The sequence below is a fragment of the Pseudomonadota bacterium genome (assembly GCA_036339585.1).
In the GTDB taxonomy this organism is placed as follows: domain Bacteria; phylum Pseudomonadota; class Alphaproteobacteria; order UBA8366; family UBA8366; genus UBA8366.
Window position 1 is genome coordinate 1 of sequence record JAYZAS010000001.1, and the last position, 115,343, is coordinate 115,343.

102 protein-coding genes and 2 tRNA genes (1 of these 104 running past the window's edge) are annotated in these 115,343 nt (G+C 44.5%); 48 read left to right on the top strand and 56 right to left on the bottom strand.

Annotated features, from left to right (window positions below):
• Positions 1 to 745, top strand: a 745-nt coding sequence (locus VX941_00005) for a radical SAM protein (GenBank protein MEE2931790.1), incomplete at its 5' end; no start/stop codon positions are given.
• A gap of 8 nt (positions 746 to 753) precedes the next feature.
• On the opposite strand, the gene VX941_00010 is transcribed toward VX941_00005, so the two are convergent.
• Entirely contained in the window at positions 754 to 1,158 is a 405-nt protein-coding gene (locus tag VX941_00010; GenBank protein ID MEE2931791.1) for a nuclear transport factor 2 family protein, read from the bottom strand.
• 361 nt (positions 1,159 to 1,519) lie between these two features.
• Here VX941_00010 and VX941_00015 point away from each other — a divergent pair, with 361 nt between their 5' ends.
• The gene (locus VX941_00015) at positions 1,520 to 2,287 is read left to right on the top strand and encodes an NAD kinase (protein MEE2931792.1); all 768 of its coding nucleotides are present in this window, start codon (positions 1,520 to 1,522) and stop codon (positions 2,285 to 2,287) included.
• A gap of 5 nt (positions 2,288 to 2,292) precedes the next feature.
• On the opposite strand, the gene VX941_00020 is transcribed toward VX941_00015, so the two are convergent.
• Both VX941_00020 and VX941_00025 read right to left on the bottom strand, forming a co-directional pair.
• Entirely contained in the window at positions 2,293 to 3,207 is a 915-nt protein-coding gene (locus VX941_00020; protein ID MEE2931793.1) for an N-formylglutamate amidohydrolase, read from the bottom strand.
• A gap of 130 nt (positions 3,208 to 3,337) precedes the next feature.
• Positions 3,338 to 4,474: a threonine synthase gene (locus VX941_00025; protein ID MEE2931794.1), complete on the bottom strand. Its 1,137-nt coding sequence runs from the start codon at positions 4,472 to 4,474 to the stop codon at positions 3,338 to 3,340.
• A gap of 138 nt (positions 4,475 to 4,612) precedes the next feature.
• Between VX941_00025 and VX941_00030 the strand changes: the two genes are divergently transcribed.
• The 4 genes from VX941_00030 to VX941_00045 are packed head-to-tail and all read left to right on the top strand — an operon-like array spanning position 4,613 to position 7,792.
• A complete protein-coding gene (locus VX941_00030) occupies positions 4,613 to 5,224 on the top strand; it encodes an ABC transporter substrate-binding protein (GenBank protein MEE2931795.1) in 612 nt (203 codons plus the stop codon).
• 42 nt (positions 5,225 to 5,266) lie between these two features.
• Positions 5,267 to 6,427 carry an acetylornithine deacetylase gene (argE, locus tag VX941_00035; GenBank protein ID MEE2931796.1) on the top strand — a complete coding sequence of 387 codons (1,161 nt, stop codon included), beginning with the start codon at positions 5,267 to 5,269 and terminating at the stop codon, positions 6,425 to 6,427.
• Between the two features lie 35 nt (positions 6,428 to 6,462).
• Positions 6,463 to 7,158 carry a rhomboid family intramembrane serine protease gene (locus VX941_00040; protein ID MEE2931797.1) on the top strand — a complete coding sequence of 232 codons (696 nt, stop codon included), beginning with the start codon at positions 6,463 to 6,465 and terminating at the stop codon, positions 7,156 to 7,158.
• Positions 7,159 to 7,192: 34 nt separating this feature from the next.
• Entirely contained in the window at positions 7,193 to 7,792 is a 600-nt protein-coding gene (locus VX941_00045) for a nitroreductase family protein (GenBank protein MEE2931798.1), read from the top strand.
• Here VX941_00045 and VX941_00050 read toward each other — a convergent pair.
• From VX941_00050 to VX941_00060, 3 genes are all read right to left on the bottom strand, one after another.
• Entirely contained in the window at positions 7,789 to 8,490 is a 702-nt protein-coding gene (locus VX941_00050) for a methyltransferase domain-containing protein (GenBank protein MEE2931799.1), read from the bottom strand. The two genes, VX941_00045 and VX941_00050, sit on opposite strands and share 4 nt — an antisense overlap.
• Positions 8,491 to 8,592: 102 nt before the next feature.
• On the bottom strand, positions 8,593 to 9,756 hold the full coding sequence (locus VX941_00055; GenBank protein ID MEE2931800.1) for an SPOR domain-containing protein: 1,164 nt from the start codon (positions 9,754 to 9,756) through the stop codon (positions 8,593 to 8,595).
• Positions 9,757 to 10,221: 465 nt separating this feature from the next.
• Positions 10,222 to 10,635, bottom strand: coding sequence for a VOC family protein (locus VX941_00060; GenBank protein MEE2931801.1), 414 nt, complete (start codon positions 10,633 to 10,635; stop codon positions 10,222 to 10,224).
• Between the two features lie 200 nt (positions 10,636 to 10,835).
• Here VX941_00060 and VX941_00065 point away from each other — a divergent pair, with 200 nt between their 5' ends.
• On the top strand, positions 10,836 to 11,615 hold the full coding sequence (locus VX941_00065) for a protein phosphatase 2C domain-containing protein (protein ID MEE2931802.1): 780 nt from the start codon (positions 10,836 to 10,838) through the stop codon (positions 11,613 to 11,615).
• Between the two features lie 103 nt (positions 11,616 to 11,718).
• Positions 11,719 to 12,546 carry an SDR family NAD(P)-dependent oxidoreductase gene (locus VX941_00070; protein ID MEE2931803.1) on the top strand — a complete coding sequence of 276 codons (828 nt, stop codon included), beginning with the start codon at positions 11,719 to 11,721 and terminating at the stop codon, positions 12,544 to 12,546.
• A 155-nt stretch (positions 12,547 to 12,701) separates the two neighbouring features.
• Here the strand turns inward: VX941_00070 and VX941_00075 are convergent, their stop codons facing one another.
• Positions 12,702 to 14,171 carry an inorganic phosphate transporter gene (locus tag VX941_00075; GenBank protein ID MEE2931804.1) on the bottom strand — a complete coding sequence of 490 codons (1,470 nt, stop codon included), beginning with the start codon at positions 14,169 to 14,171 and terminating at the stop codon, positions 12,702 to 12,704.
• 6 nt (positions 14,172 to 14,177) lie between these two features.
• Positions 14,178 to 14,840 carry a DUF47 family protein gene (locus VX941_00080; protein MEE2931805.1) on the bottom strand — a complete coding sequence of 221 codons (663 nt, stop codon included), beginning with the start codon at positions 14,838 to 14,840 and terminating at the stop codon, positions 14,178 to 14,180.
• A 375-nt stretch (positions 14,841 to 15,215) separates the two neighbouring features.
• Here VX941_00080 and VX941_00085 point away from each other — a divergent pair, with 375 nt between their 5' ends.
• From VX941_00085 to VX941_00095, 3 genes are read left to right on the top strand one after another with little or no spacing between them, the layout of a single operon-like run.
• Positions 15,216 to 16,007 carry an enoyl-CoA hydratase-related protein gene (locus tag VX941_00085; GenBank protein MEE2931806.1) on the top strand — a complete coding sequence of 264 codons (792 nt, stop codon included), beginning with the start codon at positions 15,216 to 15,218 and terminating at the stop codon, positions 16,005 to 16,007.
• Positions 16,008 to 16,029: 22 nt separating this feature from the next.
• Positions 16,030 to 17,178 carry an alpha-hydroxy acid oxidase gene (locus VX941_00090; protein MEE2931807.1) on the top strand — a complete coding sequence of 383 codons (1,149 nt, stop codon included), beginning with the start codon at positions 16,030 to 16,032 and terminating at the stop codon, positions 17,176 to 17,178.
• A 5-nt stretch (positions 17,179 to 17,183) separates the two neighbouring features.
• The gene (locus tag VX941_00095; protein MEE2931808.1) at positions 17,184 to 18,374 is read left to right on the top strand and encodes a CoA transferase; all 1,191 of its coding nucleotides are present in this window, start codon (positions 17,184 to 17,186) and stop codon (positions 18,372 to 18,374) included.
• A 99-nt stretch (positions 18,375 to 18,473) separates the two neighbouring features.
• On the opposite strand, the gene tcuA is transcribed toward VX941_00095, so the two are convergent.
• A complete protein-coding gene (gene tcuA, locus VX941_00100; GenBank protein MEE2931809.1) occupies positions 18,474 to 19,979 on the bottom strand; it encodes an FAD-dependent tricarballylate dehydrogenase TcuA in 1,506 nt (501 codons plus the stop codon).
• Between the two features lie 87 nt (positions 19,980 to 20,066).
• A complete protein-coding gene (locus tag VX941_00105; GenBank protein MEE2931810.1) occupies positions 20,067 to 21,131 on the bottom strand; it encodes a hydroxyacid dehydrogenase in 1,065 nt (354 codons plus the stop codon).
• 103 nt (positions 21,132 to 21,234) lie between these two features.
• On the opposite strand from VX941_00105, the gene VX941_00110 reads away from it, so the two are divergent.
• Together VX941_00110 and VX941_00115 are read left to right on the top strand one after the other, a co-directional pair.
• Positions 21,235 to 21,663: a PaaI family thioesterase gene (locus VX941_00110; GenBank protein ID MEE2931811.1), complete on the top strand. Its 429-nt coding sequence runs from the start codon at positions 21,235 to 21,237 to the stop codon at positions 21,661 to 21,663.
• A 20-nt stretch (positions 21,664 to 21,683) separates the two neighbouring features.
• Positions 21,684 to 22,121, top strand: coding sequence for a PaaI family thioesterase (locus tag VX941_00115; GenBank protein ID MEE2931812.1), 438 nt, complete (start codon positions 21,684 to 21,686; stop codon positions 22,119 to 22,121).
• A gap of 11 nt (positions 22,122 to 22,132) precedes the next feature.
• Here VX941_00115 and VX941_00120 read toward each other — a convergent pair whose 3' ends face one another.
• Both VX941_00120 and VX941_00125 read right to left on the bottom strand, forming a co-directional pair.
• Positions 22,133 to 23,557 carry an MmgE/PrpD family protein gene (locus VX941_00120; protein MEE2931813.1) on the bottom strand — a complete coding sequence of 475 codons (1,425 nt, stop codon included), beginning with the start codon at positions 23,555 to 23,557 and terminating at the stop codon, positions 22,133 to 22,135.
• A gap of 130 nt (positions 23,558 to 23,687) precedes the next feature.
• Positions 23,688 to 24,368: a DinB family protein gene (locus VX941_00125; GenBank protein MEE2931814.1), complete on the bottom strand. Its 681-nt coding sequence runs from the start codon at positions 24,366 to 24,368 to the stop codon at positions 23,688 to 23,690.
• 491 nt (positions 24,369 to 24,859) lie between these two features.
• Here VX941_00125 and VX941_00130 point away from each other — a divergent pair, with 491 nt between their 5' ends.
• Positions 24,860 to 26,413 carry an FAD-binding protein gene (locus VX941_00130; GenBank protein MEE2931815.1) on the top strand — a complete coding sequence of 518 codons (1,554 nt, stop codon included), beginning with the start codon at positions 24,860 to 24,862 and terminating at the stop codon, positions 26,411 to 26,413.
• 116 nt (positions 26,414 to 26,529) lie between these two features.
• On the opposite strand, the gene VX941_00135 is transcribed toward VX941_00130, so the two are convergent.
• On the bottom strand, positions 26,530 to 27,828 hold the full coding sequence (locus VX941_00135; protein ID MEE2931816.1) for an FAD-binding oxidoreductase: 1,299 nt from the start codon (positions 27,826 to 27,828) through the stop codon (positions 26,530 to 26,532).
• 82 nt (positions 27,829 to 27,910) lie between these two features.
• On the opposite strand from VX941_00135, the gene VX941_00140 reads away from it, so the two are divergent.
• The 6 genes from VX941_00140 to VX941_00165 all read left to right on the top strand — a co-directional run bounded on the left by VX941_00140 (position 27,911) and on the right by VX941_00165 (position 34,763).
• Positions 27,911 to 29,203 (top strand): amidase, encoded by a 1,293-nt coding sequence (locus VX941_00140; protein MEE2931817.1) that lies wholly within the window; start codon positions 27,911 to 27,913, stop codon positions 29,201 to 29,203.
• 2 nt (positions 29,204 to 29,205) lie between these two features.
• The gene (locus tag VX941_00145; protein ID MEE2931818.1) at positions 29,206 to 29,976 is read left to right on the top strand and encodes an SDR family oxidoreductase; all 771 of its coding nucleotides are present in this window, start codon (positions 29,206 to 29,208) and stop codon (positions 29,974 to 29,976) included.
• A gap of 19 nt (positions 29,977 to 29,995) precedes the next feature.
• Positions 29,996 to 30,358 (top strand): dihydroneopterin aldolase, encoded by a 363-nt coding sequence (locus tag VX941_00150; protein MEE2931819.1) that lies wholly within the window; start codon positions 29,996 to 29,998, stop codon positions 30,356 to 30,358.
• 358 nt (positions 30,359 to 30,716) lie between these two features.
• Positions 30,717 to 32,159, top strand: a complete 1,443-nt coding sequence (locus VX941_00155; protein ID MEE2931820.1) for a sulfatase-like hydrolase/transferase — start codon at positions 30,717 to 30,719, stop codon at positions 32,157 to 32,159.
• 22 nt (positions 32,160 to 32,181) lie between these two features.
• Positions 32,182 to 33,636: a sulfatase-like hydrolase/transferase gene (locus tag VX941_00160; protein ID MEE2931821.1), complete on the top strand. Its 1,455-nt coding sequence runs from the start codon at positions 32,182 to 32,184 to the stop codon at positions 33,634 to 33,636.
• Between the two features lie 2 nt (positions 33,637 to 33,638).
• A complete protein-coding gene (locus tag VX941_00165) occupies positions 33,639 to 34,763 on the top strand; it encodes a DSD1 family PLP-dependent enzyme (protein ID MEE2931822.1) in 1,125 nt (374 codons plus the stop codon).
• Positions 34,764 to 34,911: 148 nt separating this feature from the next.
• On the opposite strand, the gene VX941_00170 is transcribed toward VX941_00165, so the two are convergent.
• From VX941_00170 to VX941_00180, 3 genes are read right to left on the bottom strand one after another with little or no spacing between them, the layout of a single operon-like run.
• On the bottom strand, positions 34,912 to 36,198 hold the full coding sequence (locus VX941_00170) for an amidase (GenBank protein MEE2931823.1): 1,287 nt from the start codon (positions 36,196 to 36,198) through the stop codon (positions 34,912 to 34,914).
• Between the two features lie 25 nt (positions 36,199 to 36,223).
• Complete coding sequence (locus VX941_00175) at positions 36,224 to 37,642, bottom strand: amidase (protein ID MEE2931824.1); 1,419 nt, start codon at positions 37,640 to 37,642, stop codon at positions 36,224 to 36,226.
• A 26-nt stretch (positions 37,643 to 37,668) separates the two neighbouring features.
• Entirely contained in the window at positions 37,669 to 39,312 is a 1,644-nt protein-coding gene (locus VX941_00180; protein ID MEE2931825.1) for an amidase, read from the bottom strand.
• A 98-nt stretch (positions 39,313 to 39,410) separates the two neighbouring features.
• Here VX941_00180 and ggt point away from each other — a divergent pair, with 98 nt between their 5' ends.
• Entirely contained in the window at positions 39,411 to 41,018 is a 1,608-nt protein-coding gene (ggt, locus tag VX941_00185) for a gamma-glutamyltransferase (protein MEE2931826.1), read from the top strand.
• Positions 41,019 to 41,198: 180 nt separating this feature from the next.
• On the opposite strand, the gene VX941_00190 is transcribed toward ggt, so the two are convergent.
• The 6 genes from VX941_00190 to xsc all read right to left on the bottom strand — a co-directional run bounded on the left by VX941_00190 (position 41,199) and on the right by xsc (position 49,935).
• Positions 41,199 to 41,936 carry a peptidase gene (locus VX941_00190; GenBank protein ID MEE2931827.1) on the bottom strand — a complete coding sequence of 246 codons (738 nt, stop codon included), beginning with the start codon at positions 41,934 to 41,936 and terminating at the stop codon, positions 41,199 to 41,201.
• A gap of 15 nt (positions 41,937 to 41,951) precedes the next feature.
• A complete protein-coding gene (locus tag VX941_00195; protein ID MEE2931828.1) occupies positions 41,952 to 42,758 on the bottom strand; it encodes a transglutaminase family protein in 807 nt (268 codons plus the stop codon).
• The gene (locus VX941_00200) at positions 42,742 to 43,695 is read right to left on the bottom strand and encodes an alpha-E domain-containing protein (GenBank protein ID MEE2931829.1); all 954 of its coding nucleotides are present in this window, start codon (positions 43,693 to 43,695) and stop codon (positions 42,742 to 42,744) included. The genes VX941_00195 and VX941_00200 overlap by 17 nt, the downstream gene beginning before the upstream one ends.
• A gap of 6 nt (positions 43,696 to 43,701) precedes the next feature.
• The gene (locus VX941_00205) at positions 43,702 to 45,114 is read right to left on the bottom strand and encodes a circularly permuted type 2 ATP-grasp protein (protein MEE2931830.1); all 1,413 of its coding nucleotides are present in this window, start codon (positions 45,112 to 45,114) and stop codon (positions 43,702 to 43,704) included.
• Positions 45,115 to 45,593: 479 nt separating this feature from the next.
• A complete protein-coding gene (locus VX941_00210; GenBank protein ID MEE2931831.1) occupies positions 45,594 to 47,927 on the bottom strand; it encodes a DUF3604 domain-containing protein in 2,334 nt (777 codons plus the stop codon).
• Between the two features lie 235 nt (positions 47,928 to 48,162).
• The gene (gene xsc / locus VX941_00215) at positions 48,163 to 49,935 is read right to left on the bottom strand and encodes a sulfoacetaldehyde acetyltransferase (protein ID MEE2931832.1); all 1,773 of its coding nucleotides are present in this window, start codon (positions 49,933 to 49,935) and stop codon (positions 48,163 to 48,165) included.
• A 287-nt stretch (positions 49,936 to 50,222) separates the two neighbouring features.
• On the opposite strand from xsc, the gene VX941_00220 reads away from it, so the two are divergent.
• Genes VX941_00220 through VX941_00230 form a run of 3 tightly spaced genes read left to right on the top strand, consistent with a single transcriptional unit; the run spans position 50,223 to position 53,698 of the window.
• Positions 50,223 to 51,647, top strand: coding sequence for an aldehyde dehydrogenase family protein (locus tag VX941_00220; protein MEE2931833.1), 1,425 nt, complete (start codon positions 50,223 to 50,225; stop codon positions 51,645 to 51,647).
• Between the two features lie 31 nt (positions 51,648 to 51,678).
• Positions 51,679 to 52,836 (top strand): ATP-grasp domain-containing protein, encoded by a 1,158-nt coding sequence (locus VX941_00225; protein MEE2931834.1) that lies wholly within the window; start codon positions 51,679 to 51,681, stop codon positions 52,834 to 52,836.
• Positions 52,823 to 53,698, top strand: coding sequence for a succinyl-CoA synthetase subunit alpha (locus tag VX941_00230; GenBank protein MEE2931835.1), 876 nt, complete (start codon positions 52,823 to 52,825; stop codon positions 53,696 to 53,698). Before VX941_00225 ends, VX941_00230 begins: the two co-directional genes overlap by 14 nt.
• A gap of 225 nt (positions 53,699 to 53,923) precedes the next feature.
• On the opposite strand, the gene VX941_00235 is transcribed toward VX941_00230, so the two are convergent.
• From VX941_00235 to VX941_00260, 6 genes are all read right to left on the bottom strand, one after another.
• Positions 53,924 to 54,094 carry a hypothetical protein gene (locus VX941_00235; protein ID MEE2931836.1) on the bottom strand — a complete coding sequence of 57 codons (171 nt, stop codon included), beginning with the start codon at positions 54,092 to 54,094 and terminating at the stop codon, positions 53,924 to 53,926.
• 29 nt (positions 54,095 to 54,123) lie between these two features.
• A tRNA-Leu gene (locus VX941_00240) sits at positions 54,124 to 54,208 on the bottom strand.
• A gap of 86 nt (positions 54,209 to 54,294) precedes the next feature.
• The gene (locus VX941_00245; protein MEE2931837.1) at positions 54,295 to 55,782 is read right to left on the bottom strand and encodes an alkaline phosphatase family protein; all 1,488 of its coding nucleotides are present in this window, start codon (positions 55,780 to 55,782) and stop codon (positions 54,295 to 54,297) included.
• Entirely contained in the window at positions 55,769 to 56,554 is a 786-nt protein-coding gene (locus VX941_00250) for a competence/damage-inducible protein A (protein ID MEE2931838.1), read from the bottom strand. The genes VX941_00245 and VX941_00250 overlap by 14 nt, the downstream gene beginning before the upstream one ends.
• A gap of 145 nt (positions 56,555 to 56,699) precedes the next feature.
• Positions 56,700 to 57,452: a class II aldolase/adducin family protein gene (locus VX941_00255; GenBank protein MEE2931839.1), complete on the bottom strand. Its 753-nt coding sequence runs from the start codon at positions 57,450 to 57,452 to the stop codon at positions 56,700 to 56,702.
• 22 nt (positions 57,453 to 57,474) lie between these two features.
• Complete coding sequence (locus tag VX941_00260) at positions 57,475 to 58,257, bottom strand: class II aldolase/adducin family protein (GenBank protein MEE2931840.1); 783 nt, start codon at positions 58,255 to 58,257, stop codon at positions 57,475 to 57,477.
• A gap of 176 nt (positions 58,258 to 58,433) precedes the next feature.
• Here VX941_00260 and VX941_00265 point away from each other — a divergent pair, with 176 nt between their 5' ends.
• Together VX941_00265 and VX941_00270 are read left to right on the top strand one after the other, a co-directional pair.
• A complete protein-coding gene (locus VX941_00265) occupies positions 58,434 to 59,480 on the top strand; it encodes a TIGR03617 family F420-dependent LLM class oxidoreductase (protein MEE2931841.1) in 1,047 nt (348 codons plus the stop codon).
• A gap of 63 nt (positions 59,481 to 59,543) precedes the next feature.
• A complete protein-coding gene (locus VX941_00270) occupies positions 59,544 to 61,103 on the top strand; it encodes a hypothetical protein (protein ID MEE2931842.1) in 1,560 nt (519 codons plus the stop codon).
• A 34-nt stretch (positions 61,104 to 61,137) separates the two neighbouring features.
• Here VX941_00270 and VX941_00275 read toward each other — a convergent pair whose 3' ends face one another.
• The 3 genes from VX941_00275 to VX941_00285 are packed head-to-tail and all read right to left on the bottom strand — an operon-like array spanning position 61,138 to position 63,836.
• Entirely contained in the window at positions 61,138 to 61,647 is a 510-nt protein-coding gene (locus tag VX941_00275) for a 3-isopropylmalate dehydratase (GenBank protein ID MEE2931843.1), read from the bottom strand.
• Positions 61,648 to 61,656: 9 nt separating this feature from the next.
• Positions 61,657 to 62,907, bottom strand: coding sequence for an aconitase/3-isopropylmalate dehydratase large subunit family protein (locus VX941_00280; protein ID MEE2931844.1), 1,251 nt, complete (start codon positions 62,905 to 62,907; stop codon positions 61,657 to 61,659).
• 14 nt (positions 62,908 to 62,921) lie between these two features.
• Complete coding sequence (locus VX941_00285) at positions 62,922 to 63,836, bottom strand: isocitrate lyase/PEP mutase family protein (GenBank protein MEE2931845.1); 915 nt, start codon at positions 63,834 to 63,836, stop codon at positions 62,922 to 62,924.
• A gap of 204 nt (positions 63,837 to 64,040) precedes the next feature.
• On the opposite strand from VX941_00285, the gene VX941_00290 reads away from it, so the two are divergent.
• From VX941_00290 to VX941_00310, 5 genes are all read left to right on the top strand, one after another.
• Positions 64,041 to 65,411: an MmgE/PrpD family protein gene (locus tag VX941_00290; GenBank protein ID MEE2931846.1), complete on the top strand. Its 1,371-nt coding sequence runs from the start codon at positions 64,041 to 64,043 to the stop codon at positions 65,409 to 65,411.
• Positions 65,412 to 65,419: 8 nt separating this feature from the next.
• On the top strand, positions 65,420 to 66,787 hold the full coding sequence (locus VX941_00295) for an MmgE/PrpD family protein (protein ID MEE2931847.1): 1,368 nt from the start codon (positions 65,420 to 65,422) through the stop codon (positions 66,785 to 66,787).
• Positions 66,788 to 66,813: 26 nt separating this feature from the next.
• Entirely contained in the window at positions 66,814 to 67,653 is an 840-nt protein-coding gene (locus VX941_00300) for a CmcJ/NvfI family oxidoreductase (GenBank protein MEE2931848.1), read from the top strand.
• 68 nt (positions 67,654 to 67,721) lie between these two features.
• Entirely contained in the window at positions 67,722 to 69,362 is a 1,641-nt protein-coding gene (locus VX941_00305; GenBank protein ID MEE2931849.1) for a thiamine pyrophosphate-dependent enzyme, read from the top strand.
• On the top strand, positions 69,355 to 70,734 hold the full coding sequence (locus tag VX941_00310; GenBank protein MEE2931850.1) for an MmgE/PrpD family protein: 1,380 nt from the start codon (positions 69,355 to 69,357) through the stop codon (positions 70,732 to 70,734). The genes VX941_00305 and VX941_00310 overlap by 8 nt, the downstream gene beginning before the upstream one ends.
• Here the strand turns inward: VX941_00310 and VX941_00315 are convergent.
• On the bottom strand, positions 70,721 to 71,731 hold the full coding sequence (locus VX941_00315) for an aldo/keto reductase (GenBank protein ID MEE2931851.1): 1,011 nt from the start codon (positions 71,729 to 71,731) through the stop codon (positions 70,721 to 70,723). The two genes, VX941_00310 and VX941_00315, sit on opposite strands and share 14 nt — an antisense overlap.
• 66 nt (positions 71,732 to 71,797) lie before the next feature.
• A complete protein-coding gene (locus VX941_00320; GenBank protein ID MEE2931852.1) occupies positions 71,798 to 73,297 on the bottom strand; it encodes an MmgE/PrpD family protein in 1,500 nt (499 codons plus the stop codon).
• Here VX941_00320 and VX941_00325 point away from each other — a divergent pair.
• Positions 73,296 to 74,033, top strand: a complete 738-nt coding sequence (locus tag VX941_00325) for an SOS response-associated peptidase (protein ID MEE2931853.1) — start codon at positions 73,296 to 73,298, stop codon at positions 74,031 to 74,033. The two genes, VX941_00320 and VX941_00325, sit on opposite strands and share 2 nt — an antisense overlap.
• On the opposite strand, the gene VX941_00330 is transcribed toward VX941_00325, so the two are convergent.
• From VX941_00330 to VX941_00345, 4 genes are all read right to left on the bottom strand, one after another.
• Positions 74,030 to 74,746, bottom strand: coding sequence for a TrmH family RNA methyltransferase (locus VX941_00330; GenBank protein ID MEE2931854.1), 717 nt, complete (start codon positions 74,744 to 74,746; stop codon positions 74,030 to 74,032). The two genes, VX941_00325 and VX941_00330, sit on opposite strands and share 4 nt — an antisense overlap.
• Entirely contained in the window at positions 74,743 to 76,659 is a 1,917-nt protein-coding gene (locus VX941_00335) for a tetratricopeptide repeat protein (protein ID MEE2931855.1), read from the bottom strand. Before VX941_00335 ends, VX941_00330 begins: the two co-directional genes overlap by 4 nt.
• A 30-nt stretch (positions 76,660 to 76,689) precedes the next feature.
• Complete coding sequence (locus VX941_00340) at positions 76,690 to 78,345, bottom strand: NAD+ synthase (protein ID MEE2931856.1); 1,656 nt, start codon at positions 78,343 to 78,345, stop codon at positions 76,690 to 76,692.
• A gap of 423 nt (positions 78,346 to 78,768) precedes the next feature.
• Entirely contained in the window at positions 78,769 to 80,133 is a 1,365-nt protein-coding gene (locus VX941_00345; GenBank protein ID MEE2931857.1) for a 3-deoxy-7-phosphoheptulonate synthase class II, read from the bottom strand.
• A 438-nt stretch (positions 80,134 to 80,571) separates the two neighbouring features.
• Between VX941_00345 and VX941_00350 the strand changes: the two genes are divergently transcribed.
• Positions 80,572 to 81,330: a Sir2 family NAD-dependent protein deacetylase gene (locus tag VX941_00350; protein MEE2931858.1), complete on the top strand. Its 759-nt coding sequence runs from the start codon at positions 80,572 to 80,574 to the stop codon at positions 81,328 to 81,330.
• A 43-nt stretch (positions 81,331 to 81,373) separates the two neighbouring features.
• Here the strand turns inward: VX941_00350 and VX941_00355 are convergent, their stop codons facing one another.
• The 3 genes from VX941_00355 to VX941_00365 all read right to left on the bottom strand — a co-directional run bounded on the left by VX941_00355 (position 81,374) and on the right by VX941_00365 (position 85,384).
• On the bottom strand, positions 81,374 to 82,375 hold the full coding sequence (locus VX941_00355) for a metal-dependent hydrolase (protein ID MEE2931859.1): 1,002 nt from the start codon (positions 82,373 to 82,375) through the stop codon (positions 81,374 to 81,376).
• 43 nt (positions 82,376 to 82,418) lie between these two features.
• A complete protein-coding gene (gorA, locus tag VX941_00360) occupies positions 82,419 to 83,789 on the bottom strand; it encodes a glutathione-disulfide reductase (GenBank protein MEE2931860.1) in 1,371 nt (456 codons plus the stop codon).
• 137 nt (positions 83,790 to 83,926) lie between these two features.
• Complete coding sequence (locus VX941_00365; GenBank protein MEE2931861.1) at positions 83,927 to 85,384, bottom strand: NAD-dependent succinate-semialdehyde dehydrogenase; 1,458 nt, start codon at positions 85,382 to 85,384, stop codon at positions 83,927 to 83,929.
• A 419-nt stretch (positions 85,385 to 85,803) separates the two neighbouring features.
• Between VX941_00365 and VX941_00370 the strand changes: the two genes are divergently transcribed.
• Entirely contained in the window at positions 85,804 to 86,715 is a 912-nt protein-coding gene (locus tag VX941_00370) for an LLM class flavin-dependent oxidoreductase (protein ID MEE2931862.1), read from the top strand.
• Between the two features lie 120 nt (positions 86,716 to 86,835).
• Here VX941_00370 and VX941_00375 read toward each other — a convergent pair whose 3' ends face one another.
• From VX941_00375 to VX941_00385, 3 genes are all read right to left on the bottom strand, one after another.
• Positions 86,836 to 88,671: a DEAD/DEAH box helicase gene (locus VX941_00375; GenBank protein ID MEE2931863.1), complete on the bottom strand. Its 1,836-nt coding sequence runs from the start codon at positions 88,669 to 88,671 to the stop codon at positions 86,836 to 86,838.
• A 254-nt stretch (positions 88,672 to 88,925) separates the two neighbouring features.
• Positions 88,926 to 89,927: a DUF3137 domain-containing protein gene (locus tag VX941_00380; protein MEE2931864.1), complete on the bottom strand. Its 1,002-nt coding sequence runs from the start codon at positions 89,925 to 89,927 to the stop codon at positions 88,926 to 88,928.
• Between the two features lie 82 nt (positions 89,928 to 90,009).
• Positions 90,010 to 90,312: an antibiotic biosynthesis monooxygenase gene (locus tag VX941_00385; GenBank protein MEE2931865.1), complete on the bottom strand. Its 303-nt coding sequence runs from the start codon at positions 90,310 to 90,312 to the stop codon at positions 90,010 to 90,012.
• A gap of 367 nt (positions 90,313 to 90,679) precedes the next feature.
• Between VX941_00385 and VX941_00390 the strand changes: the two genes are divergently transcribed.
• A complete protein-coding gene (locus VX941_00390) occupies positions 90,680 to 91,114 on the top strand; it encodes a plastocyanin/azurin family copper-binding protein (GenBank protein MEE2931866.1) in 435 nt (144 codons plus the stop codon).
• A gap of 478 nt (positions 91,115 to 91,592) precedes the next feature.
• On the opposite strand, the gene VX941_00395 is transcribed toward VX941_00390, so the two are convergent.
• Positions 91,593 to 92,168, bottom strand: a complete 576-nt coding sequence (locus VX941_00395; protein MEE2931867.1) for a histidine phosphatase family protein — start codon at positions 92,166 to 92,168, stop codon at positions 91,593 to 91,595.
• A gap of 122 nt (positions 92,169 to 92,290) precedes the next feature.
• Positions 92,291 to 93,169, bottom strand: coding sequence for a TauD/TfdA family dioxygenase (locus VX941_00400; protein ID MEE2931868.1), 879 nt, complete (start codon positions 93,167 to 93,169; stop codon positions 92,291 to 92,293).
• 752 nt (positions 93,170 to 93,921) lie between these two features.
• Between VX941_00400 and VX941_00405 the strand changes: the two genes are divergently transcribed.
• Complete coding sequence (locus VX941_00405; protein ID MEE2931869.1) at positions 93,922 to 94,779, top strand: hypothetical protein; 858 nt, start codon at positions 93,922 to 93,924, stop codon at positions 94,777 to 94,779.
• A gap of 347 nt (positions 94,780 to 95,126) precedes the next feature.
• On the top strand, positions 95,127 to 95,576 hold the full coding sequence (locus tag VX941_00410; protein ID MEE2931870.1) for a YaiI/YqxD family protein: 450 nt from the start codon (positions 95,127 to 95,129) through the stop codon (positions 95,574 to 95,576).
• Between the two features lie 178 nt (positions 95,577 to 95,754).
• On the opposite strand, the gene VX941_00415 is transcribed toward VX941_00410, so the two are convergent.
• Together VX941_00415 and VX941_00420 are read right to left on the bottom strand one after the other, a co-directional pair.
• Entirely contained in the window at positions 95,755 to 96,159 is a 405-nt protein-coding gene (locus VX941_00415) for a LysR family transcriptional regulator (protein ID MEE2931871.1), read from the bottom strand.
• A 319-nt stretch (positions 96,160 to 96,478) separates the two neighbouring features.
• Complete coding sequence (locus tag VX941_00420; GenBank protein ID MEE2931872.1) at positions 96,479 to 96,910, bottom strand: plastocyanin/azurin family copper-binding protein; 432 nt, start codon at positions 96,908 to 96,910, stop codon at positions 96,479 to 96,481.
• Positions 96,911 to 97,211: 301 nt separating this feature from the next.
• Between VX941_00420 and VX941_00425 the strand changes: the two genes are divergently transcribed.
• Complete coding sequence (locus VX941_00425; GenBank protein MEE2931873.1) at positions 97,212 to 97,475, top strand: hypothetical protein; 264 nt, start codon at positions 97,212 to 97,214, stop codon at positions 97,473 to 97,475.
• A gap of 349 nt (positions 97,476 to 97,824) precedes the next feature.
• Here VX941_00425 and VX941_00430 read toward each other — a convergent pair whose 3' ends face one another.
• From VX941_00430 to VX941_00440, 3 genes are all read right to left on the bottom strand, one after another.
• Positions 97,825 to 98,109 (bottom strand): surface-adhesin E family protein, encoded by a 285-nt coding sequence (locus VX941_00430; protein MEE2931874.1) that lies wholly within the window; start codon positions 98,107 to 98,109, stop codon positions 97,825 to 97,827.
• A 3-nt stretch (positions 98,110 to 98,112) separates the two neighbouring features.
• Positions 98,113 to 98,640 carry a toxin-antitoxin system YwqK family antitoxin gene (locus VX941_00435; GenBank protein MEE2931875.1) on the bottom strand — a complete coding sequence of 176 codons (528 nt, stop codon included), beginning with the start codon at positions 98,638 to 98,640 and terminating at the stop codon, positions 98,113 to 98,115.
• A gap of 310 nt (positions 98,641 to 98,950) precedes the next feature.
• On the bottom strand, positions 98,951 to 99,484 hold the full coding sequence (locus tag VX941_00440; protein ID MEE2931876.1) for a DUF2784 domain-containing protein: 534 nt from the start codon (positions 99,482 to 99,484) through the stop codon (positions 98,951 to 98,953).
• A 100-nt stretch (positions 99,485 to 99,584) separates the two neighbouring features.
• Between VX941_00440 and VX941_00445 the strand changes: the two genes are divergently transcribed.
• Complete coding sequence (locus VX941_00445) at positions 99,585 to 99,989, top strand: hypothetical protein (GenBank protein MEE2931877.1); 405 nt, start codon at positions 99,585 to 99,587, stop codon at positions 99,987 to 99,989.
• A gap of 94 nt (positions 99,990 to 100,083) precedes the next feature.
• Here the strand turns inward: VX941_00445 and glmS are convergent, their stop codons facing one another.
• Together glmS and glmU are read right to left on the bottom strand one after the other, a co-directional pair.
• Entirely contained in the window at positions 100,084 to 101,916 is a 1,833-nt protein-coding gene (gene glmS, locus VX941_00450; GenBank protein MEE2931878.1) for a glutamine--fructose-6-phosphate transaminase (isomerizing), read from the bottom strand.
• A gap of 2 nt (positions 101,917 to 101,918) precedes the next feature.
• A complete protein-coding gene (gene glmU / locus VX941_00455) occupies positions 101,919 to 103,289 on the bottom strand; it encodes a bifunctional UDP-N-acetylglucosamine diphosphorylase/glucosamine-1-phosphate N-acetyltransferase GlmU (protein ID MEE2931879.1) in 1,371 nt (456 codons plus the stop codon).
• A 296-nt stretch (positions 103,290 to 103,585) separates the two neighbouring features.
• Between glmU and VX941_00460 the strand changes: the two genes are divergently transcribed.
• The gene (locus VX941_00460) at positions 103,586 to 105,145 is read left to right on the top strand and encodes a hypothetical protein (protein ID MEE2931880.1); all 1,560 of its coding nucleotides are present in this window, start codon (positions 103,586 to 103,588) and stop codon (positions 105,143 to 105,145) included.
• A gap of 64 nt (positions 105,146 to 105,209) precedes the next feature.
• Positions 105,210 to 105,881, top strand: coding sequence for an HAD-IA family hydrolase (locus VX941_00465; protein MEE2931881.1), 672 nt, complete (start codon positions 105,210 to 105,212; stop codon positions 105,879 to 105,881).
• Positions 105,882 to 105,885: 4 nt separating this feature from the next.
• Here VX941_00465 and VX941_00470 read toward each other — a convergent pair whose 3' ends face one another.
• Both VX941_00470 and VX941_00475 read right to left on the bottom strand, forming a co-directional pair.
• Positions 105,886 to 106,680 (bottom strand): DUF3108 domain-containing protein, encoded by a 795-nt coding sequence (locus VX941_00470; GenBank protein MEE2931882.1) that lies wholly within the window; start codon positions 106,678 to 106,680, stop codon positions 105,886 to 105,888.
• Positions 106,681 to 106,705: 25 nt separating this feature from the next.
• Positions 106,706 to 107,533, bottom strand: coding sequence for a DUF3108 domain-containing protein (locus VX941_00475; protein ID MEE2931883.1), 828 nt, complete (start codon positions 107,531 to 107,533; stop codon positions 106,706 to 106,708).
• Positions 107,534 to 107,707: 174 nt separating this feature from the next.
• Between VX941_00475 and VX941_00480 the strand changes: the two genes are divergently transcribed.
• The 7 genes from VX941_00480 (at position 107,708) to VX941_00510 (ending at position 113,629) form a co-directional block, all read left to right on the top strand.
• Positions 107,708 to 107,782 (top strand) — tRNA-Val (locus VX941_00480).
• A 117-nt stretch (positions 107,783 to 107,899) separates the two neighbouring features.
• Positions 107,900 to 108,904 (top strand): SDR family oxidoreductase, encoded by a 1,005-nt coding sequence (locus VX941_00485; protein MEE2931884.1) that lies wholly within the window; start codon positions 107,900 to 107,902, stop codon positions 108,902 to 108,904.
• Positions 108,901 to 109,917, top strand: a complete 1,017-nt coding sequence (locus VX941_00490; GenBank protein MEE2931885.1) for an NAD-dependent epimerase/dehydratase family protein — start codon at positions 108,901 to 108,903, stop codon at positions 109,915 to 109,917. The genes VX941_00485 and VX941_00490 overlap by 4 nt, the downstream gene beginning before the upstream one ends.
• Before the next feature lie 65 nt (positions 109,918 to 109,982).
• The gene (locus VX941_00495; protein ID MEE2931886.1) at positions 109,983 to 110,825 is read left to right on the top strand and encodes a transketolase; all 843 of its coding nucleotides are present in this window, start codon (positions 109,983 to 109,985) and stop codon (positions 110,823 to 110,825) included.
• Complete coding sequence (locus tag VX941_00500; protein MEE2931887.1) at positions 110,825 to 111,739, top strand: transketolase C-terminal domain-containing protein; 915 nt, start codon at positions 110,825 to 110,827, stop codon at positions 111,737 to 111,739. Before VX941_00495 ends, VX941_00500 begins: the two co-directional genes overlap by 1 nt.
• Before the next feature lie 119 nt (positions 111,740 to 111,858).
• Positions 111,859 to 112,668: an enoyl-CoA hydratase/isomerase family protein gene (locus tag VX941_00505; GenBank protein ID MEE2931888.1), complete on the top strand. Its 810-nt coding sequence runs from the start codon at positions 111,859 to 111,861 to the stop codon at positions 112,666 to 112,668.
• A 10-nt stretch (positions 112,669 to 112,678) separates the two neighbouring features.
• A complete protein-coding gene (locus tag VX941_00510; GenBank protein MEE2931889.1) occupies positions 112,679 to 113,629 on the top strand; it encodes an isocitrate lyase/PEP mutase family protein in 951 nt (316 codons plus the stop codon).
• 30 nt (positions 113,630 to 113,659) lie between these two features.
• On the opposite strand, the gene VX941_00515 is transcribed toward VX941_00510, so the two are convergent.
• Together VX941_00515 and aprA are read right to left on the bottom strand one after the other, a co-directional pair.
• Positions 113,660 to 114,079 carry a YqaA family protein gene (locus VX941_00515; protein MEE2931890.1) on the bottom strand — a complete coding sequence of 140 codons (420 nt, stop codon included), beginning with the start codon at positions 114,077 to 114,079 and terminating at the stop codon, positions 113,660 to 113,662.
• Between the two features lie 61 nt (positions 114,080 to 114,140).
• Positions 114,141 to 115,343, bottom strand: the 3' portion of a protein-coding gene (aprA, locus tag VX941_00520) for an adenylyl-sulfate reductase subunit alpha (GenBank protein ID MEE2931891.1). Its footprint extends 639 nt past the window's final position; the window shows 1,203 of its 1,842 coding nt (coding positions 640–1,842); its start codon lies off the right edge, out of view; it ends in the stop codon at positions 114,141 to 114,143.

The following is a 115,343-nucleotide window of genomic DNA, read 5'->3' on the forward strand; positions in this document are numbered from 1 at the left end:
ACACCTAAATACTGGAGCGCTCGATGAATTAACAATCACAACAAATGGTAGCCAATTGGAAAAACATGCCGCCGGTCTAGCCACAGCTGGCGTGAAACGAATCAATGTATCCTTAGATACACTTCAAAAAGATAAATTTTCGCATATCACTCGCTGGGGGAACTTCGACAAAGTGATGAGAGGCATTGATGCCGCAGTATCCGCCGGCTTGGATATCAAAATTAACTGTGTTGCTCTTAAGGATTTTAATGATGATGAAATTCACGATATTATCATTTGGTGCGGTGATAGGGGGTTTGATCTTACCTTCATAGAAGTGATGCCTATGGGAGATATAGGCAATGAAACCCGCCTTGATCAATACTGGCCTCTCTCTATGGTACGAGCGGATTTACGGAGACGTTGGACGCTCACAGAAACGGATTTCCGCACCGGCGGGCCCGCCCGCTACTGGCGTATTGAAGAAACGGGTGGGCGCATCGGCTTCATTACCCCACTTACTCATAATTTCTGTGAGTCCTGCAATAGGGTTCGTCTCACTTGCACAGGCACGCTTTATATGTGTCTTGGTCAACATGATCATGCCGACCTGCGCACCGCTCTTAGGGATAACGCCTTTCCGTCCCGACTCGAGGCAGCAATACGTGAGGCCATTAGCCGGAAACCGAAGGGCCATGATTTCTCCATCGATAGAAGGACAGAAGTAAAGCCAATTGACCGGCATATGAGCGTTACTGGCGGGTGATACAAGATCTAATTTACAGACTGGGACAACTCATTTTGCTTTGATGGCCTGCCACTAGTTGGCGCTGCTTGGTGATGCATTATTCTCCAAGAATCCCCCTGCTTTATAAAAACATTTGTTGCAGCTAGGAAAATTCCATCAATGTCTTCAAAGCAAACCACCGTAGCGTAATCATTCCTAAGGAATAAGTGGGGTTCTCTGCATATAATTGACGGGAAACCTCCCTCAGAAACGATATCAGCCCAACTGCTGAGAACCGCCTCTCGACCGAATAAGGGCTCCCACCCGGGATGAATAACGCTCACATCATCTGTTTCTGCCCAAAGACAAGACATTGCTGCAATATCCCCACAAGAAAATGCAGCGTAAAAAGCCTCATTGGTAAATAAAATAGCCTCTTGGTCATTCATCATTATATATTCTTTTTTTGAACAATAGGTCTTAGAGGACCTTTTAACGTGGGGACTAACTTCGGTTGAGGTGAATCTATATTTTTTGATTTGCTGAAATTTGCATTTAGTATCTCTCCACCTTCTTTGAGCGGGGTGCAAATTGCCGAGCATTTAAGTGATTACTGTCGAAGCGTGACAATAATGCTCTGCTTATCTCCTCGCAATATGTAAAAATTACACTTCAACTTTATCAGAACTGGTTTAATGGTATAGCTCTGCTGCATGGAATGGTCTACATCAGCATTGTTACAAGCTCCTTGCCTATGACTACTGCCTGACTTTATGCTATTTTCATCAATCGATTTTTAAGTTTTGGATTTTAATGAAAAAAAAGAAAATATCATTTGTGGCTGCCGAAATTCTTGAGGCGCAGGAAGTTCTCAAAACACTCGAGAAGCAGTACGCAAATGTTCCGCCCGAGAATGCTGATGTAATTGTTGCTCTTGGTGGTGATGGTTTTATGCTTCGAATGCTGCATAAGTATAAAGCACGAAAAATACCAATTTACGGGATGAATTGCGGCTCGGTTGGTTTTTTAATGAATACAAGAAGCGTTATAAATCTGGACCAACGTATATCTCAAGCTGAGTCAGTCGAAGTTCGCCCATTGGTCATGGAGACAGTCCTCGCAGATGGTTCCATAAAAAAATCACACGCCATAAACGAGGTCGCTGTTCTGAGGCAGACGCAACAAGCCGCAAAAATCAGGGTGGTAGTTGATGAAATTGAACGTATTCCAGAATTGGTCTGCGACGGTGTCCTAGTAGCCACACCTGCCGGCAGCACCGCATACAATCTTTCAGCTCACGGCCCGATTCTTCCACTAAATGCAAACGTTTTGTGCCTTACACCCATCAGCGCTTTTCGTCCTCGACGTTGGCGAGGAGCTATAGTGCCCTGTCAGGCGAAAATTCGCTTTGAAATTCTTGAATCATCGAAGAGGCCAGTTTGCGCAAGTGCCGATGACTTTGAGGTGCGGCAAATAGTAAGTGTGAGCATTGAGCAAGCCCAGACTGTATCTATGACTTTATTGTTTGATCCCGAACATAATCTTGAGACGCGTATCCTTAAGGAGCAGTTCACCTTGTAACTTTATTATTCTGCAGCCACCGAGATCCGCTGATTTGAAAACCTGGCTAGTTCGTACAAGAGTTGGTTTATGTTAGCTTTTAGTGTTTCAAAACCTGCGAGGCGTTCCAGACTGCGTTCATTCATATAAATGGCGCGATTAATTTCTATCTGTATGGAGTGCCGGGCACTTGCTGGGTCTGAATGAGCCCGAATAAGTTCAACTCCTTTATATGGATCATTTACAGCAACCACGTAGCCCATGTCTTCAAGAGTTTTTGAAATCACTTGACGTAACCTTAAGTCACAGGTGGTTCCGTCTCGATCTCCCAGCACGAAATCCGCAGGCACTCTTCCACTGCGGGTAATAACACTTGGGGCACTTCCGCTTGGCATAGAGTGACAATTAATATGCCACGTCTCACCGAACTGTTTGTGCAGCATGTTAATTGCTTCAGAGAGACATTGATGATAGGGCTGCCAGTATTTTTCAATCCTATGACGGACTTTTGCCTCCGTCAAACGATGGCGGTACATAGGCATTTCCGGTGGGCACAATCGCCAAATTAATCCATGACCTGATCGGGCTTTCTCGCTCATAAATAATGGTGACGGCCAATCATTTTCCAACAGATCCGGATCAAGGTCGTCAAGTGATCGATTTGGATCAATGTAGCTTCGCGGGAAAAGTGCTTCTATAAAAGTGGCTCCGTGCCGAGGCGCATCACCAAATAATTCACCGACATAACTATCCTCGGCTCGGCGCAACATAATATTTGGAACCAAACAGTCAAAGTCGGCAGGATAATTGGTACCACTATGAGGCGAGTCTACGACAATGGGCACTGCTGATGTCTCAGGAGCTGCTCTTTTTAAGACCATAGGTATTGATAAAGAGTGGAATCCTTCTGCAAATTCATAGTGACAATTTTTATTGATCATTTTTGTGTCGCTTTTACTACTGCAAATATCTAGAAGCAGTGACCGGATTGAATATTGTTTTTTGTCAGTACCATACTACTTGCCACGGCAATAATGAAAGTAGCAAAGTTGATAACTCGAAACTTATTTCTCAGAGCTTTAATGCTCCCGCTATCGTATCAACCGCTTTCAGTCCACTGCCTGTTAATATAAGGACCACCTTTTCATTATGACCAATAGACCCATCTTCAAACAATATTTGTAGGCCCGCCGCCCCCGCCGCTGTTGTGGGTTCCACAAAAAGCCCTTTCTGGCAAAGCGCTTTCAATGAGGCCTCAATTTCGTCCTCGGTAACTGCTACGATATCGCCATCGGTTTCACGCAAAGCCATAAATACCTCGCGAAGTCTTATTGGCCTAGAAGAGGCTATTCCGTCCGCTATAGTATGGCTAGCGTCAATTGCTATCGGTGTAGCGGAGTCAACGGACCATGCAGCGTAATAAGGCGCTGCATTAACTGCTTGTACGGCATAAAGCCGGGGCAGCCGATCAATCACACCAGCACGTTTTAGTTCAGAAAACCCTATGTGGCATCCCATAACATTGGCGCCCTGCCCCATAGGTATAACAATCACATCTGGCAGATCAAAATTGAGTTGTTCCCATATTTCGAAAGCAAGTGTTTTGGTGCCTTCCAAAAAATATGGCTGTAAATTGTGACAGGCATAAAAGATTTTTTCAGCATCTTTTAATGCTGCAGCTGAAACATCATCTCTACTACCCTTCACAGCAACAACATCAGCACCCACGGCGGCCATTTGCCGTCGTTTAGCAACTGGAGCATTTGCAGGTACAAATATACGGCTTTTAAGGCCCAAAAAAGCACCATAAGTTGCTATTGAAGATCCAGCATTCCCAGAAGAGTCCTCAAGTACAAAGTCTATCCCTACCTGTTTTAGGTAATTCATCATTACCGCAGAGCCTCTATCTTTGTAGGAACCCGAGGGCATCATGTACTCCATTTTAAATATCACTTCATGACCGGCCCATTGACTGTATACGATAGGGGTCCAGCCTTCGCCCAAAGAAACTATATTTTCGTTAGGGAGCCTAATAGCCTTGCGATAGCGCCATAGTGAGTTTAAGCCGACATCAATAGCATCTTTGGTTAACCCTTCACCATCGGTTAGGTTAACGTAACCTCCATCATCTGGCGCACGCCAAAGCGCAGTCTTTACTTGCCAAACCGAATCAGTCCGCGGATTTATATATTTTGGAAGCTTTGACAAACCAATTCTACCCTTACAATCACTGAATTATTAGATGTTCAACCAAACACCATTGTTATTCAACCTACAAATTTATTATGATCTAGGATATGTAGATTACGGTTACATAGTATAAAATAAATGTATTTGGGGAAAATCATGTTTCAGCACTGCCCGCGCATTTGCATCGTGCTTTTGTTAATCGGTGTTTTTTCAACAGCCCAAGCCCAAACATCGCCAGATGGAGCGGCCGAGTTTCTGCGTAAGGTTGGTGATGAAACGATAGTTTTACTAAAAGACAGATCGCGCCCAAAAATAGAAAAAGAGGCGGAACTCAGGAAAATTCTAAACAAAAGCATTGACATGAAAACTATTGGTCGATTCGCACTAGGTAAAACTTGGCGTGAAATTAATGATGAACAGAAAGCTCGATATTTAACGTTATTTCGGGACTATGTCTTATACTCGTATTCTAAACGCCTTTTAACTTATGCCGGGGAAACGTTCAATGTTGTAAAATCTAGGCCAATCCGGCGTGATGCACTAGTTTACACATTAATAAATCAAGCCTCGGGTCAACCGCTCGAGACTTATTGGCGAATACGCCGGCAAAATAACCATTATTATGTTATCGATGTCATAGTTGAGGGCATCAGCATGGCTGTAACACAGCGCTCAGAATTTCGAACCGTGATTCGGCAACGAGGGGTAGAAGGATTTTTCGACAGCTTGAGCAAGATTATAGGTAAAATGCGAAAGTCCACTGGTTGATTTTTTTAAAGTTAGTTACAAGGTAGTCTGATGGAAAGTTCGATGTCTGCTGTAGACCTAATGAAGATGCTGGTTTCTTTTGATACTACAAGCAGAAACTCTAATCTTGAACTCATAAGCTTTATTCAAAGTTATCTGGCAAATTTAAATGTTGAAAGTGAATTGGTCTACGATGAGACTGGGCAAAAAGCGAACTTATATGCAACGTTGGGCCCACTAGACCGTCCCGGCATAATGCTGTCTGGCCACACAGATGTAGTTCCTGTTGACGGACAGGTGTGGTCCACAGACCCTTTTGAAGTTGTAGAGAAAGATCAAAAGCTATATGGGCGTGGGACATGTGATATGAAGGGATTCGTCTCGATTGTCCTCGCACATGTACCCAACTTTTTGAGCCGAAGCCTCAAAACCCCTATTCACTTGGCTTTTTCATATGATGAGGAAGTAGGTTGCATTGGTGTTCAGCGCCTAATCGCTGCTATAAATAATATGAAAGTTAAACCAAAGCTCTGCATTGTAGGCGAACCAACCGAGATGAAGGTAGTAATCGCTCACAAAGGCAAAACGAGCTTCCATTGTCGGGTCAAAGGCTCTGAGGCTCATTCAAGTCTGGCACCGGAGGCTGTAAATGCAGTCGAATTTGCCGCTGAGTTGATATCACACATAAAATCAATAGCACGTCGAATAAGAACGGAAGGCCCTTTCGACCCGCTTTTTGATATTCCCCACACAACAATCCATACTGGTAACATTAGGGGTGGAACGGCGTTAAATATTGTCCCAAAGGAATGTGCCTTCGAATTCGAAATACGACACCTTCCTGAGGAAGATTCCGATATTTATATGAATGAGATTAGAGACTTCATCAATCAAAAGTTGGAGCCCGAAATGAAGTCTTTGAGTGCAGAGGCTGGATTTGAGTTTAGCATTAAATCTTCGATGCCTGGACTTCACACTGATCCTGACGACGGCGTGGTAAATTTTGCGAAGTCCCTTACTGGCAAGAACGATCATGCCAAAGTATCATTCGGGACTGAGGCCGGGCCTTTTCAGCAAACCGCTGGAATTCCCACGGTAGTGTGTGGCCCCGGAAGTATTGTACAGGCACATAAGCCTGACGAATTTATTGCTCTCGAACAAATAGCCAAATGCAGCACTTTCATGGGTCGCCTCGCAGAGAGTGCATGTGTTGAGACGCAATAAAGAGAGATCCTGCAGGTCGAAATGGGCAGAGAACCATGCCCCCTAAAAGCACAATCCATCGGCCAGTTCTGAGGATACCTAATATAATTCGGTTAATTGCCGCACTATCAATACTTGCACATTTTCACGGAATACTTTTAACCGGAGTTCAAGAAAATTTCGTTCTACGCTACTTTGCTTTTATTCCAGAAAGATTTCAGAGCCCTGAACTATGGCATAGTGAGAGTATTACACTCGCACTATCTCCGGTGACTTACGCATACATTCATTCAGATACGTACCATTTGCTTTTAAATGTTTTCTTCCTTCTCGCATTTGGTACAGCCGTAGCGCGCCGAATGTCCTTAATTCAATTTTTGCTGTTGTACATATCGAGTGGAATCTTTTCTGCTTTTTTCTGGATGGGCTTCAACCCTCACGAGATTGCGCCATTAATTGGCTCTTCAGGAGCACTTTCAGGCCTCCTAGGCGCTTTAGTTCACATATCAATCGCTCCAAAGTTTCAGACAGATCCGTGTCACCCAATTATGCCAAAAAGTGTAGCGGTATTGGTTGCGATTTTTTGGATTGGAACAAATTTAATATTTTGGTTATTTGAAGTTATGATCTCAAGTGAGTTGGGAAATATTGCATGGGAGGCACATATTGGTGGTTTCATTTTTGGGTTTTTAGTTGGCCGAACTTTTGATGGCCGAGGATTGCCCAACACTCCAATGCCACCAGGTCCTTAGGATTGAAGTTTGCAGATGAGGTGAGAACTATAATATGGATGCTATGGAACTTTTATTGGGTCGCAATTCTGTGCCCGCGCGAAAACTGTCAGACCCCGCTCCGGACGGTGAAGAGCTATTGGAAATACTTGAGACGGGGATGCGTGCACCGGATCACGCAGGGCTTAAACCATGGAGATTTTTACTTATTCGGGGGGAAGCCCGACACAGACTTGGGGAAGTAATGGCGCAAAGCATGGCACGCCGAGATAAAAATACAAGCAAAGAAAGGTTGGAGTCACAGCGACAAAAACCGCTTCGGTCGCCCCTCATCATCACCATATACGCAGAAATAACTAAAGACCATCCAAAGGCTCCTGAAGTCGAGCAAATAATAACTGTCGGGGCTGCGGCGCAAAATATTATCAATGCTGCCTACGTCAAAGGATACGGTGGCATTATGCTCACGGGGCCAGCTGCCTATGACCCTCACGTAAAGGCGGCACTGGGGCTGAAAGAAAAAGATCAGATCATATGCTTCTTATACCTTGGTACACCAACCGATGAGCCACGTAAAAAAATCAGGCCTTCTGCCGCAGATTACGTGAGCGAGTGGACTTCGGACGTTACAGAGGTAACATCTAACGATCCCTAAACCTTTTCTTTTTTCTTATTAATGATAGGCTTCTTAATACCGGTCAGGAGCTGGAACAATTTTCCATCAACCTCGCCCGGATGCTTATGAACCCCACAAAATGCTACTTCCTCTTGCGGTCGCTTGCGAACAACAAATTCGATGCCTGCTTCAGCCACCGGGGTTAAGGTCTGGTCAAATCTTGGTAAAACATAGCGGTAGGAGTGGTTTAGTAGCTCTACTTTGACAACCTCTGCTGCCTCACCGAGAGCTGGTAGTAGGTCAAAAATATTTATTGAATTTTTACTCCACGACTCCTTTTTACTTATGGTGAATGTACATTTATGGTCGGCATTGAAGGTGCTTGGGAAAACACCTTGTTCATAAAGGTCCTCATCAGGGACCGTGACAATCAAATATCCATGTGGCTTGAGAATACGAAACCAGTTCTTTAGACCAACCTCAGGATTTTTTAAGTGTTCCAAACAATGACTGGAATGGACAAAATCATAAGAATTGTCCCCCACACCTTCCATAAAGGTGGCATCTCCATCCCCTAGATCCCAAGTCCTTACTTCGCCGATCTTTGGAAATAATTCTGAGTACAGAAATAATGGGTCAGGAGCTCCACCTATATCGATTCCATTTCCCGAAAAATACCGATTCATAAAATTTGAATCAGCCATACGTCGATTGATCGATTTACTGCATTCTTTCATGTCGGCAGGAGGTCCAAAATTTCAAATTTAACTCATATGACAATGTGTATCTTATTTGAATAACGACAAACATAACAGCAGATTGGTTTCCTTGTAATAGACCTACGGCACAACATCAGGAGCTCTTACCCGAATTATATATCCACTGTTTATTTTTTTTTCAGTGCTCAAGCGATTTGCCATATTTACGGCTTCTTCACGTTTTTCAACGTACCCAACTCGAAGGAAATAGAGTGCTTGCCCTGATTGATTCATACCTTTATCGATTCGGGCAGTGGGCACAAAGCCCTCAAGCTCTTTCATCATCTGAGATGCATTAATTTTTGATGAAAATGCAGCCAGCTGCAATGAGTAACCAAAGTTGCCCGAATAAGCGCTTTCATGAGGCATTTCTTGTTGAATAGGCGATGCTGCCGTATTTACGCCGGTCTCTTTGGCGACCGGTGCCTGTCTTTTACCATTATTATCTAAACTTTGATTTGCTTTTTCATTCTTTGGAGGTGCGGACTGCGTGACAAAATCAGACACGCTATCGCTATTACTAGGAGCCGTTAATAAGCGTTCAGGTTTACTTTTAGGAACTACAAAGTCACCAGATCTCTTGCGATTACCGGGTATTTTCGTTATCGATACTCCATCTGGTTCTTGTTCTAATTCCTCGGAATTTGACAATTGGTTAGTGTCCTTTTCGCGAACAGATTGTGGGTATATTGATGTTTTGCCTAAGGATCCACGCATTTTGCCAGCGCTGGGCTCAGGGGCTACTACCGCCTTCCCACCAGAAGTTTCTGGCGACATAACCACTTCGAGAGGACGATGTGTAGCCTTTAGACTTTCCGGCTCCTCAGATTGATCAATTTTGTGGTTCTTCTCAAACTCAGGCGATGGCTTGACTTTCGCAATCAAAACATTGCCCGGATTTCTCGATTTATAAACGACGTATGCAGTCACATAACCACCTAAAAAAAGTAATGCCGCAGCCACTAATATTCCAGCTATACTTGCAATGACTCCACCCCTGCTCAAAGAAAACCGGAAAGACCCAATGGATCGTGTTTGGGAATATTCCGCCTGGTTTAAAGACGTATTAGTCGATGCCTGCGGAACAGGTATAGACGGTGACGGCTCTGCTGTTATTTTAGAGGTTAAAGACCTTGCACCCACTACTGAACGATCGCCCCCTAGCTCGGGTAGAGAATTGGAGGGCCTTTGACGCCTCCTCCCTGCATTAGCCGAGAGTTTATCGAATTCGTCAAATAAGGACATTGATTCCCATCAGTTCAATAAAAGAATATATACATGGACAAAAGAACACTAATTGTAAATATATACAAATCTAAAAACAAAGTAAATTACAAATTAATTTGTTTAAATCAGAATAAATATTTAATTTATAATAGGATTTATAAGTATTAAAATAATCATTTGAAAAATTATCTCAATTTAACCGGATTTTTCACGTCTCTGATTTGTGTTTTTTTTATTCCATTTAAATTCGTTTCAAAAGACTTTAACCCTTTCGGACAAATAACATGGCCTCTGCACAATTTTTTTTCGTTGAAACAATCTTTTTTGCTAACTTGCTGCTAGCGATACAGACAGTGGAGCCATATCTGACATATAATTCTCTTCAGCACCTAAACAGATAACTAAATACGCTCAAAGGGGCCGCGATTGATCTCAAAACCGGCATTCCCGATCAAATGATTAGTTGCCATCCAAATTTACTTTTTACCCTTTTAGTTCGATCATATTTCCCTCCGGATCATAAAGGTAAAGTGACGGACCCATTCCGTTTGAACCATAACGCGTCCCAAATTCGCCTAATCGCACTCCGGCCGAACTGAGATGACTCATTACCTGTTCTTTGTCAAACCCCTCTATTCTCAGACAGAAATGATCCATACTTCCCACTTCGGGGCCAGATGACGTAGTTAACCCACCTCTACGTCCAAGTTTCCCCGCGCAATCAATTAAATCAATCAAACTCGTCCCCGCACGCAGCTGCACAAGTCCTAAATCCGCGACCTCACGTTCTTGGATACAACCGAGGATATCGCAATAAAAAGTTATCATTACCTCTATATTTTGCACACGAAGTACTAAATGATCCAAACCAATAATTCTAAACGGGATTTCGTGCATTTTAAGTTCTCCAGCTATAAAAATGCTGTACATCCTTTCAGTTAAAAGAAATAAATACATCGCATTTTTAGTATAATACTTGTATTAATTTAATATTTGAAATATAATTTTCCAATATTCCAACAATTGTATAAAAATTTAGACAAAATTATTATAAACTTATTTTATCGGTTGAATAGTTTCATAGGAATTAAATAGCGATGAGTTGGCATGCTGCCGTCGATTATAGAAAAGCAAAAGCAGAACCCCCCTCTCTTTTGCCTGCGCTAGATTACGGAGAAGTTCACAAAGTCGGTGAAGATGTAATAATAGCAGCACTTTCTGATGATATTGGAGAGATTATCCATCCTCACAACTTAACAAGAGTTGCAGTAAAAGAGGCTATTACAAATCTTTTAGAGGACAGTCATTACTTGGCAAAACTTGTTGATTGCCCAGAAGTAGACATAGCAACTCCCTTATTTCAAAAACTTTGTGAGAGTGTTAGGTCAGCGCTGATGAGGCAACTCATCAACGAAAGTAATGCTTCGCTTGCTGTATCCCCTACTCTAATCGTCATAGTAGCTAGTCCGGCTGGGACAATCGCAATGCGTGTTGGAGACGGCTCTATTGTCTATCGGCAGAGTGGCAGGAGCTACGTATCAATGTTCCAACTAGACCCTGAAAATACAGCTCCAACTTCAATTGTTGCCCCAAATGCGCTGGAGAAAATGGAAATTGCTTTTCAACCCGGAGTTGCAGAATTTATCTGCGCCTCTACCGGTGGCCTTATTCCACTATCTATACAAAAAACTGAACACCGGCCACGCGCTCCTTTTTTCCGTCCACTTGATCAATGTGCCGCTATGGCGGAAACAGATGACGACATCCACCGCGGGCTTCGGGCCTTCCTTCGATCAGCACCCTTCATCGATCATCTTAAAAAAGATTGCACGCTCATGCTCGGAGGCTACCGCTCCAACGGATACTGCGCTGCATAACTTTCTAATTTCACTAAGCCGTAAATAAAAATGGTACCAATACTTTCCATTGGATCCTGCATGTGCGATTTATTGTTCAGCAAGAACATCAAGGGAGAACGACATGCGTGGCCGACTGGAAGGAAAGGTAGCTTTAATATCTGGTGCTGGATCATGCGGCCCCGGTTGGGGTAACGGGCGAGCTACCGCTACTCTGTTTGCTCGAGAGGGAGCAAAAGTATTTGCTGTCGATCTTAATCAGGAAGCTGTTGAGGAAACTGCCAAAACGATTCAAGACGAAGGTAACGAATGCATTACTTATTGTTGTGACGTGACAAATGCCGAATCGGTCAATGAGATGGTTACATCATGCGTCGACCGTTTTGGTCGTGTAGATGTGCTTCAAAATAATGTTGGTGGATCGGCCGCGGGCGGAGCAATGGACATGGAGGAAGAGGTTTGGGACAAACAAATGGATCATAACCTTAAGCATGTCTTCCTGGTTACAAAAGCAGTTCTTCCAATAATGGTTAAAAATAAAACCGGATCAATAATAAACATGTCGTCAACTTCTGGGCTTACCTATGGCGGTGCTTTCCAAATTGCATATTGCACTACCAAAGCTGCAATCAGGCGTTTTAGCGAAGCGGTGGCAATTGAATTTGCGGGTCGTGGAGTTCGATGCAATACAATAATTCCAGGCCAGCTACACACCCCGATGGTTGAAACACGGCTTGCCAATCAACGAACTGGCGGGGATATTAAAAAATTAATCGCAACACGAAATGCGCGTATCCCTCTTGGTCAGATGGGCGACGGTTTTGACGTTGCATATGCCGCAGTCTACCTTGGATCAGATGAGTCTAAATTTGTCACGGGAAGTGAGATTAAGCTTGATGGCGCAATGACATTAAAATGCACCAACCTGCCGGATGACTACCCCACTGATTAAAGAAAACCTTGAATACCACCGAAAAAGTCGGGAATTTTCAAAAAAACAGGATTGTACGTTAATCAATATTTTTGTCTGCCCCGAGCGAAAATTGTTAGTGATTACCGAGACGAAACATCAGGTACTCTTTATTGAGAAATTTCGAGTACCTACAACTACTTTGCACGAAATAATTTAATGATAAATTGCAGATCTTGTTTCAATATTTGATTGTACCGTTCGTTTTGCTTCTTTCTCCATGATCTCGAGCGTTTTGCGAGATCATCTTTCAACATCCACTCATGGGGGTAAAAACGACCATTGAGTTGATGAACCGCTTCTAAACGTTCCGGGCTAACTAGTCCACGGTTAAGCTTTGCAAAAAATTTCTTATCAATCAAAATTGGGGTGCGTCGAGAAAAGTCCATTATTTTCTCTCGATCCCGCGCACTGTATTTCCCGATCTTCATCAAGGCTTGGTCCAACGCTACCGCATTATCATATCGCTCGCCTCTGATTGGCCCTAGCGCCGATTGGGACACTCCTGCCTTTGCAAGTCGATCAAGAGCATCGTTACTAAGAAAATAGGGTACATCACGAAAGACTTGTTGATTAAAAACATTCTGCAAAAAGAAAAGACCTACAAAACAAATTGCACACGCGATTACCGGCGTCGCCATCCAGCCCATACTTATCGAACCGAAAACTTCCCACCTAAATCCCTGTCCACCTTGAACAAGAGCGATGCCTAAAACCGCTCCAACAACAGCCTGTGAACTCGAAACGGGCACCAATGGTATAGACGGCAGCCCACTGCTTTCTAATGCATACTTCAGTCCTTCCGAAGCGAATAAAAAAAGAACAATAGAATGCGAGATCACAGCAACCCAGGCACCCACAGGTGAAAGAGGCAGTAAGTCGTTCCCAACGGTCATCATTACCCGCTTTGAATATGTAAAAACGCCAACCGCTATAGCGATAGCACCTATTAAAAATAACTGCTGCATCGAGGACAAAGTAAAAAAGCCACCAATAGATATAGCATCAAATGGTGATGCAGGGATGAAGACACCCATAACATTGGCAATGTTATTTGCCCCTAAACTATATGATCCAAATGCCCCAGCTATTAGTAACCCTAAGCGGGTATAGGCGTCGACCCTTATCAAATGTACCTTGGCAAATCTCATTGCCTTGACTGTAACTATAAATATTGCTGCTCCAAAAATAGCAGCAAGTAGTGGACAAAGAACCCATGTGCTTATTATTTTTGTCAGCGTAGTAAAGTCAGTGAGCGTGCCACTAAATAAGTTCCAACCTATGATACCTCCGACAATCGCTTGACTAGTAGAAACCGGCAGACCTGCTTTTGTCATCAGATAAACTGATAACGCGGCAGAAAAAGCAGCCATGAAGGCGCCAGGCAATGCATTTACTGCACCCAGTTTACCAAGGGTACTAGCGGCACCGGCACCACTCCAAACAGCTCCTATAATAACAAAAATTGAACAGATGATGGCTGCCGTGGAAAATTTCACCATCCTAGTCCCCACAGCCGTACCAAATACATTGGCTGCATCGTTGGCACCCAATGCCCAACCTAAAAATAGGCCACTACTTAAAAAAATGAGAACACTGGCGTCCACTGTATATTAAACCGAACGCTTCAGAGCGTAAATTGCCAAACGATCAGCTACATCCTCTGACCAATCAGCAATATTATCAATACTTTCGACGAAATATCGCAGATGCATTTTGTGAGCAAGATCTAGTTTCGACTCAAATATCTGCCGCTTTAATTTCGTAGAAACTTTGTCGGCCTCGGTTTCGTAAAACATTACTTTATGATTGTGATAAGACACTCTATCAAAATCGCGAAAGAAAGCGCGCGACGATCGGGCCAACGCCTCCACAGATTGTACAACCATTTCGGTCAGTTCCTTGAAAAGAGCATGGAGCTCATCCGGGATTTTTGGCTTTTCTATGTCAAAGGCCCAAAGTGAGCTCTCGCAGAGATTGAGCACATCATCCAATGTCTCGATAAGACCTAAAACATCCCCTCGACTTTCAGGAATTAATGTTTGCGAATATAGCTGCGATTCGATTTCACGACGCAATTCATCAGCTGCGCTCTCATTGTCATTAACGTCCTTGCGCTTCGCAGCAAAATCTTCGCTAAAACCGTCCAAAAGATAGGATTTGATCGCTAAATCAAACAACAAAGCAGATTCGGATAACCTATCGAGAAATTCATCGATTTTATGTTCTAAGGCTTTTGATTTGCCAAACATAAGCACATTCTTTGGTAAAGCCATGACATACCTATTAAAAATGTTATTCGCCAAGTTGAATCGTAATCCTTGAACATAGCACAATAATGTATTCGGCCTCAATAAATTTAGTTATAAGTAATAATTATTTTGATTAAAACATAATTCAAATAAATTATATTATTTAAAAAATTTTTTGTGCTTTTTTGTGAAAAATTAAAATTAATTATTATATTTTTATTATTAAAAAAGTATTTTTTGTGTTTTTTTAAAAATATTTTCACAGAATAATTTAAGAGAATCACGAATTTCTATCTAAGTTGTTACGGTTCGGCTAAACCGCGTTCCCGCCGACTAGACAAGTTTCGATTTCCAAGTTAATCCAAGTTAAAACTCAGTAACAATAATCAGGGGACATCAATGACTGACCACCTCCAATATAAGGTTGAGGATAGTATTGCCACTTTGACGCTTCATCGGCCCGATGTGCGTAATGCCCTTTCACCAGAAATGCTTGACGCAATGGTGGAGCAGCTCAACGCAATACAGGCCGATACTGAAATTAAAGTTGTTGTTCTAACCGGGCACGGCGATTCTTTCTGCGCTGGTGGGGATATCAAAGCGATGAAAGAGGCGGTTGAGAAGAAAAGTCCGATGATCGCAAAATACAGTCTGTATGACGGCATTCAGAGGATCCCACGCTTATTAGTAGATTTCGACAAACCAATTATAGCAGCCATAAACGGACCTGCCACAGGAGCAGGCCTCGATATTGCTTGTCACTGTGACTTTCGACTAGCATCAGATGAGGCACGGTTTGCTGAAAGCTACGTGAATATGGGCCTCGTTCCTGGCGCTGGAGGTTGTTGGGTTTTGCCGCGTGTCGTCGGCTTGCCCATGGCTTTGGAACTGGCTTTTTCAGCCAATTTAATCGACGCAGATGAGGCACTTCGCATTGGATTGGTAAACCATGTTTACCCGAAAAAAGATTTGATGGAGGAAACCTACAAACTTGCGCGTAAAATTTCTCGAAAAGCTCCTATTTCAGTGCGACTAATTAAACGCGCCATGTATCAGGGAATGAATATGGATATAAGAGCACATCTTGACCAAATATCGTCGCATATGACATTGGCGCGGGCCAGTGAAGATCATTCTGAAGCTGTAAATGCTTTCCTCGAAAAGCGCTATCCCGAATTTAAGGGCGAGTAAACTTAAACTAAGGAGAATGTTAATGAGCAAACAAGAAAAAAAACAGGTTACGGACGCGGATATGGCCAACCAGGCTGACCTGAGTTACCGCTTCGCAACAATCCACGAACTGATCCATGCCGCTCATAAAACTTGCAGCCAAGGGACCTGGGATTACCTCGCAGGCGGCTCTGACAGTGAAACCACACTCAGACGTAATCGCCATGGCTACGATAAATTAGCACTTCGTCCACGAGCTATGGTAGATGTCAGCACATTTGATCCATCGGTTGAATTCATGGGCAAAAAGATAAGGCTGCCCCTTATCCTTGCACCGGTAGGCTCAATTGAAACCTTTGCAGAAGGAGGGGGCATTGTAACTGCCCAAGCTGCTGAACGTTTCAATGTCTTCGATATGCTTAGCTCCCGCTGCACACCAGGCTTAGAGGCCGTGGCACAGGCCGCCGATAATCCTAGGATTTTCCAACTTTACGTCCGTGGTGGCGATGAATTCGTAGATGACCATGCAAAACGTGCCATTGACTCAGGTTATGATGCATTTGCAGTTACAGTTGACTCGGCAACCTACAGCCGTCGCGAACGCGATCTTGCTAATCGATACCTCAAGAAATGGCGATCTAACGTTACCACGGATGAGAATACCTGGCAGGCCCAATGGACTTGGGATAACGTGAAGCGTTTCAAAGATAAATGGGACATTCCACTAATTCTGAAAGGAATTGGCGATGTTGATGATGCGGGTCGGGCTTGCGAGGAAGGGGTAGACGGCGTCTATATCTCGAATCATGGAGGCCGGGCGCTTGATCATGGCAGGGGAAGCATTGAGGTCCTTCCCGAGGTAGTCGCGGAGTGTAAGGGCAAAACAAAGATCATTGTAGACGGCGGGATACAGCGCGCCACGGATATCGTAAAAGCGAAAGCACTCGGTGCAGATATGGTCGGTATAGGCCGGCTTCAATGCATTGGATGCGCGGCTGCAGGTGTAGATGGTCTCGTCCGCGTTTTAGAAATCCTTGAAGAAGAATTAAGTATAGCATTTGGGCTCATGGGAGTAACGAACTGGGCTCAGATTGGTGAAGATAATCTTCGCGCTGCTGATCCAGTCCACGAGCCCAGCGTCTGGTCAAGCCATATAATGACGCAGTTGCCGGCACATCCGTACGGGGGCTAGCTGAAATGGACACAGGCGAAGAACCGCCGCTAGAGGGCTTAAACGTCTTTGATGCATCACAAGGTGTTGCGGGGCCTAGTTGCGCATTTCTACTTGCACAGTACGGGGCCAACGTCATTAAAGTCGAACCCCCTCGTGGTGATTGGGTTCGCCAGGCCGGGAAAAAGTATGGCGACTTGGCAGCCGGGTATGTGAATTTTAATCGCGGCAAACGAGCACTATGCATTAATTTCAAAACCAAAGGCGGACTAGAAATTGGCAAAAGATTAGTGTCGCAATCGGACATAGTTATAGAGAGTTTTCGACCCGGCGTCATGGGTCGTTTCGGACTTGATTACGGAACGGTAAAGAAAACGAACCCAAAAGTTATCTATTGCTCGATATCAGGCTTTGGGACCAAAGGACCTTATAAAGACAAACCAGTAACAGATGTCGTAGCACAAAGTTTTACCGGCTGGATGACCCTCAATAAAGGAAATGACGGTATCCCACATAAAGTCGGGATGACGGCCATGGATGTAATCACCGGGCTTTATGCGTATCAAGCCGTCGCAACAGCACTTTATCGTCGTGCCGTAAAAGGCAATGGTAAGTTAATTGAAATGAACATGATGCAAGCTGCTGCCGCCTTTATGGGCCAAAAGATTATTGAACATGTGAAGCAAGAGGGAAAAATAACGGTATTGGGCGCGCCAACTGGCACTTTTCCCACCAAAGATGGTTCAATAAACTTAAGTGCGAGAGAACCGGATAAATTTCACGCATTATGCCAACTTCTAGAGAAGCCCGAATTAGAGCAGGACCCCCGCTTCAATGAGTGGGATAAGCGAATAGCAAATGTCGATGAGTTGACTGCGATCATTTCCGAGACAACAAGCACTAAGTCAAATGCCTATTGGATAAAAGAACTCGACAAACTCGATATAATTAACAGTCCCACCGCTACGTTTGATGATTTTCTTAATCATCCCCAAACAAAGGCTTCTGATTATATCAATTGGGTCAACCACGAATCTCTTGGCAATATTCCTATGGCGACCATACCGGGCCATCCACCATTCACAGACGGGACCCAGGCGCACGCGCCGCATCTTGGAGAACATTCTAAGCAAATACTTTCTGAGTATGGCTATAGTACAAATGAAATCGAAGGCTTCTTGAAAGCGGGTAGTGCTATACAATACGCAGAAAGATAATCGAACCCGAGAACAAAGCAAGACAATAAAAACACTTAAACGCGCATGCGCTGCATAGTTAGGGCTATACAGTCCAGTCACGCAACCATTAAGTTAACACTAATTCGATGTGCCTGCATGCACTGCAGCCTCACGACCGGCAATGCGTCCGAATGTGGCCCCAGCCATCAATCCTGTGCCAGATGCATACCCATGAAAATATAGTCCTCCGACCATTTCACCAGCTGCGTATAAACCCTTTATCACAGAACCGTCAGCCCTCTCGACCTCTGTTCGGCCAGAAACCTTAACACCACCAAAAGTAAATGTAACACCCGCAGTGACAGCATATGCATCAAATGGCGGTTCATCTATCGGATTAGCCCAGTTGCTTTTGTCAATGGAAAGCCCCTCGGTGCATCTGCCATCATGAACGTTTGGATCAAAAGGAATATCGGTACGGCATGCTGCGTTAAACTCTTCAATCGTTTTGACCATTCGAGCCGCGTCCATGCCTTCTATCTTACCTGCTAGTTCCTCAATAGAATCAGCAGAATATTTGGTTAAGAACCGACAACGGTATTCTGAGCGGAGAAGATGCTGGACTTTGGCATCAAAAATTTGGAAGGCACACATTCCGGGCTGCTTCAGTATTTCACCACCGTAACGTGCATAAACATAAGAGTGAAAATCTTCTCCCTCATCACGAAAGCGTTCCCCCTTCGAATTAAGCACTACGGCAAAAGGCACGTTATGTTTCTGAAATTGGTCCCCAATAGTTATATCCCCGTAAGGGGGTGCGTTCAGATCCCACGCCACCGCGTGGGCACCTGAAAAATGACCGTAAGGCATAGCTCCTAGATCAAGTGCCATCTGAAGTCCCGCGCCGTTGTTGTAAGCTGTGCCTCGAACCTTTGCTAAATCCCATCCCGGCCCAAGATAACGAGCTCTCATTTCTGCGTTACTCTCGAAACTACCACAAGCTAAAATAACGGACTTCGCCGCAATATCATGTTCCTGACCCTGATAACGAACACGCACCCCATGGACACCCTTACCCTCGTCATGGAGAAGCCCTATTGCTGTGCACTCATATAAAACATCGACACCGATCTTACTCATTTGTTCGTGCCAATTTTTCACTAATTGCTCGCCACCACCATTAATGCGTAAAGCTAACCCCCCCCAAAACCGAAATTTTCCATCCACCTTAAAAGCCTGGCGTCCCATAGCAGGTATTAGGTCTACGCCATAAGTGGTCATCCACTTGGCTGTCTCGTAAGAATTTGTAACCAAAATTTCACACATATCACCGTCAGCGCGATACTGTGTCATGCGGAAGATATCGTCATAGTACTGTTCATGTGTGTACGTGCCAAAATCTATGTTTTCAAGATCTTCATCCGCAAGACTAGGACATAAATCCATTAAATCATCCACACCATTATGGGAAAAACGAAAGGCACCACCGGTAAAGGCAGAATTTCCACCTCGCATGTCCTCAGGAGCAGTCTCAATCATCACCACACTGGAACCGTTTTCCACCGCCGACGCTGCTGACGCACAGGCAGCATTTCCCGCCCCCACCACTATAACGTCGACATTAGATCTAATAATATTAGCCATTTAAAACACTCCTGCGCTTTGACGAAATTAGCATTAAATTACACATATTAAGAAACTTAAATAATCAATTTGGTCGAGATAAGCTCGTTAATCGCACGTTCGTTCCCCGAATAATGATTCGTACCGATCACAAAATTTATCCCATGCTTCAGGATTAATTAGGCGCTCAGGTTTCTTACCACTTAGTGTTTTTACAACTTGGTCAGCATTCCAAAACGCCATATTTTCTCGTGACTCAAAAGTTACACCGGCAGTGTGATAAGTGGCGATAAGATTGTCAAACTGCAAGAGCGGATGATCTAATGGGGGCGGCTCTTGATCCCAAACGTCGAGACCAATACCGCGAATTTGCTTGTCCTCTAATGCTTCGATCATTGCGGCCTCATTAGCAATACCACCACGGGCGCAATTTACAAGAAACGCAGAGGGTTGCATTAATGCTAATTCTGCACGACTTATCAGATCCTTTGTTTCAGAATTAAAAGGACAATTAATTGATATAAAATCGGCCTGTGCTAGTAATTCCTCTAGCTCTGTTTCAATAGCCCCGTGGTCTGTAAAGTCAGCGTTTGTAATGTAAGGGTCGTAAGCAAGCACACGCATATTGAGGCCGTTCTTACATATGCGCGCCACCCTGCTTCCGGTATTACCAAGTCCTACTATGCCAACGGTTTTGCCCTCCATGTTCCAGCCTTTGAATGTTTCACGCTCCACACCTCGCTCCCTACGAAGCGACTTGTCGGTTTGCGGAATGTTTTTGGAGAGAGACAGCATCATCCCAACGGCATGCTCAGCAACAGCCTCCGCATTAGCACCTGCTTGATTAACAACCAAAACACCGCGCTCGGTACACGCTGCCACATCAATAGGGTCGTAACCAGCGCCAGAAGATGACAGAACTAATAGTTTTTTACACCGATCGAGCAGCTCTCCATTTCCTTTGTATTGATCAAGTACCTCGTCACGAGCTGCCGTAATGCAGTAGGCATGACAACTCTCCATTATTTCCCAATTTTCATCCTGAGGAGTATCAAAATAAAGCTTATATGCCTGTACGGCATCTACCTTTGATAAAGCGTCATATACGTTCGGTGTCTTGTTGTCATTAAACCAGAAAACGCGACGTGCATCATCTCTTGATTTATTGGGCATAAAACCTCCCTTTAGTTCGATGCCTTTAGTTACTGCGCACAGTTAAACATATCTATAGTTTGACTTGACGGAATTCGCAATTCACGCGATGTGTTTGCGTACTATGACAAAAACAACTGAAAATCGAAATAAAAACATTACAAATTATAATCAAGTCCTAGGCTACGAAGTGCTGGAGTGGATTGATGGACATGCTTTGTTAGCAACTCCTATTCAGAAAAAGCACCGAAATAGGGGAAGATCTATACATGGCGGCGTAATAGCATCTCTTGTAAACGTTGCTGGCAAAATGGCAGGAAATTGGACATCCAACGGAGAGCGCAAAACAAAGACAATCAACCTCAATATAAACTTCATTTCGGGGACAAGCGCCGACTTGGTACATGTAAGAGGCGTCCGTTCCCATGCAACTAAAGGCACGTTATTTTCTAACGTAGAGATTTTCCTCCCGGATACCGGCACCGTGATCGCCAGCGGCCAAGGTGTGTTTAAGCTTCTACGCTCAGAAGTAACACCTATCCGTACCACTTAATAAAGAAAGACATCAGACGAATGTTGACCTCTGTATATGAGCGCGAAGACATTAAAGGTACGTTTCACGAAGTGCTCGACTATAAAGTGATTGAGTGGCGAGATGGCCATGTCTTGATGGAACTTGAGGTAAAACCAGAGCATCGTGATCACGAAAATTTTATTCACGATGGGATTTTATCATCACTCATAGATATCGCAGGCTTTCTTGGTGGTGACTGGTCTCCAAATGGCCCCGGACGTTCAGTGACGATCAATCTGAATATTAGCTTCATTAATGATAGTAAAGCCGAAACGATCATTGCTATAGGGAAGCGCACCCAAAACATTAAAAAACTACAATTTACTAAAGTAGATGTTCTAGAAAAAGGGACAAAAAAATTGCTTGCCTCTGGCCAGTGCACCTATAAGATCCTCTGCCCTAACACGAAAGATAGCCCTGGAGTGACCGGACGCTAAATGAAGCTTTCTTATGATAAGCTAATTACTGAATCAAATTCATCAAGGTCAGCTTGGTCTTCAATGCTTAAAATTATGGACCGAATTTCCTCAGCCCGACCAGTTGAAACCGCACTAGTAGCATTTTTCATAAATTTATCGAGGACCTGTTCCTCGCTGATAGGGTGTTCATCCGTACCAAGATTATGCTCTTGAGCGTGCTTCAGCTCGCGTCCATCTTTTGTTCGAACAACTACTGTACCCGAGAAATAGTCGGGATATAGGGTATCAGTCGTAGTGTTGTAATGAATTTTATCGCAGAGACTAAGTATCTCGGGATCACCAAACGCGTCTGGCTCTATTTCAGCCAACGTAAACTGCCCCCGACATATTGCAGCTGCTGTCGCATAATGCACACTAAATTGTGCCTGGTAAGAACTCTGGGGGCGACGCTTGGCCTCCTCAGGAATACAAACTGCCGTTTGATTGGGGTGTGCTAGTACAATTATTGACTCAATTTGGTCAGGCTTCAATTCATACTCTTGCCGAAGCTTTATACCAGTTTCTATAAACGCGTGTAACCAATGACATGCTGGATATGGTTTGTAAGCAACATTTGACAATTCCCATACATTTCCGAGCCCATTTGTCACAACATCTAAGTCAATCTCCTGCCCATGAGCATAGCACCCGTAAAGACCTTGCTCATATTCATAGATAGTTTCCGGCCCGGTGAAACCGTGGCGCGCCCACATAGCGGCATTAATGCCGTTAACGGCCGCAATTCCAGTATGCATACGCTTTGCCCAAGCACCATTCGCATGGTAGGCACGAGTGGGCCCACCGAAGCTCGCTACAAGACCCTGAGCATGAGTTAGCTGACTAACAGTAAGATCGCAAAGTTTGCCAGCAACCATCGCACAGCCATACGCGCCTATTATTCCAGTCGTATGAAAACCATTTGCATGAATACCCCCAGCAGCCGCCTTTGCGAGGCGTGATCCAGTCTCAACTCCTATCAAATACGCTTCCAATGCCTCGTACCCAGTCTTTGCATTCGCCATCGCCAAAATAAATGCAGTGGGCACAGTACTCCCTGAGATATGAATAACACCGGTTGTATGAGTATCATCAAAATCAAGCCCGTGCACTAATACCCCATTTACCATCACCGCATCACGAAGCGGCAAACGATGTGCAAGCCCAACCACAGGAAAGTCTCCTTCTCCACCAAGGTCTAGCCCAGCGCTTGCTGCTTTGTGACCGTAATCTTTCGTGGATGACGCAAGCGCGATACCAAAACTATCTAAAACATGGAGTTTTGCTAAATTAATGATCTCCTTTGGCACGTTCGTAAGGGAGAACTTTTCAACAAATTCTGCAACCTGTTGAGAAACTGTTACGGATTTTTCAATTTTAGATTGCTGAAACTCAGAGGGTGTTACGACGTTGCTCATAAAAAAAACTCCCGGTTAGGATCTAAACACAACTTTGTCAGATCGACGCCTAATTAAAATTAATCAACTTGTTTTGATATTTTGGAGGCAGTCTCAAAAAATCTCTGCGAGACCATTATTTTAGTGCTCCCTACTGTGCTGCTTGCATGGTTTCGTTATCCTCACTCATCGGTTCATCATCCCAAATTTTTTTCGGCATTGGTAACCCGTTGAATACATCTTCATCAATAGGTTTTGAGGGAGGATTACCTCTATTTTCTAGATACATCTTAAGCTGTCGAATATGTTGCCCAGGGTGCCAAGTTACCCGTTCAAGAAGTTCCCTCAATGTAACGTCACCCCAATAAGCATTAGCAGGCTCGGTGCCGTCTCCTGAATAAACCGAATGCCAGCCTTTAAAGCGCTTCAGCACAGCACGACCGTAAACTGCGAGATCAGCACCAGTATTAATGTCTTTAGGGTGATCTATATCCGCGATGGTCGTGTGATATTCCTCCGCTTCTCCATCCATAAGTTCGCAAAATGCCTCGACGATTCGGTAGATGTGGTAACAAAGTTGCCGAATTTTACGATCCCGGTTAGGGAGCTTAGGCTCGAGGTCTTCGTCCTTCATCTCTTCCATGTAAGATATGGCTGCCAACAAAATAATATCCATCTTGGCTGCCAACTCATCTACACTAAACTCTTGAATGTCTCCAAGAGGAATGCCAACAAAGTCACATACGTCTTTTAATTTTTGCCCCATAACATAGCTCATACCGCGCGAAATAGCAGGAATACGCTTAATACCAATGCGTTGGAGCCTAGCCATTCCTTCTGAATTGCCATGAACATTTACCGATTCGTAGACGACCCCACGGGCCGTAAGAAACTCTTTGAGTCTCAGGCAACTAGTTCATCCTGGCTGCCAATAGACGTATAGTGGTTCTGTCATAACTGTGAGCCTCCTTACCTTAATACAGTATAGAATGTGACCGTACTACAGTATGGAATGCGACTGTCGAGAAGGCAAGTATCTGTAGGCCATTAGCTCTCGCATCCTAGAAACAGTTACTGCACTATGCCAACTCAAATTTTACAAAATAATTTACCCGACTTAAATGTTACTTTAGTAAATGATAGAGAGTGTACTTCTCTGGACACCATTGACTTTGAAACCTTAAAATAGTGTGAGTGTGTAGTTGAAAACTATTGGCATACACTGAAGGAACGTCCTGACAAACCCTTGAGCAGATCAAACGGACTGACAAAACTAGCCGAATACACAAAAACATCTCTTTTCTTAATTTGGGAGGATCGAAAATGGCATCAACAAATATTCCACCACAACATGTGAATAGCTTTGATGAGGAATTCGACGTCGTAGTAGTTGGCTTCGGCTACGCGGGCGGTGCTGCTGCCATTGCCGCATGCGACGGGGGGGCAAAAACACTTTTGATTGAAAAGATGCCAATGCCAGGCGGCATTTCGATTTGTGCTGGGGGTGGGGTGAGACTGGCCCTAGAACGAGATCCAGTTGTTGAACATCTATACGAAACAAATGACGGCACAACATCACGAAATATTATTGAAGCATTCGTAGATGAAATGATGCTACTAGATGACTACTTGGAAGACCTCTGTAAAGTGAATAATGCAAGCACCATTACTATAGAAGGACGAGGAGCGAACTATCCTTTTACAGGCTTTGATCAAATGAGATTTGTAGAAGTAGATGACATTCCGGGTGTTGACGTTCTTAAAGTTTACCCACATGCTCGATCCCATCGTAACGGGACTAAACTTTTCAAAGTTGTTCATGATAATGTGAATTCACGTGGCATTGAAGTTCGTCTGAACACCCCAGCTCTAAGATTAATCACTCAGAATACCAATGAGGTAAGGGGTATATGGATCGACGGGCCAGACGGCCGCAAAGCCATAAAGTGTAACAAGGGTGTCATTCTTGCCTGTGGCGGGCTAGAGGCGGCACCGGACATGCAACGTCAGTATTGGCAAATAAATCCGGTCCTCTCCGCCGCCCATCGAGGAAATACTGGAGATGGAATAAAGATGGCAACAGATGTGGGGGCAGATCTATGGCACATGTGGCATTACCACGGCACCTACGGTTTTCGACATCCTGACCCAAGTTATCCCTTTGGAATTCGCATGAAACGCCATCCCGACTGGGTTCCAACAAAGAAAGAAGCTGAAATTCCTATGGCATGGATTCTAGCTGATAAAAAAGGCAATCGTTTTATGAATGAGTATCAGCCCTACACTCAGGATACGGGTCACAGGGCCCTTGATGTATATGATACTGGCAGAATGGAATTTCCTTATGTCCCCTGCTTTATGATTGCAGATGAGGATGGTCGCGAGCGTTATCGTTTCGGCGCTACAATATACAATGACAGCACAATAGAGCCGTATGAGTGGAGTGAAGACAACCTAAAAGAAGTACAAAACGGAATTCTTAAAAAGGCCAACACAATCGAAGAATTAGCGGGGTTTATTGGCTGTGATCCCGTAAATTTGAAAAAAACTATTGAGGAATATAATTCAGCCACCGATTGCGGCTTGGAGGATAAATTTGGCCGCCCACCCAAAACACGTCTCAAGATCGAGCGCCCCCCATTTTACCTTGGAGAAATTTGGCCGGTTGTTTCCAATACTCAAGGTGGTCCGCGACACAACGAGAAGTATCAAATTTGCAACGCTTTTAACGAGCCAATACCCCGTCTTTATGCAGCAGGCGAATGCGGTGGTATCTGGGGTTTCTTGTACCTGGCAGGCGGTAATCTAACCGAGTGCTTCGTCGGAGGACGTGTTTCCGGCAGAGAGGCTAGCGCTTTAAAGGATTGGAATACTTGATCATACCCAATTCAAATACGGTAGCTCTGGCTTGTGGGCTTGAGGAAAACTTAGAGGATGGGATCTGCCTTTTCCGTTTGTAAATAGACCTACTTGGTGTTGCTATCACCTAGTCTCTAAATTCGGAAACGGTCCTGCAGGTTTTTAAGCGCCACCATTGGTGCCAAGAACCACGGGTTGCCCGAATATATCGGATGTGTAGGGTGCTCACTGTCAAATATGGTATTTCCATTTTTTTTTCCCAAAACCTTGAGGCCTGTTTTGTGCCCCAAATAATTGGCGTTCACTACACCTGAGCCGCAAAAACCAGCAACATAAAAAATATCTTCATTTTGTGCTATGTGAAGCATGTGGTCTAACGTGTAGGCGATAAAGCCACCCCAACTATGGGTTATTTTTGTTCCTTCAAGCGACGGAAAAATTCGTAGCAACCGCTTATAAAGCATTCGCCCGCTCCTACGACGGTCTCTGATTTCTGCTGCTCCAGCTCTGCCACCAAACAAAATACGATCATGATCAGGTGACCCTCTAAAATAGTAATGTAACCGACAAGTGTCCCCCAATTGGCGATTACCAGGTACTAAATCAGCCATGATGTTGGAGCCTAATGGCTCTGTTGCGATTATTTGGCTCTGCATTGGTAGAACACGACGACGCAACCAAGGCGACTCATAGCCGGTATACCCGTTTGTAGCGATTACTATTTGCCGAGCTCGTAGAGTAGAGGATCTGCACAAAAGTTTAAAGCCGTTCGCTTCCCTTGTTATTTCTTCGACTGGAGCACGACCGACTACGGGGACACCCTCGGCACAAACTAGCTCCAACAAGCCCTGATGTAGCCTACCAGGATGAAGGTTTCCATCTTCTGCCAAAAAACGACCGCCGAAATATGCCGTTGACCCTATAAACTTATGTTGCGCGTCAGCAGTAACCATTTCACCCTCAACCCCAAGGTGTTTTGATTGCAGGTCAAGATCATAGCCAAGTGTCTCATAATCATTTTTCCTGTGACAACCAATGAACCTACCAACCGGGTGTAGGTCACAGTCAATATTCTCTTTTAAAATAAAATTCTTTAGCCAGTCACGCCCTTCCCGCGCTTCACGATAAAACTGCAGTGCTGTTTCCAAGCCATGCATTTTAATTAATTTTGTAAGTGAGTGTCGGAGCGTGGCTCCAATTGCTCCTCCGTTACGAGAGCTCGCTCCCTCGCCCGGACGACCAGCCTCTAACACGACAACACTTCTCCCACCACGAGCAATCGTGAGCGCTGCTGACAGACCGGCATAGCCGGCTCCAACAACAGCAACATCGATTTTTTGGGGTAGGTTACTTATGTTGGCTTCAGGCCTTGGTGCAGCCAACCACCAGTACGGTGTAAATGCAACGTCGGAAGAGAAAATGTCACGTTTCATGTTCATTACCTCCTGTTGCCGTTCTCAATCGCGTGCTACAAATTAACCCCAATGCAGCATGAATGGAAGAAAAGGTATTTCAGTGGATAAATATCCTAATAAATTATCATTGAGCGAAGCCGCTTCGGCTATTGCGGTAGGAAGTCTTTCATCAGAAGAACTAGTGCAATCTTGCATAGATCGAATAGAGGAGCGAGAGAATGCGGTTCAAGCATGGGCATATTTCGACCCTGAACTTGCGCTAGATCAAGCGAGGAGGCGAGATAACGCAAAGCCTGATGGACCACTACACGGTGTGCCGATCGGGGTGAAGGATATTATCGACACCATGGATATGCCCACCGAATATAACTCACCTATTTACAAAAACCACAGACCATCTATTGATGCAGCATGTGTCGCCAGACTGCGTCAAGCCGGCGCAATAATTATGGGTAAAACCGTGACTACGGAGTTCGCCTCGAGCTACCCAGGACCAACCCGTAATCCTATCAATACAGCCCATACCCCCGGCGGTTCCTCCCAAGGATCTGCTGCTGCAGTGGCTGACTTTATGGTGCAAGGTGCATTAGGCACACAAACCGGCGGTTCGGTAATTCGCCCCAATGCCTATTGTGGCACAGTCGGTTACAAGCCACCTTACAATACTTACGATAAAGCCGGGGTCAAACCTCTCGCTCCCATTATGGACACAGTCGGCTTGATGGTTCGTAGCATTTTGGATGTCGGAATACTCTCCAGCGCTCTTTCTGGATTGAAACCAGCAAAGTTAATAACCGATAATGCGCCGAATTTGCTTTTACATCGAACAGGCCAATGGGATGCTGCAGAAGACTATATCAAGGTACTGATTGAAGATTGTGCCAAAATTTTTTCTTCTGCTGGCGCACAGGTTCGTGATCACGCTTTTGTTCAACCCTATGATAACCTACAAGCCGCTCAGAGAGTAGTTATGGCAGTAGAAGCCTGTCGGGAGTTCAAGGAAGAATGGATGAACCATCAAGACTTGTTGAGCAAACCATTTCAGGATTTGATGCTACGCGGTTTCGAGACAACTCCTGAGGAGCGAGGGGAAGCTGAGGGTTTACTCAAATATGGACGAGGGAACTTGTCTGAAATATTTACAGAAGGTGAAATTTTACTTACTCCAGGTGCGCCTGGCGAGGCACCGAAAGGTATAGGATCCACAGGTGATTCAATTTTTAACAGGGCTTGGACTTTTTTAGGCGTAGCATGTCTCTATTTGCCGGTTACCAATGGTCCGAATGGTCTGCCAATTGGGATACAATTGATAGACCCTCACAACAACGAAGCTCGTTTACTTTCCGCTGGGGTTTGGTGTGCTAAGAAACTTGGGCTAGATGCAATTATTTGATTATGACAAAAACCCTGCCCATGGCCAAAAATATGCTCATAACGGGAGCTGCACAGCGTATCGGTGCCGCCCTCGCAGGGGAAATGGCCGCCGAGGGGTGGCACGTGTGCATTCATTACAACACATCGCAAGCTAAAGCAGAGAAGGTAGCAGATGCTATCATTTCAAAAGGCGGAAAAGCCAGTCTATATCATGCCGATCTCGCCACAACAGAAGGACCGGAGGACTTGATTGCTCGATGTCACGATGAGATTGGGCCACTAAGTTGCCTTATCAATAATGCATCTATTTTCGAATATGATGATCTTGATAGTTTAAACGGAGAGATGCTTGATCTACATCACGCAGTAAATGCGCGCGCACCGCTTCTTTTATCACAAGCCTTTTCAAAAAGAATTCCAAAAAAGGCAAAGGGCAACATAGTAAACATTCTCGATAACAAGGTCATGGCACCAAATCCGGATTACATGTCTTATACCATCAGCAAATTTGCCCTGAAGGCTGCGACTGAAATACTAGCAATGGCCATGGCACCTCAGATAAGAGTGAATGGTATCGCGCCTGGCATCACACTTTTGTCCGGCAAACAGTCAGAATCCCGGTTCAACAAAGCTCACAAAACTAACCCGCTAAAACAAGGCTGTACCCCCGGACAAATTGCCGCTGCTTTAAAGCTTATACTTGACTGCCCTTCGATGACCGGCGAAATCATTGTGCTAGATGGAGGTCAAAGATTACAAAGCCTACCACGCGACATCGCCTTTCTTACATAATTTACGAAAGTATTTTGTTATGCCAATTTCCGCCTCGAAGTTTTTTCTCAAGGACTATGCTGTACCCGTATCCATAGGCATACACGACTTTGAAAAGGCTCGCCGCCAGACTGTTGTAATTAATATCGAGATGTATCTTGAAAATACCGACGTTGATCGCAACGATAGTATCGAAAACACTATAAATTATGACTTTCTAAGATCAGAAATAGAAATTCTCGTAAAAGATCGCCATTTTAATCTTCAAGAAACACTTTGTAATGAAATAGTAAATATATGCAAAGGAAAAAATTTATTCAGTAAAATTATTGTTTCTACAAGTAAACCAGACATTTATAAAGACTGTAAAAGCGTTGGTTTTGAAATGATATTTGAAAAATAGGAAATATATTATACTTTATGCATAATTACCCGATTAATATTAGCGTATAGAAAAACCACGACGATTGAGTAGAAAACATTTTTTAGATATGGGTCGTCTTGCATCGCCTGACTAATCTATGCCGATCACTATTTTAGGTTCTTAAAAGTAGTATTAGCGAAGCCAAAACCAGTAAGCTGTTGCATCATATATTCCCCAAAAAGGCTCCTTATATGGTCATAAAAATTGAGCTATCCGCGTTAAGTATTACGAGCCTCCTATCAGCTATTTAAATAAACATCTTTAATAGTCGATTATCTATCCTGACAGATAGTCAAGCCGTGCTAACATAATGAAAACTTTTACCGGGGATATGATAATGGCTAAAAATGTTTTGTTTATAATGTCAGATGAACATCAACAAAAAGCAAGTGGATGCTATGGGCATCCGTTTGTGAAAACACCCACCATTGATAAGCTCGCTGCAAGCGGAACACGCTTTACAAATGCGTATACCAATTCGCCAATTTGCGTTCCAGCCCGCGCTAGCTTCGCTACGGGTCAGTATGTACACGATATTGGTTATTGGGATAATGCCCATGCATACGAGGGACGCGTTGAAGGATGGGGGCATGCCCTGCAGAAGGCAGGAATGCATTGCCTATCCATCGGGAAACTGCACTATCGCAGTGAAGAAGACCCCACAGGCTTCAACGAGCAAATCGTGCCATTACACATTGTCGATGGTAAAGGAAGTATCGGTGGTAGTGTGAAACAGCCTCTGGCCCCTCCGATTACGAAAAGTAAACTTGCAACTAACATTGGTCCAGGCGACTCCGGCTACATTCAATATGATAAAACGATAATGGAAAAAACTGTAGAATGGCTAGAGACTGAAGCCACACGCCTTACAGATAAACCATGGGCTCTATTTTGTTCCTTTGTTTGTCCACATTTTCCCCTAATTGCGCCGCAAGATTTCTATGACCTTTACCCCCACGACATGCTTCCTCATCCGAAAGGAAACGATCCAGATTATCCCCTTCATCCTTGGATTGATAAATTTCAGAAGGTGCAATGCCACGACGATTTTTTCACTGAAGAGAGCCGTAAAGTAGCCATGGCCTCTTACTACGGTCTGTGCTCCTATCTAGATTCCAATATCAGCAAAGTGCTCATAGCACTTGAAAAGGCGGGACTTCGTGACGACACTTTAATTGTGTACACAGCAGATCATGGCGAAAACCTTGCAACGCGGCGTCTTTGGGGTAAGTCAAACATGTATGAGGAGGCTGCTGCTATTCCAATGATACTGTCGGGGCCCGGCATACCATCCGGCAAAGTCGTAAACACACCAGTTACATTAGCTGATGGATCTGCAACAATTCTCGACGCGTTGGGACTTTCCAACATCTCAGTAGGTGAAACACGTTCGTTATGCAAGATAGCTAATGAGGGTGATGATTTAGAACGTGTTGCATTCAGCGAATATCACGCAACGGGGGCCGACACTGCCGCATTTATGATTCGAAAAGGTAACTTCAAATACATTCATTATGTAGATTACGAATCAGAACTTTTTGATCAGGTTAATGATCCGGAAGAGGAGGAAAATGTGGTTAATAACCCTGATTTTTCAGATATTTTAGCGGATCTTCAGGAAGAGCTTTATGCGAGGGTTGACCCACATGCTGTGAATGAGGCCGCACAGAAATCACAAGCTGCGCTGGTAAATGCAGAGGGAGGGCGCGAGGCCGTCCTTGCCAAAGGTTCGTTTCAAGGAACACCAGCGCCAGGAGAAAAAGCAGAGTATATCCAATAAAAAATATTTTGGAGATTTTGTAATGGAAAAGATGAACGTACTAATTATCATGTCCGACCAACACCAAGGAAAAGCATCTGGTTGTTATGGACACGATTTCGTTCAAACTCCAAACATTGATTATCTTGCTTCCTTAGGAACCCGGTTCACCAATTCTTACACAGACTCGGCAATTTGCGTTCCAGCTCGCGCTGCTATAGCTACCGGCAGATATGTCCATCAAACAGAATACTGGGACAATGGGCATCCCTACGAGGGCCGAGTCAAAGCATGGCATCACATGCTCAAAGAGAATGGGTCTTCCGCCACATCAATAGGTAAGCTTCATTTTCGTAATGAATCGGATAACACGGGATTTGAGGAACAGATCATTCCAATGCACGTGGTTGAAGGCAAAGGTGACGCCCGAAGCTGCATTAAACGACCCATGACTCCACCTATGACACAAAGCAAAACTATGACCGATATAGGAGCCGGCCAGACTTCATACCAGCAATATGACAACGACATAGCAACCAGAGCGTGTGAGTGGCTTCGTACTAAAGCTGCGGATCCGAATACTGACCCATTCTGCGCATTTATTTCCTTCGTATGCCCTCACCCCCCTTATAAGGCACCTGCAGAATTCTACGACCTTTACAGCAAAATAGAAATGCCAGAACCGAAACTGCGCGATCGAGATGTGGAGTACCACCCCTGGATAAAATTAAGTCAATCGCAGCGTAATTTCGATGATTTTGTTACAGAGGACTCTTTGCCGGTTCTCTTGAGATCCTACTATGGATCTATATCCTACCTGGACAGAAATATAGGCAGAGTGGTCAAAGTCCTTGAAGAAACTGGCCTGCGCGATAACACGATTATCATTTACACATCTGACCATGGCGAAAATCTCGGCACACGGCGGCTTTGGCAGAAGTCTAATATGTATGAGGAAGCATCCTTCATACCAATGATCCTTTCGGGCCCAGGAATACCGGAAGGAAAAGTTTCAAGCACACCCGTTACGCTAATCGATATTGCTCCAACCATTTTAGACTCTCAAGGCCTACTCGACGTGAGCAAGTCTCATGGACTCCCAGGAAGCTCATTGCTCAATCTCGTGCAAGCAGAAAATGATGTTAATAGGATAGCCTTTACCGAATACCATGCTGCTGCGGCTGATCGATCGGCATTTATGATTCGAAAAGGAAGATACAAGTACATTCATTACGTATCTTATGAGCCAGAATTGTTTGACCTCGAAAACGACCCAGATGAACTCAATAGTTTGCACAACGATCCAAACCACTACGCCACCCTGGAACGGTTGGAGGCGGACTTACGATCAATCTGCGACCCTGAATTCGTTGATGAACAGGCATACATTTCTCAATGCGCCAAAGTCCAGGCAGCAGGAGGAAGGGACGCTGTTATGGCACGGGGGAAATATCAGGGAACTCCGATACCTGGACAGAATCCAGAGTTTTTGATTTAACCATGCCCTCCTTTCAACCAGCAATACCAAATATTAGTCTAAACGAGGTTGAGACGCCGGCACTATTACTGGACATGGACATCTTTGAGAAAAACCTTAACACCATGAAGAATGCATTGGCAGGTTCAGGTGTTAGGCTTCGTGCCCACGTTAAGGCCCATAAATGCAGCGAAATTGCTAAACGACAAATCGCCGCTGGTGCCATTGGTATATGCTGCCAGAAAGTATCAGAAGCTGTTACGATGGCGGCAGCCGGTATCAAAAATATTTTGGTTACCAACCAGGTTGTTGACCCGGTGAAACTTCAGCGGCTGTGCTCACTCGGCGGAACGGCTGAGATTGCTGTTTTGTGTGACTCCACGGAGGTAATACCGCTGCTAAGCGAAGCGGCAACCGCTAATGGAACAACGCTTAAAATACTTATAGAAGTCAATGTTGGAGCGAACAGGTGCGGCGTAGACGCTGGCGATCCAGTCGCTTTGCTTGCTTCGGAGGTTGACAACGCGCCCGGCTTAGATTTTGTGGGCTTACAAGCTTATCACGGTAGCGCACAACACCTAGTGTCGGCAAGCGATCGTCGAGCAAAAATTTCAAACACTATCGCAAAGGTTAAACGCACCAAAGCTTCTCTTGCTGCCGTAGGTCTCGATAGAAAATGGGTGACAGGCGCCGGCACAGGCACTTTCACTTTTGAACGCGACAGCGGCGTTTACACAGAAGTACAAGCTGGTTCTTATGCATTCATGGATGGCGACTATGCCAAGATTAAAGGTGATGATGGGCATCCCTTCACAATCTTTTCACATTCACTCTTTTTGTGGTCGAGCGTAATAAGTAATCCTCGCCCTGATCAGGCATTCCTTGATATTGGGCATAAGGGACATAGTATGGATGCAGGGTTAGCCACCGTATTCGACCTTGATGGTATAGAGGTGGCAGGGCAGTCCGACGAGCATACCGCATTGGAGATCGGGCATAATGCAAAAGCACTTAATATCGGTCAAAAATTAAAGCTAGTACCAGGCCATGTAGATCCAACTTTTAATCTTCATGACTGGGTTGTTTGCATAAGAAAAAACAAGGTAGAGGACATTTGGCCCATTGATGCCCGCGGCCCAGGCTTTTGAGTCCAACAACCTGCATTGATTTTCTTGTTGTCAGCATTCAATTTCAGAATTCTTTTTTCAACTAACCTAAAGTGAGCCGTGCACAACGAACATTAAAATATGGATCCTGAAAGGTATTTTTTTGTTTAAACGTCCAAAACGAAACTAATTAAAGATTTCTTAGTTTTGTAGATATAGATTGCGCGACGTCGAATAATTTTCGGTCGCTATTCCGGCCAGAAACGAGTTGTATCCCCATTGGAAGACCCTGAGGGCCTGACTGAACCGGAAGGGTTACAGATGGAACACCTAACATAGTCCACAACCCGTTAAAGATAGCGCTGCCAGTAAAAGCATGACCTTTGAGCGCCTCACCTGGTGCAGAGGGACATAAAACTGCATCATAGTCAGCAAGTATTGCATCTACCTTGAGTTTGAGAACTTCGAGGTCCGCAGTTGCTTTGCGGTATTGATCGTAGGACGTATCTACCCCATTCTGCATGCGTCCATCGCGCAAATCATCACTAAGCTGATCGTGCCGGTTTAACCGCTCCCATGCTACAGTTCGGGCAAATTCCCACCCAGCTATAGTTTTGTGTAGCCGATCAAAATCATTCTCTGACGGTAAATTCAGTTCCGTTATATTTGCACCAGCATCTATTAGAGCGGCCGAAGCGCTTTCGAGCATTTCATGAGTCGCTCTGTCGGCCTTTTCCCAATTCGGCGTTGGATAAAAAGCCAACTTCAGATTAGTTACGTCAGCTGGTAAAACCGGATGTAGCCCCTCCTCTAAAACCACCGATCTAAAAAGGGCAAGGTCATCGACGGATCGAGCTATAATTCCTACGGTGTCGAAGCTTGGCGAATTAGGCAACACGCCATTACGATTGATATCCTGAAATGTGGGCTTGTACCCAACGGTTCCACAATACGCTGCCGGCCTTATAACTGAGCCGCCCGTCTGTGTTCCGAAGGCCATCGGAACCATTCTGTCACCCACTGCAGCAGCAGAACCGGAAGAAGAGCCGCCAGGTGTAAAGGCCGGATTAAAAGGATTTTTAGTTTTGCCTGGGAACCGATGGCCAAATTCAGTAGTTACTGTTTTTCCAACGAGTATAGCTCCGGCTGCACGAGTTATTGCTATGCAGCCAGCATCGCGGCCGGGCTGGAAACCCTGATGTATTTGTGAGCCATAACTAGTTGGCATGTCGTGTGTATCGATAATATCTTTGGCGCCAAAAGGTACACCTGCAGCGAGACTTGCCGCTCCCAGTTTATCAACTTTACGGGCCTTTTCTAATGCGCCATCGCGATCAATATACTCCCAAGCGAGAACCTCTCCTTCTCGGTCAGAAATTCTCTCCAGGCAGCTCCCCATCCATGCTTCCGCGGTTAGGTTTCCTGCCTCAATTTCCTTGAGTCCTTCAGTTGCAGTTAGTTCATAGGCTTCAGCCATTGGATTTTTTCCTCATTCATTTTTATTAAACTTTATCGATCAAACATTCGCGATTACGAAGGTCTGGAGTTACTTCTTCATAAGCATGGCCTATACGGAATGCTTCTGCTTCTTCACCTGGAAGCGTTGTTATCTGTAAACTCATTGGCAATCCAAACACCGGATCATACCCAGTTGGCATGGTAAGCCCAGGGAAGCCCACAAAATTCTGAAGGCCGACCAAATTTCTACCCAAACCAACGAAATCTACCTCTTTACCATTCACAGAAGCCATTTCGGTATTTATTGGTGCTGCTAAACAAGGATAGCCCGGCGTTAGGAGTGCGGAATACCCCTCCAAGAGGTCGACCATCAGCCGCCTCAAAGACCTGCGCCGTTCAACCGCCTTGATATATGTTCTAAGCGTTGTGCTTCGAGCATTCTCCAAACGATCTTGAAGTCGTTTGCCAAATCCAGATGAGTTTTCACCATACCGATCGCAATGAACACTGAAAAACTCTGCATCAGCAATTGCACGTCGATGAGGATTTATTTCCGCAGCAAAGCTGCATGGAATTGTGTCAATCGTTGCCCCAAGGTCACGGAAAACTTCAACTGCTTTATCAAAAGCATCGATAATCGGTTTGTCTACCTCTACGTCAATAAGGTCGGGGCAAACCGCTAGTTTTGCACCTTTTATACCCATATCAAGTTTCGCGCTAAAATCAGGCACAGGCAGGTCTATGCAAAAAGGATCAGCACGATCGAACCCCGCAATAGCTTGCAACAAAATGGCATTATCTTGAACCGTTCGCGTCAAGGGACCCACATGGTCCAAGCTCGTAGCATTTGGAAAGACGCCACGGACGCTGACACGACCGTATGTGGGCTTAAGCCCGACCGTGCCACAAATAGCTGCTGGCCCTCTCACCGAACCACCAGTGTCGGTGCCAAGAGCACCTGGCACCATCTTAGCGGCAACCGCAGCACCAGAACCACCACTTGAACCTGAAGGAACACGGCTTGTATCCCACGGATTTCTGCATGCTCCATAGTGCGGATTGTTGGTGCAAGACTCCGCCGCGAATTCAGCGGTATTACATTTACCTATCATTATTGCGCCAGCATCCTGCAACCGCCTAACGCACTCTGCGTCGGCTGTAGGAACATTGTTGCTATAGAAACTCGATCCATGAGTAGTTAAAATTCCCTCACTATCAATAATGTCCTTCACACCAATGGGTATTCCATGGAGTGGCCCTCTGCAATTTCCTAATGCTAGCTCATCCTCTGCGCGCTGCGCCTCAGAGCGAGCACGTTCACTCGCAACGGTTATAAAAGCATTTAAAATAGGGTTGAGCCCATTAATTTGCTCTAAGAAAATTTCAGTCACCTCGACTGGTGATATTTCCCTCGAGGAAATTTTTTCACTTAATTCGGCAATAGTTAAATTGAAAATCTCCATAACGCTGCAATGTCAACTTACCTTATTTAGTCATTTGCTGGTTGAGCTACCATGATAGATGCCGGCTCAGCATCACGTGTTAAATCCTTTCGCAGACGCTCTGTCATATCATAGATATAGGGTGCCGCCTCGTAAACCTCGTCCATCATTAAATCATCCAGCTCTAGTCCTGCACTTTCCACTGCAGCGGCGGCACGGACTTTTGTTCGTTCACCAACAGACGAAACATCCGGCTTCACTGGTATTACGCCTGTCGGTGGTTTTTTCATGCCCGGTTCGAGCTGAGGACGTGTGTTGCGCCAAGATGTGGATTTCTCAATGGCATAAGCAGCATTTAGCACAGTAGTTTCTGCAAATGGACGACCTGAAATCATTAGCGATACTGGCAAACCGTTGGGGTCAAAACCATTGCATATCGAAATAGACGGGCCACAAACAACATTGAATTGCACAGAGGCCTTTCCTCCAGTCCAATTGCTAATTGACCTATAAGCTGGAAACTCAGGTGCCGGACCTTGGCCCGCAGTTATCAAGACATCATATTTTTTATAAATGTCCTCCATCTCAGCTATCATGACCCGACGCAGCCGGCTTGCTTGCATGTAGTCAACTCCCGAAATAAGACACGCAGGAATAGTGCGACTTCGAAAGTCATGCCCGAAATCACCAGGCCGCTTTATTAAATCCGGATAATTGACAGAGAATATCTCGGATTCTCCCATTATCAGTTTTGTGATACGATATTCTTGTAGAGGCCTTACACGCACGTCAGACACGTTCGCACCTAAACTTTTAAAAACAGCAATACTCTCGTTCATTGCTTTAATTACTGTTTCCGGAAATTTATTTTCTTCCTCATAAAATTGCCTTATCACGCCAACTCGCAAACCTTTTATATCGCCAGTCAATGCTGAACGGTAATCCGGGTAGGCTATTTTTACGCTAGCCGGATCCCCTAAGGGGTCGTAACTGACCATTCCCTGAAGTCCAATAGCTGCATCCTCAACATTCCATGCCATTGGTCCGGCGTGATCATAAGAATAAGAATTGGGTATAATGCCTGACCGGCTTATTAATCCGTATGTTGGTTTTAAACCGACTATTCCGCAAAGCCCTGCGGGTCCTCTTATCGATCCACCGGTATCCGAACCGGTGGCGAGCGGGAACAGTCCGGCCGCTACACCACACCCCGATCCAGTTGAAGATCCGCCAGTAAACCGAGCGAGATCCCAAGGGTTGCGTGCGGGCGGCCAGGGTAAGTCCAATGAAGGACCACCATGTGCAAATTCGTGCGTCGCCAATTTACCAAGCAAAATACCGCCCGCTTGTTTCAAGTTGGCTACGGAGGTAGCATCTTTATCCGGCACATTATTGATAAGTATTTTAGAGTGCGCTGTAGTTAAAATTCCCTTTGTGTCGTAAATATCTTTGAGGGCAAACGGAATACCGTGGAGCGGACCTTTATATCGACCTGCAGTGATTTCTGTTTCGGCCACCTTTGCTTCGGCTCTCGCCTGATCACCGGTCACAAGAAGAAAGGCGTCTAAAATAGGGTTAAGACTCTCGATACGTGCCAGAAGGGCGTCCACGTATTCGACAGGCGATAATTTCTTCTCCTCAATTAATCGGCTGGCTTCACCTATGGATAGAAAGTGTATTTCGTCAGACATACAACGCTACTCCCTTAATATACATTTCTGTAATATTATCTCATTATTTCTAATTTCACCATCCAGTGTAACGATAAGAATCTAATCAGGAGGTTTTTATGAAAGGTGTTGTTGTGTGCCCTCAACCGCGAGCTGCCGACGTGGGAGCAACGGTTTTGAGTGATGGAGGCACGGCATTCGATGCCGCACTTGCGGCCGCATTTGCTCAAATGATTTGTGACCCGTTTATGTGCGGTATTGGTGGGATGGGAACATTACAATATTTCCGTGCCGCTACAGGTCAAAGTGGGATGATTGATTTTCACTCCACCGCAGGAGCTAACGTAACGTCGGACATGTGGATGAAAGATGTTAAAGGCCGTACAGAAGTATCTGGCTATTCACTATTTGATGATTTTCGATCTGAACTTGGTTATACGGCCATCATGACGCCGGGGACTCCAGCAGGGTTTGGCGTCTTTCATAAAAAATTATGTTCTCGCCCTTGGGCTGAGCTCCTTCAGCCCGCCATAGACTACGCCCGCAATGGACTTGTAATGACACCCTACACGAGGCGGGTATGGACCCGCTATCGAATGGAAGGAATTCCAGACGGCACCACCCGAATAAAAGCGACAGATGAATGTGCCCGCGTGTATCTTCATCCAGAAGGACGTCTTTATAATGAAGGTGAGCTTTTTAAACAACCTGACTATGCCGATACCTTAACGAGATTAGCAGAAGCAGGATACAAGGATTTTTATTCAGGGGACTTGGCCAAGGTTATTGCCGATGATCTAGAGAAAAATGGTTCTTTTGTTACCCGTAACGATCTCGAAGGTTACTCACCATCTGTGTGTGAGCCACTTACGGGAACCTATAGAGGACTTACTGTTCGGTCCAATCCTCCGCCAGGAAGTGGTGCAACCATTATAGAAATGCTCCATATCCTTGATCATATTCCGCTCGCTAAGTACCCCCATACTAGCGCTCATCATTTAGATTTTATCGCAAGAGCTATGGCCGCGGCACATCATGATCGCAACAACCACCTTGGTGATCCAATATTCACGGAAACACCTACCGACATGCTAATTTCCAAAAAGCGTGCAAAGCAATGGGTAGAAGAGTTAAAAAATGGGGTTAACCCTCAAACAGGCATGGAAGAACCACCATCTTGCACAACTCATCTCTGCGTTTATGACGCAGATGGAAATGCAGTTGCTGTTACTCATACGCTTGGCACCAGTTCTGGTGTAACAACACCGGGCTTAGGCTTCACCTATAATAATTCCATGAAGTTATTCGACCCCATGCCGGGAAATAGAAATTCAATTGCGCCAGGAAAAGCAAGAACCACGGGTATGGTGCCAACAATGATATTTAAAGATGGGAGGCCTATTCTAATTGCGGGTGCTCCAGGAGGCAGCGTAATAATTAGTGCAGTTCTTCAATCGATTATAAATGTTATAGATTTCAATATGTCTCCGGTAGAGGCAGTAACGGTGCCTCGTATCCATTGTGAGGGTAATGGCATACATGCAGAGGCGACCATTCCGACATTTGTAATTTCGGAGCTTGAGAGGATGGGCCATTCTGTGACCCACAAACCAGAAAGTTTCGCTATGGATATGTCAATGGCACATGTAATTAGTATCGATGAAAACGGCAGGGCAAGAGGTGGTGCTGATCCACGAGCTGGCGGTGGCGTTGCATACGCATTTTAAAATGAAGTCCCGATGACTTCGGTTTTGTTTTCGATTTATCTACAATTGAAATTCTTGCTATTTATAAAGTAATGTACGAAGTTTTTTTGACAGATAAATAAGCTTTTTTTTCACTAAACCATTTGAGTTTGATTTAAATGCGCCGGAATTCTGCGTTCCAGTTATTAATCATCTGTGGCGTTAATTACCTTTAAGCTCGGGAAGGGTTTGAAAAGCATCACGCAGTGCCAGAGACCAGCTGTTTGTAATATTTAGAAAATTTGAATCATCGACATCGATTCTCCTATGATGGGTAAAAGCCAAGGTGTCACCTCTGACTACAGCTATATCTAATGGCATACCGACAGATAAATTACTCCTCAACGTAGAGTCCATTGAGACCATTGCAGCCTTGATAGCATCCTTCAAAGGTGTGTTAATGGTCAGCACTCGATCCAAAATTGGTTTGCCATATTTGTGCTCGCCAATCTGAAAATATGGAGTATCAGGGGTAGCTTCAATAAAGTTTCCAGCCGAATAAATTTGAAAAAGCCGATGCCGACCACCTAACCGCTGACCGCCCACTATTAATGTCGCACTGGAAGCCTCACCATGCGCCTCAAGGTCCTCACTATGACTTTGTTGAATACCTTTCATTTCTTTACCCACAAGTTGAGCGACCCTAAACATAGTGTCTGCATTAAGAATGCACTCAACATCATCAGTTTGTGAACGTTGAATATTTTGATTTAATCGAGTTATGACACCTTGTGTAATTGATAGGTTACCCGAGGCCATTATCGCAATTGCGCGTTTTCCCCTGATAGACCAAGTAAACATCTTCCGAAACCGTGCAATATTATCGACACCGGCATTGGTTCGCGTGTCCGATAGAAATACCAAACCATCTGAAATTTTTATGCCGACGCAATACGTCATATCTTACCACCTGTTTTATTGGGATACGCAGTCAACACTAACTTCCACATCCATAGTCTCTGTACAATTGCCCACCAATATTCCGCTTATTGGTGCTGCATCATTTGCGTCAAACCCTGATGTCAAACGTACATAATGATCGGTCGGGCACACTTGATTGGATGGGTCGAAGCCAACCCAACCAAGCCCATCTATTTGTAATTCTGCCCATGCATGGGTTTCCCTTGACTCATCCTTTCTATCGGGTTCAAACAAATAACCAACCACATAACGAGCAGGAACGCCAATTTCCCTCGCTATACTTATCATTAAATGAGTGTGGTCCTGGCAGACCCCCGCCCCATTTTTGAGCACATCAGCCGCCGTGGTCGCCGTGTCAGTTTTGCCAGGCAAATATAGTATTCTGTCGGAAATTATATTGGATAATGCATGGGCCATTTCTAGCGAAGCCTTTGACGGCAATCCTAGCGCCAATTTGCGAATGGCCTCATCAGGCTGTGTCAAGTGAGTTTGGCGAAGAAAAATTTCGCTAGGTACTTTTCTTTCTGAAACACAAACGACACCAGAATTGTCCTTTACCTCAAAAATACCCTCCGCGGTTAGCTCAAGGGGTGTCTCAGGCTCATAAACAAGCCAAATAGCCTCGCCTTCGCCGAAAGCGTTTTCAAATTGCTTATTGATGACCTCCCCATTTACTTTGATAGCCCAATGTTGAACTTTCTGTGCAGGCAGATTTCTCGGAAACATCTTCAGTCGCAACCCGACCCTGTAAGGGTCAACCTCATATTCATATGTTGTTCGATGTTTAATAGTTAACAGCATGGGAGGGTTCGAAATAATATGAATGTGAGATTGCAGAATTCAAACGATCAGTGTGTGCAATTGCATCGACTATAAATTCGTGCAGTCCATCTCGGAAGATTTCCCCCATCCCCACTTCTGCCATTTTTGAAATCATCTCCTGCGCAATATCATAACAATGGTCTGAGTAACCTGAGCCATTATGCAATAACGACAAGAAATGCCCCAATTGTTGATAACAAAAATTAACTGACCTAGGGAAAGAACGATTCAATACGAGAAAATCCGCTATCCGCCATGGACTGAAATCACCACGATAGACCCACTGATATGCCCGCGTTGCCGACAATGCATGCAAGATACTTGTCCATTGGTGGTGATCACGGCCACCGCCTATCTTGTCAATTTCTGGCAAAAGGACGTAATACTTTATGTCCAAAAGCCTCAATGTCATATCAGCACGCTCTAAGGCGCCACCGATCCTTAAAAAATTGTACCCATCATCGCGTATCATACCGGTTTCCGCAGCTCCTCTAAATACAGATGAATGTTGCTTGACCCAATCGAGGAGACTTGGAAGATCTCTTTGAACGGAGACCCCATCTATGTTTGACAGACGCCCCCACCCATCATTGAGTGCCTCCCACATTTCTTGAGTAATTGCTGACCTGACATTTCGACCATTATTGCGCGCACTCTTCAAGCAGCTTGCGATGGATGAAGGATTTTCAAGATTCAGCATCAACTCATTAATAACTTCAGCCTCATTAACACGACGATCTGATAAATGGTATCTATGCGCTTGTGCCGCTATCAAAATAGAACGCCACTCCTCTCGACCAGCAAATGTTGGTAGCATTGCCATGCGGCAACCCATTTCAATGAGACGAGCCATAGACTCTGCTCTCTCTATGTATCGAGCAATCCAAAATAAATTCTCTGCTGTTCTGCTAAGCATTGTTCCTTACCGAAAGCCAAATTTATTGTCAGCCAAAACCCATGTGTCCTTAACTCCACCACCCTGACTCGAATTTACCACTAATGAGCCCTCCGTAAGAGCAACCCGAGTCAACCCACCAGCCACAAGCCTTTCTTTTTCCCCAATAAGACAAAACGGGCGAAAATCTACGTGGCGACCTGAAAGGGCGTCGCCACAAAGTGTGCCCAGAGTTGATAATGCAAGTGTTGGCTGCGCAATAAAATTGGATGGGTTGTCACGAATACGTGCAGAATAATCTGCTAATGCGGCCTTAGTCGCTGCAGGACCAATCAACATTCCATATCCACCGGAAGCATGCACTTCCTTAACCACAAGTTCACTCAGGTTATCAAGAACAAAGGCGCAATCGTCTGCCACTCCACATAGCCAGGTCTTCACATTTTTCAGAATTGGTTTCTGGCCAAGATAAAACTCAATCATTTTTGGAACGAAAGCGTAAACGGCTTTATCATCAGCAACTCCAGCGCCTGGTGCCGAACAAAGAGTTACATTTCCATGCCGGTAAGCGTCAAAAAGCCCAATTACTCCTAAAAGACTATCGGGTCGAAAAAACAATGGATCTAAAAACCTATCGTCTACGCGACGATATATAACGTCAACCCTCTTTGGACCTAAGGTTGTTCGCATCCAAACCACTCGGTCCTCGACAAATAGATCCTGTGCCTCAACTAGGTCAATACCCATTTGGTCTGCTAAATAAGAATGCTCATAAAAAGCGGAATTATGCATCCCGGGCGTTAATATTACTACATTTGGGTCCTCCGAAGCATTACTCGGCGCGAGCTCAAGCAAGGTTTTCCTCAATCCATCAGGATATTGGTCTACGGGTTCGATGCTTATTTTTGAAAAGAGATCGGGAAACATTCGCATCATAATTTCGCGATTGTCCATCATATAGCTAACGCCAGAAGGAATGCGACAGTTATCTTCTAACACATAAAAGTCGTTTACACCTGTTCGAACCAAATCAATTCCAGTTATTGGGCTGTAAATGCCGTGTGGCGGATCTACTGATACCATTTCTGGAATGAAACTTTCATTTTGATAGACCAATCTCGTAGGGACCACACCAGCGCGTAAAATTTCACCACGATGATAGATATCAAATAGAAAAGCGTTTAGGGCTCGAGAACGCTGGATAATCCCGGCAGATAGAAATCTCCACTCCTCGGCATCATAAATACGCGGTATGACGTCAAAGGGGATCAAGCGCTCGGGATCTCCACCATCAGAATAGACAGAAAATGTGACCCCTAACCTCTGAAAAATAGTTTCGGCTTCCTCACTGCGCTGTCGTAAAAAATCTATGCCAACTTTTTCAATCCACTTTGATAGGACCTTGTAAGGAGGTCTGACAACACCCTTGTCGGTGGACATCTCATCAAACAATTGAGGCCCCTATTCTTACGCTTGAATCAAAAATCTCAGTAAACCACGCTTTGCCAAGTGCACTATCTATGCCGTTTGCTAACCCTCTGTAGAATATAACCTATTTAAAGGGAAAGAACTATTCAACGCCTATATTTTGTGCTCTGCCAAAATTTTGTGACTATTTATGATGCAGTCTATGTTACAGTTACAACTCGATGGGCAGCCCTAAACCGCAGTCAAGGCTCTACACATAAATTGCTTTTGAAGGATACAGATCTGCTGCAGACAGTCAATTGCAAGTAACAGGCTCAACCGATACGAACCAGTGGGCAACAACGATACACAGCAGCAAAAAGTGAAGTTAGTGCGATAAGCTTGATGGTTATCTAAATCGGGTTTTCCCCACCCACGTTTTTATTTACGGAACTAGCGGCAAATGGCTCACACACTCCGGTAGATGCACAAATGAAACAGACTAGTAATTTTTACCTGTAAATGTAGATCGGACTTGTCCACGCTAGCGTGCCATCTTCCTGAGTTAACCGAATAAAAATACTGTTATCACCGCTATTTCTAAGTTTGAGATCCCGGGAAAATTTTATTGATGTATGCCGGTTTTTATTAGGCATACGGAAGACTTTCAAATATCTAGGTAGAACACCGCTCTCATCAAAAACTTCGTCCTCAAAGCCAATTTCTTCTAGCGGGATACCACATTTAACTAGTGGTGTTTCAAGCTTAAGGGTGCCCCCGTAGGGGTCCCCCACCCAAACATCAAATCCCCCAATATTGCCGGTGGTCAATGCTCTCCATTGCAATCCAGTTGTGCCTAACCGGTTAAGTGCCTTATCACGATTGAAAAAGTTTATTGGGGAAGCATCAATAATCTGATTATCGGAAAACTGTGCTTCCCCATCCCAAATTACCTGTCGAAAGCGACCTCTATATTCCGCTCCCTCCCAAATCACACGAATACGATTTCCAAGCTCCTCTTGGGTATATGGACGAATAGTTTCTATATGCTCCAGTCCATTAAAGATATCTACCCGCTCGATTGGAGCTGCGCCCACAATATCCACACAAAGTTCCGCATTACCGTCAGGCAAATGGACTATATCACCGATTACAGCAGAACCTGCGGCGAAGCCATCGGTGGGCCCCAGCTTCGGGTCATCATGATAAAGCGTGCCTTGATGTTCAAAGGTGACAGCTACATCTATAAACATTCGCCCGCCGTGGCCGCCAGTCGTGGCGTAATGTCTTCGCTTACGCATACAATCAAGTAACGCGGACCGGGTCAATTCAGGCATTAAAAAACAGGTTAGGCCGCCCACAGCGCCAAATAATGAAGCCCCTGGGTAACTAGCACCAGGTCTACCTTTATGACCGTCGGAGTTAGCAACAATTCCACAACGATAACCCATTTCAAAAGCGTCTTTCACTAACCACTCGAAAGTACCCCACGATGAGTGCACTTCCATCGATTTTTCAAAATGACCATCATGTGCTAGCTTCACATCAGCATAACGCCCACCGCAGTGAGCATAAGTGACAACGTCAAATTCTTCACTTACCGTCAATGCCCCAAAAAGTTCGGCTGCGCTGTTACAATCTGTATCAATATCACTCTGATCTTCCACTAGCGCATGCGATGAACGCCGGATTTGCCTACCTTCTTCAGAGAAATAAACATTCCGATCTCCACCCAGACCTGTATTGCCAGACCATTCATAGCCCGGTAGTACAACAAATTCACCGTCGGAATTAAACTCCGCAGACAAATGGTCAAGCTCTGCCCAAAAGTCATTTGTAATTTGAAAATCGTTAGCTTGGTGCCCAGTCGCATCTAAGAAGGCTTTGTCACGAGCGAAAGTGAAATATTGCCGCGCACTATTGGTTCCAATAGATTCTTCTGACTGACCATGAAGGTCGCCCCACCAGTGCAATAAATCCGACTTCTCTAAAATACGAAGGGGGTTACTGCGCGTAACGGCTTTCCCTTTTTGATCAATCAACTCCACAACCACATCACCCAACTCTTTAACCATGAGCCCTTCAATAGTAACAGAATCAATCCCCGGCTTGAGTGTTATGGTTTCTGGTAGCCCAATAATATCCAAATTCGCTTTTAAACCTAAAGTAAGATCACATTGGTCGGAGGGATTTCCCCACCTATCTTCACCCTTAATCCTAAGCACAAATAATTGCCCAGCAGTTCTCAACGTTGGTAACACAGCCACGTAATCTACAGGTGGGCCAGCTACAATACTAATAAACGGTTGCAGTGGTAACGGTTGGTAATTGTATGTAGCAATCGGATCTACTAACGTGTGAAACTCAAAGGTATCTTCCAAAAATGTTTGCAGACGCATTCCCGGAGACCCGTGCCTCGTTTCACCAAATGTAATGGTTATGGTGTCTCCTTCACGAAGGAAACCTTTAACTACCTTTATATAAAGTGTGCGATCCCAAGGACGTACATTCCCTTTGGGATCATAATGATACTCAAGAACGGCATCATTGCTTGCCTTTATGGTCGTATAATTATCCCACTTTGGATCTTCAAATTGTGGCCTTGTCTGATCGGAAGCAAATCGGAAACACACACGCATTGAACCCGAATCATCTATGCCGAATTTCCCTGCCGTGTATACAAGTTGAAAAGTCTGGTATGAGCCAGCCTCAAATTCACCTGTTGGCGTCAATGCAACGCTTCCCAATTCCTCTTGTCTTATAGGTGCTCTTATAGGACTACTCGCCTCACCACCTTGCGGACCAACAGCAGAGTCGTCAGGACTTCCCATTGGCCTTTCAATCATTTTCTCCCCCCGATAAAGCAAATTATTGACACCATAACCTATGTTCAACCGCAGTGTATCTCCCTTGTGAAAGTTTGGAAATTTTATCTCAAGCTAGGCTGAACTTGTACAAACCACTCTAGAAAACATATCGTTTAGATAAATTTACCCCTCAAACGGCATTCTTCGTTAGCAGTCTTAGTTGAAGGCCCGCCAATCCTGTGGCGGGCCCATTTTATAATGGATGTGCCATTTTTTATTGCGGCCGCATGTCTGCAGGATCTATATCGGCAACGATAGTAGGATTCTTCATTGCATCTCGACGGAAAGGTTCCCCTAACTCTTGGTTTAATAATACTTCGATAAAAGTCGTTTTGTTATCATTCATCTGAGCGTCCACGGCCTTTGCCAACTCATCGGTTAGCTCATCCATAGTGCCAACTTGAACACCGTGTACACCGCACGCCTTTGCAATTTCCGCATATTTTACATCAAGATCAAGCTCAGTGCCGACGAAATTATCGTCGAACCATAGCGTGGTATTGCGTTTTTCAGCACCCCATTGGTAGTTGCGGAAAATTACCATGGTTATCGGCGGCCACGGATCTCGCCCACATGCGGTCATCTCATTCATCGAAATACCAAACGCACCATCGCCAGCGAACCCTACAACAGGGGTATCAGGACAGGCTATCTTCGCACCTAGTATTGCAGGAAAACCATATCCGCAGGGGCCGAATAAGCCTGGCGCTAAATACTTCCTACCAGTCTCAAAAGTAGGGTAGGCATTTCCTATCGCACAATTGTTGCCAATGTCTGAAGAAATTATGGCTTCTTCTGGTAATGACGCTTGGATTGCTCTCCATGCCATCCGTGCTGACATTCTATTAGGCTCGCGATCACGCGCGCGCTCATTCCAAGTCGTGCCAGGATCATCATCTTCGTGATCCATGGATGAGAGCTTCTGTAACCAAGCCGATTTGGTTTGTTGGATAAGTGCAAGCCTACCTTCTCGCCCGTTATCACCGGCAGTCGGCTCTAATGCTTCTGTAAGCTGTTCCGCAACCATTTTTGCATCGCCCTGAATTGCTACGCTGACTTTTTTGGTCAGACCAATGCGGTCGGGATTAATATCTACTTGAATTACCTTAGCTTTCGCAGGCCAATAATCAACCCCGTAACCTGGCAATGTTGAAAAAGGATTTAATCGGGTCCCAAGTGCTAAGACCACATCAGCTTTCGCGATTAGCTCCATAGCTGCTTTGGATCCATTATAGCCAAGCGGACCAACAGATAATGGATGTGTTCCTGGAAATGCGTCATTGTGCTGATAACCACAACAAACTGGTGCACTTAATTTTTCTGCCAGCACTGCAGAAGCTGAAATTGCATCGGATAACACTACTCCAGCTCCATTCAACATGACTGGAAACTTCGCATTTGAAAGCAGCTCTGCCGCTCGAGCAATCCCGGAACGGCCTCCCGATGGCTTCTCAATGTCAATCACTTCCGGTAATTCAATATCAATGACTTGTGTCCAAAAATCTCTTGGTACGTTTATCTGCGCAGGAGCACTCCCCCTCCAAGCTTGCGCTATCACTCGATTGAGTACTTCAGCGACACGCGATGGATCGAGCACTTCTTCTTGATAACAGACCATATCCTCAAAAACAGCCATTTGGGGAATTTCCTGGAAACCCCCTTGCCCCATTGTTTTATTGGCAGCCTGTGGAGTTACTAACAGGAGCGGTGTGTGGTTCCAGTAAGCGGTTTTAACCGGCGTTACAAAATTTGTTATGCCGGGGCCATTTTGAGCAATCATCATACTCATCTTGCCACTTGCGCGAGTAAAGCCATCAGCCATCATTCCGGCATTGCACTCATGGGCGCAATCCCAGAAAGAAATACCTGCTTTCGGGAACAAATCTGATATAGGCATCATCGCTGAACCTATTATACCAAAAGCATGTTCAATGCCTTGGCGTTGTAATACTTTAACAAAGGCTTCCTCGGTAGTCATCTGAGCCATTTGTTGAGCCTCCTTGGTAATGTTCATTTGCACATTTATTTAACGGATGAAGCAGCCATTGTCGCCTCTTATGTCCAAATTTGAAAAATCTACCGTAAAAAAATTGCATTGCTCTTTTACGATCTAAACTTCAATAATTTTGCATAAAGGTACTGTTTTTTGAGACTACGCTTTTTACCGGCTCAATTACAGAACGAAATGCCATATTTTGAAACAAGGATTGTAAAAGTGCTATCCATTTCTGGCCTTTAACTTATAGAATTAACCGGTATTGCAGGAGAGACATAATGCAAAAGGCCCAAAATATTCATGCTAACCAAGATGATTTGGCCGTCATTGACAAATTAATTGCTAATGCGAAACAAGCAATGGCACAGATCCTCTCCGCCAATCAAGATCGTGTTGATGAAGCTGTAACAGCTTTATGCTGGGCAATCTACAAACCAGAAAATGCTCGTGAAACAGCTAAACTTGCAGTAGCTGGAACGGGGTTGGGAAATGTTGAAGACAAAATTATAAAAAATCAACGCAAGAATTTTGGCACGCTTAGGGACCTACTTCGGGTTAAAACAGTCGGCATTATAGAAAAGTTGCCGGAAAGGGGATTGGTCAAATACGCCAAACCTGTTGGAGTTGTTGGCGCAGTAGTACCGTCCACAAATCCCTGTGCTACCCCGGTTAATAAAGCAATGATGGCAATAAAGGGCCGTAATGCAGTCATAATAGCTCCATCACCAGCTGGCCTGCAGGCAACTGGACGCACGGTTGAGCTGATGCGAAGCGAACTTGAGAAAATAGGATTGCCTGCAAATCTTGTACAAATACTACCTGGTCCAATTTCTAAAAATTTGACTAACACGCTAATGCAAGAATGTGACCTTGTGGTTGTAACCGGCTCACAAAACAATGTTCGCAATGCTTACAAAAGCGGCACGCCCGCAATAGGTGTAGGAGCGGGTAACGTGCCGGTGATTATTGATGCAAGTGCAGACTTAAATGATGCCGCAAGAAAGATAATGGCATCAAAATGCTTTGATAATGCAACCTCGTGTTCGTCGGAGAATTCAGTAACTATTCAGGATAGTATTTATGAAGAAGCTATCGATGCACTCACGAGGGTCGGCGGATACATGTGTACCAACGATGATAAACAGAAGATTCTTGACCATCTCTGGGTGGATGGTCATCTAAACAGACATGCATTAGCCAAAGACCCTGATGTCTTTGCTGATGTTTGTGGTCTACCCGTAGCCGCGAAACAAGCAAAATTCTTTATGATCGAAGATACTGGGGCCGGCCCTGAGAAACCTCTCTCAGGTGAAAAACTCTCACTAGCACTTACCATATATCGCGTTCCAGATATTGAAGCAGCCATTAGCCAAGTAAAAGATGTTCTTAAATATCAGGGTATGGGTCATTCTGTGGGTATACACACCAAGACCATTAAAAATGCTGAATTATTAGCCGAACGCCTTGACGTCGTTCGCGTGCTCGTGAACCAGGCTCATACCTTTGGAAATGGCGGAAGTTTTGACAACGGGCTAGGATTCACACTGACGATGGGTTGTGGAACTTGGGCTGGTAATTCAATAAGTGAGAATCTCGCATATCACCATTTCATCAACGTGACACATCTGGTTGAGACAATCCCGGAAGATAAGCCGAGCGAGGAGGAATTATTCGGCACCTATTGGGGTAAATACGGCAAATAGATACAATCAGCTAAAAACGATCGGACGTGAGATGAATTTTGAAGAAAGTACAGCCAAGCTACTACTCGAGGAGGAAGGAATCGCCATACCACACGGCAAGGTAGTGACAACTTTGCAGCAAGCAAGCAAGGTTGCCGATGAAATAGGTCCGTGTGTAGTAAAGGCGCAGGTGCCCAGCGGCAAACGTGGCAAAGCTGGGGGCATCAAACTGGCCAAAACCCCACAAGAGACAGCGGCAGCAGCCGGCGACATCCTTGGCATGCAGATTGGTGGCTATAAAGTAAAAAAATTACTGGTTGAAGAACAAAAAGATATAGAGCGTGAACTCTACCTAGCGATCATAAACGATTCAGAGACCCGCAGCCCTACCCTCCTATTTTCAACACTTGGTGGTATGGATATTGAGACTGCTGCCATTCAAGATCCGAAACAGGTGTACCGTATGGCAATAAACATTTCTGCGGGGCTTAAAACAAGCTGCATCATAAATTTTCTACAACAATCGAACTTAGGAGATGAAAAAGCCAACATTGCTGATATATCTTTAAAACTTTATTCTTTGTACCGTCGATACGACGCCGAATTATTGGAGATCAATCCCCTTGTATTGACTAAGACTAATGAAATTATTGCACTCGATTGCAAATTTTCAATGGATGACTCGGCTATTCAGCGTCATGCTGAATTAGCTCTAAATGGATGCCCTGAAAAGGTTACAAAACTTGAGGCGGATGCGAAGGCCTTGGGCCTGAAATATATCGAACTCGATGGCTCGGTAGGCATTTTGGCAAATGGCGCCGGCTTAACCATGACGACCATGGATGTCGTAAAATTCTATGGTGGCAAACCGGCAAACTTTATGGAAATTGGTGGCGAGGCATACACTAAAGGAAAGCCAGCGCTCGAATTGGTCTTGGCAAATAAAAAAGTGAAAAGCTTAGTTATCAACTTTTGTGGAGCTTTTGCTCGTTGTGACGTTATGGCAGAAGGCATCATTGCAGCATGGGAAGAAATTCATCCAACATTGCCGGTTTTCTTTTCAGTTCATGGGACAGGTGATGAGGACGCCCGACAAATGCTGAAGCAGAGGCTTGGCATCTCCCCCTACGATACGATGGACCAAGCTTGTGAAGCTGCAGTAAAAGCAGCGCAAGCGGCTGAGAGAGGGGGGGGAATTGATTGTTCGTAAACATGAGCGAGTTATGATCCAGGGTATTACTGGCAAACAAGGAACGTTTTGGACCAAACATATGCAACACTATGGGACTAATGTTGTTGGTGGAATCGTGCCAAAAAAGGGGGGGCACAATCACCTAGGCGTACCGGTTTTTGATAATGCTTATGATGCCATGAGGGAGGTACCATTCGATGTGGCCGGACTCTTTGTACCACCATATTTTGCAAAAGTCGGAGCAATTGATGCGATAGAGGCCGGTGTAAAAAAATTAGTCATACTCACCGAACATATTCCAGTACATGATGTAATGGAGATTGTTGCCGCCGGCAAGGCAAACAAGACACAGATTATTGGACCAAATACCACCGGAGTTGCCACACCGGGGGAATGTTTCATCGGGTTTATGCCCGCGTTTAATAAAAATATTATGACTGCCGGAAACGTTGGGATTATTTCAAGGAGTGGTAGCCTTGGTACATTAATATCTCTAAACATTACACAGGCTGGCCTTGGGCAATCGGCATTCATAGGAATAGGTGGTGATCCAGTGATAGGAACAACGACCTTGGCTGCGCTCAAATGTCTAGATAAGGATGACAGAACGAAGGCCGTTTTCATTCTTGGTGAGATAGGCGGGACTATGGAAGAATTAGCAGCGGAGTATGCGAGTACCATGCAAAAACCAGTGGTCGCATTTATAGCTGGCGGTGCAGCGCCGAAGGGAAAGAAAATGGGTCACGCGGGTGCAATAGTTTCTGGAAATAAAGGTACCTATAATTCAAAGCGCTACGCTTTAATGGAGGCTGGCGTCCATGTCATCGATACACCCTCCGATGCGGGATCAGCAATGGTGGCTGCCCTAAAAACTATGTAAGCGTTTTTTCTTTTTTTAATGTTGTCAATTTTTTTAGGATTCCCGTTCAAATCATGACCAAAATTGAACGCCTAGTGTTGACGTACGCTCACTTTACTAAAAGCATCTTTTATCCCAACACGTGCCAATTACGCCTTCCGCGGGGCATGACGAATGCACCACCCGAGCACTTGATCTGCCGTCTTAGCCAATCGAGGCCCAATGCCAAAGCGCCTGTACCGTGGTTCACGTGCAAGAAACCTGTGCTCCTCCAGCTGCCTTAATGTTCAGTGGATAGTTAGTTTTGGCCGCCCACCCAGCTAGCTGCTTCAAAGAGCCCATGTGTCGGCCTTGTCTCAGTGAGAGGTCAACGGCTTGGCGAGCTTTAACAGCAATGGAGTCGGGTTCAGATGCCATCAACTGAGCCGTATTTTCTTTGATTATGTTGGTGCGGGCGGAGGGACTCGAACCCTCAACCCCGAAAGGAACGGATTTTAAGTCCGTCGCGTATGCCAATTCCGCCACGCCCGCACTACTTTTATTTTAAAGGAGGGTTGGCTCGGGGACAATTGCTGTTTCGATTTCTTGAAAAATTTGCAGCAAAAAATCCGTACCAATTAACAAGCACTTTCTTCCACCCAACAAGAGTTGATATATTGTGTTCCATTGACATGGCTTTTGTTTAGGATCGTCCTACGCCCTGAAGGTTCAATAACTATAACCTCCTCATCTTTAACTGCAGGCGGGGGACAATCGATCATTTCATTCAGTGCCTCCAGCAACACCCTCCCCTGCACATGACTTGGAACGTCTATTCCAAGTAAAAATAGAATAGTTGGCAAGAGATCAACATTACCAGCGGGAATATCAATAGTTTGCTTCGATTTAAACATACTTCCGCTAGCCACCAACCAATTGTTTAGTTCTGATTTATGCAGCCCACCATGAATCCCTCCGCCTGTTGGATAAGTTGAGTCTTGGAAGGTATGCCCCACATAACCATAATCATTTTTCCTATCGTCCGCTTTCAAGATCAGACCAATGTCGGGTGCCCTACTATGATTCCACATAAGATCTGAATGCTTAAGTGTGCCATCTCCATCCCTAGTTGAAACTGGCCCACACCAATTCTCTCTCTGGATCCAATCTACAATGGCCCTGATAAGGTTTGGATCGCTATCGCGAACGTATAGACCACCTGCACTAGAAAGGGCCAAAGCAACATCTGCTCCACCTTCCAGTGTCTCATCCACGCTGAAACCGGCTGCCTTCAGCTTACAAGAAAGATTGAGTTTTTGTGAAGCGACAGTAATTTGGCCGTGATCGGATAGTGTAATTATTTGTAAATCAGATGATGATCCTATATCACGATTTGCCAATACTTGGCCGAACAATTGATCAACACATTGAGCGGCAGCAAGACTTTCGTCTGACCCAATACCTTTTTCATGATAACTTGTGTCTGGTTCACTTAACCAAAGAATAGCAACATCTGGCCTCAACTTTGGCTCCACATAGTCGAGATAAACTCTTGTTGCATACGCATTCCAGTCAAGTGCCGGTATTTCATGTTTTGGGATGGGTCCGAAAGCTTTTTCAATATACTCAACCTCGCAACGCTGCCCCGGCGGCGCTAATCCGACCGTCGCTTCAGGGGCATGCAGCGCCATTCGAAAGCCACCCAATTCCTCGGCCTTATGATTAAGCATCCTTCCCCCGCCAGGGGTACCAGCACTAATTGTTGCAAAGCTTTTGTTAGCCGACTGTAGAAGTTCCCCAAGACTTGGCACCCCGAGTAATTTTCCGCCCAAACGTTTGTCACCCTCGCGCAACTGTGATTCGATACCGGTGTCAAATAACCTTCCTGGAGCCGCAACCGGATCAACAAAACGATTGCCCACAATTCCATGGCGCTCCGGGTAACAACCAGTAATTACAGCTGTCTGGTTAACCCTTGTCTCAGTCGGAAATGTCGAATGCATTTTGGGCCAAAAAACACCTTTTTCACGGAAACGGCAAAGATTAGGCATGAGCTGTGGCGTCACCATATCCGGGCGTAAAGCATCAAAGGTAATTATAAGAATACGTTTGTCATTGATTATCAAGTTCTTCGCCCCGAATTGGATCCCCCCCCAGATCGCTTATCATTCTGTGAACCGCTTCCTGCACATCTTGCAATTGTTGATCGTCAAAACCTCTAATAACTAACGAAAGACGGTAGTTTGCCCTAGCATAATGAGGATAGGAGCCAATATCGATGTCAGGATGTTTGTCTTGAATATCTTTTAAACCTTTAGCAATGCTGCCTTCACCCAAATTACAAAGAATGCTGCGAGAAAGTTTTTGCGCTCCCCCCTGCAGGGTAGGAATAATATTATCCAACATGGCTTGCATTATCTTTGGAACACCCGCCATCACGTAAACATTTTCCACTTTAAAGCCCGGCGCTGTGGAGATTGGATTTCTTATCAACTCGGCGCCATCTGGTGTATTGGCCATGCTTAGGCGTGCTTCATTTATTTCTGTGCCGTTATACTTGTAGTGCTCTTCCAGCAACCGACGGGCCTCCTGATTTTGAATTAATTTTCGGCCAACAGCTTCTGAAACAGACTCCGCAGTTATATCGTCATGGGTTGGCCCAATGCCCCCGGTAGTAAACAAATAATCAAACCGCCCACGCAATGCATTCACTGCGTCAACTATTTCTTGCTTTATGTCAGGAACGACACGGACCTCCGCGAGTTGCACCCCTACATTATTCAATTTTTGAGCTATATGAGGCAGATTCTTATCATGGGTCTGACCCGAAAGAATCTCGTCACCGATTATCAGTAATGCTGCTTGAACTCGCTTTCTGTCAGTTTGGCTGTAGTTCACTTCCACCTCCTTTTACGTTGAGGACCGAGTGTACTTAAGCCAACGGCAAACGGAAATCAAAAATCCTCGCCGGAAAGGCATCTCATCAAATAATTCCGAAACAGCTAGCCCCGATAATCAATCGACAAAGAGATTACACAAGCTATCACTCTGCGTATGTTGGATCCATACGGTCTAGACGTCGCAAGTGCCCCGGCCAACCTCGATCCGCAAGCTCTGTGCCTCTATTTTTGAACTGCCCATTTGTATGGTCGGAAACAGCCTCAGGGACTAGATGCAGCTCGGCTCCAGTTGACATTGCATCAACTTGTGCCTGGCAAGATTTTTCAAGCCGCATGAGGGTATAGAACGCGTCTGGAACACTTACCCCAGCAGTAAGTAAGCCATGGTTCTTTAGCATCATTGCCTTATTGTTAGGCCCTAAATCTCGTTGCAGCATCTCGCGCTCATCAAGGTTAACCGCGACCCCCTCATAATCATGATAAGATACAGATTTATGAAAATGCATCGAGTGTTGGCTCATCGGCAACAAGCCGCATTCCATGGAGGAAACAGCAATACCGGCGCGTGTATGGGTATGCATAACGGCATCAAGATCATCCCGACCCGATAAAACAGCACTGTGAATAGTGTAACCGGCAGAATTTACGCCGAGGCCGAGATGGTCCTCAAGCACGTCACCATCCAAGCTTAATTTGACCAAACTTGATGCGGTCACTTCCTCGAAATACAAACCGTAGGGATTAAGAAGAAAATTATTCGCCTCACCTGGCACCCGAGCCGAGAGATGGGTTCCAGTTAGATCTGTCATATCATAGAATTCACAAAGCCGATAAGCTGCCGCCAGATCGACTCGCATCTGCCATTCCTCGGATGATACTTTGTTTTTTAACGACATCGCTCTCTCCCTTTTATTTTACTCAATTCTTGTAACTAGGGTCCATACGATCGAGCCGACGTAAATGCCCTGGCCAACCGAGATCACCTCCAGCACTTTTCTTTTTAGCGAATAATTCTTTTGTACTTTCTTGTACCCCTCTATCTATTTCAATCACTTTTGTACCTGCCGCCATGCCATCTATCTGCGCCTGACAAGCTCGCTCCAATTTGTAGATCAACCAAAAAGCATGGCCAATATTGAAACCGCAAGTAAGTAGCCCGTGATTTCGTAAAATAAGGGAAAGATAATTACCTAGGTCGCGCTGCAAACGTTCTCGTTCATCATGATCATGTGCTACGCCTTCGTAGTCATGGTAACCAATGTTATCTATAAAACGAGCCGAATGCTGCGACATCGGCAAAAGGCCACATTTAAGTGCAGAAACAGCTATGCCAGCTCGGGTATGAGTGTGCAAAGCGCAATTAATATCGGGACGGCCCATCATCACTGCGCTATGTATAGTAAAACCGGCTTTGTTGAGGTCGAATGGTGTTTCAGTCAAGACATTACCGTCATAATCGACTTTGATTAGGCTAGACGCCGTAATCTCATCAAAATACATCCCGTAAGGATTGAGCAAAAATGTATTTTTCTCTCCAGGCACTCGCGCAGAAATATGTGTCCCTAACAAATCCGACATATCGTAATAGTCAACCAACCGGTAGCAGGCGGCGAGGTCGACTCGTGTCTGCCATTCTTCATCCGATACTTGACCACGCACACTACATAAGTTGTCTGGGTGGGCGCTCGCTAAAACTGCCATATTTTCCTCCCTAATAAATCTGAAAATCGGCTCAGACTGCCGAAAAGAAAATATCACAATTTCCTTACAAATGACCAGACACCTAATGAATTATCAGCAACTTTTATTTTACAGGTATTGTAGCAGTTGGGGGGATGCCTTATAGCCAATCCATAAAACGGTTACAGGAGGAATACATGCGCGTTTACACAGTTTTACCGCAAGATAATCTCAGTCATGCAGCAACCGCAGCTGCGAAAGCAGAGGCTGATGGTTATGATGGACTTGCTAGCATGGAGAATCAACATGCACCATTCTTGCCTCATGCTGCTGCAATTACAACAACTTCCAAAATAAAGCTAATGACCGGGATCGCCATTGCATTTGCACGCAGTCCAATGGTGGTAGCTGGTGAATGTTTTGACTTGCAAGCCAGCTCCGGCGGACGTTTTATTCTTGGTATTGGCAGTCAGGTTCGAGCACATAATGTGCGCCGTTTCAGCGTGCCGTGGAGCCCCCCTGTTCCCCGCATGCGAGAATATATTGAATCGCTCAGGGCAATCTGGTCCTGCTTTGAGAATGATACAGAACTGAGATATGAGGGTGAACATTATCAATTTACCCTAATGACACCTAATTTTAAGCCACCCGCTTCGAAGCAATCAATGGTTCCTATTACTATCGCAGCCGTTGGACCAGCCATGCTGCGCTTGGCGGGCCAAGTCTGCGATGGCGTTCGCCTTCATCCATTCTGTACCCGTAAATATATCGACAACGTCGTGATGAAGGAAATTGGGACTGGAATGGCTCGGTCTGGACGTAAAAGAGAGCATTTCGAAATAGTGGGCGGCGGTTATATTGTTACGGGACCAGATGAGGAAACAGTCGCTAAAAACCTCGAGTGGGTTCGCTATCGTGTTGCGTTTTACGGATCAACACCAAGCTATTTTCCGGTTTGGGAAATACATGGGCTCGAGGACCTTGGAAAAAAACTGCATCAAATGTCTCGTGAAAAATTGTGGGACAAAATGCCGAAGGAAATTGATGACGATGTTGTTCGTCTATTTGCAGCAGTTGGAACCTATGAACACATAGCAAAACAAGTTAAAATTCGGTTTGGTGGCGCCTCCGACGCCATTTCTAGCGGTATTCGAGAAATAGATGACCCGGGTATACCCTCCGATCTCATCAAAGATTTACAAAAAATTGAAAGCCCTTTCTCTAAATATAAAACTGCATGGTAATGGAAACTTCTATCACACGTTAGACTAAACTTGCACCACGACGTTAAAAAGATACAATTAAGTATGAATAACATGAAAATAATTATCTTTTTCGTAGCAGCTTCATTATTGGCAGGTTGCCAAAGTTTTTTGTTAGGAGATCTTCCCCCACAACAAAAGCTCGAGGAAGAGAGAATCGCAAAACCTTTGCGGAGTGCATCATCTCGTGCTGTGGACAAATCAATAGTCATCCGATCAAGAAATGATGAACCGGAAAAAAAATTTACTGGCGATGAAAAAGCCATACCTTCAGACGAAGCAGCAAACTTAGAATCGGAAGACACTAATTTTCAACGCGACGCCCTTGACGAATTAGGGGATTTTTTCTCGCAGTTGTTTAGCAAAAAAGTGAATGATCCATCTTTGACGGTCAGCGGTGGGGTAGAGGAGGGTTCGAAGTCAAGACAATCAAACTCAGCCGACGAAAATTCTTTGGTAAGAGGGAAAGTAGAACGACGGTATTCTGCAGCGTACGGCGTTTATTATCCTTTGGCCAAAAAAGGGCATGCTTTCGCGCAGTACGAAATGGCTTTGATGCATCTCCACGGTTATGGAGTAAATTCTGATCTTAAAAAGGCAGAAAGCTGGTTTAGAAAAGCTGCTTCGCAAGGGCATCCTGATGCTAAGACTGAATTGCGACGGCTAATTTCTGGTGAAAAAAAAGCTCCGAATAAATTAACCAGTACCGCATTAAGAAAACCCTCAGTTGAGGCTCCTTCAACCCTCGTGATCTCCTCGGGCTCAGTGAAAACGATCAAGGCTGTCGCTGAAAATAACACCGGGTCCACCTATGAAAGCACACCACAGCAGAATGAAGTCCCATCTGTCTCGTATGATCAGGAAAAAGGTCTACGGAAAAAAATTGACTGGGGCTCCGTCACCCCCGGCAGTAATGCTATAGATAGTGAAAGTACGGATAAGAAGACCTCGCAAGGTTATGGCGATGGCGCGATACCTAACTTCAGTTCTATTCGCAGAGTGAAGCCATCAACCCCCTCATCTTCAACAAAAAAAGTCATTGACTCTGAAAATAAGATTGTGGATAGCACCAACCAGTTGGCAAAGACAAAAGATAACGGAATATCAAAAACAAACTTTCCAAAGAAACTAACCCCGACAAAGACATCCATAAAAGAAAATGACCCAATACAGGATACTGAGTTAAATTTAGCAAAGCTAGTTCCAGAGAATGATGCCGGCGGCACTATTGTAGAGCAAGACAACGCAAGTTTCAGCCAGGGGCTACTGGCATACAAGAAGGGTGATTTCAAAACGTCTTTTAGTCATTGGTACCCGCTTGCACAAAGGGGCAATGCAGAAAGCCAGAACCGCCTTGGATTTCTGTATGAGAATGGAAAGGGAGTGAAGCTAAATTATAAAAAAGCCGTAGAATGGTACCTAAAAGCTGCAGAAAAAGGTGAACCAGCCGCTCAATTTAATCTTGGAGTAATGTATCGTAAAGGCCGAGGGGTTCAGAAAAACGATAAGATTGCACGTAATTGGTATGAAAAAGCTGCTAAGCAGGGACACCCTATTGCTGAACGAGTGGTCGAAGTTATGAGAGCCTACAAAATTGGAGAATAATCTCATTTAGCATTTCATACGTCCAAATCACACTTCATTCAGCTAATGTAATCATACCCTCGTCCTCAAGCAGTGGATAAAGTCCGCCCGCGTTAAGAATGCGCAGCAAGGACTTTGGAACCTCGCGCCCTCGTAAGCTTTCGCCGGTATCAACATTTCTTATCGTAAAATCTTGGAAAGAAACGTCCGCGACTTGGCCCTCTTCAAACATATCTGAGACGCCACAGCACTCCATTGCCGGAAGGCCAAAGTTAACGGAATTCCGGTAAAAAAGACCATTTATATTGTCTGCGACCAAACAACCAACTCCGAGTAATGCAAGATTCCGAGCGGCCGGCCGTGATGAACCCATACCAAAGTTTCGTTTTGCAATGATGATGTCCCCATTCTTCATCTCGTCGACCCAACCAGGCCGCATGGCATCAAAAATAAAAGGTAACTGTTCTTCCGGTGACAAATAATACGCACGGTTGGGAATTATTTGATCAGTGTTTACATTTTCTGGGAACTTCCAGACACGTGCCCTTACGTTTAATTCATGCATCTTCCAGCCCTAACTCAGGTAAGGAGTGGGATCCGCGATTGCGCCCTCAACTGCAGAGGCAGCTACCGTAGCCGAGGAACCCATATATATCTTGGCGGTAGGGTCCCCCATGCGACCCTTGAAATTTCGAGTTGACGCCGTAATGACTGTATCTCCAGCACCTACAATACCCATATGACCTCCACCACATGCACCACAGGTAGAATTAGTCACCACTGCTCCGGCATCCATCAAAATTTCGATAATGCCGGCCTTTAGAGCACGGCGGTATATGCTTTGGCTGCCGGGCGTTATAATAAAGCGAGTCCCGCGGGCGACTTTCCGACCGGCAAGTACCTGAGCAACGCTAGATAAATCATCGAATGTGCCATTTGCACAGGAACCAACAAAGCATTGATCAAGCCTAGTGCCAGCAACATCTTGCACATTCGCAGAATTGTTAACGACACTATCGGGTAGCGCCACTAACGGCCTTACTTCACTCAAATTTATTTCCCGTTTATCAAGATAATCAGCGTCAGGATCAGGCATTTGAGGCTCGAAAGGGATATTTGTCCGCCCTTTGACGTAATCAATAAGAATGTCGTCCGGTTCAAACGTGGCAAATTCTGCAGATAACTCTGCTCCCATTGTTGCCATGGTTCTACGCGCGTCAATTGGCAGGGTCCCAAGCGCCGGGCCGCCAAATTCTACGTTCTGAGATACGTGTCCACCATATTCACCAGCTATCTTGAAAAATACATCTTTCATAAATGCATAGTGGGGAAGTTGACCGATTAATTCATACCTTATGGTTTCGCCTACACGAAACCAAGTTTCTCCTTTGCAGACTGCATAGAACATGTCCGGCGAACCGACACCACGCGCAGCGCAGTTCAAAGCACCAGCACTACAAGTATGAGAGTCGCTACAGAGAAGAACTGCACCCGGCCTAGCATAACCATGCTCGGCCATGAGCACATGGCAAATACCCTGATCGTATCCAATATCGTGAAAATGCTTGATGCCAAATTTCTCAACAAAGGCCCGGGCTGTAGCATGCGCCTGCGCGCTCCCCACGTGAGCCGCCGGTGCGCGATGGTCGATAACAACGACTACTTTGGAAGGATCGTCCACATGCAAAATATCACGCCAGACACTAGCCATAAAATTATTATCAAATAAGCAAGCAATATCGACCTTTACGGTAGCAAGGTCACCAGGCTTAACCGGAACACCTCCCGCCTTCGTAAGTATTTTTTCAATAATGGTCATTCCCATCAAAAGATCTCCCGTCAGACGGCTTTTTCAGGTCCGACTGCATACCTCTCTTCGAGTTCATCGAGGAATTCAACTTCCATCATACTGTTGAGTTCTTCAAAGTTGACACATAGATCTTCTCGGTCTGAAGGTTCATTTTTCTGCACCATTTCCTCGAACGCATCAAAACCATTAATCATTCCGCGTACGGCAGATGTCGTCAGTAAACGTGGATAGGAAACTGCAGAAACACCCAAGTCCTCTAATTTTTTTGGTGGTATTAACGGTGTTGTTGACCGCGCTCTTATACCGAGTCCCATATTGACTGTTAATGGCTTATCAACATTAGCAGCAACAGTTCGAATATCCTCCTCAGATAATAATGCGTCTGCAAACAATAAGTCAGCACCAGCCTCTGCATAAAGATTTAGCCGCCGTATAGCCTCATCAAGACCTAAGGGACCTCGTGCATCAGTTCGGGCTTTGATAACGAAATCCGGATCTTTTTTGGCATCGCAGGCTGCGTGTATCTTTTCAATCATTTCTTCAGCAGCGATAACTGATTTTCCAACCATATGACCACAACGTTTAGGCCATGTCTGATCTTCAAACATAACTGCCGCTACTCCTGATTTCTCAAAAGCCTGCGTGACGAAGAAAACATTTACTGCGTTCCCGTAACCCGTATCTGCGTCAGCATGGAGCAATAGATTGCTACAATCAGCAATCTTACGGCAACACGAAAGGTTTTCATCTAGACCCATTAAGCCTCGATCGGGGTAGCCTAAGTGACATTCAGAAAGGCCTGCACCTGATATTGCTCCGCTCTTGTAGCCGCGACTTTCAACCAACCGCGCACTATACCCGTCAAAAATGCCTGGCGAAATTAAAATCTCAGGCGCCTCAATGAGGTCTTTCAATAAACGGCCTTTGCTTTTTGCTTCTCTCATTTCCCCCCCCCCGTCTGGATATTGTTTGTATCAAGGCATAAACACAAGCAATTTTGCGATAAATTTCTGAACATGGTAATATGAATTCTTGACCATTAACATAAGTATTTCATAGCACTCTTGCCAAATGCCCTTCTGCATTAATTAATTAAAATAGGGTTCATTTAATACTCTGCAAATGCGCACGGAATAAGGAATGCACTTTTGGACCAGACTGCCAATAAGCTGGTAACATTTTCCAGAAAACTACAGTTCGAGGATTTAAGCCGGCGTGCGATTGTGAATGCTAAAGCAAGGCTAATCAATTGCCTTGGTGTAAGTATTGGAGCGCATAATGCTCCTACAGTAAAAATAATACGCAAGCTTGCCTACCCGAGCGCAGCTGGCCCTTTAGCGCGTACCTTCACAACACTAACCCCAACGACACCCGATCTCGCTGCTTTTGTGAATTCCGCGATGACCCGATACCTTGATATGGCTGACACCTATATAAGAGAGTCTGTAAGTCATCCAGCCGATGCTTTGCCGGGGTTGCTCGCAATTGCTGAAGCAGAGAATTGTTCTGGTAAAGACTTTCTGCTCTCCCTGATCATAGCCTACGAGATTCAGTGCCGGTATGTAGATGTAGTGCCAGTCAATCAACTTGGTTGGGATCAAACTCCAATCGTCGCTATGGGAACAGCACTCGGTGCAGGCCGACTTTTAAACTTAGACAAAGCTCAAATGCTAAATGCTCTGTCACTTGCATTAGTTCCTAATGTCTCCTTAAATCAAACAAGAACCGGCCGTATTTCAATGTGGAAAGGAATGGCTGGTCCAGCAGGCGCAAGACAAGGAGTGTTTGCTGCACTACTAGCACGAGAGGGTATAAGTGGACCGGACCAGCCATTTGACGGTGATTACGGCGTTTGGAAACAAATGTTCGGAGAGCAATACCAAATTCCCATACCAACTAGGTTCACCAAGCACACCTTCGCTGTTGAGGAGACTATCATTAAATCCTTTCCAATTCGCTTCAATTGTCATGTACCAACTTTAGCCGCACTTGAATTACGAAAAAAAGTCAAGGCGCGCGACATAAAGCATTTAGAGATCGAAAGTATCCGTCAAGCTTTTGGACGTTGGATTGATCTGCCAGAATTCTGGAAGCCAACTACCCGGGAAAGCGCAGACCATTCTTTACCGTTTTGTGTTTCAGTCGCAATGCTTGACGGTAAGATTGTCCCAGAGACATTCGGCGCAGAAAGGTACAAGGATAGAGACGTTCTATCGCTTATGAAAAAATGTTCGGTGGCACTACCAAACGAATATGCTGAACTTGCATATGAAGTTCGCTGTTGTCGGTTAACTGCAACAACAAAAACGGGGAAAAATATCAGCGTTGAAATCAAGATGACACCAAAAGATGACGCGCGCGGGATGCCTAAGAATACCCTCGAGAAAAAATTTAATGATCTCACAAAACCTTTTTTAAAATCAACTGCCCGAAAAAAAATCCTTGGTCTTTGCTGGCGCATTAACAAAATGAAATCTGTCGGAAACTTAGTGACCCTTACGGGCGTTGAAAACACATAAGAAGTATAATGGATAGAACCGCCAACAAACTTGTCAACTTTGCAACAAAAGTCTCCTTTTCTAAGCTGCCCCATAGCGCAATTGATTCTGCAAAGGAACGTATATTGGATTCAATAGGGGTAGCGATGGCAGCGTTCTTTGCCGAGCCAGTACGGATATCGCGTCGATTAGCAAATCCGATATCCGGAGGGCCAACAGCAAGGCTTTTTGGTACGCTAACTCCAACCTCCCCAGAACGCGCAACTTTTGTAAATAGTGCCATGATACGTTACCTTGATATGAATGATGCATATGTCAAAGCTGGGGTGAGCCATCCATCCGACGTCATTGCTGGACTAATCTCAACAGCGGAAGCTGAGAAAAAAAGTGGAAAAGATCTCCTAGCAGCTATCACCACTGCCTATGAAATCCAATGCCGCCTCGCAGATGTAGTACCAAATGATAAATTTGGATGGGATCAACCATTTCAGGTTGTTCAAGGTGCCGCTCTTGGTGCAGGCCGTTTGCTAGAACTTTCAAAAGATGAAATGCATCATGCACTATCATTAGCTCTCATCCCAAATATGGCGCTTAATCAAACTCGAACTGGCACTCTATCTATGTGGAAGGGATTATCTGGTGCGAATGCTGCGCGACAAGGTGTATTTGCTGCTTACCTTGCGCGCGCTGGCATGACTTGCGCTGAGGACCCTTTTGAGGGTGAAATGGGTGTCTGGAACCAACTCATGAAAGGTACGCGATATGATGTGCCTATCCCAAAGACGTTGGCCAATCACAAATTTGGTGTCCAGCAAAGCGATATCAAGACCTTTCCTGTCCGATACGGCTGCCTTGTCCCGGTATCCACAGCACTGGATATGCGCGAAAAAATTGATGATGCCTTGAACATTGAATTTCTTAAGATCGATACCTACGACCAAGCCTTTGGACGATGGATCGGGGTCCCTGAGTTTTGGAAACCCTTGACACGTGAATCCGCGAATCATTCGCTTCCTTTTTGCACCGCGGTTGCACTTATAGACGGGGATATCACCCCTGCGACTTTTGAAAAAAAGAGGTTCCTTGACCCTGATGTCAACGCATTAATGAGTAAAATTACAATTGAGCTGAACCCAGGATTTACTGCCGCAGCGCCAGAAGATAGAAATTGCCGTATGGCAGCAAGGTTACCGTCTGCAAGGGAAATTGTGACCGAAAGATGTCAGACTCAAGCTCTTTCCGAGCGAGGATTACCAAGACGGCATCTTGAGAAGAAATTCAACAAAATGAGTAGCGGTATCCTTAATGAAGCAAGCCGTCGAAAACTGGCAGATGCCATATGGCACCTTGAGGAGATGGACCGAGTTGAGGAATTGGTCAGCTTAACGGGCGTGTAGTAGAATGTTGAGGGAAGGGGGCAAGGATGACTAGCAGGGCCAATACAAAGATATTCCCAGAAGCAATAGAAGCGCCATTAATGTATTACATTGATGATGGGACACCAGCGGAGAACCTTACGGGAGACGAGACCGATTCTACACGTATATATCAAGGTAATTACGAACATCGAAAAGTACGGATTCAGAACGCAAGGCCAAGGCAAGAACAATTTGCATTAGATATTCATGGTTTCGAGTTTCTCAACCAAAAGACCAAAGTAAAAGATTTTTATAATTCCAAACAAATGCGGGAAGTCTATTACGATGAGACAGCAAAACTTGTTCAGTTAGTGTCTGGGGCAACTCGGGTTCATGTTTTTGATCATACGCTGCGCTCTGGTAATAAAGCCGCACGAGAGGGGCAACCGATCCGCGAGCCGGTGCGGCGTGTTCACAACGACTACACTGAGTGGTCTGGCCCTCAGCGGGTCCATGATTTGCTCCCAAATGAAGCAGACAAGCTTCTAAAAAATCGTTTTGCAATTATTCAAGTTTGGAGGGCAATTAATAAGCCGATAAAATCTGATCCACTTTGCATTTGTGACGCGCGTTGTATTGATAAAAAAGAGCTCTTTCCATCGAGACGGATTTACCCCGATAGGATTGGAGAAACATACGTAGTCACCTATGGTGCCAAGCATAAATGGCTATATTTTCCTGAAATGACGCGCGATGAAGTGCTCATTTTCAAAGTGTACGACTCAGCAATAGATGGGAAAGCAAGGTGGACAGCACACTCATCATTTCCTCTGCCAAATCAAGATAGTAATAAACATCCGCGGGAGAGCTGTGAAATGCGAGCATTAGTATTTTTTAGCAAGTGATAAAACAGCATCATTCACTTACCTCTAGATCATGGTAAATAATCTTACCAACTTAAAAGGAAATCCCCATGACCAATATGACCGGTGGTCAAGCTATCATCCAAACACTGATAAACCATGATGTTAATACAATCTTTGGCCTGCCAGGCGTTCAACTCGACAATACCTTCGATGCGCTTTTTGAAGCTCGCAATACCCTTCGGACAATCCATACCCGCCACGAGCAAGGCGCCGCATATATGGCTCTTGGATATGCTCAGGCGAGTGGCAAAATTGGCGCTTGCATCGTTGGGCCCGGGCCCGGATTATTAAATGCTAGTGCTGCTCTTTGCACTGCATATGGTTCAAACGTTCCCGTGATATGTATCGCAGGTCAAATTCCCTCCCATCAAATAGGCATTGGCCTTGGAGCAACTCATGAGATTATCGATCAAACAAATGCCATGAGAGGCGTTGTAAAATGGGTTGGTCGTGCAGATACCCCAGCCGATGCTCCTTCAGTTCTTCACGAGGCTTTTAGTCAAATGCTTAGGGGACGTAAGCAGCCAGTCGTTTTTGAAATGGCTCCCGATATCATGGGGAAAAAGAGCGATGTTTCTTTGCTTGACGCTGAGAATTATGAAATCGAAACAGATGTGGAAGAGGACATACTTGAAGCTGCGGCAAAGATGCTCGGAGAGGCAGATAAACCTATTATACTCGTCGGTTCGGGTATATTCGGTGCAGAAACAGAATTAAAGAATCTAGCCGAAATGCTGGAGGCACCAGTCATTATGAGCCGTACAGGCCGCGGCGCACTGACTGATCGCCATTACCTTGCTCAGACCATGATAACAGGCCAAAAATTGTGGGAAGAGGCAGATGTAGCACTGGTCGTGGGAACACGATTTTCATCGCCCGGATTAGCATGGGGGCGTGAAAAAGAAGTTAAATTAATACGCATTGATCCTGACAAGAATCAAGCGAAACTTCCACGTGAGGCCAATATTACTATGGTCACGACTGCAAAAAAAGCGCTGCCATTATTGGAAAGTAGGGTGGGACTTTATAACAGAGTTCGTGAAAGCAGAACCACAGAATTAAATGCTGCTAAAAAAGATACCTTAACAAAACTCGAAGCTCTCGAGCCTCAATATGGATTTGGTAAAGTATTACGTGACACACTTCCAGAGGATGGCATACTTGTTACAGACGTCACTCAGATGGCCACGTTTATGCAAAATTGGTGTCCGATTTATCATCCACGCACACTCATTACTCCCGGGTACCAGGCTACCCTCGGGTATGGATATCCTACTGCTCTTGGGGCAAAAGTTGCGTTACCAGATAAAAAGGTCGTTTGTATCTGTGGTGATGGTGGTTTCATGTTTAATGTGCAAGAGCTTTCATCCGCTGTGGCTCATGGGATCGATGTCGTATGCGTTGTTTTTGCTGACAATGCATACGGTAATGTAAAGCGTTTCCAAAAAGAGGGATATGGTGGACGTCACATAGGAGTAGATTTACACAATCCAGACTTCGCAAAAATGGCGGAAACATTTGGAATGGCGGGCTTATATGCAAAAGGACCAGATGCCCTTCGAGCAGCACTTGATGAAAGCATGAATTCGCCCGGGCCAACACTTATTGAGGTGCCTATTGGCGAGGTGCCTAACACATGGTCCTTAGTCAAGCGACCCTCAAGCGCTGGTAATAAAAGTGATGGATGAGACAGAAAAAAGGCTTATTAACTTCACCAATAGCATTACCTACGATGACCTTTCCCCGGACGTCATCAAGGCAACTAAAATTCGTTTGATTGACTCTTTTGGTTGTGCACTTGGAGCTATAAATGCTCCAACGGCGAAAGCAGCTGAGAACATCTCGGCGCTGGTAAAAGAAGGGAGAAGCGCTCGCATATTTGGAACACTTAAAAGAGTTTCGGTGGAGCATGCAACCCTAGTTAATAGCGCAATGGTGCGCTACCTAGATTTAAGCGACGCCTATTTAATGCGTTCAACAGCACACCCCTCAGATAATATTCCCGGCATCTTAGCAATTGGGGAATCTATTAACGCGTCACCTCAAGACATTCTTACAGCAATAATCATTAGTTATGAAGTTCAGATTCGTCTTTGCGATACAGCCCCCTTCAACGCAGAGGGTTATGACCAACCCGTGTGCTCTGCTAGCGCAATGGCATTAGCTTCTGCCCACTTACTCAACCTTAACACAGAACAAATGAGGCATGCAGTGGCGATTGCTGCCACCGCCAATATTGCGCTTAATCAGACCCGGCGCGGCAACCTATCAATGTGGAAAGGAATGGCCGGCCCGAATGCGGCACGCGAGGGTGTTTTTGCAGCATTGTTAGCTGAGCACGGAATGAGCGGACCCGAAGATCCATTTGAAGGGCTTCATGGTCTTTATGCAAAAACAGTCGGCACCTTCGACCGAATCCAAATTCCTAGTACGTTCAAGCAAAGCACAGTATTTGCACTGCAAAAAACTAATGTTAAAAAATTTCCGGTGCGAGATGCCATTCAAGTCCCCATCGTTGCTGCTTTAAAGCTCTTTAAGGACATTAATGCTTCTGAAATAAAAAACCTAAAAATATACACTTACCGGCATGGGTTTTATAAATGGATTGATCAAGATGCGACTTGGGCACCGAAGACCCGCGAAACCGCAGACCATTCACTACCATTCTGCGTTGCTGCCACTTTATTAGATGGAACTTTGAATGCCATGAGCTTCGAAAATAGTCGTTACCTTCGAAAAGATGTGCGCACACTCATTAGTAAAACCGAAATTATTTTTGATGACGCATTTGATGAAGTTGCCCCAGAAACACGTTCTTGTCGACTCGAAGCAACTCTAAAAACTGGCGAAAGTTTTAAGGCAGAGTATACCCAGACCCCAGAAGATATTCTCCGGGGTCCCGACGTTAAGTGTGTAGAGACTAAATTTCGAACTCTAACAGAAGGGGTAATTAAAAAACCACAACAAGACAAAATTTTGGATGCACTCTGGAATTTCGAGAAATTAGAAAGCATTCAAAGCCTCATTAGTTTGACACGTGCAAGTTTTAACTCGTTTTAGCAAAGCGCCCCGTTGGCGGATATCTTGGGTCAAGGAAATTGAAGGAAGTTGCATACCCACTTGCGCACAATGAATTCACAAGAGCTTCATCTTCTGCTGTAAATTCTTTCCCCAAAAAACCGCAGTAGCTTTCCAAATGCACCGAAGTGCGTGGGCCCACAACAACACTCGTCACTAGTTTATTGTTAAACAACCACAGCATAGCAAAGTCGATTAATGTCATATCTCGATTCTTTATGTGAGCATTTACAGCATCAACAAATTGAAAATTTGTTTTTCTAAAATCACGCTCAAGAATGCTTTTATCGCCGCGAGCAGCTCGTGAGTCCGGGATTGGTCTTTTCCCGTACTGATACTTTCCTGTAAGCACGCCGCGCGCGAGTGGCGAGAAAGGCGCCACAGCGATATTGTAATACTCGCAGGCTGGAAGCACGTCATGCTCAGGAATTCGCATCATCGCATTGTAATGCGGTTGACACACGATTGGATAAGGTACGCCTATTGTGTCACAGATTCGCATTAACTCTCCAACCTGCCATCCTCGATGATTTGAAAAACCCCAGTGAAGTGCTTTGCCTGCAGCTATGATATCGCCCATCGCATGGACACTTTCCTTGAGGGGCGTTTCCCAATCGATATGATGCATGTAAAAAATATCGACATAGTCAGTTTGAAGCCGCCGCAAGCTGTGATCAATTGCTTCAAACATCCATTTCCGGGACAAACCTTTTTTGCGTTTATCGGTGCCGGCCGCCTGTCCAACTTTTGTAGCCAAGATCCATTCGTCTCGTTCAGAATTAATCAGTTTGCCGATAATTTTTTCAGACGCACCATTAGAATAACCATCAGCTGTGTCAATAAAATTGACCCCTAACTGCTTTGCTTTTTCAAGAATGGCCGTTGCCTGACTAAAATCGGTGGTATCCCCAAAATTCATGGTTCCGAGGCAAATCTGGCTAATTTTAATTCCACTATTTCCTAACAACTGATATTCCATGTTTTTACCTCCCGGCAATATGACACCTCATTAATGGATATGATCAGTACCATCCAAAAACGACAATTAGAAGATGCCCGATCCCCCACGTTTTAGGACACCGATATCAGCAATGGGATTAATTCCAAACACCTGGTCTGATTTTATATTCGCGAGCTGCTCCATACAATCGATGAAGCGGTGTTGTTCATGATCACTTACAACACCAGCTGAAAGCGTCAAAAACTTGGCAATATAATCCTCACGTTTGAATGGCTTTGCACCTTGAGGGTGCGCGTCGGCAAAAAGAATTTCATCTTCAATAACCCTACCATCTTTGAGTGAAATTCGAACGGCACCGCCAAATGCCTTTTCCTTAGGATCAAGTGATAAATAACGTCGCTCCCAAAGATCGTCTTCTTCTGTTTTAATTTTTTTCCAAAGTATTTGTGTCTCGGGGCGATGCGCTCGCTCTTCAGAATATGAGGCTTCATGATGCCACGCTCCATCTTCAAGTGCTACCGCGAAAATATATGGTAGTGAATGGTCAAGAGTTTCTCGCGAAGCATCCGGCGAATATTTCTGAGGATCAGCGGATCCTGATCCAATAACATTGTGGCTATGCTTATTTGTCGTTATCGTGATTTCGGATATGAGCGCTAGGTTTTCGATGCGGCCACGCATTTTGAAAGCGAGATCAATAAATGCCTGCCCTTGATATTCAGCTGAATGCGCTTTTGTCCATGTTTGAAGTATTGAGTTCCTTGACTCTCCGATATCTGGCAAGTCTATTTGATATTCTGTCTTAGCTCCATCAAGAAGCCATGCAATAACACTATCCTCACCCTCATAGATCGGAGAAGGAGCACTCTCGCCACGCATCGCACGGTCAACAGCCTCAATAGCGAGCTTGGAGGAATGTGCCGGCGCAGCTGATTTCCATGTCGAGATTAATCCTTTTCTTGACTGACGCGTCGAACAACACACATGCAAGGTCTGATTAATAGCTTGATAAATAACCTCTGGTTCTAATCTTAATAATGCTCCAATGCCTGCGGCCGCAGCCACTCCAGTATGTGCTACATGGTCTATTCTATGACTATGCAATTGAATTGATCGCATGAGACATACATGCACTTCGTATGCTGTAACTACTCCTCTAATTATATCGGCCCCAGTTCTGTGCATCTGTTGGGCGACTGCTAATAGTGGACAGATATTGTCACCTGGGTGACCAAACTCCAAATGCAAGAAGGTATCATGAAAATCAAGCTCACGCACGGCTGTACCATTTGCCCATGCTGCCCACTCAGCATGCACCCGGAAATCACTTGATGTCCCGAAAAGCGTTGCCCCATTTGAACGGCGGTGGGATAAAGCCTGGTCACGAGCTGTTATGACTGGGGAACGATTCAGCGAAGCCATAGCGACTGCCGCATTATCGATGATACGATTGATTACCATCGATTCCACATTTTTTTCGACCGGCACCTCATCAGAAGCAAGCAAAGCAAGCTTCCATGCTAGCTCCTCCTCCCGTTTGTGCTTATCCGCTGATGCCCAAACACGAATAATATGATTTTGCATGGTGAATCTCCGTGATTTTTTTGTCATTATGCATGGCATGTGCGGACGTTATACTATCTCATCCTCTTTGGTGGAAATCAGAGACCTATTCCATATTGATAGCGGTATATCGAACATTATCAATATTGAACCACGATACAACGTTGCACCAACACAACTTGTGCCAGTTGTTCATGTGTCCAACAAACGTAATGAACTGATGTCTTCGTGTTGGGGACTAAATACGCCTTGGTCTCATTCTAACAAAAAGACTGGCAAACTAATTAACGCAAGGTCAGAAACTTTACACCGCAAAACAGCATTTCGAGAAGCCGTCAAGTACCGGCGCTGCCTAATTCCAGCAGACGGATACTACGAATGGACAGCAGAAGACGGCAGAAAGAAACAGCCTTGGCTTATACATCCCCAGCACGAAAAACTCTTCGCCTTCGCAGGAATTTGGGAACCTTATACTAACATGGATGGTAAAATTTCTACTGCTTTCGCTATCGTAACAACCAAGGCATCACCATTAATTGCGCATATTCATCACCGAATGCCTGTGATTGTAAACATCAAAGATTACGCCACTTGGCTTTCTGCTCCAGCCACGGAACTCTTCTCAATTTTAAAACCCTACTCCAAACCTATTTGTCTACACAGAGTCTCCAACAGGGTTAATAACGTAAGAAATGATGACAAAAATCTGCTAGCACCGATTTCTCAAAAAATACCCGAACAGTTGAGCCTCCTCTAGCTATCACGCCTAGATAAACTTGTAATTATACCCTGCAATGTGTTTACTTCTTGCTCAGTCAAGCTACTCCTCTGAAAGATATTACGAATGTTGCGAACCATAGAGGGTCGTTTTTCATTAACGTGGAAAAAGCCGCTGTCATCCAAGGCTGTCTCAAGTCGGTTGAAAAAATATAATAATTTTTCCTTGGATGCTAAGTTACTAAAACTTCTAATCTCCGAGCCGGCTTCCCCATCCGCCATTTGCCATTCGTAAGCGATCAATAAAACCGCTTGTGGTAAGCTAAATGAATTAAATTCGGAATTAATTGGAATCTCAATAACAGCATCGGCCAATGCCACTGCATCGTTATCTAAGCCTGATCGTTCCGGGCCGAATAGTATCCCAGTTTGGACATCACCTCGAATAGTCTTAACCTCTGCTGCCGCGACTCGTGGCGAGAGAATACGCTTGATTTGCTCTCGCCGGCGTGCTGTAGCCGCGAAAAGCTTATGACAATCACTGATAGCATCGTAACGACAGTCAAAAACTTTGGCACACTCGATGACGCTACCGGCTCCGGCAGCAGCAGCTAGCGCCGCTGGATTTGGCCAACCGTCCCGTGGCGAAATTAGACGCAGTTCCTTCAACCCACAATTGAGCATTGCACGAGCGGCAAATCCTATATTTTCACCAAGTTGGGGGCTATCAAGTATTACGATAGGCGGGGTCATTCTATTATTTTTTCAGGCGAACACGTGGCGCTATACCCATAGTATTCCATGAACGGCTCTAATATTGGCAAAACCATTTCCATTTCCCTCGAGTACCGCCGCCAGCGTTCTTTCGAACTATCGTAAATGGGCTGGGTCACCTGCGAGTATGATGGTGTCATAACAGTCCGCCCTCCGGCATGCTTATCATAAGCTAGCACTGCCTCATCCCAATCCACGCCAACAAATTTTAGCACCTCCAATACAGTTTCCTCAAAACTCTCCACCAAGCTTTCATATTTGAAAGTATGCAATCGCAGGGGAAGGAGCTCCGAATAGTGCTGCCATAAACCGACTACCAAAGCATAGAATTCTGCTGTTGATTGCAACGAAGTGAAGTGCGTCATTGCTCTATTCAACGTGAAATGCTGCATAAAACAGCTTAGACAAGCGTCACATGGATGCCGTGCAGTAAAAATAAACTTAGCATCAGGAAAAATTTTATAAATAAAGCCGGCGTGCACCATATTTAATGGCATCTTACAGGCAAGTATTCTTTCTTTTTTTATTTCCATGTGTTGGCTAATTGCATTGTAAAAATGCTCTCTTATTTGATTTATGTAAATACCATCAATTTTATTAATACATTGTGGATATTTGCCAATATTATTTTTAAAGTAATTAATTGTTTCTTCAACGACAGGTTTTTCATCTAAAACATCTATTTTTGGGTGAGAGTCTAGTATTTGCTCTAACAATGTTGTTCCTGACCTTGGAAAACCAACTATAAATACCGGATTATTTTTTTCCTCGAATTTATTATTTATCAAATAGTCTTTTTTATGATTCTTTATATGCTCAATATTTGTCTTTATTTCATCTAGATAATCAATTCTGTCAACCCCTACACACACAGCTTTCTCTTCAATTAGACTATTCCCAAGCATGTAATGCTTAAAAGCACTTGCAGTATCGTTCAAACGGTCATGTAAGTGGCCAGCCTCAAAATGGGCACGACAAAGAATGTTAGGTGAGTAAAGTGAGGGAATGCCGGCCTCTATCTCACGGATACCCAATTCATAGTTTTTGTCTCTTCCGGCAATTATTCCATTCATAACCTGAATTTCTGGATTTTTTGGCGCCAGAACTTTCGCTTTCGCTATTTGCTCTCGAGCTTTATCAAGATGGTTAAGCCGCTCATTGAGAGTTGCGAGTTTTGCATAAGCAAAAGCATTAGAAGGATCTGATTCTATAGCACGCTCGAGCGTCGATATGGCCTCTTCAATTCGATTAACGCCATTTAATGCATTCCCAAGATTTGCCAGCACCGCACTGTTATCGGGTGAGTGCTCCAACGCTCGCTCAAAACATTCAATAGCCTCTTCAAAGCGATCTAAATCGGCAAAAACTGCACCCAAATTGCAACTTGCTTCTACAAACCGCGGATCAAGTTCAAGTGCTTTTTGAAAAACTGAAATTGCATCCTCGGTGCGCCCACTATGGTGTAATGCAATCCCAAAATTATTATGAACGAGGGGAACATCTTGCGCCTCCTTCACGGCACGTTCAAATAATTCAATTGCTTCCGGATATTTTCGCTCGGATCGGAGTATGTTTCCTAAATTAACGAGTGAAGGCGCGTGGCCTGGCGTAGATTCAATAGCAGCACGATAATGCTGTTTGGCCGTAATTAGATCGCCCCCTTGCTCAACCAGCACACCCAGTCCAAATAGAGCTTCTGCGTGTGTAGGGTTCATTGCTATTACACGTTCAAAAGATGACTGCGCTCCCCTTACATCTCCTGCTTCATACAACCTAGCTGCCTCAGCCATTAAACCGTCAATATCACTCGCCGGTACATCTGTTAGTGCCGATGCTCCCTGCCTTCTCTGGCTGTTGTTCCTTTTTGCTCTCCGCCTCTCGCGTCGATTCACAATTCCGACCCCCTGCTTTTGCAATAATACCTAAAGAATATTACGGAAAGAATTAGTAATAGGATAACGTCGATCACGACCAAACGCACGGCTGGTTATTTTGACACCTGGCGGCGCCTGTCGACGCTTGTACTCTGCTCCGTCAAGCATCCGCCACACCCGCTGAACTGTTTCCGGCTCATGCCCGCGCGAAACAATCTCGTCTATTCCCATCTCACCTTCAATAAGGCAGCCCAAGATGTCATCCAGATCGTCGTAAGGTGGCAGCGTGTCCTGATCGGTCTGATCTGGCTTCAATTCTGCTGACGGCGGCTTGGTTATTATCCGTTCCGGAATAACACGCCCATTCGGTCCCAAAAACTCGTCACGACAATTATCATTTCGCCAATGGCAAGCCCTAAAAACATCTGTTTTGTAAACATCTTTCAGCACCGAATAACCGCCACTCATATCGCCGTAAAGGGTTGAGTAACCAACTGCCATTTCAGATTTATTTCCAGTTGTAAGTAACATGTCACCAAATTTATTTGAAATGCTCATCAGCAACAGTCCTCGACTACGCGATTGAATATTCTCCTCGGTCACGTCCGCTTTACGATTTGCAAATATTGGCGAAAGCATGTGATCAAAGGCTGCCATCGCGGGCTCGATCGATACTGTATCATAGCGAATACCCAGTAGTGACGCAGCTTCGGATGCATCTTCCAGACTTTCCTTGCTGGTAAAGGGTGACGGCATCATTACGCAGCGAACTCTATCAGGGCCTAGCGCGTCTACCGCAACGGCCGCACTTAACGCCGAATCAACACCTCCTGAAAGACCTAATAATACACCAGGGAAACCCGCCTTATTAACATAATCCCGCAAGCCGAGCACCATCGCCTGATATATTGCTGCGACACCACCATCTGGTGGCATACACGTACCGGGGATACAATGCCACGCATCTCCCTTACGGATCCATTCTGTCAAGACCACGGCCTCTTGCCAGGAAGGAAGTTGCAACGCCATCTCGGTGTTATGATTGAGTACGAAACTTGCCCCATCAAATACGAGCTCATCCTGACCACCAACCTGGTTCACATAAATCAGCGGAAGACCACTTTCGTTCACTCTAGCAACAGTATGGTTAAGGCGACGGTCTACTTTGTCACCCTCAAAGGGCGAGCCATTTGGAACTAGTAATATTTCAGCACCAGATTCCTCAAGGCATTCCACAACATCTGGCGTCCAGATATCCTCGCAAATGGGAACCCCTAAGCGCACGCCACGAAAGTTTATGGGGCCTGGCATAGGGCCTGGAGTAAAAACACGCTTTTCATCAAATACACCATAATTTGGAAGCTCGTGCTTGGAGCGAACCGCTTTAACCTCTCCTTCATCCACCAATAAAACAGAATTGTGAAGGACGCCATCTACACGCCATGGCACTGGAAGGAGTATTGCTGGGCCACCGCCCACTGTTTCCGCAGCAAGGCTAAATACTGCCTCCTGCACCTTGTCTTGAAAAAAAGGCTTTAAAACCAAATCCTCTGGCGAGTAACCAGATACCACCAATTCAGAAAACAATACCAAGTCGGCGCCATTTGAGCTCTTAAGCGCATCCTGAATAAGCTCCAGATTGCCTTTAACATCGCCTACCGTTGGATTGAGTTGCGCCAATGCGATGGTGAGTTGATCGGTCATTATATTATTTTCATTCCTTTTTTTTCCGCTGTATGTGCGAAGCACAGTTATCGTAAGTCCGAATAAAAAATCAAGTTTTTACACACAGTTAATAACAATGCTTTAATAGCTTGCAAAATTGATAAAAGGACCAGAGAAACTCGCGCAAAAAACAAATAAATTTGAGCACTTATTTTAGCTAAGATATTTTACAAAAGTATCAAGGATGTATAGTAAAGATAATGATTATGAGAAAAACAGAAAAATTGATTTGAAGGGAAATTATTTTTTCAAGCAAGGCATCATTATTTAATTAAATATAAGTAATGGTATTTTTATTATTATCGTTTGTAATGATATATGTGAAGTTTTACTAATGGATTATTTACATTGCTGAATTTTATATCGATTAACTTTTGTGATTGATAATTTACTGCTATCAAATCATTTTTTACACTCGGTTCTTAGCACCTTCAACTCTTCAGCCAACAAAAAGGCCATTTCTAATGCCTGTGAAGCATTAAGTCGCGGATCACATTGGGTATGATATCGTTGAGAAAGGCTATCATCATCTATCGCCTGCGCCCCGCCCAAGCATTCGGTAACGTTTTGGCCGGTCATTTCAACGTGTATACCGCCTGCATACGAGCCTTCACCCTGATGTATAGCAAATACCTGCCGCACTTCGGAGAGTATATGATCGAATGGGCGCGTCTTATATCCGCTGGTAGATTTAATGGTATTACCATGCATCGGATCGGACGACCAAACAACTTTAGCCCCTTCACGCTGCACTGCACGTATTAATTTAGGCAAATGCTTCTCTACGAGTTCGTGCCCCATACGGGATATTAGGGTAATACGCCCCGCGTCATTGGTAGGATTGAGAACATCTAAAAGTGATAAGAGGGTGTCAGGATCACTGGTGGGACCACACTTGATACCAATAGGGTTGTGGATGCCCCTCATGTATTCAACATGCGCCTCCTTCGGGTCTCGCGTCCTATCGCCTATCCAAACCATATGTGCGGAAGTATCAAACCAATCACCAGTAAGGCTATCCTGCCGTGTTAGCGCCTCCTCATAACAAAGAAGTAATGCTTCATGGCTGGTGTAGAAATCAGTCTCGCGCATCTGTTGCACAGCATCACCAGTGATTCCACAGGCCTTTAAGAAACCTAAGGCCTCATCAATACGTTGAGCAAGTGCCTCATATTGATCACTAGCTGGGTTATCGGCAACAAAGTCTAGGTTCCACTGATGCACTTGATGAAGGTCGGCGAAACCACCCTGGGCAAAAGCTCGAATTAGATTTAAGGTCGATGCAGACTGATTATATGCCCTAATCATACGATTTGGGTCAGGATCCCTGTCAGGCGCTTCAAAATTAATGCCGTTGATAATATCGCCACGGTAACTAGGTAATTCAATATCGCCTTTGACCTCTACCGGTTCTGACCGAGGCTTGGCAAATTGTCCTGCCATGCGTCCGACCTTAACAACTGGACAGGAAGCTCCAAAAGTAAGTACCACAGCCATTTGAAGCAATACTTTGAAACTGTCACGAATACTATTCGCACTGAAATCTGAAAAACTTTCCGCACAATCCCCACCTTGTAAAAGGAAAGCTTTTCCATCGGCTACATCTGCTAATTGTTGACGCAAACGCCGAGCTTCTCCTGCAAACACCAAAGGCGGCAAAGCACACAATTCAGCCTCAACCGACGATAGTTTATCGTGATTCGGATACTCTGGGACCTGCCGAATAGGATAACCACGCCAGCTATCGGGCTTCCACAGATTTGCCATGCTGTCCTCCAATCTCATTAACGGTAGAATAAAATGAGTCTATACGTGGCCACACCATATCGTGATATTCAAGGCCGAAAGGTTTACGCTTTTCACGCTAGGATTTCCAGCAAAAATCCCCTAGTTGCTTGATTAATAATCCTGGGCCTTACGGGGTCGTGGTGAAATGCGCTATAAATACTCACATATGTAGATGTCTTTGAAAAAGCACCAAACCACCAACGTATGTATACCTGATAGAATTAAAAAAATGCACTTTAGCGCGGTCGATAAGAAAATAAGGGTTAATAAAAATGCGATTAACTAAACACCTAATCGTCCAATCAACACGCCTTGCTGAGAAGAAATCAGTATCCTTTTTGTTGAGACAAGTGCTACTGGGAACACCATAACTCCCCTGAGATTTTGATATTCATAAGTTACAATAACAGAAAACAAATGAAAAATTCTGAAGAAAGTATGGCACGACTTGCAAAGCTATTAAAAAATAGTGAGCGAATTGTTTTTTTTACAGGTGCGGGCATCTCAACCGAGTCAGGCATCCCAGACTTTCGTTCAAAGGGGGGGCTCTGGGAAAAATTCAAACCGGTGATGTTCCAAGATTTCATTGAGAGTGCGGATTGCCGCAATGAATATTGGCGGCAGCGTTTCTTCCGGCATGATGACATGATTAATGCCGAACCCAACCGTGGCCACAGAGCTGTTAGCAGTTTGATACAAAGGGGTAAAGCGTCAGCAGTCATTACCCAAAATACCGATGGCCTTCATCAAAAATCCGGCGTGCCAGAGAAGGATATTATAGAACTTCACGGCAACTCTACTTACGCAACTTGCCTCAACTGCAATATTAGGCACGAACTAGAGTGGATAAGAAAGATGTATTTAAAGGATGGATTAGCCCCAAATTGTCCGGACTGCGGCGGAATTATAAAAACAGCAACAGTCTCTTTTGGGCAGCCAATGCCAAAAGAAAAAATGCACGCAGCTCAAATAGAAACACTTGCTTGCGACCTCATGATAGCAGTTGGCTCTTCATTAAAAGTATTCCCAGCTGCCACGTTTCCCATCACTGCCCGACAGAATGGCGCGCAACTAGTCATACTCAATCGAGATCCAACCGATTTCGATAAATATGCCAATTTGGTATTGAATGAAGAAATAGGTGCTACCTTGGGTGACGTAGTAGGGGTGAACTAGTCCTCAGACAACGCACATAATGGCGGAAAACTAAGAATAGATCTCAATTTGAGGCGATAATCAAACCCCATAAATATAAAAGTTTTTCAGTTGAATCTCGCCTATGTGATTGGAGTTTTATAGACACGTCATACTGTTCCTGAATTTCTATTGACCAGAGTGGATCAATTTTATTGGGAATCATAGAGTATCGAATATCAATAATGCGCGCGGGCATTGCCGGATCAACTGCCAAATAACCATTTGTAAGACGTTCAAATCGTCTAACATCTTTTGCCTGCCGAGAATTCCTATTTAACCGAGGGAAGTCTCGAGCCAAGTTGAGCATACGAACTGACTCTCCATTTATAACAAAGCCTTCTGTACCGGCACGAACAGCGTCCACAAAAAAGTGACCATTCGCCTCATAAATAACTTTCCAGACTAATATGTTCCCAAAACTTGGTTTAACGAGAAGTCTACTCGGTGAGTGACCTCGACCTTCAGCAATTTGATACCCGATATTGGTCACACGTTCGCGCTGCATTAAACCAACACTCAAATATACTGTCGCCCACACTAAAGCTGCCGCACTATATCTTTTTTGGCTACGGAACACCCCCAAGCAAAGAAGTAAGCAAACGGGGATTGTAAATAATGGATCAACTATTGACACTATGTTCAGCGCAACGCGCTCGTCATTGAATGGCCACCACAACATTGTTCCGTACGAGGTAAATGAGTCCAAGCACCCATGAGTTCCAAAGCCAAGGGTACAAAAAATCCACGATGCTCCGAAGGAGAATTGAGTTTTCTTTCGAAATAGAAAATGGAGAATGACAGCAATTAGAAGTCCGCCAATCGGAATAAAAATAATTGAGTGTGTAAATTGGCGGTGATATTCCAGAAACAGAAGGGGATCCGAAGAACTGCGTATCAACACATCCAAATCAGGCGCCATTCCGGCGATAAGGCCAAAACACCCGGCCCAAGTAATTGATCGACATTTAGATGTCAATAATTGCGGTGCACTTGCGCCTATGAGCCCTTGTGTAAGCGGATCCATCTAACATCTCTTTATTTTAGGGGAGTAGTCTGTGCCTGAAACTCTATTCTCTCTCTTCCCGCATCGTTACCAGCTCTTCTGCGCTAGTGGGGTGGATCCCGATCGTGGCATCAAATTGGGCCTTAGTGGCGCCAGCTTTGATGGCAACACCCACTCCTTGCATTATTTCACCAGCTTCCGGGCCAACCATATGAACTCCAACTACTCTATCTGAGCCATCATCAACGATGATCTTCATAAATGATTTCTCATCCATCCCGGACAACGTATGCTTCATTGGAGTAAAACGAGAGGTATAGACGCGAATCTTTTGGAATTTATTTGTTGCCTCATCCTCGGTAAAACCAACTGTGCCAATATTCGGGTTACTGAAGACCGCTGTGGGGATATAGTCGTAGTCCATGGAAACGGGTTCTTTATCGAAGAGTAATTTTGATAGGGCCGTGCCCTCAGCCAATGCTACAGGTGTCAAGGCTACTCTGTCTATTACATCTCCTAACGCGTAAATTGAATCAATAGAAGTCTTAAAGTCATCGTCAACCACTATTGCCCCGCTTTGTGAGAGCTCAACACCAACCTCTTCAAGCCCCATCCCACGACTAAGCGGCTTGCGACCGGTACAGTACATAACCATTTGTGTTTTAATTTTCTCTCCAGATTTTACCTGGGCGTGCAGGCCAGAACCGTGCCTTTCTATCGAAAGAATATCTTCGTTAAAGCGGAGATCAATGCCTTTTTTCACCATCTCTAATGCCAGATGCTGCCGCACCTCTTCGTCGAAACCGCGTAAAAACATAGGCCCGCGATAAAGTTGGATAACATCGGCACCGAGACCATGCATAATACCCGCGAACTCAACAGCAATATATCCACCTCCTACGATAACAATATTCTTTGGAAATGATTCGTTGTGAAACATTTCATTTGATGTGATGACATGCTCATTACCAGGGAAGCTTGGTACGGAAGGCCACCCACCAGTGGCTATTACGATGAACTTAGAACTGAACTCCTGACTTCCAACACGTACCCGGTGCGGATCAACAACAATAGCCCTGTCAAAAAATGTGTCACAGCCAGCATTTTGCAGAAGTTTTCCGTAAATACCATTAAGCCGTGTTATCTCACTATCTTTATTTTCCCGCAGCGTCGGCCAATCAAAACCGGGCTTATCCACGTACCAGCCAAAACCTTTCGCAGCTTTTACATCTTCAGAAAAATGAGAGGCATAGGTAAATAACTTCTTCGGCACACACCCAACATTTACACAAGTACCCCCCCAATAATTCTCTTCGGCAATGCCGACACGAGCTCCTTTTTGTGCGGAAAATCTGGCACAGCGCACACCGCCAGAGCCACCGCCTATCACAAATAAATCATAGTCAAATTCGGAGCATGCTATTTCTTTCATCATGTGAGACACTTTCCACTAAAATCCATCCTGAGTTTTTGTATCAAAGATCTATTTTTATGACGGTGTTTCATGGAAAGCCGAATGGCTGCCATAACCCCTGCTTTAGATTCTACAACATTTAGTCATGGCTGCATTCATTATGTTTCTATGCCACCCATACAAATATATTTTACCTCAAGATACTCTTCTATTCCTTGGTAAGATCCTTCACGGCCAATACCGGATTCTTTCATTCCCCCAAAAGGTGCCACCTCAGTTGATATGACACCAGCATTCACCCCCACTAGGCCGAATTCTAAACCCTCTGAGACGCGCCAAATGCGCCCAACGTCCCGGCTATAAAAATAGCCGGCTAAACCAAATTCAGTGTCGTTGGCCATTTCAATCGCTTGAGGCTCATTTTTAAAACGGAATAATGGCGCTACTGGCCCGAAAGTTTCCTCATGAGCAATACGCATTTCAGGTGTAACATCTGCTAATACTGTTGGCTCGTAAAATGTGCCGCCAAGCGCATGACGCTTACCTCCCGTTATTACTCGAGCACCCCTAGTCACGGCATCTTGAACATGTTCTTCAACCTTTTCCACAGCCGCCATATCAATCATTGGTCCCTGACTGACACCGTCTTCTGCACCATTTCCAACTTTCATTCCACTAACGGCTTGCGTCAATTTTGCAGCAAACTCATCGTAAACCTCGTCTTGGACCAAAATCCTATTGGCACAAACACAGGTTTGTCCGGTATTCCGGAACTTCGATGCCATCGCGCCGTCAACAGCCGCGTCTAAGTCTGCGTCATCAAATACAATGAATGGGGCGTTACCACCTAGTTCCAAACTAATCTTTTTAACTGTACTGGCTGACTGTTCCATAAGCAGTTTGCCAATTTCTGTGGAACCCGTGAAAGTCAACTTACGGACTATCTTGCTATGGGTCAGTTCTTTCCCCATCTCAGTAGATGAACCGGTTATAACGCTAAACACGCCCTTCGGAATGCCTGCACGCGCCCCTAATTCAGCCATGGCCAGGGCAGAGAATGGGGTTTGAGATGCTGGACGAGCAACCATAGTACAACCGGCAGCGAGAGCTGGCCCAACTTTCCGGGCAATCATAGCATTAGGAAAATTCCAGGGCGTTATAGCCGCACAAACACCGATGGGTTCTTTTGACACCACAATCCGCCAATCATTGTTGGGTTGTGGTATTGTGTCACCGTACGTTCGCTTACCCTCCTCCGCAAACCAGTCAATAAAAGCGGCCCCATACAAAACTTCGCCTCTGGCTTCCGGAAGAGGTTTTCCTTGTTCGGAGGTCATCAGCAGGGCCAGATCTTCTTGATGTTGAAGCATCAGTTCGTACCATCTGCGTAATATCGCACCCCGCTCTTTCGCTGTAAGAGCACGCCAGGCAGGATAGGCATCGCTTGCAAATTGCACTGCGCGCCGTGTCTCATCTGCACCCATTTTAGGCACGGACCCCAACCTTTGATTGGTGGCAGGATTATTTACATCAAATGTTACCCCACTATCAGCATCCACCCACTCGCCATTAATATAGCATTGCTCACGAAAAAGCCCCTTGTCCTTCAGCTGCATACCATACTCTCCTACCCATATTAATCTTGATCAGGTTGCTGCAGTATAAGAGTCAAGTACGAGCCTCGGAAGAGATAAAAATTATCTTTTATTAGCGTGTAAACAACTTAAACGTATGGCAATGCCACTGGCTACAAATGCGTTATTATCGGTTCACAACGGGTAATTCTTTATCGTTATAAATTTTATTTGAACCGTTCTGATATCCTATTTTTCGTAAACCTTACAGGAGGGTAAATCGTTTTGTGAGCGATATTTTTCTTGCCGGCGTGTAAGGAACGAAAATATGACTGTAGCGTATCAAAATTTTAGAAGGATCAAAGGTTAGAACTTGATAATCTCTTTTCAATGTGGACGATTGATCTGCCAAGGTATAACCCGGAAAAGCCATTCCACATAAATCGTTTTGGAAAAATATAATGAAATTCAGCATCAGTTTGACTTCAGGCACCGATGAACCAGTATCAGCCGCTGCAATACAGGCCTTCGCAAAAAGCACTGAAGCACTTGGATTCCACGGTATTTATGTCACCGATCACTTCTATCACAATTATCCTAATTTTCATTCCGTCAGCGCCGCAGCAGTATTATGCGCTGCCACGAAACACCTACAAATTGGGTTTTCTGCTTATCAGGTTCCATTGCGTCACCCCATAGTGGTTGCAAAAGAATTTGCCATGCTGGATGCATTATCTGAAGGCCGTTTAGTCACAGCCTTTGCTACAGGTTCTTATGAAAAGGAGTTTGAAGCTCTGGGCATTCCATTCAACCAACGAGGTAAAATGCTGGATGAGGGAATTCGTGCCATAAGGCAGCTCTGGGAAAATGACGTGGTATCTTTTTGGGGAGATTTCTGGTCATTTGAAAACGTCAGCGTTACGCCTAAGCCGGTCCAAAAGCCAAGGATGCCAATTTGGATTGCAAGTTGGAGCGGCGGTGGTCGGCCAGCAGCTAGAGTTGCAGAATTTGGAGACGGCTGGCAAGCATCAGGGCTGCACACCCCTATTGAACAATTATCTACTGGGTGGTCCCACATAATGGCTGAATGCGAGCGAATTAAACGCGATCCTGCTACTATAAAACGCGCTTACGTAAATACGGTAGTTCACTTTGGTTCTTCTCCAGAATCCGCCTGGAAAGATTTTATTAGTCAATCCAATAAAAATAGTAAACGCCACCGTGAATTGTGTCTAATGGGCAATGAAGAGCAAATCTGTACAGGAATAGACGAATTGCAAGGGTCAGGTATGGAGGAAATTTCCTTCTTACTTGGCGTAGGTGAAGCGGACAAGGCTGGTATTATAGCGGCGGACATTATTCCAAAATTCTAAACTCGGAGAAACCATTTTCAGCAGACAACGCTCTCAAAATTTAGATTATTGAGCGCCAATAAAACTTGGGAACCTCTTTAACAAAGGATTTCCCTGCTACCGTGGTATTGCAAGCTTTGTTTATTTTTTGGAAAGATGGTCAGCGGCGTTGAAATACGGCAGATTATCTTTTGAAGAACATCCCATTACTGCAAGACGTTCAGCAACTTTCAATGCTTTCTGGTATTTGCGTTCACTTTCAACCACCGAGTGTGTCTCAAACACCTCACCACAAAGAGAAATACCGTAGTGAGCCTGGAGGGTTCTAATTTCCTTCCCGGCTAACATACCATCAGCAATTAGAGATAGCTCAAAGTTTTCTTGCTTTTTGAGCTGCAATTTATTTTCAACAAGGTAGCCTCTAATGTTAGCTTCCACCTCCAATGCGACGTCCCAAAAGTGCGACTCCGAATTGGTTGCTTCGCCAGAAACCTCTCCAAAAGCCTTGCAGAATGACAGAAAAATTTGCTCCTTAGCATTAGCTGTTTTCCAGGCCGTGCCTCCAAGACTGGCCCAAACCGACAAGTCCATTTCCTCATAGACTTTAGCCACACGATCAAAAAACAACCGGTGAAGACCTATTTCATTAAGTGTGCTGTCAAGATTTTGTTCTTTATGAATATCGATAGCTGCATATGACCCACAAACCGGACAGGTGTCATCACTGTAAGTATTCTTTTTATAAATATGGGAACAGCGAAATTTGCTTGGTAATTGGTTCTCACAGAGCATGAAGGTATCGTCACTGTCTTCACCATGCTGCTGCTGACCAATCCAATTAAACCGGTTCATGTACTGCATGTATGAACGTCGGTGGCTCCACAAACTCCACTGCAATTTCTCAACTGGACCAAACGTGCTCCAATTTGAGCTAACATCAATGACTACGCATTTTTCTTTACCAGGTGCCGACCGCAAACCCCGTCCAACTGACTGCCCCCACAAGACCTTCGATAATGTTGGTCGCATATGAACGATAATATTACATTGTGGATTGTCCCAACCCTCCGCCAAAACCCCAACCGAAACCATTGCCTCGATCTCGCCCATTTCATGACTCTTCAGAAGCTTCATGCGTTCACCAATAGGGGTTTGTGCAGTCACAAGAGCTGTTTCGATACCAAATAGCCGGATACTCTCAACCGTAGCCTCAGCCACCGTTACATCAGGACAAAACCATGCTGAGATTGGCTTTGGCGATACGTTTTCCCGCTCTTCTCGGTAAATAGTAAGCGCATAATCAATCATTGAAGACTTAACAATTGCCGGCGCAAGTTTAGAAACTGGAAAATCGCCAGAGCTGATATCGATCCCGGTAAGATCAAGGTCATGAATAAAGTGTGGACGATAAGTAGGCGGAACCAGAATACCTTCCTCAATCAATGTTTCGATGTCTGCGCAATCAATTATAGTATCAAATGCCAAATGTAATTGATCCCGTTGATCCCCAGTACGACGCTCCGGAGATGCCGTCAGCCCCATGAAACAAGCCTCTTTCTTTCCTCGCTTCTCGAAGTCATCGATAATCCGCTTGTAACCCTTACCGTTCGGAGAAACGCGATGGGCCTCATCAACAATGATTAAATCCGCCTTAGGTATTGCATCCTCAAGCACGTCTTTTGCTCGCATATTAGTAGAGAGGAGAATTTCATAACCATCAAAAGCCGGCCCTTCATCGGATACCGATAGCTTCTTTACCCGATGTTTCTTGCTGAGAGCTTTTTCTAATTGCTCCAACAAAACTAGGCGGTGGCATAAAACAATAATGTTCTTGCCTTTATAGAACCTCTCTACAATCTCGCTGGCGAGTACAGTTTTGCCCGCACCGGTGGGCGCTTTTAGAATAAAGCGGCGATGCTGGCGTATTATCACCGGAAACTGATCGATGATCTCTTTTTGCCAATTTCTAAGTTGCATTGAAGTCCGTTCACAAATTTACAGGTATAAGCTTTGCACCAAAAGTAAAACAGAAACGCTTTTATACAGGTTCAATATTTAATAGCAATTACATGTATAGGCTAAACTTTATTATCTAATACCAATTAGACCGCACGTCTAGAATTAGAACCCGCCCCGTAGCCAATTGTCGCCGTGTCCAGAATCAATGAGAAAAGAAAACAGTTCAAGCCGCATTTGGATTTGTAATGTCATCTTTGTTGTACAGCCAAGTATTAAAGTCCTATATCCTGATCCAACTTGAGAATATCAACAACCGAAAAAATCAGGTTCATTTCTTTCAATAGAGCCTTTGCATCATCAATGAAATCTTCGCGTTTAAAAATAGAGCCCGCCTCAAATAAATCTTTGTTGCTTGGGATGGTAATTAATAGTGTTTTCTCATAAAAACTACATTGAACTCCTTTTCCCTTAAAAATGTCATTTAAATCCAAGAGGCGCTCCATAAAGGAGGTGGTTAACAAATATCGAGCCTCGACTTGATCATTTGTGAAAACCTCGAAAATCTTTTCAAATTTGGGATCCTCTAGACCTGCTTTCTCTAACGAGGTTCCAAACTTTGATTTAAAAAAATTTCCCACTAAGCCCCGATCTCGCAAAACTATAGTATGTCCTTCGAATGATTTTTTAACGGACAGACTGATGACCACACCATCGAAAATTGTTTTATAGGACCGCGTCTTACTAGTCCGTTGTCTGACCTCCAACTCCGTCTCAAAAAATTCAATATTAACCCCTTTGTAAGTGCCGGTCGTCAAATCCTCACTAGTTTCTCGATCATAACTGGGAGTGATCTGAGAGCTTGCAAATCTTTCCATTTGATTGCCAGGCTCCGCATCAAAACTATATTCGCCGAGGAAAGAGATAATACGCGGGAATATCTCCTGCTTGATAGAACCTTTGTAGGTTCCAATTGAGGAATAAACGAAACCCACAACCGCAAAGATGAAAAAAAGAACCCCCCAAAAATAAATTTCACTCCAGAAAGAATCCGGATCGGTATCAAGTACCTCAAAAACACAAATAAAAGAGAGGACTAAAGAAATTGGTACTCCAAGGATGGAAAGCACCAATCTTTTTTTAAATTTTTTTACCGCTTCCTGCCTGCGACTTTCAAAATCGTTAACAAGTGGTTTAAGGTGTTCATCGTAGTGACTTCCAAAACCAACTTCGTAGGGTTCTGTTTCTATAAATGACGTTTCCTCATTTTCAACCATTCTTTTGCCCCGCTTTTAAAATTAGTTATGCTGTTATTATCTGTTTCTCAAAATTTTTAGGTGAAGTTAGCAAACACAAAAGTCAGATGACCACATCAAAACCCTCGAAAACTGGATGCCCGATATACAAATCACTATTCTTTCCCGCGTTCTTATGTGCTTGTCTAAATGCTTCAGACTTTGTCCAGTTTAAGAAATCGGCTTTTGATGACCATGTGCTATGCGAGGCGTAAAGCGTAGAAGTATCTTGTTTCTCTCCTCTCACAAGATGGAAATCCAAAAATCCCGGCACTTGCTCCAAGTGCGTCTCCCGGTCTTGCCATAGTTTTTCAAATTCGGCTTCCCGCCCCGGAACGATACTAAACCTATTCATCGCTATATACATGTTCACCTTACACAAATTAATAATCCGAATGATCGCTTTTAATTGTCTGAAACATTGTAAAGGATGGAGCCATCTATCAACAAGGCACACGCAGCATTTTGAAACAAAATCATAAACCTAGCCGTAAATGAGATCTCATTTCAACACCGCATAAGACCACCTTAGATCTGTAACACTATATTAAATCGGTTTATCGTCTTTTCTGTAGACCTAGATGCTACCGATGTTTTCTATTTGAGACGTTAAGTTGATTCTTTGCACTTCAATTAAATATGGGAACGCGTGCGGGCATTTTGTCGCACAGACTTTCAAACTAGACATGCAATCCCGATATCTCAAATAATCACCAATCGCTTGAGGTATAGTTATGTCACGTCTGATAGGTCTACTGTTTACCGTCTGTCTTAGCTTCTCTGCTAATGCTGCTGAAATAAGTATTGATATGTTAAATAAACAAGGTCGCGACCGAAATGTTTATTCAAACCAAATTGCGTATGTGTCCATTGGCGATACCGTTATTTGGAAGTCAAAAAGTAAGGGTCATAACGTCGAATTTATATTGAAAAACGGTGTTCCTGACGGCGTTAAAAAATTCAAATCAAGGCTGTCGAAAGATGCCAAGTACACATTCAAAGTTCCCGGCATTTATGCTTATTGGTGTACACCCCACAAAGCTATGGGCATGATAGGGTTTGTTGTGGTTGGTAAGGACAAATCCAACCTTGCGAAAATTAAAAAGGTTAAATTTGTAGGCAAATCGAAAAAATTAGCTAAAAAGCTGATAGCCAAATTAGAAAATTAATAACGGTTGTTCATTAGGTATTCTGTGCAGGCAAAACGAAGTCTGCACAGATCCTTGGTCGTTTAAAAACTGCAACATTTTTTAGCCAGCTTATACGAAGAAAATGCCCCATGGTATGTGTTAGGCAATTCGACCCCTTCCCCTATAAACAATCGATATCAGATTAAGCAGCTAAAAAACTTGTAAGGCGGCTATCATATATTGTTCCTTCGAGAGGCAGCCGCTTTGTCTCGCCCCACACTCTTTTCCATTATGGCTACACGGCAAGTGTTGAGACCATTTATAAGTTTAGCCAGCCGGTAATTTTAGTTGTATTGCTACATTGGTCTATTTATTCAACATTTTACGCTCGGACGGTTTGCACAACCTACCAGTGCCAAAACAATATTGCCGCAAGCGTGAACGTACCGATACCCATGCGAGATATTCGTAAATAGAAAAATAGCCCCAATAGTAACAAGATTTTTCATACTTGAGGCTATTCTAGTGTTTGAATACTGCCAATTACAGAAAGTGATCCGTCAACTAATCTGTTCACGAAAATAATTTCTCCTGATTCAGGAGAAACGTCCGTCAAAGCCGCTATGTTTACCTGATGGCTTACAAGGACTGTCGGTTTCTTGAGCGGCGCACTTCTCAACCATTTTAGTAACGCTTCGGTCTGGGTTCGCTCCCTATCCGGGTTTTCAAAAAATGAGTTGAGAGCAGGTAATTCCGCTACCTTTCCAAGATTAAACAATCTTGAAGTTTCTAAGCATCTACACCACTGGCTAGAATGTAGTATCGCCGTATCTATTTCATTTGCACGAAAAAGGCGTCCGATATTCTCCGCCTGCTGGCGACCCTCGTCACTTAGGTTACGCTGCGTTTTACAATCTTCCACGTCAAAGTCACTAGGATCACTAAAACCCGGTGCAAGAGCGTGCCGAATTAGAACGAAGTGATCGCCAGACTTTAGTTTGCTCCAAAGTGTATCCGCATATCCAATATTATTACAGGCAAACAGGAAACATGCGGAAAGAAAAAATATTATGGATGGTTTCTTTATACACATCAATTCAATAACTTGTTGATTAAAGTCTGTGAAAATTTCAAGTAGAGATTTTTTCCGTGAACCGTTTTGATTTATACTCACGTTAAAAAGGTTGGTTAGGTATGGTTAGAACTGTTCCTTACTCAGGCACTCATCGCATTTTTTGCTTCTTCTAGTCGCGATAGGGGCTTCTCCGAACCACCGATAATGCGGAATAAAGTTCGCGTCTCACTCAATTTGTAGTCTCGATAGGATTGGTGCATGCTCTGCCTATTATCCCAAATTAACATGTCACCCAACTGCCATTGATGGCGATAAATAAACTCCGGCTTTAGCGTTAGCTCAAAAACTTTTGATATTAATTCTTGGCTCTCTTTTCCTTGCATTCCCAAAAAGTTTTTTAGCTTACCTTGGTGTAAATATATTGCCAGTTTTCCTGTATCGGGATGCCGCCTGACCAGGTCGTGGGTTACAGGTAAGTCTTCTATTAGTTTTTGAGATACCCCCAACTTGTGAGATACGGCTGTTGTTGATGAACCTTTAAAACCGTGGATGCCTCTCAGTGACTTTAATTTTTTTTGCCACTCAGCTGATAATGATTCAAAGGCTGCAGCAGTATTGAAGACACCCGTGTCGCCACCTCCGCTTACCGGCATTTCAAGTGCATAAAGCGCAGTATACTTCGGTGGTTCTTGGCGGTTAACATGATCGCTATGCCAATAGGTAGAGTGATACACTCTTTTCCCCTCAGCACTTTTAAACGTATTTGAGACGTAAGAAACCAATGGCTGTTCTTTACAGGCAAACTTAGTAAAGTTTTGTCGAGTAGGTTTTCCAAAGACACAAGCCGCATTCACAAACATATCTGCGTCAAAATTTTGATTTTTTATAACTAAAGCCACATTTTCGGCTAAGGCGTTATTGAGGGTATTTTTCACCTCTCTATCCACCGGCTTTGAAAAATCTATACCACTTACTTCAGCGCCAATGTATTCAGATAATTTTTGTATCTTTATACCCAATTAAATACCTCCGTTCATGCCTCCCCGTTTCTTGCAGCGAGAAGGATCAGATATCAGGTCAAGGTGTCATCTTTTAAAATCAAAGCTTGGCATTCTAAGTTTTGGTTCCGACTGTTCTTATTCTTCTTCGATTTGTACTGCTAAGACGAGGAAACGTGTTTACAAATCGATTTTAAAACTATCTCCATTAAGGATACGGGGGGTGGATACCTCCACTTCGGGTTTGCAGGCTTGGTACTTCGCCCGGTATCACGGCCCATTGGCTTTATGTAGTGTACATACCTTAAATTCTGCACTCGAAATAAGTTACAATCACCCTTGATATATGCTTTAGAGGACAAAATCCCTTGTCCCGTTGGCCTTAGATAATCGACCAAAGACCAGAAATAAACGTATCCATCCTTTTCCCTAATTCTTTCAAAATCCACATATGCCGTCCCCTTAGAGTTTTCAAAAGTCCTCGTCCATTTTGCAGATGAAGCAGATGCACATATACCTGTTATTGAAAAGGTGAAGGTAAGGATGAGTGTGAGTATGATATTTTGCATGGACTACATTCTAGACACAAACCTGAAAAAAACCAAAGCACCCCAGTGACAATGTTTTACGAATACCGACATCTATCGCACTATGTTTTAAAAGTCTCCTATTGAAAAAGGATAAATCTATGATGCGTGCGCCAAAACATTTGTATAAATTAAACATTCTCATTATTTAACCCGTGATTGTTTTTGCACTTTTTGGATCGTACGATGAAAGTAAATTTTAAGCTAGTTTGCGTTGCCCTAGTAGGTGTATTCACTGTTGGCCCAGCTAATGCTGACATAATTTCAACAACACTTTCGTGCCAGCAGGCTAGCACCCGTGTGGGGACCTATCGACTTACTTGGAATGCTGAGTATAAAATCGATAAATCGCGCAAGATAGTCTTAGGGATGCGGAATTTCAATTTCAGCGACGGACGCCCAGACGGGCGTTATATAGAAGTTCGAGGGAATTCGAGGGTTACATTTTTCAAAAATGGAACGTTGAAGTATCTAAAATACGAACGATACAACGATATGAATCGGTTAAATCGATTTGAATTTTACGAAATGATGTACCAATTGCAGAAGGATGGAAAATTATTTGCTAAATGTAGCATCAAAGGTACTCGCATATTGAGCCGAAAAACGGTTTCGAATCCGCCTTCCAATCCCGCGCCTTTGAAATTTTCTGGCGAATTTATACCGCAAAAGCCTAAGCCCCTCAAAACAACGTCCAATGATACTGCTCGTTACATATCAAAAACATGGCAATCTGAATGGACAAACCCTAATGGAAGTAAGAGTACGACAAATATTGTATTACACAACATCCCAGGAACCGATGGCCGGGTTGGTAGCTATGATTGGAGTAATGGCCGTTTCATAGGAGCCTACGAAAATAATGGAACGCGGTTTGCGGGACAATGGGTCCAAGACAAGAGCAGTCAGCGTTGCCAGAATAGCGTAAATGGAAGTTTTTATCATGGGAAAGTTTGGTTCCAAGTTGAAGGATCGAGGACATTTTTTGGGAAATGGGGGTATTGCAACGATACGCCGGGGTTGGACTGGCAGGGATGGCGTTAATATTCAGACACCCTCATCATTCCTTAGACTTAGAGCGCCCAGTAGTTATGTAAATCCTCCCGCATCTAATGCGCGGTTAGTCTTTAACGGTTATAGATTTCAATAAACTGGCTTCGAGGGAATTGTCCTAGTCGGTGAGTTACGGCGGGTAGCACATTTAATTTGACCTAGATCGCAATCGAATAATTATTATATACAGCCCGGGAGTAACCTAACTAAGGGAAATCTCTGCCCTATTGAACTGCCAATATGAAAGGTCTCAACGGACTTATAGAGAACCAAAACCCCATCAAACTCCAATGAAATATATAAGTGTAGGTTGAATTCGTGGAAATTTTATTTTTGTAATGGTTAAAGTGTATGTTGATGCTGATGCCTGTCCTGTGAAAGAAGAGGTAGAACGTGTAACAACACGGCACCAACTTGAAACTTGTCTGGTGTGCGATGGCGGAATACGCCCATCTCTGAATCCTCTTGTTCAGCTTGTTGTTGTTACACAGGGTGCAGACGCCGCCGATGATTGGATTGCTAACCACATCGGTGAACGAGACATATGCGTGACCAATGATATTCCCCTCGCCGCGCGATGCCTCAAACACGGTGCCTTCGCAATAAGACCTAACGGTAATGTTTTCACGGATGATAATATCGGTACGGCACTTGCTACGCGGGCAATTAAGGAAGGAATACGCGAAACTGGCGAAATGACTGGTGGCCCCCGCCCTTTTAGCAAGGCGGATCGGTCTAAATTTCTAGAACGAATGGAAATGATTGTTCAAAAAGCCGTAAAGCTCTAGCCCCACGGGTTTTCTCGACAGGAACAGATTTTATTCTGACGCCCGTCATTGACGTTTTGACTTTTTATTATTTTATTACTTGCTCACTCTTTTTCTCTTACCTATTAATTTAACACAAAATTTCCTAAATGCGCACTCCGAGCCAACTTAGTCTTATCCCGTCCACAACCGAGTATTTCTATATGCCGGCCTTTTGTGCCTTGGCCCGAAGGCGTTCTGCTGATTTGGATGCATCTGTAATGAAGCGCTCATGGGTTCCAATACCAACTTCATCAAATTCGTCTCTTACAAAAATATCAAAAGTGATACGACGACGGTGGATTGATTTAACGGTAGCAGTCACGTCTACTGACATGTCTTTTAAAGTAGCTCCTATGTGAGAAATATTAACCTGTGTTCCGACTGAGTCCTCACCTTCCTCGGCAAACTCAAGTATATACAATTTACAAGTTTGCTCGATGTCTCGAATCATTTCCGGCGTGGCGTAGACGTCAAATTCCCCTCCAGCGACTGTTATGGTACGTTCTTTGTTCACAATGATACGCCGGGTGGTGGTATTCCCTTCTTTAAAATTGGATTTCATACAAATCCCTCTCTCGAAACAAATGATTGGGTGCGTTCCATCTCAAGTTATTTTTCAGGTAAAATTTTTTTGATATTAAACATTTTCTCTTCAGCTTGAAAACAACTCTTCAAAAGAAACAGCTTTGTCCGTCAATGGAGTGTTAGCATGACAGGAATGAAGGATTCGTTTGCCTTTGGAGGAACAGATGAGGACTGAATTGAAGGCCCAAGAAAATACTGATAATAGGATATGAGGCTGTGGTCCAATAAACTAAAACCTAACGGGTCTAATAATATTAAAATATAGGTAAGGAGATATCGATTTATTAAAAATGAGATTAGTTAGAACCAGGCTGCGCCATTCTAACCAATCGTTTCAGAACCGAAGACGCAACACGAGACAATTGAGTTTCTTTTATTTTCTCAATATTATCAAAATTATTTCCAACCACGATTAACCCCAGCATTCCCATATTTGCATGGGGCGTGCAACCGTACAAATAAACTCCAGGCGTTCCAAAAGTTATGGTGTGAACTGCATCTATTTCTGATGTTTTTGGAAGCGGGTGCATTTTTGGGCCCGCAAAAAACTCTACATTATGCCCCTCATTCTCTGGCAACCATTCGATGGTATCTCCAACATTAATTCGAGCAATCTCAATACTATACGAATCATCTTCCGTGAACTTGATTTTCAAGACTTCCCCAAAACTGTTGGAGGATAAAATCAGCATACATACGACTGTGGAAATGGTGAGCAGTATTTTCATTTTGGCCTTCGAAAAGGATTAGTGAGTCAAAGAAAGAATCCACGCGTATCAAATACTAGGGATTATGCACCTGCTCTCTGCAAATGGATACCACTTGCAAAACAGGAGACTGTCACTAGCTTACACCATTTTAGTTTATTGTATGGGAATGAATAACGCATCCGGATGTAAATCCTTCAACCTTTGAATTTGCTGCCCTCATCGTTCAACGTTACGTTCTTATTCATTATTGAATTGGATAATATCCTGGGCTTATTTTATCTGTTTGTTCGCGGTGGATTTTTTTGAAGAATGCCCTTGAATGACATACACATCCGAGGAGTTATATCTAGTGACACTGAAACGCTTCTTTTTTGGAATTTGGCTTACTCTTTCCGTTGTATGGGTCTGTGGAATCGCCGCTGCTACATATGATGGAATAGAAGACATCACTTTCGTCGCAGATGAACTGGGTCCATTATACTACCTCTTTCCCGTTGCTTTGATTATACTTCCACCTTTAATCTTAGGCGCAATTTTAAAGTTTATTGCTTGGATTGTTGAGGGATTAAACCTTTACAAATAAATTCCGCTTTCTATTGGATGATGGAACTGAATTGAAACAACAAGCTAAAGGTAGTTTAAGGAAGCTCGATTTTGAGAGAATCGACTGCTCTGATCTTCTCCACGGTGACCGAATAGTTCGGACGATTGATTATAATGGGTTGCTGCCCTTACTCGGCTTATTTTGGTTCTGGAACGCGTAGAATAGAGAATAAGCTTTTATCTGTTTATCAAAAAATCATACCAACCCTAATGTTGTAAGTAAAAGGGGTTATTGTGCGCAGACTGCTTTGAGGATGGTTTCATTCACAGAGTTAGGAGGAGGATATTGCCATTCTGGGTTTTTAGGATTGCTTGCTTCACCAACATCCCTACCCATAGGTTGTGTGATGAACGTAATTCAAAATCTTAATCCGAAATAATTTACAGTCACCTTGGTTATATGCTTTGCCAGACAACAACCCATATTTGTTTGGTTTCAATAAATCCTTCAAATCCCACCAATAAACATACCCATCAACTTTCCGTATTCTCTCAAGGTCGATATAGTAGGTGTTTCCATTCGTATCCTTTATCACCTTCGTCCATTTCGCATAAGACGGGGATGAAAGTGCCACTATGAACATCAGTGACAGTATGAGAACCAGTTTCTTCATTACCTATTTGGCCTTCACACCGTTCTTGAAGGTGCCGGTATATTTCTCCCACGCACTTCCGTCTTTCCAGTAGTAGACCCATGGACCTTCTTCCTTACCGTCCTTGTAGTTTCCTTTGCTCCATAGTTGTCCGTTTTCGTAGAACCTGACCCAAGGACCTTCTTCCTCATCGTTCTTGAGAGTTCCTTTGGACCATAACTGTCCGTTTTTGTGGTAAGTGACCCAAGGACCATCCCACTTGCCGTCCTTGTAGTTTGTTTTAAGGAATAACTGTCCGTTTTTGTAGTAACGTATATAAGGACCGTCTTTCTTACCGTTCTTAAATGTCCCCTGCGTTTTCCCCGTGGTCTTACCTGTGAAAGGAACATCGGTGCGTTTCCTATAATAAAGACCTCCCCGTTTCACCAAATCCTTTTCATCAATTACAGGACAATTCCATCCGGTGAATTTACATATCAACCCTTCTGCATAAGACGGGGATGACAACATCACAGTGAAAATCAGTGACAGTATGAGAATAGGTTTCCGCATTTAAATCACCTGTTTCGGAACAACTGGAATACTAACCCTTATAAATAGTTTTATGGAAGACATACTTACTCCCAGAAACGTCTCTCGCAGACAACAAAAACTAACAGAAACTTCGTCAGTCTCAACAGTCCCAAACGGATAGTAAACGGGTTAATGTTGATCCTGTTGCAAGGGTCAAAATTTCACTAAATGATCACAATGGAAAATCCAAAGTACCCCTAAAAAAACTATTCCACGGTTACCGACCGCTTCGGAACGGTGATCATATATGTTCCTAACTTAACACCCTTTGTATTTCTTACGGATACATTCAAGGACGAGATCTTTTTGGTGGGAAGATCCACCACATAAGTAATGTCCATCCCAAGAAAATACAGTACAAAATGAAAAATATATGTGTTGGCAAGTCCCAATAGATTAATCGGTGGATCCAATGCCCAATGAATGACTCAGGTTGAGTGATCCCACGTAGAATATTTTCAAGATAGGTAAGTGGGCAGGTCGTTCCTAATATAGTTTCAAGCGTTACAAACATCATCATCCCACAGTGAGATATTCTAAATTTCACGTTTGAAGTCCAACCCCAATTGGCAGTGTAACCAATCGGTATTAGAAAAAAACCAGAGGTGATAAAAATTACAATGCAAAAATGAACTGCCAGAACAATGTCGGCAAAAAATACAATCACCGTTTTTCCCATGCAACATTTTCCAAGGTTGGCCCAAAGTAGGAAAATAGTATGACAGAGAATATTTGGAACGGGTATAGCAAATAGGATGTGGGTGTAGGCACCTTTGGTCCTCGCCCCTCCCTTACTCAAAAATTTAAAATCCGCTATAGTCATACCTATGAGAAATCTGACCGTAACACTCTGTCTGATACTATGCGCCTGTTTCTTTGTGACCAGTGCGGTTGCAGACTTTGCACCTGCAGAGGAAATCGCGATGATTTGCACCCTCGACAATGACGGTAAGACACACACACGAATTCACAAATATTCAAATCCTCGGTTTTTGAAGAAATGGAGGACGAGACAGATTTATCAAAGGTTAGATGGAAAGTGGGAGCAGTGGTGCAGACCTGATGAAGTCTACTACAAACCTTGTGAACTAATAGTCTCAGATAAGGGTGCGGTAGGAACCTTTTATTTTAAGGATACCTTGACAAAATCGTACAAAAGAAGACCCGCCGGGTCTAGATTTGTAAAGGTCGCCATAATTACACTTGATTTTGAATTTCTCAAAAGACGAGTAGGTATTCATTATGAAACACTGTCTGGTCGTAGAATCTGGAGAGACGATGAGTCCTTGCAAAGATGGTCCTGCAAACTGCGCTCAAAAGAAGAGTAGTATAAATCATCAAGTAGAGCTTATAGTTCACAATCAGGACGATGTGTTATTTCACCGGTAGAGAAAACTGGGGATGCTATTTCACCAGTTAAAACTACTCCACCGTGACACTTTTGGCCAAATTACGTGGCTGATCAACATCAGTGCCTTTAAGGATAGCTGTGTGATAGGCGAGAAGTTGCACTGGGATAGAATACAGAATTGGCGCAACGAAGGGATCGACCGTTGGTAAAATAATTGTTGCGTAAGGAGAGGCATGCCCTTGCAAGCGAGAGGCACCCTCTTTGTCAGAAATAAGTATTACTTTACCACCTCGCGCAATAACCTCCTGCATATTCGATGCTGTTTTTTCAAATAAAAGATCATTCCCTGGCGCTATAACTATAACTGGAACATCTTCATCAATAAGAGCTATCGGCCCATGCTTCATTTCTCCGGCGGCATACCCTTCGGCATGAATATAGGAAATTTCCTTCAATTTAAGAGCACCCTCAAGAGCGATCGCATATGACGTGCCCCTACCCAAATAAAGAACATCATGCGCGTCAACTAGTGTCTCGGCTATTTCAGCGATTGTTTCATCGTTTTTTAGTACCTCAGCCACCCGGCCCGGCACTTCAGAAAGTGCAAGTGACAGCTCAGCTTCATCTGTTTTATTCAATGTGCCACGAGCTCGACCACAACCAATGGCAAGGCAAGCAATTACTGTTAATTGCGTAGTGAAAGCTTTTGTAGAAGCCACTCCAATCTCAGGTCCGGCTAGGGTTCTTAATGCCGCATCTGATGCACGCGCGATGGAACTTTCATCAACATTGATAATCGATACAATTTTTTGTTTTTGCTGCGCCGCATATTGAAGCGCTGACAGGGTATCCATTGTCTCGCCTGATTGGCTTATAAATAAAGACAAGCCGTCGTTTTCCATTGGAACTTCGCGATACCTGAACTCAGAAGCTACATCAAGTTCAACGGGCAAACGTCCCAGTCGTTCAATCCAATACTTGCCTACTAGGCCGGCATAATACGCAGTACCACATGCGCTTATCGAAATACGTGAGATATTTTTAAAATCTATAGGCATTGGAGGTAGTGTAATAGTTCGAGTTACCGGATTGAGCATTGTATTAAGCGTTTCTCCAATAACGGTCGGCTGTTCATAAATTTCTTTCAACATAAAGTGTCTGAAATCTCCTTTACCGATCATGGCACCGGACATCGCAGTCTGAACTACTGGGCGCAGAATTGGATTGTCATTGTTATCGAATATCTCAGGTCCATCACGCCTGATTACAGCCCAGTCACCATCTTCCAAGTAGCAGAGTTTCTGGGTTAACGGGGCTAAAGCTAGGGCGTCGGAGCCGATATACATCTCGCCATCGCCAAAACCAATAGCCAGGGGACTACCAAGTCGTGCTCCGATCATTAGATCTTGCTCACCTGCGAATATCAGTACTATAGCAAAAGCACCTTCAAGCCGGGGCAGGCTCAGCGCTACCGCCTCTTTAGGATTGGCACCCTTATTGAGATAATGGCTAACTAAATGAACAATTACCTCAGTATCAGTGTCAGTTACAAATTGACTACCGTGTTCAGTGAGTTCTTCACGTAACTTTTGGAAATTCTCTATGATTCCATTGTGCACTACTGCAACTCTAGAAGTTGCATGAGGGTGCGCATTCGTCTCAGACGGCACACCATGCGTGGCCCACCGCGTATGACCGATACCAATATTTCCCTTTACTGGGAAAGCATCTAATCGAGATTCCAGATTACTAATTTTACCCTCTGACCGACGCCTTTCAATAGATCCGTCGCGAAGTGTAGCAATCCCCGCAGAATCGTAACCGCGATATTCCAAACGCCTCAGTCCCTCCATAAGCAGTGGCGCTACCGGCTGATTTCCTATGATGCCGACAATCCCGCACATAATTAATCTTCGCTCTTTTTTTTATGTTTTGTGGATGTCTTCTGAGTTTCTAACTTCGTGCGTAGCGCCTGAGCTCGCCCTGGAAGATTGATTTGCTTAGCACGAGAGAGCGCTAGGGCATCCTTGGGCACATCGGCCTCTATTGCACTTCCTGCTCCCACCACAGCCCCATCCCCAATATTAATAGGCGCAACCAAAGCGGTATTGGATCCAATAAACGCACCCTTTCCTATAATACTTCGATTTTTATTAAAACCGTCGTAATTACAGGTGATTGTTCCGGCGCCTATGTTAGTTTTTTCACCTACATCAGCGTCACCGATGTATGAGAGATGGGCCGCCTTAGAGCCTTTATCGAGTATCGAATTTTTTATTTCAACAAAGTTTCCAACCATTGATCCCTTTTTCAGCACCGCTCCAGGCCTTAAACGCACAAAAGGTCCTACCGTTACATCTTCCTCGATGCACACCCCTTCAAGATGGCTAAAAGCACGAACCTCCACATTATCAGCAATAGTCACACCCGGTCCGAAGACTACATTGGGGCCAATCACCACATCTTTTCCAATATCGGTATCACTACTGAACCAAACGGAGCTAGGGTCGCAAAGCGTTACACCCTCCTGCATGGCACGAATGCGGCGAGCCGTCTGCCATGTTTGCTCCGCTTCCGCTAGAGCTACACGGTCATCGACACCCATCAGTTCCTCTGCTGAAGCCTCTACGACGCCACACTCCATACCGCGTGAGCGCGCTAATGCCACGATATCGGTGAGATAATATTCACCCTTTGTATTATCATTGCCAACTTCAGCCAAAAGACCACCTAAGTGTGAGGCATCAACTGCCATAACCCCGGAGTTACACAATCTAATTTCTAGTTCAGCCGCGGTCGCTTCATTGGCTTCGATAATTGCTTCCAGGCAACCCTCTTTGTTGAGCTTTAATCGACCATAGCTGGCGGGATGGTCTGGCCTAAACCCTAGTACCACAAGGGTTGCCCCGGAAGAACGTGCTTGCAGCATCTTGCGTAGTGTTTCAGAACGAATAAACGGCGTATCGCCGTAAAGTATGAGGACTGTCTCGGCCGCAGTGTCAACAATCATTGGCATAGCAGTCTTTACAGCATCCGCCGTGCCGAGGCGCTCCTCTTGCAAAACAGTCTTATGGGGTTTCACAAATCTTGAAACCTCGCTCATTCCAGGGCCAACAATAACAAAAGTTTTGCTTGGATTGAGTTCCGCCGTTGCCGCCAAAACGTGGCCAATCATGGGTTGATTAGCAACAGTGTGCATCACCTTGGGTAATTTTGACACCATCCGAGTGCCCTTGCCTGCTGCTAAAATAATAGCGATAGTTTTGTGTTCAGCCATAAGAAACCAAAGAAAATATATGCTTTGAAACTACCATGAATCTGCCATAGCTCTAATTTTGCGCCAAGTCACAATTTATTTCTCTGTTTTTCAGCCAGAATTGAATAAATAAGTTAATAATTGGCACAGTGATCATGACCCAGACTATTATCCTAAAACTTCGCTATTTGTTTGAATTGTTGCTCAGAGGAAATGCTGATATCATTGTGATTTTTTCAGAAACTCAGAATTTCGGAATAAAATATCGAAAAACTAGAACTACCCATTGAAATAATTTTACAATCAGCGGTCTTCAAATGATTACACCTATTCCCTTCGACCTTACTCAAAAGGAGGCAATAACGGCGGGGTGGAGAGGCGCATTTCGCTGGCCGCTCTCGCCAACGAAGCTTTACGATATACATGCAGAGCTTTATCGAAGCATGATACTTTATGCGAATAGTTTGAAGCCCGACTCACGTGACGTCCTTCTATTGGGAAGACCAAGTGAACTTGGGGCGCTGGTCGAGGCAGCACATTTAGTTCAGGCAGAGGGAGAAAACCGTTATTTATTTGGCCCTGAAGAGCTTGAACTTTTAAGAGGTGAAAAAACACAACAAAGCACCCCGGGTGCTGGCCATCATGGTAAAATCAGTGGGTTCCACTATCGTAGGGCACGTCAGATTGTTCGAACCATGACTTGGAGCACCTATAGAACTTTAATTCCCAATCTTTTTAACCCTAAGGCAATAGCGCTCAGCCACAACAGCTTGCTCCGAGACTATGCCAAAAAGAGTGGCTCCCACGTGAAATACCGACATGGCGCTGTCTTTTTCCAAGCACTCATGGACCGGGCACCAACAACCACATTGGATGAAAAAGTCATACCGTTTGTTGACGATATTTTGGCTAACGTCATTCAGTTTACCAATCTCGATAAAGTTTATACAGCGAGGCTAAAACGCGTAATTAAACCTTTTTTGGTTGATAGCATCAGCCGAGCTTCAATTACTTTGAGAAAACTACAAAACGTAACTGACCTTCCTTCTTCGATTTGGACAGGAACTGGGGCTGCGTATCCGGGCCGCGCTCTGGGACTTGAAGTGCTCAGACGCGGCGGCGAAGTCTGGAGATTCGATCACGGTGGGACAACGGCACTTTCGCAAGCTTATATGCAATTCTCTTTCAACGAACTAGCTGCCTCGAGCCACTACATAATGCCCACTCAAATGAGTGCGATGTCTGAAATGATTAATAATGCAGTTACACTGACGCAGAACATACGTAAGGTCGAGGTGCGTGGTCATGATGGTGACCCCGGACTTGATGTGGGTAATGCTGCCTTTCGCCGCAGTAAACCAGCACGCCGGCGCGTCCTTTATGTATCAACAGCATTTTATGGATTCTATCAGACCTCAACACCTATATTGCCGGGTGTTCCCTATTTGGAGTGGCAACTTCGATTGGTGGAAGCATTGAAAATTCTCCCAGTTACCCTCACATGCAAACCTCACCCAGAAGGCCTCCTGCGTGGAAAAATTCCGCCTATCGAACGTTTAGCAAATGTCTCTAATATCAGTTTCGAGCAAGCACTGAATGACAATGACGTTTTAATAATGGACATCCCGGCATCAACAACTTTTTCAATAGCCCTCACAACTGACCGGCCAATTGTTTTTTTTAATTTTGGTCTTTTGCGCTTTAATATGAACATCCAGAAAGAATTAACCAAGCGATGTCGCATTCTTACTCCTACATACAACGAGCGAAACCAGCCTTTGATTAATCAATCCCTTCTGGAAGATGCCGTGTGCGGTGGCGAAGATACCGCCGACCCAAGTTTCTTTCGCAAGCTTTTACTAGGGTCCTCATACTAAAATCTCTTGGACGGGTCATATCTACAATCTAAGATACGACAGATATGGGAGATAGGAAGAATATATGGTGAAATCATTCCCTTTTGTGGTTTTCGATTTTGATGGAACATTAGTTGAAAGCGCCATCGGTATGACCACTTGTATAAATCAGATGTTAGGCGAGTTAGATCGGCCAGCATTGGAGGTAAATGAAGTTGAGGCCATGGTGGGGGAAGGGATAAACGTTACGATTGAAAAAGCTATGAGGAAAACGGGCACTGTCCCCCAAGATCTAAGTAAATACGTGGATCGCTTTAAGACACTTTATTATCAACAACCTGTAAAAGAAACGCCTCTGTATCCAAACGCTTTGTCCACTCTAGAAAAACTTACATCTAATGGGCACGTCGTAGCCCTGTGCACCAACAAAGCTTACGACGCGACTGTGCGGCTCTGTAAGGGGCTCAACATCGCACACTTTTTTACAGCTATCGCCGGCGGGGACAGTTATTCGGTACGCAAACCTAATCCGGAGCACCTATTACGAGTACTTAATGAGATTGGAGGCACGACAGACCGAGCAGTTATGATAGGCGACAGCATTAATGATATTGCATGTGCAAATGCAGCCCAAGTTTGTTCAATTGCTGTAACCTACGGGTATACAAAAACTCCTCCGAATGAACTTGGGGCAACCTATTTGGTCGACGGGTTAGATGAAATTCCGGACGCGCTTGTCAACTTGGCTAGTCAATAACCAATTAATCTAATGTCCTTATTATCGAGCCCGTCTTAAAAGCAGTTAGGTATATGCGTATTACACCAAATCGATAATTAGCTTCAAACTTCACTGGTACCATTGGCAATTCTTTCGCCAGCCTGCCCAACCAGATCCGTGGCGGCCCCTTTGTTTCCGTAATAATTTCACTTTCTTTCCAAAAGCCGGCGATCCGCTTAATGGACATTGCACAGCTTCGCGTGATTTCACCAAGTATAGTTGGTGCCTTTTTTTCAAGCCCTTTTCCTATTGCCTCACTGAAACTAAGATCGTAACGCCTGCGTCCATCAAAAACCCGGATTTTACCGGGGCATCGTTTTGCACGATCCATTTTAATCATTAACTTCACAGCCATTGACAATGGATCAATTGTCTCTGACGTAAGCCCGGTTTGTACTGAGGTGTTCTCCACCATGGTTGATGGTGGTGTTATCTTTTTTATCTCCGGATACAAATTACCAAATAGAAGTTCCACATCGCGCTCACGATGATTCCATTTTGCCTTCATTTGGAAGTTTTTGGGATCTATTTCACCATTAATAATCATGCCAACAGAAACTGATTCATTTCTCCATGGAAAGAACCATGCCCCAAAACCCTCGGTCGTGCTTGTAGTTTTAACCTCGTATGAGACGGCAGAGAGGTTGAGTTCGACAACACCTGATATTACAAAAAGAGGGCCCAAAAAGCCTTCATACGACAGTTGAATTCTATCGGCAAAGACGGGTCGCGAGAGAAATATAAACACTCCCACCAGCAACCAATTGGACCGCTGCATGACGACCTCGAAGTTATTTGTACTTTTAATCTTTTTCTAACTCAATCAATTCGCCACCTTTTTCAGCTCTTGTGAGATAAATGCGGAAAACACCAAAACTAGACCTGGCCTCAAATTTAACGGGGACCGGTAATCCGTTTTCAAAAGGACGTGCCACCCAGAGTATTGGCGATAGGAGAGGCTTGCCAGTTGATGATTTCTTTTTATAAAAACCACCCAATCGCTCTATCTCAAGGGCACAGCTTTGCGCATCTCCGGTAAAAACTGAAGAAGAAGTAGCTTGTAATTCTGAAGTGATGCCGGGTGTTAGTACCATGTTGTAACGTCGTCTACCGTCAAATACTTTATGCGCGCCCACGCACAATTGCTCTTTAGAGACCCTCGTGAGAATCCGTAACGTCATGGTTAACGGATCTATGGTTTGAGGCCACATTTCTGATGGTACGGCAAGGCGATGTATCCCGTCTGGCGCTGGCACGAGCTCCTTAAGTACCGGCTGACCTTTAATGTATCGAAGTTTCACCCGATGGGGCTGGTCGTCAACGTAAGAGTTTACCGAATGATAAAGGGGAATTAATCGGCCATTGCGTACTTGCCCTTCCGTCATGCCCTTTGAATTCCAGGAAGAAAACCAAGCAGCAAACCCCTCCGTCTTACTTTGTGTTTCAATGCGATACCGGTCACCCTCCAAAGACAACGAAACACGAGCGGACATCACGTACAAAGGACCGGCGTAAGCGTCGTAAGAAAGTTTGACCGAAGCAGCTCTAAGGTCATCTAATGTAAAAAATAATAAGGTGAATGCCAATATAGACGGCAGTTTTAATAGATTAACCTTTTGTGTAACGAACATTATTTGAAAATACGTTTAAAAGCCTACAAATCAAGCTTCCGTATATGAAAAAATAATCACGACAAGATGTATCCTGAAACATTTACAGGTTCCTTCGTTAAGAAGAAAATAACAAACCTTGACAGACAAAGGTGCCATTCTTACTAAGAATTGGCGAAAGTGCAATGGCATCCAGGGCGCGTAGCTCAGCGGGAGAGCACCGTCTTCACACGGCGGGGGTCGCTGGTTCGATCCCAGCCGCGCCCACCAACTCAATAGAGTTAGCCCTAAGCAATGCATGCTTGGTACATATTTACTCGGTCATTGGAATAAAAATTGCTTCCCTGTCAAGTTTATACAAAGCTATGTGTGAGAGGCGAATTTAAAATGCAAAATAATCTAGTAGTAACAGGCGGAGCTGGATACTGCGGGAGCCGCCTTGTTCCGCAGTTGCTAGATAAGGGATACAATATCACTGTATACGATGTAATGTATTTTGGATCGGATATTCTACCGACTGAGCATCCCAACCTGACAGTGATTGAAGGAGATATCCGCGACACACAAAAAATTGCTGCCGCCTTTTTGGACTGCGATACCGTTATTCATCTCGCCTGTATTTCTAACGACGCAAGCTTTGAACTCGATGAAGGTTTAAGTACCACGATCAATTTCGAGGCGTTTGAACCAATGGTATTGGCAGCGAAAAATGCAGGCGTCCAGCGATTTATTTATGCCTCCTCAAGTTCTGTGTATGGCGTTTCCGACAAAAAACATGTAACTGAGGATCACCCGTTAGTTCCTCTCACGCTTTACAATAAATATAAAGGAATGTGTGAACCGATTTTACACACTCACGCAGATGACCATTTCACCGGTGTCATCTTTCGTCCGGCAACAGTTTGCGGTTACGCACCAAGGCAACGGCTAGACCTATCTGTTAACATCTTAACTAATCACGCTATTACAAACGGAAAAATTCGCGTGTTCGGGGGAAGTCAACTTCGGCCTAACTTGCATATCCAAGATTACTGCGATCTTGTTTCACTACTGATTGAGGCGCCAAAAGATCGGGTACAAGGTGAAATCTTCAATTGTGGCTACCAAAATATGAGCATCATGGAAATCGCACAATTGGTGAAAAACGTTGTGGAAGAAATGCTACCAGAGCGAAAACCAATTGAGATAATAACTGAACCGACCGACGATATACGCAGTTATCATATAAATTCAGAAAAAATAAAAAAATCGCTTGGCTTTACTCCGAGGCATTCAATAGAAGATGCTATTCGTGAATTAGTTCTCGTATTCCAAGAGGAAAAATTGCCGAATAGTATGACCGATGACAAATATTACAATGTCCGTACCCTAAAAAAGCGGCGTGTCTCATGAAGAGGAAAAAGGTCGCTGTTGTAACCGGCGGCGCAGGCTTCATTGGAAGTCATATGGTAGACCTTCTCGTCGCAAAAGATTTTGAAGTCCGTATACTTGATAATTTGATTGGAGGACGAGAGGCTAATTTTGCACAACACGCCAATAATTCTAATCTCACATTCGAAAACCGAGATATTCGAACAATAAAAAGCAAGGACCTAATTTTCAAAGACGCACAGTATGTTCTGCATTTCGCCGGCATCGGCGATATTGTTCCTTCAATTGAGGCTCCAGAGGAATACATGGACGTCAATGTACAAGGAACAATTAAAGTTCTTGAGGCAGCTCGCTGGAACGAGGCCTCAAAGTTTGTTTACGCCGCATCTTCCTCCTGTTATGGCATTGCCACAACACCAACAGACGAGGAACATGCGATAAATCCACAATATCCTTACGCATTGTCGAAATATATGGGCGAGCAAGTCTCTTTTCACTGGAACAAAGTTTATGGATTGCCAGTGAATTCACTTCGCATATTCAATGCCTTTGGCACGAGATCACGTACTTCAGGTGCGTATGGCGCAGTTTTTGGAGTTTTCCTACGGCAAATTCTAGCAAATACACCTTTGACAGTAGTCGGTGATGGCAACCAAAGGCGCGACTTCCTTTACGTAACAGACGTAGCACAGGCTTTTTTTGCGGCTGCAGAAACAAGGCTATCAGGGCAAATATGGAATCTTGGCGCCGGGAGCCCCAAATCAATTTTACATCTTGTAGAACTCCTAGGAGGAAAGGCAACGTTTATTCCAAAACGTCCTGGCGAACCCGACTGTACCCACGCCAATATCCGTAAAATTCGCCGTGACCTCGATTGGTCACCAAAGATCTCTTTTGAGGAAGGAGTCGCAAAAACCCTCGAAAATATTAATTATTGGAAAGAAGCACCATTGTGGGATAGTGCATCTATAGAGAACGCTACCAAAAGATGGTTCCAGTATCTCGGGCAAGATCAGGAGGATACCTCTGAGTAACATAATGTGTAACCCAACTGCTCTGAGATAAAAATAGAATTACCGAATAACAAAAGTGATGATTGATGAGACCACTTGCAAATCCATATGATCCAAAAGCAGCTGCTTTACGATGCCTAAATTTTCGCAAGCGTATACTAGAGATATCTCAACAGGTGGGAGCCTTACACATCGGCTCAGCGTTTTCTTGTGCGGAGATTGTAGAATGCGTCTATTACGGGCTGATGCGGAATTCAGGTGAGGCAAACGCCCCGGCAGATACGTTCATAATGTCGAAGGGCCATGGATGTATGATCCAATATGTGATTTTGGAAGCTCTGGGCATTCTAAGTAAAACGGATATGGCAGAATATTGTACACCCCAAGGACGATTAGGATGTCACCCCGATTACGGCACTCCAGGTATCGAGGCCTCCACAGGTTCACTTGGACATGGTCTTCCAATGGCCGTCGGAATGGCAATTGCCGAGAAGCGTAAAAAAGATCCGGGGATTATTTACGCCGTTCTTAGCGACGGCGAAATACAAGAGGGCTCAACTTGGGAGGCAATTATGATGGCATCTTCACTCGAGATTAACAACCTCGTTGTTTTTATTGATAATAATGACTTTCAAAGCTTAGGACGCACGTCTGAAACTCATCCAAGTTTCTATCCTGTTGACCAGAAACTCTGCGCTTTCGGCTGGGAAACAGTAGAGATACCGGGGCATGATTCATCAAACATCTACAGGACTATTGATGCACGTAGTGGTAAGAAACCAATGGCAGCAATATGCAAAACAACAAAGGGCAAAGGCATCAGCTTTATGGAAAATGTGCCGATTTGGCACTACCGTTCTCCAAACCACAAAGAGTATAAGATTGCGTTAGATGAACTTAGGGCGTCACACCCAGGAGCTAATTTTTAGTGAGGAATATTTTTGCTGAGGCGCTATATAAAGCTGCAACGGCCAACCCAGATATCTTTGTTGTCGTTGCAGATATCTCGCCAGCCGGTAGCATGGCCGATTTCAGTCGCCAATATCCAGATAGGTTCATAAACGTGGGTGTGGCGGAACAAAGTATGATAGGGATTTGTGCCGGTCTCGCACTAAAAGGGTGCCAACCCTTCGCTTACACAATTGCCTCATTTTCTTTATATCGCCCCTTCGAATTCGTTCGAGACGATCTGGGATACCAGAACTTACCTGTTACGGTGGTTGGTATGGGAGCTGGCGTCATATATTCAACACTCGGCGGAACCCACCATACACAAGAAGATATTGCGATTGCCGGTGCTATTCCCAATATGCAAATCATTGCACCCTGTGACCCTTTAGAAGTAGTAGAGGCAGTAAAATATTGCGCCAAACAAAGAAATGGTCCGGTATATCTGCGTCTAGGTAAGTCTGGCGAACCGGAGCTTACAAAGCAAGCTATAGAGCCTTGGCAGTTTGGGCGATTGAGATACCTCATTAGGGGCACCGATATATGCATACTCTCGTATGGTGTTGTTATGAAACACGCAAACGAGGTTGCTAAAATACTTTTAAAAGGAGGAAAGTCTGTTTCATTGGTGTCAGCGCACACACTAAAACCATTAGATCGAGAAAACATTGAAAACATATTAAATAATCACAAGAAAGTGGTTGTGATTGAGGAACATGTACCTGAAGGAGGCCTCTCCTCCCGCACTAAACAGATTGCTTGGGATATTCATGCGAGTTGTGAATTGCATTGCTTTACTCTCAAGGACGCTTTTATCCACAGATATGGAGGACATGACGATTTGCTGGCCGCACATGGCATTAGCGTGAAAGACATTTTACGGAAAATTGAGTAGCTGTAATCCCTGACTATTGCGTTTTCCTGTTTCAGCGGTTCATGTGATCTCTTGAAAGATCTTGATCCATTGCCGTAAGATGTCTTCGTTGTGTAAATTAACAAGCCCGCGAGGAAGCAATGTCTTATACCCACCTCCAGCTCGATATAAGCGATAAGATTGCCACTATTACCTTCAACCGACCTGAGGCGCGCAATGCACTCAGCGAAGAGATGAGGATTGATATTGAGCATGCATTGGCGGAGGTCAAAGCCAAAGCAGGTGAAGAAGTTAAAGCAGTCATATTAACAGGTGCCGGCGGTCATTTCTGTGCGGGCGGGGATGTTAAAGGAATGGCCGAACGGAAGATGACTCCCATGGATCACCGCACTCGCATGCGATCTGGCCATCATAGGATATACGACATCCTGCATTTAGAATTGCCCGTTATAAGTCTGGTAGATGGCGCCGCAGCAGGCGCCGGATGCAATATTGCATTATTAGCTGATTTTGTTTTTGCTACGCCTCGTGCATTTTTCATGCAAGCATTCGCCCGCATAGGGCTCGTGCCTGACTGGGGGGGGTTTTACATATTGCCCAGACTTGTTGGTCAGCAGCGTGCAAAGGAACTCATTTACTCTGGACGCCGAGTTTACGCTGAGGAGGCAAAAGAATTGGGCATGGTCCTTGAGGTTGTCGGACAGGAAACCGCTATGGATGAAACGCGTGAGTTCGCTAGTCGTTTTACTCATGCCTCAACAGATGCTATCGGCGCGGCCAAGAATGTGCTCAATCAGTCCTTTAATTTGGATTTTCGAACTCTTATGGAACTCGAGGTTTATGCCCAGTGCCTTGTTCGCGAAACTGATTTTCACAAAGAAGCGGTCCGACGTTTTAGGGATAAAGAACCACCACTGTATAATTGGGAAAAACTAACCGATCAGAATTAGGAGCCCCAATATGCTAAGCGAACAATCGCCAGCTGCTCAACTCAAAAGCTTAATAAAGAGTGGAGAAACGATAATAATTCCAGGAGCGCATGATCCCCTAATGGGCCGCATTCTTGAGAGAATGGGATTTAAATGCTGCCAATGCGCCGGCTGGATGACTGGTGCTCATTTGGTTACGCCAGAGCCGGTGATGACCATGACTGAACAAATTGAGGCTGCGCGAAAAGTTGCCGACCATGTCAATATCCCGGTTATATCTGATGCCGGGACCGGGTATGGTGAGCCGGTCCATATTATGCGAACCGTAAAAGAATTTCATAAAGCTGGAATTGCACGAATAAACATAGAAGACCAATTCTTTCCTAAAAGGGCCTCCTACCATCGTGGTCTCGAACACGTAGTTGGTTTTGATGAATTTATGAGGCGGATTGAATTTGCATTAAAGTCTCGTGAAGAAAATGGTGCAGATATACTTATCTCAGGACGCACGGATGCTGGAAATGCAGTTAATGGTTCGTGGAAGGAGGCAGCACGGCGAGCGAGGGCATTAAAGGAGATGGGAGTAGACTCGATCCAGCCTATGACTAGGACGCAAGCTTCGATGGAACAGTTTAGACAGGAATTCCCAGATACTGATGCCACACTCTCAACGACCACTTATTTTAATGGTTTACCTATAGAAAAAATAAAGGCGTACGGATTTCAAATGATTTCCTATCCACTAGCCACAATTCTAGCATCTGTTGCTGGCGTAATTGACCTATGGAAAGGTGTACAAGAAACTGGCGTCGCATCTTTTGATGTGGAAAAGGCCAAAGAAGTACGCGAGGAAATCGAAGATGCTATTGGGCTTCCAGATATGTGGGAAATTGAACGCCAAACGGTTGAATATGATAATAAGCATCTCGAAGGACGGCAAGTGGCTGGTTACGAGGGTTACAATCAAACGGAGAAAAAATAATTCTAAATTTTTTTCTTTTCGCGACCCTCATTAAAATAGGAGCAATATAACAGCGTATCTGCCAGCCTTACTGACGGTTACTAAAACAAGGAATAGTCCAAATCGAACGCGAAAAAAACCGGCGGCCACAGTAAGGGCGTCACCAACAACTGGAACCCAGGCAAGCAGCAGGCTCCAAACACCGTAGTGTTTGAACCACTCGGTTATTTTATCAAGACGTACCTTTGAGACCGGAAACCATTTAAATCTCTGCCAAGCGATACAAAAACGGCCTAATAGCCAATTAATAACGGCACCTAAAATATTGCCTGCACTTGCGACCAAAAAAAGGGACCAAGGATTTTTGTCCGATGCTGTCACAAACCCCACCAACATAAGCTCCGAAGAAAACGGTACAACAGTTGCCGCGAGTAATGCGCTTAAAAATAATAGAAAGTAGCTCTCGTCCATGAGGCGCTAATTACAAAAAAAAGGCCGAGAAAAATAATATCCGGCCGTTTCTTTTTTTTTATCAATTGACTATGTGATACACGGGCGCCTTATCCATTTGCCAGCTATCGTTTTCCTTGTCGTATTGGGACAGTGTAAGGCAATGCCAATCTTTATCATCGAGTTTTGGGTGATCACCCCTATAATAATAACCTGGCCAACGAGTTTCCTTCCGGAAAAGCGTGTGTTGGGTTACACACTCAGACGCCAATACACGATGATGTAACTCCCAAGCTCTCTGTAGCTGATGCAAATCTTCAGCTCCAAGGTGAGGAATATCCTCCTTTAGCATTTGTAAATGCTCAAGACCGCGCTCCAACATTGGCTCATTGGTAACATACCCAACTGATATACCACCAACATACTCATCCATAATCTTTTCAAGTCGCTGAAGACCCTGAATGGGCAGCATGTAACTTGGCGATACTGTCCCAGCAACAATTTCGTTGCGACCAACCCTGTAGTTTTCAAGTGGCTGGTAGATTATTTCCTCAAGTTCCTGATATTCTTGCTCAGAAACTTCGGGTTGATCCTTTAGATCATTCACATAATTAACAGCTGCCTTGGCAGCAATACGTCCCTCAGTGAACGAACCAGATGAAAATTTGTGTGCTGTACCGCCTATTGTATCACCCGCACCAAACAACCCATCGACGGTCATCATCCTGTTATATCCCCATTGATATTCATCAGGAGCATAATCCTCTGGGCCACTGGCCCATGCGCCAGAGCAAGTTGCATGGGAGCCCATCACATATGGTTCAGACGTAGTCAGTTCAGGATTTGTATGCTTTGGGTCAATATTTTGTGAGGCCCAAACAACAGCCTGTCCTATGGTCATACCTAAGAAGTTTTCCCAGCCAACGGTCTCCTTATGGGGATCTTGGAACGCTTCCTTTGTAACCATACGAATAGGCCCGCGACCGGCACGCATTTCCTCATGAAAAGCATGATTGCGCAAGCAAGTTGGTGTTGGCTCACGATCTACGTAATCACCTACAAGCTCTTTGGTGTGTTCGTACCATGTTTTTTCATAGTTCTCACCATAGGCATTTTCTGTGTATGTTTTAAGATGCAAGAAGTAAGCACCAACCGGGCCATAGCCATCCTTGAAACGACAAAGGACAATACGGTTTTCCATTTGGGTCATCTTTGCTCCGGCTAAAATTGGCAAAGCATAAGCAGACGCACTACTCCAAGGTGCGTACCAAGTGCGTCCCATTCC

Excerpts from the sequence above, each read along its gene's own strand:
- VX941_00365 (MEE2931861.1), bottom strand. The coding sequence starts at position 85,384 with ATGCAGCTGAAGGACAAGGGGCTTTTTCGTGAGCAATGCTATATTAAT.
- VX941_00105 (MEE2931810.1), bottom strand. The coding sequence starts at position 21,131 with ATGCCCAATAAATCAAGAGATGATGCACGTCGCGTTTTCTGGTTTAAT.
- VX941_00045 (MEE2931798.1), top strand. The coding sequence starts at position 7,193 with ATGGATGCTATGGAACTTTTATTGGGTCGCAATTCTGTGCCCGCGCGA.
- VX941_00420 (MEE2931872.1), bottom strand. The coding sequence starts at position 96,910 with ATGAAAATACTGCTCACCATTTCCACAGTCGTATGTATGCTGATTTTA.
- VX941_00175 (MEE2931824.1), bottom strand. The coding sequence starts at position 37,642 with ATGGAGATTTTCAATTTAACTATTGCCGAATTAAGTGAAAAAATTTCC.
- VX941_00495 (MEE2931886.1), top strand. The coding sequence starts at position 109,983 with ATGAGACCACTTGCAAATCCATATGATCCAAAAGCAGCTGCTTTACGA.
- VX941_00435 (MEE2931875.1), bottom strand. The coding sequence starts at position 98,640 with ATGCGGAAACCTATTCTCATACTGTCACTGATTTTCACTGTGATGTTG.
- VX941_00270 (MEE2931842.1), top strand. The coding sequence starts at position 59,544 with ATGAATAACATGAAAATAATTATCTTTTTCGTAGCAGCTTCATTATTG.
- VX941_00325 (MEE2931853.1), top strand. The coding sequence starts at position 73,296 with ATGGTGAATCTCCGTGATTTTTTTGTCATTATGCATGGCATGTGCGGA.
- VX941_00195 (MEE2931828.1), bottom strand. The coding sequence starts at position 42,758 with ATGCTGTTAACTATTAAACATCGAACAACATATGAATATGAGGTTGAC.
- VX941_00305 (MEE2931849.1), top strand. The coding sequence starts at position 67,722 with ATGACCAATATGACCGGTGGTCAAGCTATCATCCAAACACTGATAAAC.
- VX941_00505 (MEE2931888.1), top strand. The coding sequence starts at position 111,859 with ATGTCTTATACCCACCTCCAGCTCGATATAAGCGATAAGATTGCCACT.
- VX941_00130 (MEE2931815.1), top strand. The coding sequence starts at position 24,860 with ATGGCATCAACAAATATTCCACCACAACATGTGAATAGCTTTGATGAG.
- VX941_00395 (MEE2931867.1), bottom strand. The coding sequence starts at position 92,168 with ATGTGTATAAAGAAACCATCCATAATATTTTTTCTTTCCGCATGTTTC.
- glmU (MEE2931879.1), bottom strand. The coding sequence starts at position 103,289 with ATGGCTGAACACAAAACTATCGCTATTATTTTAGCAGCAGGCAAGGGC.
- VX941_00180 (MEE2931825.1), bottom strand. The coding sequence starts at position 39,312 with ATGTCTGACGAAATACACTTTCTATCCATAGGTGAAGCCAGCCGATTA.
- VX941_00460 (MEE2931880.1), top strand. The coding sequence starts at position 103,586 with ATGATTACACCTATTCCCTTCGACCTTACTCAAAAGGAGGCAATAACG.
- VX941_00220 (MEE2931833.1), top strand. The coding sequence starts at position 50,223 with ATGCAAAAGGCCCAAAATATTCATGCTAACCAAGATGATTTGGCCGTC.
- VX941_00485 (MEE2931884.1), top strand. The coding sequence starts at position 107,900 with ATGCAAAATAATCTAGTAGTAACAGGCGGAGCTGGATACTGCGGGAGC.
- VX941_00190 (MEE2931827.1), bottom strand. The coding sequence starts at position 41,936 with ATGACGTATTGCGTCGGCATAAAAATTTCAGATGGTTTGGTATTTCTA.
- VX941_00445 (MEE2931877.1), top strand. The coding sequence starts at position 99,585 with ATGATTTGCACCCTCGACAATGACGGTAAGACACACACACGAATTCAC.
- VX941_00150 (MEE2931819.1), top strand. The coding sequence starts at position 29,996 with ATGCCAATTTCCGCCTCGAAGTTTTTTCTCAAGGACTATGCTGTACCC.
- VX941_00080 (MEE2931805.1), bottom strand. The coding sequence starts at position 14,840 with ATGGCTTTACCAAAGAATGTGCTTATGTTTGGCAAATCAAAAGCCTTA.
- VX941_00115 (MEE2931812.1), top strand. The coding sequence starts at position 21,684 with ATGTTGACCTCTGTATATGAGCGCGAAGACATTAAAGGTACGTTTCAC.
- VX941_00390 (MEE2931866.1), top strand. The coding sequence starts at position 90,680 with ATGTCACGTCTGATAGGTCTACTGTTTACCGTCTGTCTTAGCTTCTCT.
- VX941_00385 (MEE2931865.1), bottom strand. The coding sequence starts at position 90,312 with ATGTATATAGCGATGAATAGGTTTAGTATCGTTCCGGGGCGGGAAGCC.
- tcuA (MEE2931809.1), bottom strand. The coding sequence starts at position 19,979 with ATGGCTAATATTATTAGATCTAATGTCGACGTTATAGTGGTGGGGGCG.
- VX941_00065 (MEE2931802.1), top strand. The coding sequence starts at position 10,836 with ATGAGTTGGCATGCTGCCGTCGATTATAGAAAAGCAAAAGCAGAACCC.
- VX941_00410 (MEE2931870.1), top strand. The coding sequence starts at position 95,127 with ATGGTTAAAGTGTATGTTGATGCTGATGCCTGTCCTGTGAAAGAAGAG.
- VX941_00300 (MEE2931848.1), top strand. The coding sequence starts at position 66,814 with ATGACTAGCAGGGCCAATACAAAGATATTCCCAGAAGCAATAGAAGCG.
- VX941_00490 (MEE2931885.1), top strand. The coding sequence starts at position 108,901 with ATGAAGAGGAAAAAGGTCGCTGTTGTAACCGGCGGCGCAGGCTTCATT.
- VX941_00145 (MEE2931818.1), top strand. The coding sequence starts at position 29,206 with ATGACAAAAACCCTGCCCATGGCCAAAAATATGCTCATAACGGGAGCT.
- VX941_00330 (MEE2931854.1), bottom strand. The coding sequence starts at position 74,746 with ATGACCCCGCCTATCGTAATACTTGATAGCCCCCAACTTGGTGAAAAT.
- VX941_00110 (MEE2931811.1), top strand. The coding sequence starts at position 21,235 with ATGACAAAAACAACTGAAAATCGAAATAAAAACATTACAAATTATAAT.
- VX941_00260 (MEE2931840.1), bottom strand. The coding sequence starts at position 58,257 with ATGGCAGTTTTAGCGAGCGCCCACCCAGACAACTTATGTAGTGTGCGT.
- VX941_00355 (MEE2931859.1), bottom strand. The coding sequence starts at position 82,375 with ATGGATCCGCTTACACAAGGGCTCATAGGCGCAAGTGCACCGCAATTA.
- VX941_00155 (MEE2931820.1), top strand. The coding sequence starts at position 30,717 with ATGGCTAAAAATGTTTTGTTTATAATGTCAGATGAACATCAACAAAAA.
- VX941_00015 (MEE2931792.1), top strand. The coding sequence starts at position 1,520 with ATGAAAAAAAAGAAAATATCATTTGTGGCTGCCGAAATTCTTGAGGCG.
- VX941_00205 (MEE2931830.1), bottom strand. The coding sequence starts at position 45,114 with ATGTCCACCGACAAGGGTGTTGTCAGACCTCCTTACAAGGTCCTATCA.
- VX941_00125 (MEE2931814.1), bottom strand. The coding sequence starts at position 24,368 with ATGGCTAGGCTCCAACGCATTGGTATTAAGCGTATTCCTGCTATTTCG.
- VX941_00090 (MEE2931807.1), top strand. The coding sequence starts at position 16,030 with ATGAGCAAACAAGAAAAAAAACAGGTTACGGACGCGGATATGGCCAAC.
- VX941_00280 (MEE2931844.1), bottom strand. The coding sequence starts at position 62,907 with ATGGGAATGACCATTATTGAAAAAATACTTACGAAGGCGGGAGGTGTT.
- VX941_00210 (MEE2931831.1), bottom strand. The coding sequence starts at position 47,927 with ATGATTGAAAGGCCAATGGGAAGTCCTGACGACTCTGCTGTTGGTCCG.
- VX941_00470 (MEE2931882.1), bottom strand. The coding sequence starts at position 106,680 with ATGCAGCGGTCCAATTGGTTGCTGGTGGGAGTGTTTATATTTCTCTCG.
- VX941_00340 (MEE2931856.1), bottom strand. The coding sequence starts at position 78,345 with ATGACCGATCAACTCACCATCGCATTGGCGCAACTCAATCCAACGGTA.
- VX941_00320 (MEE2931852.1), bottom strand. The coding sequence starts at position 73,297 with ATGCAAAATCATATTATTCGTGTTTGGGCATCAGCGGATAAGCACAAA.
- VX941_00170 (MEE2931823.1), bottom strand. The coding sequence starts at position 36,198 with ATGGCTGAAGCCTATGAACTAACTGCAACTGAAGGACTCAAGGAAATT.
- VX941_00235 (MEE2931836.1), bottom strand. The coding sequence starts at position 54,094 with ATGGCATCTGAACCCGACTCCATTGCTGTTAAAGCTCGCCAAGCCGTT.
- VX941_00120 (MEE2931813.1), bottom strand. The coding sequence starts at position 23,557 with ATGAGCAACGTCGTAACACCCTCTGAGTTTCAGCAATCTAAAATTGAA.
- VX941_00295 (MEE2931847.1), top strand. The coding sequence starts at position 65,420 with ATGGATAGAACCGCCAACAAACTTGTCAACTTTGCAACAAAAGTCTCC.
- VX941_00370 (MEE2931862.1), top strand. The coding sequence starts at position 85,804 with ATGAAATTCAGCATCAGTTTGACTTCAGGCACCGATGAACCAGTATCA.
- VX941_00160 (MEE2931821.1), top strand. The coding sequence starts at position 32,182 with ATGGAAAAGATGAACGTACTAATTATCATGTCCGACCAACACCAAGGA.
- VX941_00225 (MEE2931834.1), top strand. The coding sequence starts at position 51,679 with ATGAATTTTGAAGAAAGTACAGCCAAGCTACTACTCGAGGAGGAAGGA.
- VX941_00255 (MEE2931839.1), bottom strand. The coding sequence starts at position 57,452 with ATGTCGTTAAAAAACAAAGTATCATCCGAGGAATGGCAGATGCGAGTC.
- VX941_00380 (MEE2931864.1), bottom strand. The coding sequence starts at position 89,927 with ATGGTTGAAAATGAGGAAACGTCATTTATAGAAACAGAACCCTACGAA.
- VX941_00430 (MEE2931874.1), bottom strand. The coding sequence starts at position 98,109 with ATGAAGAAACTGGTTCTCATACTGTCACTGATGTTCATAGTGGCACTT.
- VX941_00315 (MEE2931851.1), bottom strand. The coding sequence starts at position 71,731 with ATGGAATATCAGTTGTTAGGAAATAGTGGAATTAAAATTAGCCAGATT.
- VX941_00440 (MEE2931876.1), bottom strand. The coding sequence starts at position 99,484 with ATGACTATAGCGGATTTTAAATTTTTGAGTAAGGGAGGGGCGAGGACC.
- VX941_00200 (MEE2931829.1), bottom strand. The coding sequence starts at position 43,695 with ATGCTTAGCAGAACAGCAGAGAATTTATTTTGGATTGCTCGATACATA.
- VX941_00050 (MEE2931799.1), bottom strand. The coding sequence starts at position 8,490 with ATGAAAGAATGCAGTAAATCGATCAATCGACGTATGGCTGATTCAAAT.
- gorA (MEE2931860.1), bottom strand. The coding sequence starts at position 83,789 with ATGATGAAAGAAATAGCATGCTCCGAATTTGACTATGATTTATTTGTG.
- VX941_00060 (MEE2931801.1), bottom strand. The coding sequence starts at position 10,635 with ATGCACGAAATCCCGTTTAGAATTATTGGTTTGGATCATTTAGTACTT.
- VX941_00310 (MEE2931850.1), top strand. The coding sequence starts at position 69,355 with ATGGATGAGACAGAAAAAAGGCTTATTAACTTCACCAATAGCATTACC.
- VX941_00415 (MEE2931871.1), bottom strand. The coding sequence starts at position 96,159 with ATGAAATCCAATTTTAAAGAAGGGAATACCACCACCCGGCGTATCATT.
- VX941_00265 (MEE2931841.1), top strand. The coding sequence starts at position 58,434 with ATGCGCGTTTACACAGTTTTACCGCAAGATAATCTCAGTCATGCAGCA.
- VX941_00285 (MEE2931845.1), bottom strand. The coding sequence starts at position 63,836 with ATGAGAGAAGCAAAAAGCAAAGGCCGTTTATTGAAAGACCTCATTGAG.
- VX941_00085 (MEE2931806.1), top strand. The coding sequence starts at position 15,216 with ATGACTGACCACCTCCAATATAAGGTTGAGGATAGTATTGCCACTTTG.
- argE (MEE2931796.1), top strand. The coding sequence starts at position 5,267 with ATGTCTGCTGTAGACCTAATGAAGATGCTGGTTTCTTTTGATACTACA.
- VX941_00475 (MEE2931883.1), bottom strand. The coding sequence starts at position 107,533 with ATGTTCGTTACACAAAAGGTTAATCTATTAAAACTGCCGTCTATATTG.
- VX941_00405 (MEE2931869.1), top strand. The coding sequence starts at position 93,922 with ATGAAAGTAAATTTTAAGCTAGTTTGCGTTGCCCTAGTAGGTGTATTC.
- VX941_00070 (MEE2931803.1), top strand. The coding sequence starts at position 11,719 with ATGCGTGGCCGACTGGAAGGAAAGGTAGCTTTAATATCTGGTGCTGGA.
- xsc (MEE2931832.1), bottom strand. The coding sequence starts at position 49,935 with ATGGCTCAGATGACTACCGAGGAAGCCTTTGTTAAAGTATTACAACGC.
- VX941_00510 (MEE2931889.1), top strand. The coding sequence starts at position 112,679 with ATGCTAAGCGAACAATCGCCAGCTGCTCAACTCAAAAGCTTAATAAAG.
- VX941_00465 (MEE2931881.1), top strand. The coding sequence starts at position 105,210 with ATGGTGAAATCATTCCCTTTTGTGGTTTTCGATTTTGATGGAACATTA.
- VX941_00020 (MEE2931793.1), bottom strand. The coding sequence starts at position 3,207 with ATGATCAATAAAAATTGTCACTATGAATTTGCAGAAGGATTCCACTCT.
- VX941_00350 (MEE2931858.1), top strand. The coding sequence starts at position 80,572 with ATGAAAAATTCTGAAGAAAGTATGGCACGACTTGCAAAGCTATTAAAA.
- ggt (MEE2931826.1), top strand. The coding sequence starts at position 39,411 with ATGAAAGGTGTTGTTGTGTGCCCTCAACCGCGAGCTGCCGACGTGGGA.
- glmS (MEE2931878.1), bottom strand. The coding sequence starts at position 101,916 with ATGTGCGGGATTGTCGGCATCATAGGAAATCAGCCGGTAGCGCCACTG.
- VX941_00095 (MEE2931808.1), top strand. The coding sequence starts at position 17,184 with ATGGACACAGGCGAAGAACCGCCGCTAGAGGGCTTAAACGTCTTTGAT.
- VX941_00275 (MEE2931843.1), bottom strand. The coding sequence starts at position 61,647 with ATGCATGAATTAAACGTAAGGGCACGTGTCTGGAAGTTCCCAGAAAAT.
- VX941_00010 (MEE2931791.1), bottom strand. The coding sequence starts at position 1,158 with ATGATGAATGACCAAGAGGCTATTTTATTTACCAATGAGGCTTTTTAC.
- VX941_00425 (MEE2931873.1), top strand. The coding sequence starts at position 97,212 with ATGACATACACATCCGAGGAGTTATATCTAGTGACACTGAAACGCTTC.
- VX941_00040 (MEE2931797.1), top strand. The coding sequence starts at position 6,463 with ATGCCCCCTAAAAGCACAATCCATCGGCCAGTTCTGAGGATACCTAAT.
- VX941_00055 (MEE2931800.1), bottom strand. The coding sequence starts at position 9,756 with ATGTCCTTATTTGACGAATTCGATAAACTCTCGGCTAATGCAGGGAGG.
- VX941_00135 (MEE2931816.1), bottom strand. The coding sequence starts at position 27,828 with ATGAAACGTGACATTTTCTCTTCCGACGTTGCATTTACACCGTACTGG.
- VX941_00030 (MEE2931795.1), top strand. The coding sequence starts at position 4,613 with ATGTTTCAGCACTGCCCGCGCATTTGCATCGTGCTTTTGTTAATCGGT.
- VX941_00165 (MEE2931822.1), top strand. The coding sequence starts at position 33,639 with ATGCCCTCCTTTCAACCAGCAATACCAAATATTAGTCTAAACGAGGTT.
- VX941_00375 (MEE2931863.1), bottom strand. The coding sequence starts at position 88,671 with ATGCAACTTAGAAATTGGCAAAAAGAGATCATCGATCAGTTTCCGGTG.
- VX941_00515 (MEE2931890.1), bottom strand. The coding sequence starts at position 114,079 with ATGGACGAGAGCTACTTTCTATTATTTTTAAGCGCATTACTCGCGGCA.
- VX941_00345 (MEE2931857.1), bottom strand. The coding sequence starts at position 80,133 with ATGGCAAATCTGTGGAAGCCCGATAGCTGGCGTGGTTATCCTATTCGG.